Annotated in this window: 78 protein-coding genes (1 of these 78 running past the window's edge); 24 read left to right on the top strand and 54 right to left on the bottom strand. The window is 66.9% G+C overall.

The features are described 5' to 3' along the window. Nucleotides 1–144: 144 nt before the first annotated feature. Together ACQR2C_RS13810 and ACQR2C_RS13805 are read right to left on the bottom strand one after the other, a co-directional pair. Nucleotides 145–471, bottom strand: a complete 327-nt coding sequence (locus ACQR2C_RS13810; protein ID WP_315803487.1) for a hypothetical protein — start codon at nucleotides 469–471, stop codon at nucleotides 145–147. Nucleotides 472–861: 390 nt separating this feature from the next. Next, nucleotides 862–1,791 carry a hydrogen peroxide-inducible genes activator gene (locus ACQR2C_RS13805; protein ID WP_315803486.1) on the bottom strand — a complete coding sequence of 310 codons (930 nt, stop codon included), beginning with the start codon at nucleotides 1,789–1,791 and terminating at the stop codon, nucleotides 862–864. A 229-nt stretch (nucleotides 1,792–2,020) separates the two neighbouring features. Between ACQR2C_RS13805 and katG the strand changes: the two genes are divergently transcribed. Next, on the top strand, nucleotides 2,021–4,201 hold the full coding sequence (gene katG / locus ACQR2C_RS13800; protein WP_434881350.1) for a catalase/peroxidase HPI: 2,181 nt from the start codon (nucleotides 2,021–2,023) through the stop codon (nucleotides 4,199–4,201). Nucleotides 4,202–4,297: 96 nt separating this feature from the next. Here the strand turns inward: katG and ACQR2C_RS13795 are convergent, their stop codons facing one another. After that, on the bottom strand, nucleotides 4,298–5,113 hold the full coding sequence (locus ACQR2C_RS13795; RefSeq protein ID WP_316183330.1) for a lytic murein transglycosylase: 816 nt from the start codon (nucleotides 5,111–5,113) through the stop codon (nucleotides 4,298–4,300). Nucleotides 5,114–5,704: 591 nt separating this feature from the next. Here ACQR2C_RS13795 and ACQR2C_RS13790 point away from each other — a divergent pair. Beyond that, nucleotides 5,705–6,292: a PepSY domain-containing protein gene (locus ACQR2C_RS13790; RefSeq protein ID WP_315803483.1), complete on the top strand. Its 588-nt coding sequence runs from the start codon at nucleotides 5,705–5,707 to the stop codon at nucleotides 6,290–6,292. Between the two features lie 9 nt (nucleotides 6,293–6,301). Here the strand turns inward: ACQR2C_RS13790 and ACQR2C_RS13785 are convergent, their stop codons facing one another. From ACQR2C_RS13785 to ACQR2C_RS13745, 9 genes are all read right to left on the bottom strand, one after another. After that, complete coding sequence (locus tag ACQR2C_RS13785; protein WP_315803482.1) at nucleotides 6,302–6,994, bottom strand: TetR/AcrR family transcriptional regulator; 693 nt, start codon at nucleotides 6,992–6,994, stop codon at nucleotides 6,302–6,304. Nucleotides 6,995–7,142: 148 nt separating this feature from the next. Further along, a complete protein-coding gene (locus tag ACQR2C_RS13780; protein WP_315803481.1) occupies nucleotides 7,143–7,865 on the bottom strand; it encodes an HAD-IA family hydrolase in 723 nt (240 codons plus the stop codon). Further along, nucleotides 7,862–8,806 (bottom strand): CbbX protein, encoded by a 945-nt coding sequence (gene cbbX / locus ACQR2C_RS13775; protein ID WP_315803503.1) that lies wholly within the window; start codon nucleotides 8,804–8,806, stop codon nucleotides 7,862–7,864. Before cbbX ends, ACQR2C_RS13780 begins: the two co-directional genes overlap by 4 nt. A 162-nt stretch (nucleotides 8,807–8,968) precedes the next feature. Beyond that, the gene (locus ACQR2C_RS13770; protein ID WP_315803480.1) at nucleotides 8,969–9,388 is read right to left on the bottom strand and encodes a ribulose bisphosphate carboxylase small subunit; all 420 of its coding nucleotides are present in this window, start codon (nucleotides 9,386–9,388) and stop codon (nucleotides 8,969–8,971) included. 75 nt (nucleotides 9,389–9,463) lie between these two features. Next, nucleotides 9,464–10,924: a form I ribulose bisphosphate carboxylase large subunit gene (locus ACQR2C_RS13765; RefSeq protein WP_315803479.1), complete on the bottom strand. Its 1,461-nt coding sequence runs from the start codon at nucleotides 10,922–10,924 to the stop codon at nucleotides 9,464–9,466. Nucleotides 10,925–10,960: 36 nt separating this feature from the next. Further along, nucleotides 10,961–12,043, bottom strand: a complete 1,083-nt coding sequence (gene fba, locus ACQR2C_RS13760) for a class II fructose-bisphosphate aldolase (protein ID WP_434881349.1) — start codon at nucleotides 12,041–12,043, stop codon at nucleotides 10,961–10,963. Nucleotides 12,044–12,087: 44 nt separating this feature from the next. Next, nucleotides 12,088–14,115, bottom strand: a complete 2,028-nt coding sequence (gene tkt / locus ACQR2C_RS13755) for a transketolase (RefSeq protein WP_434881348.1) — start codon at nucleotides 14,113–14,115, stop codon at nucleotides 12,088–12,090. Then, a complete protein-coding gene (locus ACQR2C_RS13750; protein ID WP_315803476.1) occupies nucleotides 14,112–14,987 on the bottom strand; it encodes a phosphoribulokinase in 876 nt (291 codons plus the stop codon). Before ACQR2C_RS13750 ends, tkt begins: the two co-directional genes overlap by 4 nt. Before the next feature lie 35 nt (nucleotides 14,988–15,022). Further along, the gene (locus ACQR2C_RS13745) at nucleotides 15,023–16,078 is read right to left on the bottom strand and encodes a class 1 fructose-bisphosphatase (RefSeq protein ID WP_315803475.1); all 1,056 of its coding nucleotides are present in this window, start codon (nucleotides 16,076–16,078) and stop codon (nucleotides 15,023–15,025) included. A gap of 146 nt (nucleotides 16,079–16,224) precedes the next feature. Between ACQR2C_RS13745 and ACQR2C_RS13740 the strand changes: the two genes are divergently transcribed. Further along, nucleotides 16,225–17,145: a LysR family transcriptional regulator gene (locus tag ACQR2C_RS13740; RefSeq protein WP_434873827.1), complete on the top strand. Its 921-nt coding sequence runs from the start codon at nucleotides 16,225–16,227 to the stop codon at nucleotides 17,143–17,145. Between the two features lie 48 nt (nucleotides 17,146–17,193). On the opposite strand, the gene bchJ is transcribed toward ACQR2C_RS13740, so the two are convergent. The 16 genes from bchJ to bchF all read right to left on the bottom strand — a co-directional run bounded on the left by bchJ (nucleotide 17,194) and on the right by bchF (nucleotide 35,157). Further along, nucleotides 17,194–17,835 (bottom strand): bacteriochlorophyll 4-vinyl reductase, encoded by a 642-nt coding sequence (gene bchJ, locus ACQR2C_RS13735; RefSeq protein ID WP_434873828.1) that lies wholly within the window; start codon nucleotides 17,833–17,835, stop codon nucleotides 17,194–17,196. A gap of 1 nt (nucleotide 17,836) precedes the next feature. After that, nucleotides 17,837–19,441 (bottom strand): magnesium-protoporphyrin IX monomethyl ester anaerobic oxidative cyclase, encoded by a 1,605-nt coding sequence (bchE, locus tag ACQR2C_RS13730; protein WP_434873829.1) that lies wholly within the window; start codon nucleotides 19,439–19,441, stop codon nucleotides 17,837–17,839. 96 nt (nucleotides 19,442–19,537) lie between these two features. Continuing rightward, the gene (hemA, locus tag ACQR2C_RS13725; protein WP_434873830.1) at nucleotides 19,538–20,749 is read right to left on the bottom strand and encodes a 5-aminolevulinate synthase; all 1,212 of its coding nucleotides are present in this window, start codon (nucleotides 20,747–20,749) and stop codon (nucleotides 19,538–19,540) included. Continuing rightward, nucleotides 20,746–21,798 (bottom strand): putative photosynthetic complex assembly protein PuhE, encoded by a 1,053-nt coding sequence (gene puhE / locus ACQR2C_RS13720; RefSeq protein ID WP_316183321.1) that lies wholly within the window; start codon nucleotides 21,796–21,798, stop codon nucleotides 20,746–20,748. The genes hemA and puhE overlap by 4 nt, the downstream gene beginning before the upstream one ends. A 13-nt stretch (nucleotides 21,799–21,811) precedes the next feature. Beyond that, entirely contained in the window at nucleotides 21,812–22,873 is a 1,062-nt protein-coding gene (gene acsF, locus ACQR2C_RS13715) for a magnesium-protoporphyrin IX monomethyl ester (oxidative) cyclase (RefSeq protein ID WP_434873831.1), read from the bottom strand. Then, complete coding sequence (locus tag ACQR2C_RS13710) at nucleotides 22,870–23,175, bottom strand: hypothetical protein (RefSeq protein ID WP_316183319.1); 306 nt, start codon at nucleotides 23,173–23,175, stop codon at nucleotides 22,870–22,872. Before ACQR2C_RS13710 ends, acsF begins: the two co-directional genes overlap by 4 nt. Then, nucleotides 23,172–23,651, bottom strand: coding sequence for a photosynthetic complex assembly protein PuhC (gene puhC, locus ACQR2C_RS13705; RefSeq protein WP_316183318.1), 480 nt, complete (start codon nucleotides 23,649–23,651; stop codon nucleotides 23,172–23,174). Before puhC ends, ACQR2C_RS13710 begins: the two co-directional genes overlap by 4 nt. A gap of 13 nt (nucleotides 23,652–23,664) precedes the next feature. Then, nucleotides 23,665–24,318 carry a photosynthetic complex putative assembly protein PuhB gene (gene puhB / locus ACQR2C_RS13700; protein WP_434881347.1) on the bottom strand — a complete coding sequence of 218 codons (654 nt, stop codon included), beginning with the start codon at nucleotides 24,316–24,318 and terminating at the stop codon, nucleotides 23,665–23,667. Continuing rightward, nucleotides 24,315–25,094 carry a photosynthetic reaction center subunit H gene (puhA, locus tag ACQR2C_RS13695; protein ID WP_434881346.1) on the bottom strand — a complete coding sequence of 260 codons (780 nt, stop codon included), beginning with the start codon at nucleotides 25,092–25,094 and terminating at the stop codon, nucleotides 24,315–24,317. Before puhA ends, puhB begins: the two co-directional genes overlap by 4 nt. A 19-nt stretch (nucleotides 25,095–25,113) precedes the next feature. Continuing rightward, complete coding sequence (locus ACQR2C_RS13690; RefSeq protein ID WP_434881345.1) at nucleotides 25,114–26,544, bottom strand: BCD family MFS transporter; 1,431 nt, start codon at nucleotides 26,542–26,544, stop codon at nucleotides 25,114–25,116. Beyond that, entirely contained in the window at nucleotides 26,541–27,242 is a 702-nt protein-coding gene (bchM, locus tag ACQR2C_RS13685; protein WP_434881344.1) for a magnesium protoporphyrin IX methyltransferase, read from the bottom strand. The genes ACQR2C_RS13690 and bchM overlap by 4 nt, the downstream gene beginning before the upstream one ends. A gap of 13 nt (nucleotides 27,243–27,255) precedes the next feature. Then, nucleotides 27,256–28,161 carry a ferredoxin:protochlorophyllide reductase (ATP-dependent) iron-sulfur ATP-binding protein gene (gene bchL, locus ACQR2C_RS13680; protein ID WP_434881343.1) on the bottom strand — a complete coding sequence of 302 codons (906 nt, stop codon included), beginning with the start codon at nucleotides 28,159–28,161 and terminating at the stop codon, nucleotides 27,256–27,258. Further along, entirely contained in the window at nucleotides 28,158–31,748 is a 3,591-nt protein-coding gene (locus tag ACQR2C_RS13675) for a magnesium chelatase subunit H (RefSeq protein WP_434881342.1), read from the bottom strand. Before ACQR2C_RS13675 ends, bchL begins: the two co-directional genes overlap by 4 nt. After that, nucleotides 31,723–33,279, bottom strand: a complete 1,557-nt coding sequence (gene bchB / locus ACQR2C_RS13670) for a ferredoxin:protochlorophyllide reductase (ATP-dependent) subunit B (protein WP_434881341.1) — start codon at nucleotides 33,277–33,279, stop codon at nucleotides 31,723–31,725. The genes ACQR2C_RS13675 and bchB overlap by 26 nt, the downstream gene beginning before the upstream one ends. A gap of 1 nt (nucleotide 33,280) precedes the next feature. Then, nucleotides 33,281–34,567, bottom strand: a complete 1,287-nt coding sequence (locus tag ACQR2C_RS13665) for a ferredoxin:protochlorophyllide reductase (ATP-dependent) subunit N (protein ID WP_434881340.1) — start codon at nucleotides 34,565–34,567, stop codon at nucleotides 33,281–33,283. Continuing rightward, on the bottom strand, nucleotides 34,564–35,157 hold the full coding sequence (gene bchF, locus ACQR2C_RS13660; protein ID WP_434881339.1) for a 2-vinyl bacteriochlorophyllide hydratase: 594 nt from the start codon (nucleotides 35,155–35,157) through the stop codon (nucleotides 34,564–34,566). The genes ACQR2C_RS13665 and bchF overlap by 4 nt, the downstream gene beginning before the upstream one ends. 229 nt (nucleotides 35,158–35,386) lie before the next feature. On the opposite strand from bchF, the gene ACQR2C_RS13655 reads away from it, so the two are divergent. The 6 genes from ACQR2C_RS13655 (at nucleotide 35,387) to ACQR2C_RS13630 (ending at nucleotide 41,532) form a co-directional block, all read left to right on the top strand. After that, nucleotides 35,387–36,283: a cobalamin B12-binding domain-containing protein gene (locus ACQR2C_RS13655; RefSeq protein ID WP_434881338.1), complete on the top strand. Its 897-nt coding sequence runs from the start codon at nucleotides 35,387–35,389 to the stop codon at nucleotides 36,281–36,283. Between the two features lie 138 nt (nucleotides 36,284–36,421). Further along, nucleotides 36,422–37,789 (top strand): transcriptional regulator PpsR, encoded by a 1,368-nt coding sequence (ppsR, locus tag ACQR2C_RS13650; protein ID WP_315803456.1) that lies wholly within the window; start codon nucleotides 36,422–36,424, stop codon nucleotides 37,787–37,789. A gap of 14 nt (nucleotides 37,790–37,803) precedes the next feature. Beyond that, on the top strand, nucleotides 37,804–38,718 hold the full coding sequence (gene chlG, locus ACQR2C_RS13645; protein WP_434881337.1) for a chlorophyll synthase ChlG: 915 nt from the start codon (nucleotides 37,804–37,806) through the stop codon (nucleotides 38,716–38,718). Then, nucleotides 38,715–40,049 (top strand): BCD family MFS transporter, encoded by a 1,335-nt coding sequence (locus ACQR2C_RS13640; RefSeq protein ID WP_434881336.1) that lies wholly within the window; start codon nucleotides 38,715–38,717, stop codon nucleotides 40,047–40,049. Before chlG ends, ACQR2C_RS13640 begins: the two co-directional genes overlap by 4 nt. A gap of 2 nt (nucleotides 40,050–40,051) precedes the next feature. Beyond that, nucleotides 40,052–41,257, top strand: coding sequence for a geranylgeranyl diphosphate reductase (locus tag ACQR2C_RS13635; protein WP_434881335.1), 1,206 nt, complete (start codon nucleotides 40,052–40,054; stop codon nucleotides 41,255–41,257). Between the two features lie 11 nt (nucleotides 41,258–41,268). Continuing rightward, complete coding sequence (locus ACQR2C_RS13630; RefSeq protein ID WP_315803452.1) at nucleotides 41,269–41,532, top strand: hypothetical protein; 264 nt, start codon at nucleotides 41,269–41,271, stop codon at nucleotides 41,530–41,532. Nucleotides 41,533–41,790: 258 nt separating this feature from the next. Here ACQR2C_RS13630 and ACQR2C_RS13625 read toward each other — a convergent pair whose 3' ends face one another. Continuing rightward, nucleotides 41,791–42,225, bottom strand: coding sequence for a c-type cytochrome (locus ACQR2C_RS13625; RefSeq protein WP_315803451.1), 435 nt, complete (start codon nucleotides 42,223–42,225; stop codon nucleotides 41,791–41,793). A 330-nt stretch (nucleotides 42,226–42,555) separates the two neighbouring features. Between ACQR2C_RS13625 and ppsR (ACQR2C_RS13620) the strand changes: the two genes are divergently transcribed. Together ppsR (ACQR2C_RS13620) and ACQR2C_RS13615 are read left to right on the top strand one after the other, a co-directional pair. Then, on the top strand, nucleotides 42,556–43,926 hold the full coding sequence (ppsR, locus tag ACQR2C_RS13620) for a transcriptional regulator PpsR (protein ID WP_315803450.1): 1,371 nt from the start codon (nucleotides 42,556–42,558) through the stop codon (nucleotides 43,924–43,926). Continuing rightward, a complete protein-coding gene (locus tag ACQR2C_RS13615; RefSeq protein WP_316183305.1) occupies nucleotides 43,927–46,101 on the top strand; it encodes a GAF domain-containing protein in 2,175 nt (724 codons plus the stop codon). 227 nt (nucleotides 46,102–46,328) lie between these two features. Here ACQR2C_RS13615 and ACQR2C_RS13610 read toward each other — a convergent pair whose 3' ends face one another. The 12 genes from ACQR2C_RS13610 to ACQR2C_RS13555 form a co-directional block, all read right to left on the bottom strand. Further along, complete coding sequence (locus ACQR2C_RS13610) at nucleotides 46,329–47,006, bottom strand: heme oxygenase (biliverdin-producing) (protein WP_434881334.1); 678 nt, start codon at nucleotides 47,004–47,006, stop codon at nucleotides 46,329–46,331. Nucleotides 47,007–47,023: 17 nt separating this feature from the next. Next, complete coding sequence (gene pufM, locus ACQR2C_RS13605) at nucleotides 47,024–47,950, bottom strand: photosynthetic reaction center subunit M (RefSeq protein ID WP_315803447.1); 927 nt, start codon at nucleotides 47,948–47,950, stop codon at nucleotides 47,024–47,026. An 18-nt stretch (nucleotides 47,951–47,968) separates the two neighbouring features. Then, a complete protein-coding gene (pufL, locus tag ACQR2C_RS13600) occupies nucleotides 47,969–48,814 on the bottom strand; it encodes a photosynthetic reaction center subunit L (protein WP_315803446.1) in 846 nt (281 codons plus the stop codon). Between the two features lie 129 nt (nucleotides 48,815–48,943). Then, nucleotides 48,944–49,132 (bottom strand): light-harvesting antenna LH1, alpha subunit, encoded by a 189-nt coding sequence (gene pufA / locus ACQR2C_RS13595; protein WP_315803445.1) that lies wholly within the window; start codon nucleotides 49,130–49,132, stop codon nucleotides 48,944–48,946. 16 nt (nucleotides 49,133–49,148) lie between these two features. After that, a complete protein-coding gene (pufB, locus tag ACQR2C_RS13590; RefSeq protein WP_315803444.1) occupies nucleotides 49,149–49,379 on the bottom strand; it encodes a light-harvesting antenna LH1, beta subunit in 231 nt (76 codons plus the stop codon). A gap of 150 nt (nucleotides 49,380–49,529) precedes the next feature. Next, nucleotides 49,530–49,757 (bottom strand): hypothetical protein, encoded by a 228-nt coding sequence (locus ACQR2C_RS13585; RefSeq protein ID WP_434881333.1) that lies wholly within the window; start codon nucleotides 49,755–49,757, stop codon nucleotides 49,530–49,532. Nucleotides 49,758–49,786: 29 nt separating this feature from the next. Beyond that, the gene (bchZ, locus tag ACQR2C_RS13580) at nucleotides 49,787–51,238 is read right to left on the bottom strand and encodes a chlorophyllide a reductase subunit Z (RefSeq protein WP_434881332.1); all 1,452 of its coding nucleotides are present in this window, start codon (nucleotides 51,236–51,238) and stop codon (nucleotides 49,787–49,789) included. Continuing rightward, a complete protein-coding gene (gene bchY / locus ACQR2C_RS13575) occupies nucleotides 51,238–52,788 on the bottom strand; it encodes a chlorophyllide a reductase subunit Y (RefSeq protein ID WP_434881331.1) in 1,551 nt (516 codons plus the stop codon). Before bchY ends, bchZ begins: the two co-directional genes overlap by 1 nt. Nucleotides 52,789–52,819: 31 nt before the next feature. After that, nucleotides 52,820–53,830 carry a chlorophyllide a reductase iron protein subunit X gene (locus tag ACQR2C_RS13570; protein WP_434881330.1) on the bottom strand — a complete coding sequence of 337 codons (1,011 nt, stop codon included), beginning with the start codon at nucleotides 53,828–53,830 and terminating at the stop codon, nucleotides 52,820–52,822. Continuing rightward, nucleotides 53,827–54,768 (bottom strand): chlorophyll synthesis pathway protein BchC, encoded by a 942-nt coding sequence (gene bchC / locus ACQR2C_RS13565; protein WP_434881329.1) that lies wholly within the window; start codon nucleotides 54,766–54,768, stop codon nucleotides 53,827–53,829. Before bchC ends, ACQR2C_RS13570 begins: the two co-directional genes overlap by 4 nt. Before the next feature lie 89 nt (nucleotides 54,769–54,857). After that, a complete protein-coding gene (locus ACQR2C_RS13560; RefSeq protein WP_434873845.1) occupies nucleotides 54,858–56,000 on the bottom strand; it encodes a methyltransferase in 1,143 nt (380 codons plus the stop codon). A 527-nt stretch (nucleotides 56,001–56,527) separates the two neighbouring features. Next, nucleotides 56,528–57,397, bottom strand: a complete 870-nt coding sequence (locus ACQR2C_RS13555; RefSeq protein WP_315803437.1) for a polyprenyl synthetase family protein — start codon at nucleotides 57,395–57,397, stop codon at nucleotides 56,528–56,530. Nucleotides 57,398–57,519: 122 nt separating this feature from the next. Between ACQR2C_RS13555 and crtD the strand changes: the two genes are divergently transcribed. Further along, nucleotides 57,520–59,049 (top strand): 1-hydroxycarotenoid 3,4-desaturase CrtD, encoded by a 1,530-nt coding sequence (gene crtD, locus ACQR2C_RS13550; RefSeq protein ID WP_434845576.1) that lies wholly within the window; start codon nucleotides 57,520–57,522, stop codon nucleotides 59,047–59,049. Nucleotides 59,050–59,069: 20 nt separating this feature from the next. After that, nucleotides 59,070–59,909: a hydratase gene (locus tag ACQR2C_RS13545; RefSeq protein WP_434881328.1), complete on the top strand. Its 840-nt coding sequence runs from the start codon at nucleotides 59,070–59,072 to the stop codon at nucleotides 59,907–59,909. Between the two features lie 782 nt (nucleotides 59,910–60,691). Here ACQR2C_RS13545 and ACQR2C_RS13540 read toward each other — a convergent pair. From ACQR2C_RS13540 to hutI, 10 genes are all read right to left on the bottom strand, one after another. Continuing rightward, the gene (locus ACQR2C_RS13540) at nucleotides 60,692–60,835 is read right to left on the bottom strand and encodes a hypothetical protein (RefSeq protein ID WP_315803434.1); all 144 of its coding nucleotides are present in this window, start codon (nucleotides 60,833–60,835) and stop codon (nucleotides 60,692–60,694) included. A gap of 117 nt (nucleotides 60,836–60,952) precedes the next feature. Beyond that, entirely contained in the window at nucleotides 60,953–61,993 is a 1,041-nt protein-coding gene (locus ACQR2C_RS13535; RefSeq protein WP_316182469.1) for a phytoene/squalene synthase family protein, read from the bottom strand. Then, a complete protein-coding gene (locus tag ACQR2C_RS13530) occupies nucleotides 61,990–63,528 on the bottom strand; it encodes a phytoene desaturase (protein ID WP_434881327.1) in 1,539 nt (512 codons plus the stop codon). The genes ACQR2C_RS13535 and ACQR2C_RS13530 overlap by 4 nt, the downstream gene beginning before the upstream one ends. Nucleotides 63,529–63,580: 52 nt before the next feature. Further along, entirely contained in the window at nucleotides 63,581–64,486 is a 906-nt protein-coding gene (bchO, locus tag ACQR2C_RS13525) for an alpha/beta fold hydrolase BchO (RefSeq protein WP_434881326.1), read from the bottom strand. Nucleotides 64,487–64,519: 33 nt separating this feature from the next. After that, entirely contained in the window at nucleotides 64,520–65,488 is a 969-nt protein-coding gene (locus ACQR2C_RS13520) for an alpha/beta fold hydrolase (protein ID WP_434881325.1), read from the bottom strand. A 136-nt stretch (nucleotides 65,489–65,624) separates the two neighbouring features. Further along, nucleotides 65,625–67,367, bottom strand: coding sequence for a magnesium chelatase subunit D (locus ACQR2C_RS13515; RefSeq protein WP_434881324.1), 1,743 nt, complete (start codon nucleotides 67,365–67,367; stop codon nucleotides 65,625–65,627). Continuing rightward, complete coding sequence (gene bchI, locus ACQR2C_RS13510; protein WP_434881323.1) at nucleotides 67,364–68,410, bottom strand: magnesium chelatase ATPase subunit I; 1,047 nt, start codon at nucleotides 68,408–68,410, stop codon at nucleotides 67,364–67,366. The genes ACQR2C_RS13515 and bchI overlap by 4 nt, the downstream gene beginning before the upstream one ends. Nucleotides 68,411–68,495: 85 nt before the next feature. Further along, nucleotides 68,496–70,166, bottom strand: coding sequence for a urocanate hydratase (hutU, locus tag ACQR2C_RS13505; RefSeq protein WP_434881322.1), 1,671 nt, complete (start codon nucleotides 70,164–70,166; stop codon nucleotides 68,496–68,498). 9 nt (nucleotides 70,167–70,175) lie between these two features. After that, the gene (hutH, locus tag ACQR2C_RS13500; protein ID WP_434881321.1) at nucleotides 70,176–71,723 is read right to left on the bottom strand and encodes a histidine ammonia-lyase; all 1,548 of its coding nucleotides are present in this window, start codon (nucleotides 71,721–71,723) and stop codon (nucleotides 70,176–70,178) included. Next, nucleotides 71,720–72,934 carry an imidazolonepropionase gene (gene hutI, locus ACQR2C_RS13495; protein WP_316182455.1) on the bottom strand — a complete coding sequence of 405 codons (1,215 nt, stop codon included), beginning with the start codon at nucleotides 72,932–72,934 and terminating at the stop codon, nucleotides 71,720–71,722. The genes hutH and hutI overlap by 4 nt, the downstream gene beginning before the upstream one ends. A gap of 88 nt (nucleotides 72,935–73,022) precedes the next feature. Here hutI and ACQR2C_RS13490 point away from each other — a divergent pair, with 88 nt between their 5' ends. The 5 genes from ACQR2C_RS13490 to ACQR2C_RS13470 all read left to right on the top strand — a co-directional run bounded on the left by ACQR2C_RS13490 (nucleotide 73,023) and on the right by ACQR2C_RS13470 (nucleotide 77,999). Beyond that, on the top strand, nucleotides 73,023–74,381 hold the full coding sequence (locus ACQR2C_RS13490; protein WP_434840064.1) for a formimidoylglutamate deiminase: 1,359 nt from the start codon (nucleotides 73,023–73,025) through the stop codon (nucleotides 74,379–74,381). Beyond that, the gene (hutC, locus tag ACQR2C_RS13485; protein WP_315803423.1) at nucleotides 74,378–75,115 is read left to right on the top strand and encodes a histidine utilization repressor; all 738 of its coding nucleotides are present in this window, start codon (nucleotides 74,378–74,380) and stop codon (nucleotides 75,113–75,115) included. The genes ACQR2C_RS13490 and hutC overlap by 4 nt, the downstream gene beginning before the upstream one ends. Nucleotides 75,116–75,242: 127 nt before the next feature. Continuing rightward, complete coding sequence (locus ACQR2C_RS13480; RefSeq protein WP_434881320.1) at nucleotides 75,243–76,187, top strand: ABC transporter substrate-binding protein; 945 nt, start codon at nucleotides 75,243–75,245, stop codon at nucleotides 76,185–76,187. Nucleotides 76,188–76,443: 256 nt separating this feature from the next. Next, nucleotides 76,444–77,217, top strand: coding sequence for an ABC transporter permease (locus tag ACQR2C_RS13475; protein WP_434845643.1), 774 nt, complete (start codon nucleotides 76,444–76,446; stop codon nucleotides 77,215–77,217). Then, nucleotides 77,214–77,999 (top strand): ABC transporter ATP-binding protein, encoded by a 786-nt coding sequence (locus tag ACQR2C_RS13470; RefSeq protein ID WP_315803421.1) that lies wholly within the window; start codon nucleotides 77,214–77,216, stop codon nucleotides 77,997–77,999. Before ACQR2C_RS13475 ends, ACQR2C_RS13470 begins: the two co-directional genes overlap by 4 nt. 316 nt (nucleotides 78,000–78,315) lie before the next feature. Here ACQR2C_RS13470 and ACQR2C_RS13465 read toward each other — a convergent pair whose 3' ends face one another. Both ACQR2C_RS13465 and ACQR2C_RS13460 read right to left on the bottom strand, forming a co-directional pair. Then, a complete protein-coding gene (locus ACQR2C_RS13465; protein WP_434881319.1) occupies nucleotides 78,316–78,552 on the bottom strand; it encodes a hypothetical protein in 237 nt (78 codons plus the stop codon). Nucleotides 78,553–78,593: 41 nt separating this feature from the next. After that, entirely contained in the window at nucleotides 78,594–79,355 is a 762-nt protein-coding gene (locus ACQR2C_RS13460) for a DUF899 domain-containing protein (protein ID WP_316237541.1), read from the bottom strand. Nucleotides 79,356–79,441: 86 nt separating this feature from the next. Here ACQR2C_RS13460 and ACQR2C_RS13455 point away from each other — a divergent pair, with 86 nt between their 5' ends. Together ACQR2C_RS13455 and ACQR2C_RS13450 are read left to right on the top strand one after the other, a co-directional pair. Next, nucleotides 79,442–80,662, top strand: a complete 1,221-nt coding sequence (locus ACQR2C_RS13455) for a helix-turn-helix domain-containing protein (RefSeq protein WP_315803418.1) — start codon at nucleotides 79,442–79,444, stop codon at nucleotides 80,660–80,662. A 32-nt stretch (nucleotides 80,663–80,694) separates the two neighbouring features. Further along, on the top strand, nucleotides 80,695–81,339 hold the full coding sequence (locus ACQR2C_RS13450; RefSeq protein WP_434881318.1) for a Vgb family protein: 645 nt from the start codon (nucleotides 80,695–80,697) through the stop codon (nucleotides 81,337–81,339). Between the two features lie 30 nt (nucleotides 81,340–81,369). Here ACQR2C_RS13450 and ACQR2C_RS13445 read toward each other — a convergent pair whose 3' ends face one another. Then, nucleotides 81,370–82,509 carry a hypothetical protein gene (locus tag ACQR2C_RS13445; RefSeq protein ID WP_316237543.1) on the bottom strand — a complete coding sequence of 380 codons (1,140 nt, stop codon included), beginning with the start codon at nucleotides 82,507–82,509 and terminating at the stop codon, nucleotides 81,370–81,372. Between the two features lie 215 nt (nucleotides 82,510–82,724). Here ACQR2C_RS13445 and ACQR2C_RS13440 point away from each other — a divergent pair, with 215 nt between their 5' ends. The 4 genes in view from ACQR2C_RS13440 to ACQR2C_RS13425 are tightly spaced (at most 49 nt apart) and all read left to right on the top strand, a layout consistent with a single transcriptional unit that may run on beyond the window. After that, a complete protein-coding gene (locus tag ACQR2C_RS13440) occupies nucleotides 82,725–83,546 on the top strand; it encodes a sugar phosphate isomerase/epimerase family protein (RefSeq protein ID WP_434881317.1) in 822 nt (273 codons plus the stop codon). Between the two features lie 49 nt (nucleotides 83,547–83,595). Further along, nucleotides 83,596–85,233 carry an ABC transporter substrate-binding protein gene (locus ACQR2C_RS13435; protein ID WP_434881316.1) on the top strand — a complete coding sequence of 546 codons (1,638 nt, stop codon included), beginning with the start codon at nucleotides 83,596–83,598 and terminating at the stop codon, nucleotides 85,231–85,233. Nucleotides 85,234–85,237: 4 nt separating this feature from the next. Beyond that, on the top strand, nucleotides 85,238–86,212 hold the full coding sequence (locus ACQR2C_RS13430) for an ABC transporter ATP-binding protein (protein WP_434881315.1): 975 nt from the start codon (nucleotides 85,238–85,240) through the stop codon (nucleotides 86,210–86,212). Beyond that, nucleotides 86,209–86,913, top strand: the 5' portion of a protein-coding gene (locus tag ACQR2C_RS13425) for an ABC transporter ATP-binding protein (RefSeq protein ID WP_316217427.1). It continues 288 nt past the right edge of the window; only the first 705 of its 993 coding nucleotides appear in the window; its start codon is at nucleotides 86,209–86,211; its stop codon lies off the right edge, out of view. The genes ACQR2C_RS13430 and ACQR2C_RS13425 overlap by 4 nt, the downstream gene beginning before the upstream one ends.

Raw genomic sequence — 86,913 nt, 5'->3', positions numbered from 1 at the left:
CTGGCGCAGCCGTCACGTCCATCGCAGCCCACCTCAACGTATCGTGACGACGCGTACGTCCCTCTGCTCGAGGCGGGGTACGCACAGATAAGCACAATTTCTGAAATTACGCAATAGAATTATTATTAACGGAAGATCAAGCGATCAGCGCGGGCAACGGGACGAGGCCGACCGGTCGGTCAGGATGTCGCGCGCGGCCACCGCGATCCGCCGACACAAGGACAGCGCCGTCTCCTTGTCCTTGACATGGAATATCCCGTCGCTGATCAAGCGGTCGTCGAGCCAGGCGCGAAACGCCTGTTCGCTGTCCGGCGTGAACGTCCCCTCCTCGTAGATAAAGCCGCTCAGCGGGCCTTCAATCACGTAGTCGGTGTCGGCGGCATATTGAGAGGGACGCGCACATTGCGCCCAGATGCGGCCGTCAGTGTCGACAAAGGCCAGGACGCCATCATCACGCTCGTCAATTTTCACCCGACCTCCTCGCCACATCCCCGAACGAGCTCTCTCCTTGCGAGCGCAGCGAAGCAAGCCAGAACCATCGCGGGACTCTGGGTTGCCTCGTCGCGTCGCTCCCCGCAATGACGGAGGCCCTCATGTCGAAGCGGCTCAGGCATGGACCGTTCTCCAGGTGCGCAGCCTCGATCAGCAATCGGCGCGAGCGGCGAGCCAACCGACCGAGATCACGATCCGGCGGCATCGCCACCCCGCGTGCGCGTCGGACGTTCGACCGCTCGCGAAGATCGATACAAGACTTATGCCATGGAAAGCCGCACGTGACGGGCCACGACGACGGATCGTTCCTACACGGCGCGGGCGGGACGCAGCAGGGATGGCGTCAGCCAGCGTCGTCACGCGCGGTGCTCAGCCGCGCCGCTTGCGGCCCTGCGCTGCCGCGGCCTGCTTGCGCAGACCTTCGGCCGCGCTGCCGACGATCTCGGAAATCTGCATCAGTTGCTTGGCGAGCGGGCTGGTCTTGCGCCAGACCATGCCGACCGTGCGCTGCGGCTGCGGATCGGCGAAGCGCGCCAGCGACACCGACGCCGAGCGCGTCTCGACGCCGACCGCCATCTCCGGAATCAACGTCACGCCCATGCCGGCGCCGACCATCTGCACCAGGGTCGACAGCGAGGAGGCATCGAGCATCTCGCGCGGCGCCTGCATGTTGCAGAACGACAGCGCCTGGTCGCGGAAGCAGTGCCCCTCCTCCAGCAACAGCAGCCGCATCTCGCGCAGCATCTCGCTGCTCGGCACGTCAGCGCCTTCATATTCCGGCGGCCGCACCAGCAGGAAGTTCTCCGCGAACAGCGCGACCTCGGTCAGCGAGGGCTCCGAGACCGGCAGCGCGACGATCGCCGCATCGAGGCGGCCCTCGACCAGTTCCTCGATCAAGGTCGGCGTCTTGGACTCGCGGACGTGGATGTCGATCTCGGGATGCTTGCGCGTCAGGTTCCCGATCACCTTGGGTAACAGATAAGGCGCGACAGTCGGGATCATGCCGAGCCGCAACCGGCCGGTGAGCTTGTCACGCGAGGCGCGGGCGAAATCGCCGAGCTCATCGACCGAGCGAAGGATCTCGCGGACGCGCTCGGCGAGCTGCTCGCCGAACCGGGTCAGCACGACCTGGCGGGCGTTGCGCTCCAGCAGCACGCCGCCGAGCGCCTCCTCCATCTCCTTGATCTGCATCGACAGCGCCGGCTGCGAGATCGCACAGGCCTCGGCGGCGCGGCCGAAATGCCCCAGACGCGCCAGCGCGTCGAAATAGCGAAGCTGCCGCATCGTCAGATGTATCATCAGATTATCTTATCGCTCATCGACGCGAAGTCAATTTTCCCTGACTACAAGCCTGAGGTGTGTCGCCAACGTCTGGCATCGTTTTGCGTTTGGACGGGCGTCACACCGCGTTCATCAGATAATCTTATCGTTATGATCATCAATCTCAATTTCCCCTGATCGAAGTAGCCGCGTAGGGTCCCGGCTCCCACCCCAGGGGGAACCATGACGATCACGTCAGGAGGCAAACATGGATGACGTCAGCAAGTGCCCGTTTTCGGGCGGCTTGAAGGGATTTTCGAACAAGGATTGGTGGCCGAACCAGCTCAATCTGTCGGTCCTGCATCAGCACTCGAACCTGTCCGATCCGCTCGGCGAGACGTTCGACTACTCCAAGGAATTCAAGAGCCTCGATCTCGACGCGGTGATCAAGGACCTGCACGCGCTCATGACCGATTCGCAGGAATGGTGGCCGGCGGACTTCGGTCATTATGGTCCGCTGTTCATCCGCATGGCCTGGCATGCCGCCGGCACCTATCGCATCGGCGACGGCCGCGGCGGCGCCGGCACCGGTCAGCAGCGCTTTGCGCCGCTGAACAGCTGGCCCGACAACGCCAACCTCGACAAGGCCCGCCGCCTGCTGTGGCCGATCAAGCAGAAATACGGCCAGAAGATCTCCTGGGCCGACCTGTTCGTGCTGACCGGCAACGTCGCGCTGGAATCGATGGGCTTCAAGACCTTCGGCTTCGGCGGCGGCCGCGCCGACACCTGGGAGCCGGAGCAGGACATCTATTGGGGTCCCGAAGGCAAGTGGCTCGCCGACGAGCGCTACAGCGGCGACCGTCAGCTTGCCGGCTCGCTCGCTGCCGTGCAGATGGGCCTGATCTACGTCAACCCGGAAGGCCCGAACGGCAACCCCGACCCGCTGGCGGCCGCGCGCGACATCCGCGAGACCTTCGCCCGCATGGCGATGAACGACGAAGAGACGGTGGCGCTGATCGCCGGCGGTCATACCTTCGGCAAGACCCACGGCGCGGGTGACGCGTCGCTGGTCGGGGCGGAGCCTGAGGGCGCCGACATCGCGCAGCAGGGTCTCGGCTGGGCCAGCAAATACGGCTCGGGCAAGGGCGGCGACACCATCACCTCCGGCCTCGAGGTGATCTGGACGACGACGCCGACCAAGTGGAGCAACAACTTCTTCTGGAATCTGTTCGGCTATGAATGGGAGCTGACCAAGAGCCCGGCCGGCGCGCACCAGTGGAAGCCGAAGCACGGCGCCGGCGCCAACACGGTGCCGGACGCACACGACAAGTCCAAGCGCCACGCGCCGTCGATGCTGACCACCGACCTCGCGCTGCGCTTCGATCCGGCCTACGAGAAGATCTCGCGCCGCTTCATGGAGAATCCGGATCAGTTCGCCGACGCCTTCGCCCGCGCCTGGTTCAAGCTGACCCATCGCGACATGGGCCCGAAGGTGCGCTACCTCGGCCCGCTGGTGCCGAAGGAAGACCTGATCTGGCAGGATCCGGTGCCGGCCGTCGATCATCCGCTCGTGGATGACAGGGACGTCGCGTCGCTGAAGGCAAAGATCCTCGCCTCGGGCCTGTCGGTCTCTCAGCTGGTCTCGACCGCCTGGGCTTCGGCCTCGACCTTCCGCGGCTCGGACAAGCGCGGCGGCGCCAATGGCGCGCGCATTCGTCTGGCCCCGCAGAAGGACTGGGCGGTCAACAACCCGGCCGAGCTTGCCAAGGTGCTCTCGACGCTCGAGGGCATCCAGAAGGAGTTCAACGCGCAGGCCAGCGGCGGCAAGAAGGTGTCGCTCGCCGACCTGATCGTGCTGGCCGGCAATGCCGGCGTCGAGGCGGCCGCCAAGAAGGCCGGCGTCGAGGTGAGCGTGCCGTTCGCGCCGGGCCGCACCGACGCCTCGCAGGAGCAGACCGACGTCGAATCGTTTGCGGTGCTCGAACCGACCCATGACGGCTTCCGCAACTATCTCAGCGGCAAGCAGTGGCTGTCCGGCGAGGAGCTGCTGGTCGACAAGGCGCAACTGCTCACCCTGACCGCGCCGGAGATGACCGTGCTGGTCGGCGGCCTGCGCGTGCTCGGCGCCAACGCCAACGGCTCCAAGCATGGCGTGTTCACCGCGCAGACCGAGACGCTCTCCAACGACTTCTTCGCCAACCTGCTCGACATGAGCGTGGCCTGGCGTCCGGTCGATCAGGGCGAGCACACCTTCGAGGGCCGCGACCGCAAGACCGGCGCGATCAAGTGGACGGCCACCCGCGCCGACCTCATCTTCGGCTCGCACTCGCAACTGCGCGCGCTGGCCGAGGTCTATGCGAGCTCGGATGCCAAGCAGAAGTTCGTCAAGGACTTCGTCGCCGCCTGGACCAAGGTGATGAACCTCGACCGGTTCGAGCTGAAGGCCTGAGGCGAGACGCCGACTGACTGCTCATACAGAGAAGCGGCGCTTCAGCGATGAAGCGCCGCTTTTTTTGATGGAACAGGCTTATCAGTCGCGGGCCTGTCAGCGCGCCGCGGCCGAGCCGCCGCCGTCGATCTGGCGGCCCATCAGCGCGATCGCCTTCTGATAGACGCCGGCGGCGTTCCAGGCCTCGATGGCTGCGAAGTTCGGCTCGCCCGGCTGATAGCCGGCGCCCGCCTTCCAGCCATTGGCACGCAGGAAGTTCGCCGTCGAGGCGAGCGCATTGGCGGCGACGTCGAGATTGCCGACGCCATAGGCCAGGATGTTCTTCGGCATGAACTGGGTCTGCCCGACCTCGCCATGCATCGAGCCGCGGGTGTTGCCAGACAGCACGCCGCGGTCGATCAGCTTGAGCGCGGCATAGAGCTGGTCGGTGAAGAACTCCGGACGGCGGCAGTCATAGGCGAGCGTCGCGATCGAGGACAGCATGTGCTGATTGCCGCGCTGGCTGCCGAACGCGCTCTCCATGCCCCAGATCGCGATCAGCGGTCCGGGCGGCACGCCGTAGCGCTGCTCGATCGAGGCGAACATCGCGGCCTGCGACTGCTTGAGCTGGCGCCCGCGCGCGACGATCGCAGCAGCGCCGCGCTTGACGAGGAACTGATCGAGCGACAGCGAGAAGCTGCGCTGGCCACGATCGGCCGCGATCGTCGCCGAGGCGTAGTTGGTCTGCATCAGCGCGGATATCGCGGTGCCGCCGACGCCCTTCGCCCTCGCCTCCTCGCTGAATTCGCGCTTCCATGCCTCGAACCCCGCCGGCGACGAGCCGCACTGCGCCGCCTGCGCAACGCCGCCGCAGGCAGCGAGCAGCGTCGCGGCGGTGAACGTGAAGGTGATCATGGCCCGGCGTTTGCTCATTCAGACTCCTCTGGTCGCGTCCGCCGATGCGGCTCGCACCATTATCCTGCGGGACATCGGACGCCGCTGGCGGCGGTCATATCGGCTGCCCCGGTTTGCAACGGCGACAACCTATCGGAAATGGAAGAAAATCATAGCCGGGCGGGAATTAGCCGCAGATGAACGAGCGTCGACCATCGCCTGTGTGCGCACCAGCACCGCTGGCGGAACCGATCGCCATGCGGGTTCCAACGATCGCCTTCTGAGATCGCGATGCCGGCTGCGGCCGCATCGGAGTTCGGCCCGCCCGGCATTATTATACGGTTTCGTTTAGCGAGAGCGGCGTGAGACGCGCGGGCGCGTTCGCGCATGGACGGGTGAATCACCAACCTCGAGATCGTCGGCCTCGACGACGATCTCCGCTCCGCTCGTCCGCGGCCTCGAGAGCCGCGCAGGAATGGGTCCCTTCTGGATCCAGACACCTCCCGGGGGAGCCAACCTTGACAGGTCCTCCGGCCATCATTATAAAACGATACAGTTTCGTTTTATCGCAACCGTTTCCCAAGGGAATGCTCTACAAGCACCGACCGAGATCGGAGACAGCAGGCCGTCATGAAACGAATCATTCTTTTGAGCGTGATCCTGCTGTCGTGGACTCCCCTGGCGCACGCCGTCGGCGGGACCGGCAGCGGCATGCAGACCGAGAGGGATCCACAAGTCTCCACCGATCCGGCTCTGAGTCAGGAGACGATCGATCGCGAGCTCGACAAGTTCCGGCGGACGGAGGTGTCACTGCACCAGGCGCTGCGGATCGCCGAGAGGATTCATCCGGGCTCCAAGACCGCGGACATCAGCTTCGAAGGTGGGCTCGACGCCCCCGTCTACAAGGTCCGAACCCTGCAGAGCGGACGGATCTGGGAATCCGACATCGACGGCACCACGGCAAAGGTGCGCAACAGCGTGCTGTTCTCCACCGTGGATGGACTGAGCGAAAGCGACCGTAACAGCCTGGCTGCCCTCACCACGGTCCGGCTCAAGATGTCGGATGCGATTCGGATCGCCGAGCGCTCGGCGGCCGGCCGGGCGATCAGTGGCGGCCTGATGAACAAGGACGGCAAGCTCGCCTTCGTCGTGGTCGTCGTCAGCGGCAACGATCTCAAGCAAGTGACGCTCGAACCGTCATCGCTGCGGCGACGCTGATCGCGCCGCTCACGCCTTCGGCTGAAGCGTCAGGAACGTCTTGACCCGGTCACGGACGAAGCCGGGCAGCTCCCTGCGGATCGTCCTTTCGCTCTCGCCCATGAGCGAGCGCATGATCACCGGCATGACGATCAGATCGATGAAGATCTCGGCAGAGGCGGCCGACGCCTTCGACGGCGTCCGGCGGGCGGTCGTGGCCGAGGCGCCGATCGTCTCGCCGAGCAGCACCGCCACGGCATGGGCGGCCCGTTTGCGTGAGACGTCATGAAACTGACAACTGAGATCGGGAAACCGGTAAGCCTCCCCGATCGTGACCCGTAACAATCCCAGCGAGTCCTTCAGCGCGCGATCGACGATGGCGATGGCAAGTCCGACCAGTTTCTCCTGTGCGGTGCCGGCCACCGGCGTGTAGGATCCCAGATTCATCACGTCGTTGATGGAGCGCGCGACGACGGCGGCAAACAAGGCGGCCTTGCCGGTGTATCGGGCATAAATCGTCGGCTTGCTGGCGGGGGCGCGTTCAGCGATCTCGTCGATGCTGGCACCGTCGAAGCCACGCTCGAGAAACACCGCGCGCGCAGCGTCCAGAATACGCTCCTCGATGTTTCCAGCGAGCGCCTTCGGCGGCCGTCCCACCCGCCCGCGAAACGCTTCCGTGCGGGCAACGTCCGTACGTTTCAATTTGGCCTGCGTGCGGGCCATACTCAACGACCTCGACTCGACATGAAGACATGTCGTCAAGGGATTACACGTTCTTGTCGAGACGGCAATAGAACGACCACGCCACGCGGCTATGCGCATGGTGGCGTACATAATCGGCAACGTATCACCACAAACACCTCAAAATACCTCAGGCAACAAACTCCCCGAGGTCATCGAGCACGGCGAGCGCACCGTCGAACGTGTCGTCGTGAAAGTAGAGGCTGCGCGTGATCAGCACGGGAACGCCGGCGCGGGTCGCAGCCATCAACCCGTTACCGGAGTCCTCGATCGCGATGCAACTGGCCGCGGGTAGATCGAGCTGCGACAAGACCTCCAGGTAGACATCCGGTGCAGGCTTCTTGCGCGCGACATCGTCGGCCGCCACGACGGCGGCAAATCCTGCCTCCCAGTCGGCGCCCAGCACGGGCGCCAACAGGGCATCGATATTGCCGCGCGTGGTCGTCGTCGCGATCGCGAGCCGCTGCCCGCGGGCCGAGGCAGCCTCCAGCAAGGCTTGAACGCCCGGGCGCAACGGGCAGCCCTTGTCGGCCATCAGCGCGGCAAACCGCTCCGTCTTGATGCGATGAAGCCGGGCAACGACGGCGTCGCTGAGCGGCGGACCCGTGCGCCGCATCTGGTCGAACGCACGGACGCGCTCCTTGCCACCGGTGACACGCAGCAGCTCCTTGTAGATGCGGCGGCCCCAGTGCCAGTCTATGCCCACCGCGACGAACGCCTCATTGAAGGCCTCGCGATGGATCTCCTCGGTCTCGGCCATCGTGCCGTCGACGTCGAAGATCAGTGCGCCGGCGTCGGCGATGCGGCGCCGGAGGTCGTCGAGCGGCGCGTTCCTCACCAGAGCCAGACTCATGATTGCGCCTCCACCCTGCCGTCTCCCGCGTCGGCCCCCTTGGCGAACACGCGGCTTGCCAGCACGTCGCTGGCTTCGATCGACATCACGTCATCGGACGTCAGCACGCGGTCGAGCCGCGACACCAGCCGGTTGGCCTGGCGCAGGCGGATCCGATCCAGCGCGTTGCGGATCGAGCGCGCGTTGGAGAACAAGGGCTGGGTGCGCCGGACGGCGATGTACTTCTCGAAGGCGGCGCGGGCCTCCGGCGTGAAGCGGTAATTCTGCCCCTCCAGCATCATCTCGGAGATCGTCAGCAGTTCGGCTTCCGAATAGTCGGGGAAGTCGATGTGGTGGGCGATGCGCGAGCGGAAGCCGGGATTGCTCTGGAAGAACTTCTCCATCCGGTCGGCATAGCCGGCAAGAATGACCACGAGGTCCTCGCGCTGCGACTCCATGATCTGCAGCAGGATCTCGATCGACTCCTGGCCGTAGTCGCGCTCGTTCTCGGGACGGTAGAGATAATAGGCCTCGTCGATGAACAGGACGCCGCCCATCGCCTTCTTCAGCACCTCCTTGGTCTTTGGCGCGGTGTGGCCGATATATTGGCCGACGAGATCGTCGCGAGTCACGCTGATGACGTGGCCGCGGCGGACGAAGCCCAGCCGATGCAGGATGCCGGCCATGCGCAGCGCGACCGTGGTCTTGCCGGTGCCTGGATTGCCGGTGAACGACATGTGCAAGGTCGGAAACGTCGTCGCCAGCCCCATCTTGCGGCGGATCCGCTCCATCATCAGCAGCGAGGCGATTTCGCGGATTCGCGTCTTGACCGGGGTGAGCCCGACCAGCTCGCGGTCGAGCTGCTCCAGCACGGGTGCGATGTCGACGCTCTCGAACTCGCGGCGCAGGTCGACGGTGTCGACCGGCGTGGCCTTGTCGGCATCCGCCTGCGTGGCCTGCATCATGGGCTGGTGCTCCGCTTGGCCGAAGTTCGCACACGCTGGCGGCAGATCCTCCCGCGAACTCCGGCAAGCAGGGGACGCCGTCGAATCGGACTTGATCAATGCGGCAGAGCCGGCGCTGAAGTCCCCTCCCCGACGGGATGGGACTTCAGCGCGGTATTCTTATGAGTAGCGCTCGCCTTCAGGGCGCTCAGCCGCATAGGACCGCGTCGAGTAACGCAGATTGCGTCCGACGGTTTCCTGACGATCGAGCCGGAAGCCCGGCTCGTGCTGCGGCCGGTTGACGATGAAGGACAGCCGGATCGACTCCCAGCCATGGCTGGAGTCGAAGGCCGAGATGCGGATGTAGCGGTCGCCATAGATCTTCCGGCACTCGGACAGCTCGCGCATGATGCCGGCGGCGTCGCGCAGGTCGAACATCGGCAGCCCCCACATCTCCCAATAGGTGTTGCGAGGATGCGGATCGTCGGTGAACTCGATGTTCACGGCCCAGTTCTTCTCGAGGCAGTACTGGATCTGGGCCGTGATCTGCTCGTCGGTCAGGTCGGGCAGGAAAGAAAAGCAACCCTGGGTCACGCGCATGTTGAAATCTCCTGATGTTGTGCTGCCGGGCGAGCCGATGTCCGGCCCGCAGCACGGCGACGCATCGAACGTGGTTCAAGCGGCAGGGGTGACGGTCGGCACGAAGTCCGGCGAGTCCGTCGATTCGTAGTTGAAGGTGACGTCCTTCCAGATCTCCAGCGCCTCGCGCAGCGGCGTGCAGGTCTGTGCCGCCTTGGCCAGGATCTCAGGACCTTCATGCACGTAGTCGCGGCCCTCATTGCGGGCCAGGATCATCGCCTCCAGCGCGACGCGGTTGGCAGTCGCACCGGCGGCGATGCCGCGGGGATGGCCGATGGTGCCGCCGCCGAACTGCAGCACGACGTCCTCGCCGAGCAGGTCGAGCAACTGGTGCATCTGGCCGGCATGGATGCCGCCGGAGGCCACGGGCATCAGCTTGTTCAGGCTCGCCCAGTTCTGGTCGAAGAACACGCCATGCTCCAGCCGCATCGGGTTGAAGTCCTCGCGGCAGATGTCGTAGTAGCCGCGGGTCGTGTTGGGATCGCCTTCGAGCTTGCCGACCACGGTGCCGGCATGGATGTGGTCGACGCCGGCGAGCCGCATCCACTTGGCGATGACGCGGAACGACACGCCGTGCGAGCGCTGCCGCGTGTAGGTCGAATGTCCGGCGCGATGCAGATGCAGGATCATGTCGTTCCGGCGTGCCCATTTCGCCATCGACTGGATCGCGGTGTAGCCGATCACGAGGTCGATCATGATGATCGTCGAGCCGAGCTCCTTGGCGAACTCGGCACGCTCATACATGTCCTCCATCGTCGCCGCTGTCACGTTGAGGTAGGTGCCCTTGATCTCGCCGGTCGCCGCCTGCGCCTTGTTGACCGCCTCCATGCAATACAGGAAGCGCTCGCGCCAATGCATGAAGGGCTGCGAGTTGATGTTCTCGTCGTCCTTGGTGAAGTCGAGTCCGCCCTTCAGCGCCTCGTAGACCACGCGACCGTAGTTGCGGCCGGACAGGCCGAGCTTCGGCTTGACGGTGGCGCCGAGCAAGGGACGGCCGAACTTGTCGAGCCGCTCGCGCTCGACGACGATGCCGGTCGCCGGCCCCTGGAACGTCTTCACATAGGCCACCGGCAGCCGCATGTCTTCGAGCCGCAGCGCCTTCAGCGGCTTGAAGCCGAACACGTTGCCGATGATCGAGGCCGTCAGGTTGGCGATCGAGCCCGGCTCGAACAGGTCGAGATCATAGGCGATGTAGGCGAAATAGCTGCCCGGCGAGCCCGGCACCGGCTCGACCCGGTAGCACTTGGCGCGATACTTCTCGGCGGCGGTCAGGCGGTCGGTCCACACCACTGTCCAGGTCGCGGTCGAGGACTCACCGGCGACGGCAGCGCACGCCTCGACCGGGTCGACGCCATCCTGCGGCGTGACGCGGAACAGCGCGATGACATCGGTGTCCTTGGGCTGGTAGGACGGCTCCCAGTAGCCCATCTTCTTGTATTCCATCACGCCGGACTTGTAGCGATCCTTGCCGCGGACGGTGATCGATTGGTCGTTCATGTGTTCCTCCTGGCTGTCTCGTTGTGGCTGTTCACGTCACGCAGCTTCGGTCATTCCCCCAATTCGCGGATCGAGCGCGCCGGAGCGGTAGCGCTTGGCCATCTCCGACAGCGGCAGCACCTTGATCTTCGAGGCGTTGCCGGCGGCGCCGAACTGCTCGAACCGCTCGCGGCAGAGATCACGCATCGAGTCCATCGCCGGCTTCAGGAACTTGCGCGGATCAAATTCGACCTTCGACGACGCGCCGACCTTGCGGAAGATCGCAGTCATCGCGAGCCGGCAGTCGGTATCGATGTTGACCTTGCGGACGCCGTGACGGATGCCGCGCACGATCTCCTCGACCGGCACGCCCCAGGTCTGCGGCATCTCGCCGCCGAACTGGTTGAACATGTCCTGCAGGCTCTGCGGCACCGACGACGAGCCGTGCATGACGAGATGCGTATTCGGCAGCCGGCGATGGATCTCCTCGATGACGTTCATGGCGAGGATCTCGCCATCCGGCTTGCGCGAGAACTTGTAGGCGCCGTGCGACGTGCCCATCGCGATCGCCAGCGCATCGACCTTGGTGGCGCGGACGAAATCGACCGCCTGGTCGGGATCGGTCAGCAGTTGGTCGCGGCTGACCTTGCCTTCGAGGCCGTGACCGTCCTCCTGCTCGCCGCCGCCATGCTCGAGCGAGCCGAGCACGCCGAGCTCGCCCTCGACGGAGGCGCCGACCCAATGCGCCATCTCGACGACGCGGCGGGTGATGTCGACGTTGTAGTCGTAGTCGGCCGCGGTCTTGGCGTCGGCCTTCAGCGAGCCGTCCATCATCACGGACGTAAAGCCGTATTTTATCGCGGTCGCGCAGGTCGCCTCGTCGTTGCCGTGGTCCTGGTGCAGGCAGAGCGGGATCTGCGGATACATTTCCTCCAGCGCGTCGATCATCTTCGACAGCATGATGTCGCCGGCATAGGAGCGCGCGCCGCGCGAGGCCTGGATGATCACGGGGGCATCGACCGCCGCGGCCGCCTCCATGATCGCGAGCCCCTGCTCCATGTTATTGATGTTGAACGCCGGCACGCCGTAGCCGCGCTCGGCCGCATGGTCCAGCAATTGTCTGAGCGTGATCCGCGCCATGTTGGTCTCCGTCCCTGTTTCGATGTTCTGTATGGTGGCGCGGCTCAGGACGCCCGCGCCCGGATGATGTTGCGCATGGCCGCATCGGCGACCGCCGCAGGCGTGATGCCGAATTCGCGGTACAGCACCTCGGCCGGCGCCGAGGCGCCGAAGCCGTGCATGCCGACGAACTCGCCGGCATCGCCGAGCCAGCGCGCCCAGTCACCCTCGATCGCGGCTTCGACTCCGATGCGTGGCGCAGCGCCGAGCACCTCGGCGCGATACTCGGCGGGCTGCTTGCGGAACAGCTCGAAGCAGGGGGCCGACACCACGGCCGCCTGGACGCCTTCGGCCGCCAGCAGCTTGGCCGCCTCCAGCGCGATCGCCACCTCCGAGCCCGTCGCAATCAATGTCACGTCACGCCCAGCCTCGGGCTCGACGACCACGTAGGCGCCGAGCGCCACCTTGTTGTGATCAGATGCTTCGGTACGGAACGCCGGCAGCCCCTGCCGCGACAAGCACAGCACCGACGGCGACGTCTCCGCGCGCAGCGCGCAGTCCCAGGCTTCCGCCGTCTCGACCGCGTCGGCTGGGCGGAATACCAGGAGGTTCGGAATGGCGCGCAGGCTCGCGACATGCTCGACCGGCTGATGCGTCGGGCCATCCTCGCCGAGGCCGATGGAGTCATGCGTCATCACGTGAATGACGCGGATGCCCATCAGCGCGGCCAGGCGAATCGCCGGACGGCTGTAGTCGGCGAAGGCGAGGAAAGTGCCGCCATAGGGGATGAAGCCGCCATGCAGCGCGATGCCGTTCATGGCCGCGGCCATCGCGTGCTCACGCACGCCATAGTGAATGTAGTTGCCATCCATCGCGGCCGGCGTGACGGATTTGTGCGTCTTTGCCTTGGTCAGGTTGGAGTGGGTCAGGTCCGCCGAGCCGCCGAGCAGGTTCGGCAGCACCGTCGCGATGACATCGATGACGTTCTGCGACGCCTGGCGGGTGGCGATCTTCGGCCGCTCGGCCGTGAGCTGCGCGATGAACTGCGCCATGCGCTCGGCATAGGCGGCCGGCAGCTTCCTGTTCAGCGCATCATGACAGGGCGAGCGGTCCGCGGTGCACAGCCTGCGCGCACGCTCCTTCCAGGCCTGGCGCACGTTGCGGCCGCGCGCGCCGATCTCGCGCCAGCTCACCAGCACGTCGGCCGGGACCTCGAACGGACGGTGCGGCCAGTGCAGTGCCGCGCGGGTCTTTTCGACCTCTTCCGGCCCGAGCGGCGCGCCATGCGCCTTCTCCGAGCCCTGCCGTCCGGGTGAGCCGAAGCCGATCGTGGTCCGGCACGCGATCATGCTGGGGCGGTTGCTCTGCCGCGCCGCAGCGATCGCAGCCTCGATGGCTTCGGGATCATGGCCGTCGATGCGGGACGTCGCCCAGCCCGACGCGGCGAAGCGTCCGAGCTGATCATCCGAGCAGGCGAGATCGGTCGAGCCGTCGATCGAGATGCCGTTGTCGTCGAACAACACGATCAAGCGATTCAGCTTGAGATGACCCGCGAGCGAGATCGCCTCGTGGCTGATGCCCTCCATCAGGCAGCCGTCGCCGGCGATCACGTAGGTGTAGTGATCGACCAGATCGTCGCCATAGCGCGCGTTCATCAGGCGCTCGGCGAGCGCCATGCCGACCGCCGTCGCGATGCCCTGCCCGAGCGGACCGGTGGTGGTCTCGACGCCGGGCGTGTGGCCATACTCCGGATGGCCCGGCGTCTTGGCGCCCCATTGCCGGAACCGCTTCAGCTCATCGATCGTGACGGCCTCGTAGCCGGTCAGATGCAGCAGCGCATAGAGCAGCATCGAGCCGTGACCGGCCGACAGCACGAAGCGGTCGCGATCGGGCCAGGCCGGATCGGCGGGATCGAATTTCATGAAGCGCGAGAAAAGGACGGTTGCCACATCGGCCATGCCCATCGGCATGCCTGGATGACCCGATTTCGCCTTTTCGACGGCGTCGATCGCGAGGAAGCGGATGGCGTTCGCCATCTCGGCATGGCTGGGATCGGCTTTCGGAGCCAGCGTCTGCACGGCGTTGGCGGTCATAGCGTGCGCCTCTTTCGGTCCATCAGTTGCATGATCATGGGGGTGAGAATGAGCTGCATCGCGAGATCGAGCTTGGCGCCGTGGATCACGATCGAATTGGCGCGCGACATGAAGCTCTGCGGGATCATCGAGAGCAGATAGGGAAAGTCGATGCCGCGCGGGTTCTTCAGCCGGATCACGACCATCGATTCATCGGGCGTCGGGATCCAGCGGGCAACGAACGGGTTCGAGGTGTCGACCGTCGGCACGCGCTGGAAGTTGATGTCGGTCTCCGAGAACTGCGGGATGATGTAGTTCACGTAGTCTGGCATGCGGCGCAGGATGGTGTCGGTGACCGCCTCGGTGGTGTAGCCGCGCGACGCGCGGTCGCGGTGCAGCTTCTGGATCCACTCCAGGTTCATCACCGGAACAACGCCGATCTTCAGATCGGCGTGCTGCGCGATGTTGACCTTCTCGGTGACGACCGCGCCGTGCAGGCCTTCGTAGAACAGCAGGTCGGAGTCCTCCGGCAGCCGGCTCCACTCGGTGAAGTTGCCGGGCCTCGTGTCGTAGAGCCGCGCCTCCTCCTCGTCGTGGACGTAGTGGCGCGTCATGCCGGTGCCGGTCTCGGAGTAGTCGCGGAAGGTCTTCTCGAGCTCCTCGAACAGATTGGTGTCGGGGCTGAAATGGCTGAAGTGCTTGTTGCCGAGCTCGGCCTCCTCGACCATCTTGCGGCGCATCTCCTCGCGATTGTAGCGATGGAAGGCATCGCCCTCGATATAGGCCGCCTTGACGTTCTCGCGGCGGAAGATGTTCTCGAAGGTCTTCTTGACCGACGTGGTGCCGGCGCCCGACGAGCCGGTGATCGAGATGATGGGATGACGACGTGACATGAACTTTCTCCGGAAGGCGCGTTCGGCAGGCAGGCTCAGCGGAACAGGCCGCGCCGCGCGAACAGGGGCGCATCGCTGGTTTCGAACAGCGGCTCGATGCCCTCATGCAGTTGGTCGACGTCGCGGACGAGGCGGACGTCGCCCATGATCAGCGGCGCGCGCTGATGCGGCGAGCGCGCCGACAGTTCGAGGATGCGCGCGCGGCCGCTCGAGGCCGAGCCGCCGGCCCATTCCATGATCAGCGCCATCGGATGCGCTTCGTAGACCAGCCGCAGCCGGCCCTCGCGATAGCCCGGGCGGGAGTCGGCCGGATAGAGGAACACGCCGCCGCGCATCAGGATACGATAGGCCTCGGCGACCAGCGAGGCGATCCAGCGCATGTTGAAGTCGCGGCCGCGCGGGCCGGCGGCGCCCGACAGGCATTCGTCGACATAGTTGCGCACGGTCCCGCTCCAGTGGCGGCGGTTCGACGCGTTGATGGCGAACTCCGGCGTATCCTGCGGGATGCGGATCCCGGACTTGGCGAGCATGAACTCGTGCAAGGTCGGATGCAGGACGTAGAGATCGACGCGATGGTCGATCGCGAGCACCAGGCAGGTCTGCGGTCCATAGACGAAGAAGCCGGCGGCAAGCTGTGCCGTGCCGGGCTCGAAGAAGCTGGAGAGCACGTCGCGCCCCCGCGGGCGGATCGAGAAGATGGTGCCGACGGAGATGTTGTTCTGCAGGTTCGACGAGCCGTCGAGCGGGTCGATCGCCACGCAAAGTGGGGCAGCAGCATTGACCGTTTCCGGCCGGTCGCCCTCTTCGGACAGGATGCCAGCGACCGGAGCCCGGCGCAGCGCATCCCGCATCAGGTTGTCGGCGACGATGTCGAGCGCCTTCTGGACGTCGCCGTCGGCGTTCACGGTGGCAGCGCCTTCGTCGACGCCGGACAGCGGCGCCACCGCGATCTGCCGCGCGAGCTCGCGCGCCGCCCCGGCCAGAGCCGCGATGACCGCGGCGCAATCGGCGTCGGCACCCTGCGCCGCCAGATGTGCCTGCAATGTCTGATGATGATCCATCTGGTGATCCATGGGCCACTCCCTCGCCATCAGATCCTCTGCCGGGAACTTGATGAAGCCGCACGAATGCGTCGTGCCGCGCTGCTATCAACACTCGATTTGCCTAATTAGGGAAATTTCAATATCTTTGGATAGACCAAAGTTTTCCTTATGTGAACGATCTGATCGAGGGTTCCATGAGCCGGCATTTCTCCCGCGATCTCACCATCCGCCAGCTTCGGGCGCTGGCCGCCGTGCAGAACTCGGGGTCGGTGACGTCAGCGGCCGGCCGTTTGAACCTCACTCAGCCTGCCGTCACCCTGCAGATCCGCAATCTTCAGGAGCTCGCCGGGCTGCCGCTGATCCAGCGCACCACCGACGGCATGATCCTGACCGAGGCCGGGCGCAGCGTGCTGGCGCTGGCCGAACGCGTCGAGGCCGCCTTGCAGGATTGCGAGCAGGCGCTCGACATTCTCGCCGGACGCAGCGGCGGCCGCGTGGCGATCGGCGCGGTCAGCACCGCGAAATATTTCGTGCCGTTTGCGATCGCGGAATTTTCGCGGCGCTTCCCCAAGATCGACGTCACCTTGCGGATCGGCAACCGCGACAGCCTGCGCGAGGCGCTGCGCGGCTATGATCTCGACATTGCCATCATGGGCCGGCCACCGGCCGACGTTCCCGTGGATATGCGGCCCTTCGGCAAACACCCGCACGTCATCATCGCCCCCGCCAACCACCGGCTGGCGCGCCGCAAGCGGATCGCGGCCGAGGATCTCGCCGGCGAGGTGTTCATCACCCGGGAGCCGGGATCAGGCACCCGTCTGCTGATGGAGACATTCTTCGAGAAGCATGGTCTGAAACCAAAGACCAGCATGGAGATGGACAGCAACGAGACCATCAAGCAGGCCGTCATCGCCGGCCTCGGCATCGCCTTCATCTCGCAGCACACGGTCGCCCATGAGCTCAGCGAGGGGCGGCTGGTCACGTTGAAGGTCGCGGGCCTGCCGATCATCCGGCAGTGGCACGCGGTGCGGCGTGCCGACAAGCTGCTGCTGCCGCCGGCGCAGGCGATGCTGGACTTCCTCGGCAAGGAAGGCGCGCGATTTCTGCCGAGCTGAGCGCCGCACCCGATGCCAAGGCGGCGTCGCGTCTCGCATGGCGCCGTCTCACCAATCGATCTCGAACCGGCAGGCCTCGTCACCCCAGGCTTCGCAGGCGATCTCACGCGCATGGGCGTCGGGGTGCACGAGCGTTGCGAACAGCGTCTCGAAGGTCGCAGCGTAGAAGTCGCAGATGGCGTGATCGCCGTGATGGCCGCGGCACAGCGGACAATGGCTGATCTGGTAGATGATGGGCCGGCCCGGGCGTGCGGTGAAGGTGCCGGTCCCGGCAAACGTCCAGGCATGCGCGGATATCGCCCGCGTCAGCGCGCGGCTCGCGAGCCGGGCCGGCAGCAGCCGGAGCACATGTTGCGCCGCGCCGGGGATGCGATGCGCAAGCAGATAGGCGCCGGTCAGCCGCCCTGCCCTGCTGCTGACGGCGCGCGCGGTCTCGTCATCGAGCACGGTGCGAAGCGCGTCATGAAGCCGCATGACCTCGGCCTCATCGACCATCTCGGCGGGCGGACTGCTCAGATAGAAATCGAGCCGCGCGGCCGCGAACACGCGGCGCGCACTGTCCTCCCCCCGCAGCAGGCGTAGGGCCTCGGCGGTCTGGATGATCGCGTTGGGGCCGATACGGCCCGGGGCGTGACCAGACGCAGCGGCAGCGCGCAGTAGCAGATTGGGCTGGGCGCGCGTGCCGTGCATGTCAATGCACCGGCGTCTCGGCCTCGTCGCTCATCTGCTCGGTGCCGCCGCCGCAGGCCATCAGTTGCGCCTGCTGCGGTCCGGTCAGCTTGCGATTATGGCTCGTCTTCCATTCGATCTTGCCGGGATCAGCGCGCTTGCGCGACGTATCGAAGCCGAAATCGACCTTGCCCTTGGACTGCGGCCCCCAGTAATTGACGCGGCCAAGATCGTAGAATTTGCGCTCGAAGCCGGATTTCAGGAACGCCTTGAGGCAGCCGAGCAGATAGCGCCTGCGCTCGCCCGAGCCGGCCCACGGGTACGAGAACAGCGCCTTGTGCATGTAGAAGCGGCGGTAGTTGTTCATGACGCCGTCGAGCAGCTCGCCGCGATCCATTGCGTCGGGCTTCATGATCGGCGTGACGAAATTGTACTTCTCGTAGTCGAAGATCTCGACCTTGTCGCCGAGGTCGCGGAACAGGTCGGAGAATGGCCACGGCGTGTACATCGCCCAGTTGGCGAGGTCCGGCCTCCAGTCGCGCGCCATCTGGTAGGTCTCTTCCAGGGTCTCGCGGGTCTCGTTCTCGAGGCCGACGATGAACTGCGCCTCGACGACGATGCCGGCGTCGCGCAAGAGCTGGATCGCCTTCTTGTTCTGCGCGACCGTGGTCTCCTTGTTGAAGCGGTCGAGCTTCATCTGTGCGGCGGCCTCGGTGCCGAGCGAGACGTGGATCAGGCCGGCCCTGCGATACAGCGGCAGCAGCGCCTCGTCGCGCAGGATGTCGGTGACGCGGGTGTTGATGCCCCAGAGGATCTTGAGGTCGCGCCGGATCAGCTCCTCGCAGAACGCGACGAATTTCTTCTTGTTGATGGTGGGCTCCTCGTCGGCGAGGATGAAGAAGCCGACATCGTGCTCGCGCATCAGTGTCTCGATCTCGTCGACCACCCTCTTCGGGTCTCGGATGCGATAGTCGCGCCAGAACTTCCACTGCGAGCAGAAGCTGCAGGTGAACGGGCAGCCGCGCGCCATGTTGGGGATGGCGACCCGCTTGTTCATCGGAATGTAGATGTACTTGCTCCATTCGAGCACGCTCCAGTCGGGCGTGATCGCATCGAGATTCTTCACCGTCGGCGCCGCCACCGTGGCCACCACCTCCGAGCCGTCGCGATAGGCGATGCCCCTGATGCTGCGGCGGTCGTTGTCCCAGCGGCCGTCCTCGCGGGCGCGCATCAGGTCGACGATGATCTCCTCGCCCTCGCCGCGCACGATGGCGTCGATCCACGGCGCCTCGGTCAGCACCTGCTGGTACATGAAGGTGGCGTGGATGCCGCCGAGCACGGTGAGCGCGTCGGGATGCTCTTCCCTGGCGATCTCCAGCAGCCGCTCGGCCTTGTAGATCGAGGGTGTGATCGCGGTGCAGCCGATCACGTCAGGCTGTTCGCTGCGCAGAATGGCGCGGACCTGATCCTCGGAGAGATCGTTGGTCATCGCATCGATGAAGCGAAGGTCCGTGAAGCCCGCGGCCTTCAGCGCGCCGGAGATGTAGGCCGCCCAGGCCGGCGGCCAATTGCCGGCGATTTCGGCGCCGCCGGAGTGATAATTCGGATGCAGCAACAAGATCCGCACGGCGTTCTCCCCCGATTATCAATTTGTCCATCCATCTTAACGTCAATACAGATTGACAAATTGATCTGGCTCAAACGCCGTGCGATTCATCCTCCATCATGCTGCCAGCGCGAGGCCCATCTCAGCCCAGATCTCCGACAGTGCCGACACCAGATGCTCGATGTCCGCGTCGGAGTGATAGGGCGACGGGGTGATGCGCAGCCGCTCGGTGCCGCGCGGCACCGTCGGATAGTTGATCGGCTGCACATAGATGCCGTAGCGGTCGAGCAGGATGTCGCTGATCCGCTTGCACAGCACGGGGTCGCGCACCATCACCGGCACGATGTGGCTGGGATTGTCGAGATGGCTGACGCCGGCCTCGTCGAGCCGGCGGCGCAGCCGCGCGACGCGGTCTTGATGCCTTGCACGCTCGACATTGCTCGCCTTGAGATGCCGGATGCTGGTGAGCGCGCCGGCGGCGACCGCGGGGGGCAGCGAGCTGGAGAAGATGAATCCGGAGGCGAAGCTGCGGACGAAATCGCAGACGGTGCTGGATGCCGTGATGTAGCCGCCGATCACGCCGAACGCCTTGGCGAGCGTGCCCTCGATCACGGTCAGGCGATCGGCGACGCCGTCGCGCTCCGAGATGCCGCCACCGCGCGGACCGTACAGGCCGACGGCGTGGACCTCGTCGAGATAGGTCATGGCGTTGTATTCGTCGGCGACGTCGCAGATATCGGAGATCGGCGAGATGTCGCCGTCCATCGAATAGACGCTCTCGAACGCGATCAGCTTCGGCGCCTTGGGATCGAGATCCGACAGCTTGTCGCGGAGGTCGGCGACGTCGTTGTGGCGCCAGATCCGGGTCTCGCAGCGGCTGTGGCGGATGCCCTCGATCATCGAGGCGTGGTTGAGCTCGTCGGACAGGATCACGCATCCGGGCATGCGCGCGGCCAGGGTCGACAGCGAGGTCCAATTCGAGACGTAGCCGGAGTTGAACAAGAGCGCCGCCTGCTTGCCGTGGAGGTCGGCGAGCTCCTCCTCCAGCAGCACATGATAGTGATTGGTGCCGCTGATGTTGCGGGTGCCGCCGGCGCCGGCGCCGCAGCGGTCGAGCGCCTCGTGCATCACCTCCAGCACCTTGGGGTGCTGGCCCATGCCGAGATAGTCGTTGGAGCACCACACCGCGACATCGCGCTCGCCATGGGGGCCACGATAGGTCGCACGCGGGAAGGCGCCGGCCTTGCGCTCGAGGTCGGCGAACACGCGGTAGCGTCCTTCGCGCCTGAGACCGTCGAGCTGGCGGCGGAAATAGTCTTCGTAGTTCATGGTACTCCCCCCTGTGCTGTGTTCGGATCGACCGGCGGCGTGACCGACACCGCGGCCAGTCCCGTGATGGTTTGCGCCTGCGCGTCAGCGCGGGCCTGGCGATAGGCCTGGCGGAACTGCTCTTCGAGCCGCTGCCGCGCCAGGGCGGCGGCAGTCTTCTGCGCCGACATCGACGTCTTTGGCGCAGGCATGGGGCGCTCCACCTCAGGCGTGGCCGGCACGACGGCCAGCACCGGACGCGCCATCGGCATCACGGGCGCCGGTGCAGGGATGGCAGCGACGGTCGCCATCGCGGGCTCGACTGGCGCGCTCCAGCGCCACAGATTGATCACCGGCATCGGCAGCGCCATGAAGCCATGCTCGAGCAGGCCGAGCGCGATCAACGAGGCGAGCAGTGACAGCGCGACGCCGTCGAAAGAGGATTTGGCGCCGAGCGCGGCAGCAGCGACCAGCACGGTCGCGGTGGTCGCCGCGGCAATCGAGAATGGGAACAGCAGGTTGGTCGACTTCTTGGCGAAATAGCTGCGCATGAAGCGAACCTGCTGCGGCAGCAGTTCGTCGTTCAGGGTGCGCACGCCGAGGAACAGATTGATCTTCGCGCTCTGCCTGAGCACCAGCAGCGCGGCGAAGGTCCACCAGCTCAGACGGTTGGGCGCGCCCGATGTCACCGCGAAGACGAGGCCAGCGGTCGCGATCAGCGCCAGCTCGTGATAGGCGATCGCCTGCAGCGCGAAGCCGACGCGCGAGGCCGGCGTGCAGTCGCGCGGGCACGGCTCGGGGCGTGGGCCGGTGATCCAGCCGGCGAGCAGCGACATCTCCACCGTGCCCCACAGCAGGATCGCGCAGGTGAAGGCGCAATAGGCGTTGGCGTCCTCGGCGGCCTGGCTCGACACCGCGACGCCCGACAGGGCCGCGACGAACGCCGCGGCCGTGCCCCATTTGAACGCGGCCGGATGGCGGGCGGCGAGCCCGACCAGCGCCAGCACGGCGCCGGTCGAGAACCACCAGACGAACACGACATAGGGAATGGCAATCGCGGTCGCGCCCATGGCCGGCTCCTTGTCACCAGGCGGGTTGCAGCCTGATCTCCCGTGGCAGCGCGTTGCTCTTGGCCGGCAGCATGTAGAGCCGGCCGAAGGTCAGCGCCGCCTTGAGCGGCAGCACGGCGCGCTTGAGCGTGCCCATGATGCCGCCCTGCGCCTTGGCATCCGCAATCGCCTCCGATATCCCGCGCAGCCGCTTCAGGCCGTCCCAGAAGCGCGGATTGTCGATGTCGAGCATCACCGGGAAGACCTGCCGCGAAATCTCCGAGGTGATGCGGAACACGCGCATGTCGTACTCGTCCACGGGCATGCCGAGCGCCTCGTAGAAGGCGGGACGCATGTGGTCGCGGACGTGCATCGTGGCGAACACTGCGAGCAGGAAGAACTTGATCCACAGCTTGTTGAGGCCGCTGAGCAGCTTCGGATCGGCGCGCATCAGCAGCGCGAACGCCTCGCCGTGGCGGAACTCGTCGTTGCACCACCTCTCGAACCACTTGAAGATCGGGTGAAACTGGCGCTCCGGGTTCCGCTCCATCTGCCGATAGATGGTGATGTAGCGGGCATAGCCGATCTTCTCGGAGAGATAGGTCGCGTAGAAGATGAACTTCGGCTTGAAGTAGGTGTACTTCTTCGTCTTGGTGAGGAAGCTCAGGTCGACGCCGATGCCGTGATCCTTGAGGATCTCGTTGATGAAGCCGGCATGGCGCGCCTCGTCGCGGCTCATGAACTGGAACAGCTCGCGGATGTCGGGATTGGTGATCCGCTTCTTGATCTCGGCATACAGCACGCAGCCGGAGAACTCGGCGGTCAGCGACGACACCAGGAAGTCCTTGAACTCGGCGCGAAGCGCCTCCGGAAGATCGTTGAGATCCTTGTCGAATTCCGGCGTCCGCACGAAGTGCCTGCGGTTGTGGTCGGCGCGCAGCTCGGCCATGACAGCATCCCATTCGCGGCGCACCAGGTCGACATTGAGCCGGTCCATCGCCGCGAAATCGGTGGTGTAGAAGCGTGGCGTGAGGATCGTGTCCTCCAGCGCCATCTTGGTGGAGATATTGCCGGATCCGCCTTCCATTGCGATCATCTGACCCTCCCGTCCGAAAAGCTGACGTCGTACAGTTCCGTGAGCTCGAGATAGCCCGCGACATGCATCATCGCGCGCTTCAGAGGACCGGCCCGAACGACGGTAGCGGTGCGCCGCAAATTGAGCTGCTCGCCGAACTTGACCGTGATCGGCTCGCCATGGATGACGACCTCGTCACCCGGGCGGATGCCGACATCGCGGTCCAGAGTGACATGCGCGTGCAGCGTTTCCGAGGTCTGCTCGACCTCGATGCTGCAGCCGATCTCGAAGCGGCGCGGCTCGTTGGCCCATAATCCTCTCATCGCGTTTCTCCCATCGTCATCAGCTCCGTGAACCGGCGCTTGTTGTCGTTGCCGAACGACCCGAGATCGACGCGCCGTCCGGTCGCCGGATCGTCCAGGCTCATGCGTCCATCGGACCAGCGGTTGATCGTGAAGGCCGGCCCCGAACCGATCGCGTGACGCTGGCGATCGAACGCCATGCTGCGCAGGACCGTGCGCAGGAAGCCGTCGCCGCCGGCCTCGACGACTCCGACCACCTTGCCGCTGTCGGGCGACACGACGGAGATGCCGCCATCGGGACGGTCCTCGAACCGCAGCGCCACCGTTTGCACGGCGACAGCGTGATCGATGTGGACAGTGCCTACACCCGTCCAGCGGCCGACGCCGGCCGCAACCAGGGTGAAGGCAACCAGCGCGAAGGCCGCGCGCAGCGCGCCCTTCGGAATGACGATCTCAGGTTCGGCGTGAACATCGACATGGCTCTCGGCTTGGCTCATGACATCCTCCTGATCACGCCGCGCTGGCGACCGCACCCGCAGGCGACGCGCCTTGCGGCTGTCCGTTGCCCGCGGCGATCGGCTGCGCCGCGACCGCGCCGTCCGAGGCCGCGACCAGCGCCTTTGCGAGGATCTCGGCCGCCTCGCGGGCATCAGGCACGCCACGCAGCATCGGCTCGACCTCGTTCAGCCGCCACGGACGCGCATGCGGCCACAGCAGCAAATAGGACAGCCGCTGCTGGGCGGTGACGCCGAGCGGCAGATCGCCGGAGCCGTCGGAGAACAGCTTCACGTCGGCGCGCGAGACCTGCTTGAACGGCACGTTCAAGGTCATCGGCAGCACGGCACCGAACTGCAGCAGCACGCGGCGGCTGGTGATGGTGTAGCGCGTGGTGCGGCTGTAGAGCACCGCGAGGCCCGTGAGCAGCAGCGTCGCGAGCGCCACAGGCGTCACCAGCGAGGACGCGCCGGCGAGCGAGGCCGCGAGCGGCTGGTGATCCAGCGTGCCCGTTACCACGCGCGCGCCGAACAGCGCGGCGAAGTAGGCGAGCACCAGGCGCAGGTGGAAGACGCGCAGCAGCAGCGCCTTCACCGTAGGCTGTCCCTGCCAGAGCAGGCGCTCGCCTGCCGGCAGCATCAGCTGATCCTGGTCCCGACGCGTGCTCACAGCAGCGGCTCCTGGCGCGCAGCGGTCGCATAAAGGTGGCCGCCGCCGTAGTAGCCGACGATCTTGTCCTCCTCGAGCTTGGTGACCTGATCGGGGCTGGCGAGACCGGGCACGCTGGCGAATTGCGAGCCGAGAATGGCATCGACCAGCACCGCCTTGCGCGACTTGTCGACGATGGCCATGGTCATCGGCAGCAGCACGTGCCGTCCGACGATGCCCTCGACCTCGACTTCGAGATAGCGGATCAGCATCTCTGCGCGGTCGACCCAGACCTCGCGGACCTTGCCGCCGAGCCTGCCGTCGCAGCCGATCACCGGCATGCCGCGCGGATCCGGGTCCTCCGAGGCGATGAAGATGCTGCCGTCGACGCGCAGCGGCACGATCGCCGGGATGTTGTCCATGGTCAGCTCCGGCTCGTCCTTGCGCGCGGCGAAGGAGCCCGGGCCGACGCCGTCGAGCATCGGATTGCCGGTCGGTAGATAAGGCGTCCCCGGCCAGGGATACATCGGCGTGACCGGCGCATTGGCGCGGTCGTTGTCCCAGTTCGGCAGCGTCGCGGTGCGCCCGCCATGCATATGATAGGTCTTGGGTGACGGCGGCGTCGGGAAGCCGTGACCGCTCGAAGCTGTCTGCCGGCCGACCCGGCCTTCGAACTGCAGCGGATAGCCTTCGCGCTTGTCCTCGGTGCGCAGATAGAAGATCAGGCCTGCGAAGAACACCCAGAACCCGTAAAGCACCACCTGGGCGACATCGATGTAGCTCGTGAAAGACGTCATGGCTTCCTCCCCGACTGGGCTAACCTGGAAATTCAACGATTCCGAACTGAAGCTGCTGTGGCTCCGCCGCCCGCCGCCGCACCAGCGGCCCGATCACCGCAAGGGTGACGAACAGCAGCGCGATCTCGACGTGGTAGACGATGCTGTAGCCGGTCGCCGGCCCGGCGAGCCCGACGCCGAGGCTTCCATTCAATGCCAGCTGCGACATCACATCGCGAATGGCGCCACCGCCGGCGATGGCTACACCCGCTGACGTCGCCTGCACTGCGCCCCAGGCGCCGAGCGCGAGCCCGCTCTCGCCGTTCTGCACCAGCGCCATCGCCGCCGTCAGCGTGCCCACCGCGAACAGGCCGCCGCCGAATCCGATCAGCGTCGTGCCGATCCGGAACAGCAGGGGCGAGGCGAGCGGCGCCGAGAAGATGACCGCGGAGAACGCGAACAGCCCGACGAGTCCGCCGAGCGCTGCGATCCGATAGGGATCGGCGCCCTTGCCCAGCTGGCGCGCCGACAGGCCGAAGCCTGCGAGCGTGCCGGCTGCGAACAATGCGGTCAGCGCCGTGGTTTCGCCGACCGTGAGGTGAAGGATCTCCGCGCCGTACGGCTCGAGCAGGATGTCCTGCATCGTGAAGCCGGCCGTGCCGAGCCCGACCGCGACCAGCACCCGCATCGAGCCGCCGGCCTCGCGGAACTGCCGCCAGGAATCGCCGAAGCGCGGCCGCTCACGTGCAGCCGACGTGCGCGAGGGATCGCGCGCCTCCTGCTTCCACAGCGCGATGATGTTGAGCACCATCTCGGTCAGCGCCGCGCCCTGGATGACCTGGATCAGCCGCATCTCGCTGAACTCGGCGAGCAGCCCGCCGAAGGTCAGCGCGCTCGCCATCATGCCGAACATCAGCATCACGTAGAGGAAGGCGACCACGCGAGGACGCGACCGCTCAGGCGCAATGTCTGTGGCAAGCGACAGGCCGGCGGTCTGCGTGGTGTGAAGCCCGGCGCCGACCAGCAGGAAAGCAAGCGCGGCGCCAACGCGACCGGCGATGACCTGGCCCGGCGCGTCGGCCGCGGACAGCAAGAGCAGCGCGAACGGCATGATCGCGAGGCCGCCGAACTGCAGGAGCGTGCCCATCCAGATATAGGGCACGCGGCGCCAACCCAGCACCGAGCGGTGATGGTCGGACTTGAAGCCGATCAGCACCCGCAGCGGCGCAAACACCAACGGCAGCGCCACCATGGTCGCGACCAGCCAGGAGGGCACGCCGAGCTCGACGATCATGACGCGGTTGAGCGTGCCGTTGAGCAGCACCACCGATATGCCGATCGACACCTGGAACAGCGACAGCCGCATCAGGCGCGACAGCGGCAGCTCGGTCGAGGCGGCATCCGCAAACGGCAGATAGCGCGACGACAGCCGCATCCACGCTTGCATGATCGATGGTGCGCGCGCGCTCATGACGGGCGGAGCTCCAGCGCTTGCGAGATGTAGAAGCCGTTGGCGATGCGGCTGCTCCGCGCGCAGCGCCAGTCGGCGAGATCGTGATGGTCGGCGATCAGCCGATACAGCTTCTGTTCCGTCACGGGCTCGATCGCCGGCGCGCGATTGCCACGCGGGAACACGCCGCCCACCGCATGCATGACGGCCAGCAGCGGCGTGCGCGGCGCGTAGGTCATCAGGATCGATTCGGAGGTGCGGGCGGCGAGGCCGGCGACGATGCGCACGGCGTCCTCGGCGCGGTAGTGGATGAACGAATCCATCGCCACCACGAAATTGAAGCCGCCATGCCTGGGATCCAGCATGTCGCCGGCGACGAAGCGGATGGCGCTGCGGCTGATGTCGTCCGGCAGCCGGCGCTGGGCGATCTCGATCAGGGTCGGCGAGATATCGACCGCGACCACCTCGGCGCCGCGCCGCGCGGCTTCGATGGAAAAGCTGCCGGTGCCGCAGCCAGCATCCAGAATCCGCGCGCCGCGCAGATCGAGCGGCAACCACGACAGCAGCGTCCGCCGCATCTCGTCACGGCCGGCACGCACCGTGGCGCGAATGCGGCCCACCGGCGCATCCGAGGTCAGCCGCGTCCAGGCGGCGACCGCGGTGCGGTCGAAATAGGTCTCCACTTCACTGCGGCGGGCAAGATATTGCGCTGTCGTCATGTGCCAGCCTCACTCAATCGAAGCCCAGGAGATCGAAGATGTCGCGGTCGCGCAGCGGCACGGCCTGGATCGGCTCGACGCCGGCGAGCAGCGAGGCGGCGAGGCGCAGATATTCGTTCTGGGCGCGCTCGACGTCCGGCGACGGCTCCATCTCGAACAAGGTGCACTTCTTCAGCCGGCTCTTCCGGATGACGTCGAGGTCCGGGAAGTGCGCCAGCGTCTTCATGCCGATGCGCTCGTTGAACTTGTCGATCTGATCGGTCGCGGCACTGCGGTTGGCGATCACGCCGCCGAGCCGCACCGGATAGTTGCGCGACTTGGCCTGGATCGCGGCGACGATTCGGTTCATGGCGAAGATCGAGTCGAAATCGTTGGCGGCGACGATCAGCGCGCGATCGGCATGCTGCAACGGGGAGGCGAAGCCGCCGCAGACGACGTCGCCGAGCACGTCGAAGATCACCACGTCGGTGTCTTCGAGCAGATGATGCTCCTTGAGCAGCTTCACGGTCTGGCCGACGACATAGCCGCCGCAGCCGGTGCCGGCCGGCGGCCCGCCGGCCTCGACGCACATCACGCCATTGTAGCCCTGGTAGACGAAGTCCTCGGGGCGCAGCTCCTCTGCGTGGAAGTTGACCTGCTCGAGGATGTCGATGACCGTCGGCACCAGCCGCTTGGTCAGGGTGAAGGTCGAGTCGTGCTTCGGATCGCAACCGATCTGCAGCACGCGCTTGCCGAGCTTGGACAGCGCGACCGAGAGATTGGACGAGGTCGTGCTCTTGCCGATGCCGCCTTTGCCATACACCGAGAACACCTTCGCGGTGTCGATGACCACGTTCGGGTCGAGTTGCACCTGGACGCTGCCGGCCCCATCGGGGCGCCGCGGCGCCGTCGTCAGCGGAGGTCTCAAGGTCACGTTCATGCGGCCACTCCCACGCCTTCGAGGCGATCTTCGAGCTCTTCCCCGGCCTTGCGCAGCACGTCGAGCATTTCGGGGTCCGGGGTCCAGTAATTGCGCTCATGCGCCTCGATCAGGCGATTGGCGATCTTCGCCGACGCGGCCGGATTGAGCGAGGCAAGCCGCTCGCGCATCGCGGGGTCGAGCACGAAGGTCGTCGTGATCTGCTGATAGACCCAGGGCGCGACCTGACCCGTGGTGGCCGACCAGCCGACCGTGTTGGTCACGTGCGACTCGATCTGGCGCACGCCCTCATAGCCGTGAGCGAGCAGCGCCTCATACCATTTCGGATTGAGCGTGCGGGTGCGGGTCTCCAGCGCGACCTGCTCCGACAGCGTGCGCACCGTGCCTTCGCCGCGGGTCTGGTCGCCGATATAGACCGGCGCGGCCTCGCCCTTGGCGCGCTTCACCGCGCGGCTGATGCCGCCGAGCGTATCGAAATAATGATCGATGGTGGTGACGCCGAGCTCGACCGAGTCGACGTTCTGATAGGCGGCATCGACGCCGGCGAGCACATGGCCGAGCAGCGCGTCGCGCCTGACAGGGCGGCCGTCGGTGCCATAGGCAAAGCCCTTGCGGCGCGTATAGACGTCGGCGAGCTCGTCCTCGTCGGTCCAGGCGCCGCAATCGATCAGATGGTTGACGTTGGCGCCATAGGCGCCCTCGGCGTTGCCGAACACGCGCAGCGCGGCATCGGCGATCTCGCCGCCATGCGCGGCCTGGAACGCCAGCGCATGCTTGCGCACGTAATTGAATTCGGCCGACTCATCCGCCGATGCCGCGAGCAGCGCGGCTTCGGCCAGCAGCTTGGTCTGCAGCGGCATCAAATCGCGGAAGATGCCGGACAGTGTGATCACGACATCGATGCGCGGGCGTCCGAGCTGCTCCAGCGGGATCAGCTTGGCGCCGCAGAGACGGCCATAGCTGTCATGGCGCGGTTCGGCGCCCATCAGCCACATTGCCTGCGCGATCGGCCCGCCCTCGGTCTTGAGATTGTCAGTGCCCCACAGCACCAGCGCGATCGTCTCCGGCAGCGTGTGACCCTCGCCGGCATGGCGGGCCAGCAGCCGCGCCACCTGGCGCTCGGCATCCTTGAGCGCGAAGGCGCTGGGGATGCGGAACGGATCGAAGCCGTGGAGATTGCGCCCCGTGGGCAGCACGTCGGTGTTGCGCAAGAGATCGCCGCCCGGCACCGGGCGTATGTAGCCGCCGTCGAGCGCATGCACGATCGCGGGCGTCTCGTTGTCAGTCGCCAGCAAGCGGTCGAGTTCGGTACGCTTGGCTGTGTCGGTGATCCCTGCGAGATCGAGCAGCTCGGCGCGCTGCTCCGCCGGCGGCGGCGAGCCGACGACGTGCAGGCCGTGCGGGATCAGCGAATATTCCAGCTCCAGCACGCTGGCCGACAGCGCGGTGATCCTGGCGTTGCGCTCATCGCCCCAGGCCGGCTCCGCGGCGGCGAGATCGACGGTCGCCGCCTGAGCCTGGATCAGCGCCGCACTGTCCTCCCTCAATTGATCAGTGGCGTCAGGCGACAGATTGCGCCAGGCATCGAGCGAGGACTTCAGGTCGGCGAGACCCTTGTAGAGGCCGGCGCTGGTGATCGAGGGCGTGAGATAGCTGATCAGGGTCGCGCCGCCCCGGCGCTTGGCGAGCGCGCCCTCGGACGGATTGTTGGACGCGTAGATGTAGAAGTTCGGCAGGTCGCCGATCAGCCGCTCCGGCCAGCATTCTGCGGACAGCCCGGCCTGCTTGCCCGGCATGAATTCGAGCGCGCCATGGGTGCCGAAATGCAGCACGGCATGCGCGCGGAAGTCCTCGCGCAGCCAGCGATAGAACGCTGCGAACGCATGCGTCGGCGCGAAGCTGCGCTCGAACAGCAACCGCATCGGATCGCCTTCGTAGCCGAAGGCGGGCTGCAGGCCGACGAACAGATTGCCAAACTGCTCGCCGAGCACCAGGAGGCTCGCGCCATCGGTCTGATGACGGCCGGGCGCCGGGCCCCACTGCTTCTCGATCTCGGCCAGATGACGTTCGCGCCGGACATGCTGATCGACCGGAATGCGCGCCGCGACATTTGCGACGGTGCCGAAGCGCTCGGCATTGCCTTTGAGCACACGGTTGCGCAGCGCGTCCACAGTATCCGGGACGTCGATCGTGTAGCCTGCCGCACGCAGCGATGTCATCACATTGTGCAGCGACTCGAACACCGAGAGATAGGCCGCGGTGCCGGCGCTGCCGCCGTTCGGCGGGAAGTTGAACAACACCACGCCGAGCTTCCGCTCGGCGCGCGCCGAGCGGCGCAGCTCGACGAGCCTCGCGACCCGCGCGGCGAGTTGCGTCGCACGCTCCGGCAGTGAGGCCATGTCACGGCCGGCATCGGCCATCGCCGACCGGCCGCCGAACACGGTCGGGCCGACGGCGCCGTCGAGCTCGGGGATCGCGACCATCATGGTGGCTTCGACCGGCGTCAGACCGCGCGCGTCGTCGTGCCACTGCTCGACGGTCTGGAACTCCAGCGGATGCGCCGCGATCAAGGGCACATTGAGCCCGGCCATGACCTGCTCGGCCGCACGCGCGTCATTATAGGCGGGACCGCCGACCAGCGAGAAGCCGGTGAGCGAGATCACCGCGTCGACCGTGGCGACACCGTCCTTCTGGAAGTAACGCGCGATGGCGGGGCGCGAGTCGAGCCCGCTGGCGAACACCGGCACCACGGCGAGCCCGCGCGCCTCCAGCGCCGCGATCACACCATCATAATGCCCGGTGTTGGCGGCGAGCAGATAGGAGCGCATCAAGATCACGCCGACGCGGCCGACCGCCTTCGATGTGGTGGGCAGCTCGTCGGCGCGTTCCACGATCCGCTGCGGCAGACGCGGGTGGTAGAGACCGACATCCGGATAGGTCACCGGTTCGGCGGCATTCAGCCTGCCGCGCAGCGAGGCGCGCGGCCCGTCGGCGTAGCGGCCGACCAGGAAGCGCACCATGTTCGCAAAATTCTGCTCGGAGCCGGCGAGCCAATATTGCAGCGTCAGGAAGTAGGCGCGCAGGTCCTGCGCGGTGCCAGGGATGTAGCGCAGCAGCCGCGGCATCCGCTGCAGCATCTTCATCTGGCCCTGGCCGCTGGAAGAGCCTGAGCGGTTGCTGCCGCGCAGCCGCTTCAAGAGGCCGAGCACGCCGGTGGCCGAGCCCGACATCGTCAGCTTGCCGAGACGGGTCAGGCGCACGACCTCGCCGGCCGACAGGCAGCCGATCATGGCGTCGCAGTGGTCGCGGCGCGCCGCCAGCGCGGGCAGCACCGGCTGGATGTGGTCCTCCATGAACAGCATGGTGGCGACCACGATGTCGCCGGTGGCGATGTCGTCGAGGCAGTGCGCGAGCGCGTTCGGATTGCAGCCCCACTCGTCGGCCGCGTGAACCTTGAGATCGAGACCGGGCAGCTCTGCCTGCAATGTCGTGCGTGCACGCACGGCAGCCGAGGCGAGATGGCTGTCCATCGTCACGATCACCACCCGGATGGGTGTGACGTCAGCGACCGAAATGCGCTTTGGCATCGTACAAGGTCTCGAGCGTGATCAGGTTGACGTTGCGCTCGCGCGCGAACCGTTCGGTGTTGCGGCGCGCCTTGCCGCGCACGAAGAAGGGAATCTTGGTCAGCTCGCGCTCGGCGTCGGAGGCCCAGGCGAGTTCAACGGATGCGACGGTTTCAACGACGCGCAAGTGCGGCTGCTGTGGCGGAGCCGCCGGCGCGGCACCGAGATGCGACGGCGCGTGATCGGCGAATTCGTGATCCTCGCGGAACATGCCGAGCAGATGCTCCTCCAGACCCATCATCAGCGGATGCACCCAGGTGTCGAACAGCACGTTGGCGCCTTCGAAGCCCATCTGCGGCGAGTAGCGCGCAGGGAAATCCTGCACGTGGGTTGGCGCCGAGATCACGGCGCAGGGAATGCCGAGCCGCTTGGCGATGTGGCGCTCCATCTGCGTGCCGAGCACGAGCTCGGGCCGTAGCTCGCCGACGCGGGCCTCGACCTCGAGATAATCGTCGGTGATCAGCGGCTCGACGCCGTAGATCGCCGCGGCCTCGCGGATCTCGCGGGCGAATTCGCGGGCATAGGTGCCGAGGCCGATGACCTCGAAGCCGAGCTCCTGGGTCGCGACGCGCGCCGCGGCCACGGCATGGGTGGCGTCGCCGAAGATGAAGACGCGCTTGCCAGTGAGATAGGTCGAGTCGACCGAACGCGAGTACCAGGGCAGCCGGCTCTCGGCTCGCGCCAGCACCGACTCTGCATCGACACCGGCAAGACTGGCGACCTCTTTGATGAAGTCGCGCGTGGCACCAACGCCGATCGGGATCGTCTTCGTATAGGGCTGGCCGAACTGGCGGTTCAACCATTGCGCTGCCGTCAGCGCGATCTCGGGATAGAGCACGATATTGAAATCGCCTTGTGGCAGACGAGCGAGATCTGATGGCGTCGCGTTCCACGGCGCGACCACGTTGATCTCGATGCCGAGCTCCACAACCTGCCTGGTCACTTCCGCGAGGTCGTCGCGATGACGGAAGCCGAGAGCCGTCGGACCAAGCAGGTTGCAGACTGGACGGGCGCCTGTCTTCCTTTCACGGCGGGGGGAGCCATCAGCGGAAGACGCAGCCAACGCCCGTACAATCCGGTAGAACGTTTCCGAAGCGCCCCAATTCTCCTTGCGCTGATAGGCCGGCAGCTCGAGCGGGATCACCGGAATCGGAAGCTTCAACGCCAGCGCAAGACCGCCGGGATCGTCCTGAATCAGCTCGGCCGTGCAGGACGCGCCGACCAGCATCGCCTGCGGCTGGAAACGCTCATAGGCCGCGCGTGCCGCGCTCTGCAGGAGATCCGCGGTGTCGCCGCCGAGATCGCGCGCCTGGAACGTGGTGTAGGTGACCGGCGGCCGGCGGTCGCGCCGCTCGATCATCGTGAACAGGAGATCGGCGTAGGTGTCGCCCTGCGGCGCATGCAGCACGTAGTGCACGTCGCGCATCGCGGTCGCAATGCGCATCGCGCCGATGTGCGGGGGACCCTCATATGTCCAGACCGACAGCTGCATCTCACACCGCCAGTCGGGTTTGCCGCAGCAAGGGCCGCGCGAACAGCTCGGCGAGATCGCCGGCCTGCTCAAAACCCTGGATCGGCGTGAAGATCAGCTCGATCGACCATTTCGTCGTCAGGCCCTCGGCCTCCAGCGGGTTGGCGAGGCCGAGTCCGCAAACGACGAGGTCGGGCCGGGCTTCGCGGCAACGATCGAGCTGCCGCTCGACGTCCTGGCCCTCGCTGAGCTGCGTGCCATCAGGCAGCAGCGCCAGCTCGGAGTCGAGATGCTCGCGGTGCAGATAGGGCGTGCCGACCTCGATCAGCTCCATGCCGATCTCGCGCGCCAGGAAACGCGCCAGCGGGATCTCGATCTGCGAATCCGGAAACAGGAAGACGCGCTTGCCGGCGAGCTGCGCGCGGTAGCGCGCCAGCGCGCGCTCGGCCCGCGCCTTCAGCGGCGCGATGGTCCGCTCGACATGGGCGCGCGACACGCCGAAGGCGTCGGCCGCGGCTGCGAGCCAAAGCGCCGTGCCTTCGCCGCCGAGCGGGAATGGCGCCGCGATGCGGCGGCAGCCGCGCTCTTCAAGCGCGCGTGCGGTGTCGCCGAGGAAGGGTTGCGCCAGCAGCACCCGCGTTTGCGGGCCGATCGCCGGCAGCTCCGACGAGCGCCGCGGCGGCAGGAACGCAACCTGATCGATGCCGAGCGCCGCAAAAGTCCGCCTGAACTGATCCTCGACGACATCGGCGAGCGCGCCGACCACGAGCAGCGACGGTCGCGCGCCGCGATCGGCGGTGGGGAGTACCGGCACGAGCGACGCGAGGCAGGCATCCTCGCCCTGAGTGAACGTCGTCTCGATGCCGCTGCCGGAGTAGTTGAGCACGCGCACATCAGGCGAAAAGCGCTGCGATAGCCGCAGCGCCGCGCGTGACAGGTCGAGCTTGATCACTTCCGACGGGCAGGAGCCGACCAGGAACAACAGCTTGATCTCGGGACGGCGCGCCAGCAGTTGACCGACGATGCGGTCGAGCTCGTCATTGGCGTCGACGAGCCCGGCGAGATCGCGCTCCTCCATGATCGCGGTGGCGAAGCGCGGCTCCGCGAAGATCATCACGCCGGCGGCCGACTGGATCAGATGCGCGCAGGTGCGCGAGCCGACGACGAGGAAGAACGCGTCCTGAATCTTTCTGTGCAGCCAGACGATGCCGGTCAGGCCGCAGAACACCTCGCGCTGGCCGCGCTCACGCAGCACGCCGTCCGGCGAAGCAGGTGGTTTCACGGCACAGGCTTGTGCAGGAGCATTCATGACGCGCGCTCCGCACGGGACGTCGCCGCCATCGCCTCGTCCTGCAGCCGCGCCGCGCGCAGCTTGAGCAGGAATTGCGCGGCGTTGATCGCATAGGCTGCGTAGGCGGCGAGCACGAGCAGCATCTGCTGCTGGGCGCTGCCGACATGGCCGATGATCGCAGCCAGATAGGCCGTATGCAGCGCGATCACCAGCATCGAGAACACGTCCTCCCAGAAGAAGGCCGGTGCGAACAGATAACGTCCGAACACGACCCGCTCCCAGATCGAGCCGGTGATCATGATGGTGTAGAGCAGCGCCGTCTTGAGAACGACGGAGGCGGTCGCGAGCCACAGCCCCTCGCCGGTCGCGAGATAGCGCGCCACGAGGCCGAGGCTGCTCAGGAAGACGAGAAATTGCAGCGGCGCCAGAATGCCCTGCACCAGAGTCCATGGCGTGGCGTCGCGCCGGCGCTTTTCCTCAGCCGTGTAAAGCGCTTGCCGCTTTGCACGCGACGCCGGGTCAGGCGTGAAGCAGAGCTGGCTCCAGAGCGACGGATCAGTGGCGGATGTGAACTGCGCATCACACGATGTGTAAAGATGATTTGACAACATCGGTGCCCAGTGATGCGATGACGACAACCACAGGGGGATTGGTGGTGCACCGCACTCGGTCTGATCAACGTCACGTTGTGCAGTTCGCAGGTGGCGCATCGCAAATCCCCGAGTGCGAGCCCGATGGGGAAACGCTAGACCTGGGCAGGAAGAGTGTCAATCAAAATTGACGTCAAATAATATTGACGCAACGAGTGACGTGCGCTCATATGGAGGGGAGGCGCTTATGACCGAGCTCAATGAGACAGCCCGATTTCCGCGAGCCCGCTTTCGGACGAAGCGTGGGCAGCCCGGTTTTCATTCGCCGGCATCGCCGCGCATCGTCGCGCCGCTCCGCACCACACGCCATCCCCAACTCAACGACGCGATCGAAGCCGAGATCATTCCGCGGCTCGTGATGGCCCATGCCTCCGCGCTGGAACGCGTCCCGGCGATCATCACGGCCTCGGCGCAGGAGGCGGCTGATTTCGCCGAGCTCGTGCTGGACGCGGACGATGTTGGCGCGGTGGCCTGCATCCAGGCGCATCGCGATCACGGCGAGACCCTGGAGCGCATCTATCTCGATCTCCTGGTCCCCACCGCGAACCATCTGCGCCACCTGTGGGCGGACGACGAGCGCGACTTCGCCGACGTCACGCTCGCGCTGTGGCGGCTGCAGCAGCTGCTGCGGCATTTCAGCCCGGCCTTCTGCGCCGAGCTCGCGGTCGCGCCCGCAGGACTGCGCGTGCTGCTGACCACGGCGCCGGGCGACAGGCGCGAGCTGGGCCACATGATGTTCGGTCTCGTGCTGGCGGGCGAGTTCTTCCGTCGCGACGGCTTCGAGACCTGGATCGAGCCGGACACGGCCGATCGCGGCTTCGTCGAGACGCTCCGCTCGCAGTGGTTCAACGTCGTCGAATTCTTCGCCACCAGCGACAGGAAGCTTGACGATCTCGCCTCAAACATAAGGATGGTCCGGCGCGAGTCCTCCAACCAGGACGTCGGCGTGCTGGTCTGCGGTCCTGCTTTTATTGAACGGCCTGAACTCGTTCTCCTGGTCGGTGGCGACGGTGTCGTCTCCGATCCGAGCAGAGAGGCTTCGCAAGCCCGGCACGTCGTCAGTCTTCTGACCGAACGGCGATAGCTGAGGGTGCAGTGAAGATGAATGCTGGAACGAGACTTGCCGCGCGAAGGCTCCTTGACTGGGAGGACAACGGCGTTGGTGAGGGCGTTCAGAGCTCCGAAAGAGTCGCTTGGCGACCTCAATGCGGATGTTGCGGGCATGCTGGTGGCCGCAGCGTCCGACATTGCGCTCGCGCTCGACGCCGACGGCAACATTCAGGACCTGGCTTTTCAACAAGCCGGCCTGCCGCTTGAACTGAGAAACACAGACGCGTGGATCGGCCGATCCTGGCAAGCAACAGTGTCCGAGGAAAGCCAGACAAAGCCAGAGCTGCTGCTCACGGAGGCCTCCCAGCGCAAGGTGTCGCGCTGGCGCGAGGTGCGTTATCCGGCCGCGCGCGGGCCTGACATCCCGATCCTGTTCGCGGTGGTGGCGATCAAGGGCGCGGCGCGCTTCATCGCGGTCGGCCGCGACGTGCGCGCCACCGCCGCGCTCCAGCAGAAGCTGATCGAGGCGCAAGTTGCCATCGAGCGCGACTATTCGCGCATGCGCAACGCCGAATCGCGCTACCGGATCCTGTTCCAGATCACGTCGGAGCCGGTCCTCATCGTCGATGCGGTGAGCCATCGCATCGTCGAGGCCAACCCGGCCGCGGCCGCCCTGCTCGATCACGGCGCCGCCAATCTGATCGGCAAGCTGTTTCCCGATGCGCTGCTGCTCGACGACATGGCGATGTCGCAATCCCTGTCGCTGGCGATCCGCTCGCAGGGCAAGATCGAACGCGCCAGGATCCGGCTCGACGGCGGCCGCGACTATCTGCTCGACGGCACCTTCTTCCGGCAGGACAACGCGTCGCTGTTCCTGCTGCGGTTCTCGCCGCTGGCCACGCAGCCTGCACTCCCGAAGAGCTCCGACGTCAACACCCAGCTCGTGCAGTTCGTCGAATCGGCCCCGGACGGATTCGTCATCACCGACATGGACGGCCGCCTGCTGCACGCCAACGCCACCTTCCTGCAGCTCGCGCAGATCGAGAACATGCACCAGATCCTGGGCGAGACGATCGACCGCTGGATCGGCAAGTCGGCGATCGATTTCTCGGTCATGCTGACCAATCTGCGCCAGCATGGCAGCGTGAAGCTGTTCTCCAGCGTCGTCCGCGGCGAGCACGGCTCGCCGGTCGACGTCGAGATCTCCGCCAGCACGGTCGGGGCGCCCGGCCAGGCCCGGCTCGGCTTCACCATCCGCAATGTCGGCCCGCGCATCTCCAGCGACGGCGGCGACCACGGCTATATTCCACGCTCCCGTGAGCAGCTCGCCGAGCTGATCGGCCGCGTGCCGCTCAAGGAGCTGGTGCGCGAGACCACCGACGTGATCGAGCGGATGTGCATCGAGACCGCGCTCAAGCTGACCGGCGACAACCGCGCGACCGCTGCCGAGATGCTCGGCCTCAGCCGACAGAGCCTCTACGTCAAGCTGCGGCGCTATGGCCTTGCCGAGCCGAGCGAAGAAGACAGTCAGTTGGAATAGGTGGAACAGTTGCAATGACCGAGATCGCGCCCGTCCCGCTCGCTCCAGGGCTTCCATCAAGGCTTCGGCCCTCGGCCGTTCTCGAGCTGTTGAAGCCGATCACCTGGTTTCCGCCGATCTGGGCGTTCGGCTGCGGTGTGGTGTCGTCGGGCGCGCCGCTGGCGTCGCACTGGCCGATCGTGATCGCGGGCCTCGTGCTCGCCGGGCCGATGGTGTGCGCCACCAGCCAGGCCGTCAACGACTGGTTCGACCGTCATGTCGATGCGCTCAACGAACCGGATCGCCCGATCCCGTCCGGCCGCATTCCCGGGCGCTGGGGTCTCCATATCGCGCTGATCTGGACGGTGCTGTCGCTTGGCGTCGCCACCCTGCTCGGCACCTGGGGCTTTGCCGCGGCGGCGCTCGGCCTTGCGCTCGCCTGGGCCTACAGCGCGCCGCCGATCCGGTTGAAGCAGAACGGCTGGTGGGGCAACAGCGCCGTCGGCCTCTGCTATGAAGGACTGCCCTGGATCACCGCGGCGGCGATCATGAGCGCGCAGGCGCCGTCCTGGCCGGTGCTCTCGATCGCCCTGCTGTATAGCGCCGGCGCGCACGGCATCATGACCCTGAACGACTTCAAGTCGATCAATGGCGATCGCGTCAGCGGCGTCAATTCGCTGCCGGTGCTGCTCGGGCCCGAGCGCGCCGCCCGCCTCGCCTGCATCACGATGGCGCTGGCGCAGGTCGCGGTGCTCGTGCTGCTTATCGTCTGGAGCCGACCGGCCCATGCCACGATCGTCGCAGCGCTGATCGCGGCCCAGCTGGTGCTGATGCGGCGCTTGATGACGAATCCGCGCGAGCTCGCGCCCTGGTACAACGGGACCGGCGTGCTGCTCTACGTGCTGGGCATGCTGGTCACGGCCTTCGCGCTGGCGGGGTTGCCGGCATGAGCAACGCTGCGCCCGCTCCTCTGTCCTGGTTCGGCATCGTCAGGTTGGGCCTGGTGCAGACCGCGCTTGGCGCGGTCGTGGTGCTGACTACCTCGACCTTGAACCGCGTGATGGTGATCGAGCTCGCTCTGCCGGCCATGATCCCCGGCCTCCTGGTCGCGATCCATTACGCGATGCAGGTGCTCAGGCCCTGGCTCGGTCATGGCTCCGACGTCGGCGGGCGTCGTTTCGCCTGGATCGTCGGCGGCATGGCCGTGCTCGCCGCCGGCGGCCTGCTGGCCGCCGCCGCCACCGCGCTGATGGCGACGCATCTCGCTCTCGGTCTCGCGATCGCCGTGATCGCCTTCATCATGATCGGCATCGGCGTCGGCGCCGCCGGCACCTCGCTGCTGGTGTTGCTCGCCAAGCGCACCGCGCCGGCGCGGCGCAGCGCCGCCGCCTCGATCGCCTGGATCATGATGATCACCGGCTTCATCGTCACGACCGCGGTCGCCGGCAAGGCGCTCGATCCGTTCTCCGGCGAGCGGCTGATGCTGGTGTCCGGCACGGTGTCGGCGATCGCCATGGTGCTGACCTTGCTGGGCGTCTGGGGGATCGAGCAGCCCGACGCGTCTCCTCGCACGACCTCCGGCGCCGCGAATCGCTCCGGCTTCATGGAGGATTTCCGCGAGATCTGCCGGGAGCCGCAGGCGCGGCGCTTCGCGATCTTCATCTTCGTCTCGATGCTCGCCTACAGCGCCCAGGACCTCATCCTGGAGCCGTTCGCCGGCAGCGTGTTCGGCATGACGCCGGGCCAGACCACGCAGCTCTCTTCCGTGCAGCACATGGGCGCGCTGATCGGCATGATCCTGATGCCGGCGATGGCGAGCCTGCATGCCGACTGGCGGACGCGGCCGCAGCCCTGGATCATCGGCGGCTGTCTCGCCTCGGCGCTGGCGCTGCTCAGCCTGGTCGCCGCCGCCACCGTCGGCCCGGCCTGGCCGCTACGCGCGTCCGTGCTGCTGCTCGGCATCACCAACGGCGTCTACGCCATCGCCGCGATCGGCGCGATGATGAACATGGTCAGCGAAGGCCGCGACAATCGCGAGGGCACGCGCATGGGCCTGTGGGGCGCCTCGCAGGCGATCTCGTTCGGCATCGGCGGCTTCGTCGGCACCGCGGCGGCGGACGCCGCGCGTCATTTCATGCCTTCGACCGCCTCGGCCTATGCCGCGGTGTTCGCCGCCGAAGCGGCGCTGTTCGTCCTTTCCGCCTGGCTCGCGATCTGGATCAAGCGTCCGCGCGAGCAGACTGCGGCGCTTCAGGCGCGGCCGGCCAATCAGGGAGCCTAGCGATGAGCACCTCGTCTGAGACGTTCGATGTCGTGGTGGTCGGCGGCGGCCCGGCCGGCGCCACCGCCGCTAATGACCTCGCCCGCCAGGGTCATCATGTCCTGCTGCTCGACCGCGCCGGCCGCATCAAGCCGTGCGGCGGCGCCATCCCGCCGCGACTGATCGCCGAGTTCGAGATTCCCGACCATCTGCTGGTGGCGCACATCTCGGCCGCCCGGATGGTGTCGCCGAGCAACCGCGACGTCGACATGCCGATCGACGGCGGCTTCGTCGGCATGGTCGATCGCGAGCATTACGACGAATGGCTGCGCGCACGCGCGGCAGACGGCGGCACGATCCGCCGCACCGGAACCTTCAGCGAGCTCACCCGCGACAAGGACGGCACCGCGATCGTGCATTACGACACCCGCACGGACGATGGCCGCATGCAGCAGGCCAGCGTACGGGCCCGCGCGGTGATCGGCGCCGACGGCGCGATCTCGGCGGTGGCCCGGCAATGCATCCCCCAGGCCAGCGAGATCAGCTACGTGTTCGCCTATCACGAGATCGTCCGCTCGCCCGATCGCGGCCACCCGCTGTTCGACGCGACCCGCTGCGACGTGGTCTATCGCGGCCAGTTGTCGCCGGACTTCTACAGCTGGGTGTTCCCGCACGGCCCGACCACCAGCATCGGCACCGGCAGCGCCCACAAGGGCTTCTCGCTACGCGGCTCGGTGGCGGCGTTCCGCAAGACTGCCGCGCTCGACGAACTGGAGACCATCCGCCGCGAGGGCGCGCCGATCCCGCTGAAGCCGCTGTCGCGCTGGGACAATGGCCGCGACGTCGTGCTGGCCGGCGATGCGTCGGGCGTGGTGGCCCCGGCCTCCGGTGAAGGCATCTATTACGCGATGGCTGGCGGCCGCGCGGCCGCCGACGCCGTTGCCTTGTTCCTCAAGACCGGCGATGCAGCCGCCCTGGCGACGGCCCGCAGATCCTTCATGCGCAGGCACGGCGCCGTGTTCTTCATCCTCGGTCTGATGCAGCGCTACTGGTACACGAGCGATGCCCGCCGCGAGCGCTTCGTCGCGATCTGCCGTGACAAGGACGTCCAGCAGCTGACCTGGGACGCCTACATGAACAAGGAATTGGTCCGCGCCAAGCCGCTGTCGCATGTGCGCATCTTCTTCAAGAACATCGCGCACCTCACCGGGCTCGCGAGGGCGGCGTAGCGGCTCGCGCGATGGATGAGCTGTTTCACAGCCCGCATCTGGTCGACCTGATCCTAACGGTGGTCGCGGTGGAGCTTGCGGCCGTGACGTGGATCTGGCAGCGCCACCGCCGCGGCATCAGCCCGCTCGCGCTGCTGCCCAATCTGCTCGCCGGGGTGTTCCTGCTGCTGGCTGTACGTTGCGCGCTGACCGGGGCGCCGTGGTTCTGGCTCGCGGGCTGCCTCGCCGCCTCCGGCCTCGCCAACGCGGCTGATCTCAGGCAGCGGTGGCGTTGAGGCATATCGCCTCTTCAAATGACTCATGCGCTCGGCCCGCGCAAACCCCGCTGACGCAAAGGGCACCCACAGCTGTCGTCCCGGCGAACGCCGGGACCCATAGCCACCGGCAACTATCGGTTTCACAGAAGGCTCAACGCGCAGCGTGCCCCAAGGGAGATCACGCGGTATGGGTCCCGGCGTTCGCCGGGACGACACGGGTGCGTGCGGAAGGTGCGCGGGCAACCGCTCAGAACCTGAGCGCGGTACCGACGCCGCTCACTTCTTCTCAGAGAACGTCTTCAGATACGCGATGACGTCCTTGCGCTGCTGCTCGTTGGCGAGCTTGAACACCATCTTGGTCGAGCCGGTCGCCTGATCCGCCTTGCCCTTGTCGGTGAGGAACTTCTTCAGGAAGGCGTTGGGATCCGGGAGGTATGCGAAGATATTGTCCTCGGTCCAGACGAGCCCCGCCTCGCCGGCATGCTTGTTCAGCTCCGAATAGGCAAAGCCCGGATAGGTCCCGGTGGGCCGGCCGACGACGCCGGTGAGTACCGGACCGACGGCGTTCTTCGCCTCCGGTCCGATCCGGTGGCACGTCATGCACTGCTTGAAGACCTGCTCGCCCTTGGCAGCGTCCCCGCCGTCCAACGCGAACGCGGCGCCCGCCGACATGGCAGTCATGACCGCTGCAACCAAACCCGATCGAAGCATATGCTACCTCCCGATGCGTCGTTTTTGTTAGCCCATGTGATTTGCTCCTTACAGGTAACAGTGTCACGTGATCTTGTCATGCCTCGTTCAGGCGAAAGTGAGCGAATAAGTCGCAGCTCGAACATGCAATAGGCGCAGGGATACCAACGAAAGAAGGATGCTCTGAAATAAGCCTTGACAGCGAGCGCCCTGCATGGGCTAACGACATTCTCAAGACTCTCAATACGTTAGCGGGATGGGGCGCAACACCTTCAAAATGCGCGCCAAATGAACTGGCCGCGATCCCCCGAGCGTCTCAAGAGGGTGCCAAAGATAACGGGTGCCAAGACCATGGCCGAGTTTCACGGTCCACGACCCGACGTGACATTGCTGCTGGACATGGACGGCGTGATCCGTGAGGCGACGCTGTCGCCGAACATGTCAGCCGAGAATGTCGACATCTGGCTCGGCCGTCCCTGGTCCGAGATCGTCGATGATGCGAGCGAGAAGATCGAGCGCATCATGCAGGACACCAAGCGGACCGGCATTTCCGCGTTCCGGCAGATCACGCAGCGGTTCCCGAGCGGTCTCGAGCTGCCGATGGAATTCACGACCGTGCTGCTCGGCGGCCGGGCCGGCATGCTGGCGATCGGCAAGAATCTGCAGGCGGTCGCGGAGCTCCAGGCCCGGCTGATCTCGGCCCAGCAGACCATCGAGCGCGACTACTGGAAGCTGCGCGAGATCGAGACGCGCTACCGCCTGGTCATCGAGGACTCCAACGAGGCTGTGCTGCTGACGAAGGTGTCAGATCTGCGCATCGTCGAAGCGAATCGGACGGCGGCGGCCGCGCTCGGCGTTTCAAGCCGTCGCCGGGACAATCTGGTGGGCCGCGAGTTCCTGCAGGAGATCCCGCAAAAGGATCGCGAGCCGGTAGAGCTGATGCTGAGGCGCGTCCGCGACCAGGGCAAGGCGCCGGGCATCGTGATTCACCTCGGCCACGACACCGCACCCTGGATGCTCCGGGGATCGCTGATGACCAGCGAGACCGCGCCGATGTTCCTGCTGCAGATGGCGCCGATCGGCAAGGCCGCGCAGCCGGGCCCGCTCCCCGACGATCCCGAAGCGCTGATCGACAATCTTCCCGATGCCGTCATCAGCATCGATGGCACCGGTGCCATCAAGCGGGCCAATCGGGCCTTCCTGGAGCTGGTCGAGGTCGGATCGAAAGAGGCGCTGATCGATGAGAAGCTGAGCCGGTGGCTGACGCGCCCCGGCGCCGACCTTTCGGTGCTGATCTCCAACGTCGAGCGCCATGGAGCCGTCCGGCTGCTGTCGACCACGATCCAGGGCGAGCTCGGGACCGAGACCGAGGTCGAGATCTCGGCTGCCGCCCATGGCCTCGACGGCCAGCGCCGGATCGGCCTGGTGTTGCGCAACATCGCCAGGCGGTTGTCGCCCGCGGCGGAGCATGACAATCTGCGGGTCGCCCTCGCGGGCCTCAATGAATCCGTCGGCAAGACACCGTTGCGCGACCTGGTGAGGAGCACGGTCGAAGTCGTCGAGCAGCATTACGTCCGCGCTGCGCTCGAGCTCGCCAACGGGAACCGGACGTCGGCTGCCGAAATTCTCGGCCTCAGCCGCCAGAGTCTTTACGCCAAGCTCGATCGGTATAATCTGAGCCAACTCGAAGAAAGCGACGAGGAAACCGAAAAGGGGAGATAGTTGCCCGTTCCGCTGACAACGCCGGCCTTCGGCCACGCTACTCTTGCGGATTGCGAGCGTGAACAGATTCATCTCGCAGGCTCGATCCAGCCGCACGGCATTCTCCTGGCGGTCAAGGAGCCCGACAACATCGTCATCCAGGCCAGCACCAATGCGGCCGTCTTCCTCAACACCGGCTCCGTGGTCGGCCGTCCCTTGCGCGATCTTGGCGGCGACCTGGCCCTGCAGATCCTGCCGCATCTCAACAGCCCCCTCCATCTGGCTCCGATGACCCTGCGATGCACCGCCGGGGCGCCGCCGCGCCGGGTCGACTGCACGCTTCACCGCCCCTCGAATGGCGGGCTGATCGTCGAGCTGGAGCCGGCGACGAAGACGACCAACATCGCGCCTGCGCTCGACAGCGCCTTCCACCGCATCACCTCGGCCTCATCGTTGCTCGGCCTGTGCGACGAGACGGCGACCATCTTCAGGGAGATCGCCGGCTACGATCGCGTCATGGTCTATCGCTTCGACGAGGACGGCCATGGCGAGGTCTTGTCGGAGCGGCGGCGGCCGGATCTGGAGGCCTTTCTCGGCAACCGCTATCCGGCATCCGACATTCCGCAGATCGCGCGCCGGCTCTACGAGCGCAACCGTGTGCGCCTCCTGGTCGACGTCAACTACACGCCAGTGCCCCTGCAGCCGCGAATCTCGCCGCTCAACGGCCGCGACCTCGACATGTCCCTGAGCTGCCTGCGCAGCATGTCGCCGATCCACCAGAAATACCTGCAGAACATGGGCGTCGGCGCGACGCTGGTGTGCTCGCTGATAGTCAGCGGCCGTCTCTGGGGCCTGATCGCGTGCCATCACTATGAGCCGCGCTTCGTGCCGTTCGACATTCGCGCGGCGGGCGAGGCGCTGGCCGAGACCTGCGCGATCCGGATCGCGGCGCTGGAGAGCTTTGCCCAAAGCCAGTCCGAGCTGGTCGTGCGCCGGCTGGAGCAGCGGCTGGTCGAAGCGGTGTCGCGCGACGGCGAATGGCAGGCGGCGCTGTTCGACGGCTCGCAGTCGCTGCTGCAGCCGCTTGGTGCGAGCGGCGCGGCGCTGCTGTTCGAGGGCCAGGTCACGACCGCCGGCGACGTCCCGTCGACGCAGCGCATCCGCGATCTCGCCGCCTGGCTCGATCGCCGGCGCAATACGCCGGGAGCAGCCCCCGAGGGCTTGACGGCGACCAGCTCGCTGACGCTCGACGAACCGTCCTTTGCCGACATCCGCTCGATCGCCAGCGGCCTGATCGCCGCACCGCTGTCGGCGAGCGAGGGCGAGTATCTGTTGTGGTTCCGGCCGGAGCAGGTGCGGACGGTGACCTGGGGCGGCGACCCGCTCAAGGCCGTCATCATCGGCGACGATCCGTCGGATCTGTCGCCGCGGCGCTCGTTTGCGAAATGGCATCAGCTGGTCGAAGGCAAGTCCGAGCCGTGGTCGAGCGCCGAGCTCGCCTCCGCCCGCGTCGTCAGCGAGACGGTCGCCGACGTGGCGCTGCAGCTGCGTTCGGTGCGCATGGTGATCGCGCAGGACCAGCTCGCCACGATCAGCGCCCAGGTGCTGCGCTCGGAGCAGCCGGTCATCATCGCCGATGTCGAGGGCCGCATCCTGCTGATGAACGAAGCATTCGAGCAGCAGCTGCGCGCCTCGCATCCGCACATCCCGTATCTGCGCGACCTCGGCAGCTACTGCACCGCGCCGGCGGAATTCCGCGCCAATCTCGACGACCTCATGCGCAACAAGCGCAGCTGGCGCGGCGAGCTGACGCTGACGGGCGGCGCCTCGCCGCAACGGCCGTTGATGGTGCGCGCCGACCCGGTGATCGCGCCGTATGATCGCGTGCTCGGCTTCGTGCTGATCTTCTCGGACTTGACCGAGCGCAAGACCGCCGAGGCGGCCCGGGCGCGCTTCCAGGAAGAAATCGACGGCGCCCGCCGGCCCACGCTGCGGCTCGATCAGAGCGCAAGCCTGATCTACAAGGAGCTCGCCGCCTCTACGGTGGAGAACGCGCAGCTCGCCGCGCTCGAGGTGACGCACGGTGCACAGGCCGGCAGCATGCCGGAGATGCTGGAGAGCATCCGCAATTCGACGACGCGGACGCTGGAGATCCTGGAGCATCTGGTGTGGTATCGCTCGCAGAGCGAGGAGTGAGACGGGGAGGGTGTCTGCGGTACGTCGCTGATTGATGCCGTCCCGCACCCGTTTTGACTACGCAGCTCGTATTTTGACGAAATCGCCCGATATCTCACCTGCGGTCTACTCCCCCTTGCTGGGAGGGAAGCCGACCTCCGCCGGCGGAAACACATCGATTCCAACGCGGTCTCGTGCCGGACCGCATCGTTGATGCATGAGATTGATATGGCTGGACCTCGGCCGCCTCAGCCAGCGAGCCCAGCCGCCTGCTGGAGCGCCTGCGACAGCGCGATGTTCAGCTGGAAGGCCGTGGCGGCCTCCTCGATGACCGCATCATGCTCGGCCATCGCCGCACCGGCCTGCTCCAATGCGTCCCTGTAATCATCCTTGAAGCACGGAATATCGGCGATCTCTGTAAACTCGTAGAACGACAGCGCCTCGGGCTTCAGTTCGAGCGAGCGCGCCAGGATCTTCTTGATGATCTGGCCGCCGCTGAGATCGCCGAGGTAGCGCGTATAGGCGTGCGCCAGCAGCGGATGGCCGGAGCCGGAGCCTGCCTCGTGGATAGCACGAACATAGGCGATCGCCTCGGGCAGCAACGGCAGATTGCGCGCTTCGAGCTCGGCGAGATCGGCCTTGATCGCAGCACTGCGATGCAGCTCCAGCCGCACGATGCGGCCCGTCACTGGCGTGCCCTGATGGCGGAGCAGCTCCGCTTCGAGCGTCTCGTAGACCGGCAGCAGATTGCGCAACAACAACGCGTAGGCCTGTCGCGTGCCGCGCCCCCGCAACAGCTCGGCCACGATGCCGGCCCGCTCCGCGGTGACGTGGAGCGTCTTGGTCCGCTCCCGCATCGCCTGCAAAAGACTGGCCGGACGCGTGCTGCGCCCGGCCATATCGATCTGTTCAACTCTGTCCAACATCTCTCGACCTGCAGGACTCAGCGCGGTGGCGCCAGCCCGTGTTTCACGCCCCAGTCGAACCAGTTATCGACCACGGTGCCCGACAGTAGGATACCGATGCCCCCGGTCAAGGTGCAAAGCACGGCGAACCACCAGGCCCAGCGATGGATCGATTCGGCCGTCGCATTGAAGCCCATCGTCCAGCGCCAGAACAGCGCACCACGCTCGAACGCCGTGCCGCGATCGACGATCTGCTCAAGCTCACGCTCGCCGCCGTAGCGGCTGATCGCCAGCACCGTCGCGCCATGCATCGCGAACAGCAGCGCCGACCCGTACAGGAAGGCGATCGAGAGCATGTGGAACGGATTGTAGAACAGGTTGCCGTGGGTGATGGAGAAGTTGTTGGTCCAGTCGAGGTGCGGGAAGATGCCGAACGGCACCGCCTCGCTCCAGCTCCCCATGAAGATCGGCCGGATGAAGCCGAGCACCAGATAGAGCCAGATTGCCGACGCGAACGCCCACGACACATGCGTGCCGAGACCGAGCGCCCGCGCGCGGCGATAGGTGCGCGCCCACCACAGCAGGATCGACGTCGTCAGGAAGAAGCCGGCCATCAGCCACCAGCCGCCCTCCTGCAGCGGCGGGAAGATCTGCAGGCCGTATTCCGGCGCCGGCGGCTGCAGGGCCAGCCACGGGAACTGGCGGATGAACTCGAGCGGGCTCCAGTTCACCGAGGCCAGCATGTTGAGACCGATGATCTCGATCGCAACGAAGCCCGACATCAGCGACGCGAGGCCGAGAAAGCCGAGATAGACCGGGCCGACCTGGGCATCGCCGAGCTTGCCGAACCAATAGTTGAAGCTGCCCTTGCCGATGCGCTCCCAGACGCCGGGCTCGATCGGGATACCCGGATAGATCGCACTACGAACTTGGATCTGCGTGAAGATGTTCTGGTATTGGGCCATGACGACCTCTCCTTGAACTCATTGCGGCGGCGACCAGATCGGGACGTGGCGCCACCAGTCCCACCAGTCCGACCAGGCATTGCCTTCCGGCATCAGCCAGGCGGGACCGGAGATGACGATGCAGACGGCGCTGAAGAACACCGCCGACAGCGCCAGGAACAGACCGAGGCGATGGATGCCGAGCGTGCCGATGGAGTAGCCGAGGAGATCGCGGAACATGGTGTTTTCATGCTCCGGCGACTTCATCTCCTGGCCCTTGCCCGGGTTGGCGGCCGACAGGATCAGCGAGCCGTGCAGCGCGAGCGCGAGACACGTCGTGAAGAAGAACGTGATCGCGATCATGTGCGCAGGATTGTAGTGGAAGTTGCCGAACTGATAGCCGGTGTTCGACACCCAATCGAGGTGGGTGATGATGCCATAGGGGAAGGCGTAGCTCCACGAGCCCATCAGCACCGGACGGATCACCTCCAGCGTGAAATAGGCGAAGATCGCAAAGCCGAAGGCGAACGGCACGTGATAGCCGATCGCGAGCTTGCGGCAGATCTCGACCTCGCGCAGCGCCCATGAGACGAAGGCGCCGAGCGCACACACCGTGATGAGCTGCCAGAAGCCGCCCTCGGTGAGCGGCGCGAACGACAGCCCGTATTTGGCATCGGGCGGGTTGATGCTGATCTGCCAGAGATTCCACGTCGGTCCGAGCGCCGTGGCGTAGAGGATCAGCGCCACGCCGACAAAGGTGAAGAAGATCGTCGTCACGCCGAAGAAGCCGACGTAGAACGGTCCGACCCAGAAATCGAAGAGGTCGCCGCCGATCAACGTGCCGCCGCGGACGCGGTATTTTCGTTCAAAGCTGAGCATTGCCATCGGTCCTGCCTCCGCTGCCCGTCGCGCGATATGCTACGTGTCGTGAATTCGTTGGACGAGAGGATTTGGGAAGCGGGCGAACGGGGTCTGCCGCCGTCGCCCGTCCGCTTCCCTCTGGTCGTCGAGCTGCTAGCTGAGCTTCACCGGCGTTGCCGGATCGGAGATCGACGACGTCTTCGCTGCACGCGGCCCCTCCAGCCAGTTGAACCGGTTGGTGCTGAGCAGGATGAAGTGAATCACCAATGCCAGTCCGAACAGGAACACGCCGAGAGCCACGAGAACCCTGCGGGGATCGAACAACAACCACAAGCGCCACATAGTTTTCTCCTTTCGATCAGGTCAGGTAGGAGAGCGCGAGAGTGGCGTAGTGGGCTGCCCCATCCATCGCCGCCTTGTAGCCAGTCGGCCCGGGCAGCCAGGGACGCCACATCCAGGCGAGAATGTGGGCGACGATCGCAACCGCCGTGAAGACCACAAAGCTCGTCATGAAGATGCTATGGAATTCCCTCGCCTCCGCTTCGGTCAGCCCTGACAGAGAGCCTCCCTTGTTTGGTACGTCCACCATAGTGGTACCTCCTGGTGTTGGCCTTTCGGCCGGATGCCGTTCACCGAGATGAGCGGCGTCGAAGTGTCATCCCGTCGCCGGGATGACATCCGTGCGGCGAGCCGCACGAACTCCTTGCAAATCCGGAGAGCGCACTGACCGCTCTCGAACTCAAAGTCCCATGAAGGACGAGGTCGCGCAGTTCGCGGCCTTGATCCTTGCTTCACCGACGATCGCGCCGAGCGGCGCGGGCCGGTGGCCGGTGATGATGGAGCCGATCCGGCGCAGCACGCCCTCGACCATCAGCACGGCGAAGCACATCGCGTAGACCAGGAGATAGTCGATGCGCTCGCGCGATCTCGGTGCGACGTCACGATCAATGCGTTCGTATAACGACATCGTCCTCTCCCTCTCCGCTATCCCCGCGCCTACGCGGCCTGGCCCGTTGCGAGCTGCGACCGCGCATGCGCGAGAACGTCCTCCGTCACCTTGTCGAGTCCCGCCTGGCGCGCACCGCGCTCGGCGGCGTCGCGCAGCCGCTTGGCCGCCGAGATCCGCACCAGCACCGGCTGGGTCTCGATGATCTGGTCGAGCGCGAGCTTGGCCCCGTCATCCCATGGCAGCTCACGCTCGAGCCGCGCCGGCGTCGCCGCGATCTGGTCGAGCTGGGTTGCGAGCGGCAGGATGTTGAACAGCGCATCGAACAGCGCGTTGCAGACCTCCTGCACGACGTAGGTCGCCCCCGCATAGCCCATGAACGGCGTGCCGGTGTGGCGCCGGATCACCGTGCCCGGGAACGAGGCCGGGATGTAGATCGACCGGTTGCCGGCTTCCGCCGCATACATGCGTTCGTTATAGCTGCCGAACAGCACCAGCGGCGGCCGCTCGTGGATGGCCTTGCGGATGGCGTCATTATCGGTCTTGGCGCCGGCACAGCGCGAGATCGCGAAGTGGCAAGGCAGCCCGAGCTCGGTCTCGAGGAAATTGCGCAGGCCGCGTGCGTAGGTCTCCGAGGCGACGATGCCGAAGCTCGCGGTGCCGAAGAAGTCCTGCGTCACCGAGCGCCAGAGGTCCCACAGCGGCTTGATCGTCGTATGCTTCTCCCGGGTGATGAACGGCTCGGGATCGAGGCCGAGCATCTCGCCCAGCGAGCGCAGGAATTTCGTCGTCGAATGCAGCCCGATCGGCGCCTGCAGATAAGGCCGCTCCAGCGTCTCGCACAGCAGGCGACCGAACTCGCGGTACATGCAGATGTTGACGTCGGCATTGACCAGCTTCGGCACGTCGGCGAGATGGCTGCCGAGCGGGAACACCATGTTGATCTCGGCGCCGATGCCTTCGACCAGGCGGCGGATCTCGGCGACATCCGACGGCATGTTGAAGGTGCCGTAGATCGGACCGATGATGTTGACGCGCGGCTTCTCGCCGTCCTTGCGCGACTTGCGCTCGGGGATCTTGCGCAGGCCGTATTCGCTCCACAGCCAGCTCAGCGCGCGGTTGGCGCTCTGCCACTGGTCCTCGTCGATGGTGCGCGGCAGGAAGCGCTTGATGTTGGAGCCTTCGGGCGTGACGCCACCGCCAATCATCTCGGCGATCGAGCCGGTGACGACCACCGCCGGCAGGTCGGGATCGAGCGCGGCGCGGGCGCGCTTCATCGCCTGCTCGGTGCCCTTCTGGCCGAGCTCGTCCTCGCCTAACCCCGTCACGACGATCGGCAGCTCATGCGGCGGCAGGCCGTCGGTGTAGTGCAACACCGAGGTCACCGGCAGGTTCTCGCAGCCCACGGGGCCGTCGATGATGACCTGCAGGCCCTTGATCGCGGTGAACGCGTAGACCGCTCCCCAATAGCCGCCGGCGCGATCGTGGTCGAGGATCAGCATCACACCATCTCCTCGGACTTGCGCGCCTTCGCCTGCGCCGCGACCGCCTTGCGGTACTTGTCGCGGAAATCAGGACGCGCGACAGGGGTGCCCTGCCACACGCCCGCGGTGTCGCCCTCACCGACACCTTCGAAGAAGTCGCGCATTTCGTCGAAACGCGCCTTGCCGGCAATGGCCGCATTGACGACCTGGGCCAGCGAGCCGGCGCCGGAGACGCCGAACAGCGGCCGCGCCGAAATGAGATTGGTGAAGTAGAGCGACGGGATCGCGCGCGCCTTGGCTTTCTGCACGATCGGCGTGGTGCCGATCGCAAGATCCGGCGCGAACTCATCGACCGCCGCGAGATCCTGCTCCAGCGAGGCGCGGTACTGCACGCGCACGCCGCGGCTCTCGAGCCAGGCACAGTCGGCCTCCGACCAGCGCGTGCGCGGACAGGCCGTGCCGACATAGCGCAGGTCGGCGCCGCTCTCGACCAGCAGACGCCCGACCAGCAGCTCCGATCCCTCATAGCCCGACAGCGTGATCCGGCCGCGGATCGGAGTCGCCGTAAGCGCGCCGCGGATCGCCGGCAGCACCGCGTTCTTGGCCGCATCGATCTGCGCGCGACCGACGCCGCAGACCGCGCCAACGGCCTCCAGCCACTCCGCCGTGCCATCCCAGCCGACCGGCGCCGAGCCGATGATCGGGCGGCCCGCCGCCTCGAACTCACGGATCGAGGCCGTGTAGAACGGATGGATCGCCGCCACGGCCGCGCAGTCCAACGCGCCATACAGCTCGCGCCATTCGCGCGTCGGCACCGCGGGACCCGCGGCGAGACCAAGCGGCGCCAGCATCATGCCGATGCCGACGGGATCGGCCGGAAACATCTCACCTAACAGCGCGATGGTCGGCCGATCGCCGCGCGGCACGCGTGGCGCCTGCACCGGACCCTGCTCCGCCTCGCGGCGCGCGTAGCTCAGCATCGCGCCGGCGAGCACGTCCTTGGCCTCGGCATGGGTCGGCACGCCAAACCCGGGCACGTCGATGCCGATGACGCGGACGCCGTTGATCTCCTTCGGGAGAATCTGCAGCGGCACGCCCGACGCGGTGGGCACGCAGAGATTGATGATGACGACGCAGTCGAAGTTGGCGGGGTCCGCCAGCTTGAACACGGCCTCGCGGATGTCCTCGAACAGCTTGCCGGTGACCAGCGTCTCGGAATTGAACGGGACGTAGCCGACGCTGCGCCGCGCGCCGTAGAAGTGCGATGTGAAGGTGAGGCCATAAACGCAGCAGGCCGAGCCCGACAGTACCGTCGCGGTGCGCCGCATGCGCAGGCCCACGCGCAGCGAGCCGAACGCCGGGCACATGCTCTGCGGCTGGTCGTGCGGCCCGGCCGGATAGTCGGCCGCGTAGCGCGCCAGCACCTCGCTCTTGCCGGCGGCATCGGCCGCACGCTTGAGCTCGGCCTTGCCGGCGTGGCAGCCGAGCGCCTCGGGCTGCGCCGGCAGAAGAGCTGCCGCTGCGCCGCTCTGCGCGCTGATTGCCTGATGGACCACAGGATCGCTCATTGCATTACATTCCGCTCGCCGACCGATCCCATCACACGCTGTCGTAGATCACTTCGAGCGACGGCTTGGCCACTGCGGTGCTGCCGCACATGTCCTCGAGCGTCGCCTGCTCCAGCACCACGTCGCGCCCGACCTCCGAGGCCTTGAACAGCCCGAGAAGACCGTCATGCGTCAGCGGATGCGGATGCCGCGGCGGCGCCTCGGCGACGTTCTGGGCGAGGTGCTCAAACAGCGCCGCCCAGGGCGTGCCGGGGCGGCCGATGATCTGATAGCTCGCGCTCTTGCGGCGGATGTCGTCGTCGGCCGGGATCGAGGCCAGCACCGGAATGCCGGCGGCTTCCGCGAACGCCGCAGCCTCGCCGGTGCCGTCGTCCTTGTTGATGACGATGCCGGCGACGCCGACATTGCCACCGAGCTTGCGGAAATACTCGACCGCCGAGCAGACATTGTTGGCGACGTAGAGCGACTGCAGGTCGTTGGAGCCGACGATGATCACCTTCTGGCACATGTCGCGCGCGATCGGCAGGCCGAAGCCGCCGCAGACGACGTCGCCGAGGAAGTCCAACAGCACGTAGTCGAACCCCCAATCGTGGAAGCCGAGCTTCTCGATCAGCTCGAAGCCATGGATGATGCCGCGGCCGCCGCAGCCGCGGCCGACCTCGGGACCGCCGAGTTCCATCGCGAACACGCCGTCGCGCTTGAAGCAGACATCGCCGATCTTGACCTCTTCGCCGGCAAGCTTCTTCTTCGAGGAGGTCTCGAGGATCGTCGGGCAGGCCCTGCCGCCGAACAGCAGCGAGGTGGTGTCGCTCTTCGGATCGCAGCCGATCAGCAGCACCTTCTTGCCCTGCTGGGCCATCATGTAGGACAGGTTGGCGAGCGTGAAACTCTTGCCGATGCCGCCTTTGCCGTAGATCGCAATGATCTGCGTCGCCTTCTTCGGCGCAGCCGTCGCGGGCGCATCGGGCTCGATCGCGGCTTCGGCGCGCAGGGTATCGGTCATCGCAGCAAGGCTGGCACTGATCTTGGTCGGGGCATTCATGCGGCAGCTCTCCAGTCCAAGACCATTTTGAGACATGAGGGATCGTCGAACGCGGTCCGGTAGGCGCTCTCCGCGGACAAGGCGTCGGCTTGGTGCGTGATCAGCCCGTCCAGCGACAGACGGCCGGTGTCGATAAGATTGCGCACCGCGAGCAGATCCTCGTGCTTCCATTCGGCGGCGACGCGGATCGCCGCCTCGCGCATGAAGGCCGCCGGATAGGAGAAGATGAGCGGCGCGCTGTAGAAGCCGGCGAGGATGATCTCGCCACGTGGCGCCAGGCGAGCAATCAGGCTGTCGAGCAGGCCGGCATCGCCGCTGGCATCGAAGATCAGCCGATAGTCGCGTCTGCTGTCCTCTGCGGGATCGATGACGCGATAGCCCGTCGCACCAACGGCGCGCTCCGGATTGCTTTCCCACACCACGGGCGGATCGCCGCCCATCGCCACGATCAGCCGCGCCAGCAGACGGCCGAGCACGCCATGGCCGACGACGCATTCGGCCTGGCCGTCACCACCGATCTGCAATGCATGATAGGCGGTGGCCGCCAGTGCCAGCAGCACGCCGCGCTGGCCCGTCGTCTCATCGATCGCAACAAGGCGCTGTGCGGGAACGTTGAGACGCGAGGCGGCGGCGCCAAACAGGCTCCTGACCTCGCCGAAGCAGCGCGCCGCGCCCGGCACGAACACGCGCTCGCCCTTGCGAAAACCGGAGTTTGGCGCGGCGCGCGCGACGCGGCCCACCGCCTCGTAGCCCGGTACGAGCGGATAGCCCATGCCCGGGAAGGACGGCATCCGTCCCTCGTACAGCAGCCGCTCGGTGCCGGTGCTGATCGCGCTCCATTCGATGTCGACGGTCAGGCAGTCCGGGGCATCCGCCAGCTGCAGCTGTTGCAGCGACAACTCCCTCGGCCTCCCCAGTACGACGGCGATCGCGTCCATAGCCCAACTCCCCGGCGACGCCCGCTTAGTTACGGATGTGAGGTTAGTCCGACTATGGAGAGTGTCAATATATATTTACAGTTTGAGTGTCAGCTTTTCGCGACAATCACGCTGGCGATCAGCGGGATCCGGGTGCGAAGCACTCGCACCTGCGAAAAACCCGCCGCGTGGAGCAGCTCGCGCAAGCGGGCGGGGCTGCGCGGCCGCCCCTGCCCCATCGCGCGCAGATAGATCTCGAAATAGGCGCTGACGCCATCGCTGCCGCCGGCCGCCTCGCGCATCGGCTCGCCCAGCAGCAGCACGCCATCGTCAGGCAGCGCGGCGCGCAGCTTCGCGAGCAACCGCGCCACGGCCTCGTCGTCGTGATCGTGCACGACCCGAATCAGCGAGATCACGTCCGCGCCGGTCGGGAGCGCATCGTCGTAGAAGCTGCCGGCCGTGATCGTGACGCGATCGGCCAGCCCGGCCTTGGCGAGACGCTCCTGCGCGATCGCGGCGACCTCCGGCAGATCGAACAGCTTGAGCTGCAGCTGCGGCGCAGCCCGCGCGGCGGCGGTCAGGAAGCTGCCGTCGCCACCGCCGACATCGAGCAGGCAACGGTGGCCACTCAAGGGATAGGCTGCGAGGACGACGTCCGCGATCATCGGCTGCGACGCCGCCATCAGCGCCGTGTAGGGCGCGACGCTGTCGCGTGTCAGCGCATCGCCGGTCTTGTCCAGCGCATACGGCCAGTACTGCGCGAGCCGGCGCTCGCGGTCCTGTCCGCGCAGCAGCGCCACGGGATCGGTGAGATCGGCATACAGCGCGGCGTGATGTCGAACCATGGCGGCGATGCCGGGATTGCCGAGCAGCGCCGCGCCGAGCGGCCCGAGCCCGTAGCACGCACCGCGGCGCTCGAGCAATTGCAGCGCGCTCGCCGCCTCGCACAAGCTCTCCATCGCGGCCTCGGGCACCACCGCGCGCGACGCCAGCGCCGCGAGATCGCACGGCCCGGCGCGCAACGTCTCGAACAGATCGAGCTGCACGCAAGCCGCCAGCGTCTGCGAATAGACGAACCCTGCGCACAGGTCGAACAGCTCCGCCGCCCGCCTGCGCGCAATCGGCCGCGTCAATGGAAACGCCGCCGCCCAGCGCTGGAACGCCGCACTCGCGAGCAGCGCGTCGCGCCAGCCGCGCCAGCGATCAATGAGGCTGATCGGGGGCGGAGTGTCGTGGCGGACGACGGTCGACACGGATCAATGCTCCAGTCGGCGGGCAATAGCGCATCGACGCGCACCACTGCCCACCCTCCCCTGGAGGGCAGGGCAATCGCATGTGGCGATCGCCGTTTTGTGCTCGTCTCTCTCCTCGTCGTCATGGCCGGGCTTGTCCCGGCCATCCACGTCGGCCGGCATGCTGAGAACGACGTGGGTGCCCGGGACAAGCCCGGCCATGACGGAGTAACTAACTTGCAGGATCGTTCGTCGCGACAGCCCGGAATTTCCACATGCGATTGCCCTCCCCTGAAGGGGGAGGGTCACCGCGCGCAACGCGCGCGGTGGGGTGGGGTGAGCCCGGAAACAGGTGAGGATGGGTCGAGGCAACATCAGGTTTGCCGGCACCGGCGCCCGCGAAGCCATCAGCACCACAGGCGCGGACAGTCCGTCACCCCACCCCGCCGCGCATGCCGCTGCGCGCATGCTCGGCGCCCCTCCCCCTCCAGGGGAGGGTGGGCACTGTGCGCGCGGCGCGAGCGTTGCCATTCAACGCGGCCGAAACATCACGCCGCCGACGCCGCCAGGCGGCGCGGCACCAGGCGCTTGGCTTCCTGCTCCATGAGCATGCGCAGCTCGTGCGCGTGGGCGCAGGGCGGCATGGTGCGGATGCCGTCGGCGACGAGATCGTGCAGATAGCTGACGGCGCCGGTGAGCCCATAGATCAGTACAGCGTTGGGCCGGCCATGCGCGGCGTCCTGGCCGACGGGCTTGCCCGCCTCCTCTTCATCGCTGGCGGCATCGCGGATGTCGTCGGCGACCTGATAGGCCTCGCCGATGGTCTCGCCCAGCGTGCGCCACGCCTCCGGATTCTCATGCCCCGCTGCAGCGGCGCCCGACACAGTGGCCGCCGCAAACAGCGCGCCCGTCTTGGAGCGGTGATAGCGCGACAGGTCGATCTGCGGCTCGCACTCCCAGGCTTGCCCGGCCGAGATGCCATGCGGCACGCCGACGGCATCGCCGATGGTCGCGATCAGCTGCGCCAGCCGCAGCGGCGAGCAGCGCGACTTGGCGAGCGTCTGGAATGCGAGCACGATCAGCGCATCGCCCGCGAGCACCGCGAGCGGCTCGCCGAACGCGGCATGCACCGAGGGCCGCCCGCGTCGCAGCGCCGCGTTGTCGAAGCACGGCAGATCGTCATGCACCAGCGAGGCGCAGTGCAGCAGCTCGATCGCGGATCCCGCCGCATCGGTCGCGGCCGGCTCGTCGTCGCCGCAGGCGCTGGCCACCGCATGACAGAGCCGCGGACGAACCCGCGCCCCCTTGGGAAACACCGCGGCCTGCATGGCGGCCGAGAGGCGCGGCGGGCATCCGGGCCGGTCGGCCAGGGCGACCGCTGTGACGAGGGATTTCTCGATCCGGGCCATCACGTCCATGCCAGCCTCCCCTGCCGCGAGGCCCATGCCGGTCCTCGCCTATGTAAATTTCAACTTACACCCATACTGTAAATCATGCTAGACATTTCCTGCGTCAGGCCGAGCGGACAGGAGCACAAGCGATGGCCGATCACCGCGTGATCGTGGTTGGCGCCGGCATCGCCGGCCTCAGCGCCGCGCTCACCCTCGCCGCGCGTGGCGCCGAGGTGACCGTGATCGAGCGCGCCGCCGCGCCTGGCGGCAAGATGCGCCAGATCGCGATCGGCCCTGCCCGGATCGACTCCGGCCCCACCGTGTTCACGATGCGCTGGGTGTTCGACGAGCTGTTTGCGGAGCTCGGCACGGCGCTCGAGGATCATCTCACGTTGACGCCGCTCGACATCCTCGCGCGCCACGCCTGGACCGACCGCAGCCGGCTCGATCTGTTCGCCGATGAGGAGCGATCGGCCGATGCCATCGGCCATTTCGCCGGGCGCAGCGAGGCCGAGGGCTATCGCGCGTTCTGCCGCGATGCTCGCCGCATCTTCGAGGTGCTCAGGGATCCCTTCATCCGCACCCCGGCGCCGAGCATGACGCATCTGCTGCGCAATGCCGGCTTCCGCGATCTCACGGCGATCCGTCCGTTCCAGACGCTGTGGAAGGCGCTCGGGGGCTATTTCCGCGATGCCCGACTGCAGCAGTTGTTCGGCCGCTACGCGACCTATTGCGGCTCGTCGCCCTTCCATGCGCCGGCGACGCTGATGCTGGTCGCCCATGTCGAGCAGGCCGGCGTCTGGCTGATCGACGGCGGCATGCATGAGCTCGCCGCGTGCCTCGCGGCGCTGGCGCGGCGCCACGGCGTCAGCATCCGCTATGACGCCGAGGTCGCCGGCATCGTTACGAGCGCCAGTCGCGCCGCGGGCGTACGGCTCGCGACCGGTGAGCAGATCACCGCCGACGCGGTGATTGCGACGGCCGATGTCGCCGCGCTGGCGCAGGGGCTGTTTGGCGCGGACGCCGCGCGCGCGCTGCCGGCGATCCCGCAGTCCGCGCGCTCGCTCTCGGCGATGACCTGGAGCTGCCTCGCGCGGGCCGACGGCTTTCCGCTGGTGCGGCACAACGTGTTCTTCTCGCGCGACTACCGCGCCGAGTTCGATCAGCTGATCGACCGCCGCGCGATGCCGGCCGAGCCCACCGTCTATGTCTGCGCGCAGGATCGCGACGACCAGCCGCGCGAGGCCGGCGGCAACGAGCCGCTGTTCGTCCTGATCAACGCGCCCGCGTCAGGTGATCATCATCGCTTCGCTCCCTCGGAGATCAGCCAATGTGCCCGCCAGACCTTCGACCTGTTGCAGCGCTGCGGCCTCAGCATCGCGACGACGCCGGAATTGACCCGCGTGACGACGCCGACGGACTTCAACCGGATGTTTCCGGGCACGGGGGGCGCGCTGTACGGCCGCAGCTCGCACGGCTGGATGGCATCGTTCCAGCGGCCGGGCGCGCCGACCAGGCTGCCGGGGCTCTACGTGGCGGGGGGCAGCGCGCATCCGGGACCGGGCGTGCCGATGGCGGCGCTGTCGGGCCGGATGGCCGCTGCGCGGGCGATCGCGGACCTCGCTTCGACCGCATTGTCCCGGACCACGGCTATGCGTGGTGGTATGTCGACGCGCTGAGCGATGACGGCCGCTTCGGCATGACGCTCATCGCCTTCGTCGGCAGCGTGTTCTCGCCGTACTACGCGTGGGTGCGGCGGCGGGGAGCGGCTGATCCCGAAAATCACTGTGCGCTCAACGTTGCGCTCTATGGCGCGCGCGCGCGGCGCTGGGCCATGACCGAGCGCGGACGCGGCGCAATCACGCGCGAGCCTGCGAGCCTCGGGCTCGGTCCGAGCAGCCTCGCCTGGAACGGCCGCGAGCTCACCATCGAGATCAGCGAGGTCAGCGTGCCCTGGCCGCTGCCGCTGCGCGGTCGCGTCCGCGTCGTGCCGACGGCGCTGAACGAGATCGCGTTCACGCTCGATGCCGAGGGACGCCACCGCTGGCAGCCGATCGCGCCATGCTGCCGCGTGTCGGTCGATTTCGATCATCCGGATCTGCACTGGCGCGGCGACGGCTATTTCGACATCAACCATGGCGACGCGCCGCTGGAGCGCGACTTCCAGAGCTGGCAATGGTCGCGCGCGGCGACGCGCACCGGCACCGTGATCTCCTATGACACGGTCGCGCGCGACGGCGCCAATACGTCGCTCGCGCTGCACGTCGACCCCGCGGGCCGTCTGGAATCGATCACGCCGCTCACGGAGGCGCCTTTGCGCAAGACGCTGTGGCGCGTCGACCGCAGCGCCCGCGCCGACGCCGACGCACCGGTGCGCGTCGTGAGCACGCTGGAGGACGCCCCGTTCTACGCGCGCTCCCATCTCGCCGCCCGTCTGCACGGCGAGGATGTCGCGGTGATGCATGAGAGCCTGTCGCTCGACCGCTTCCAGATGCCGATCGTGCAGGCCATGCTGCCGTTCCGGATGCCGCGGTGGTGAGGGCTGGAGAGGACGAGGTTGATCAAGAGGCCGATAAGAACGCAAACGCTTCGCCCCAGGGCGTGTGCTTTCGCGACAAACCAACAGGTGTCGTCCCGGACAAGCTGTGACGCGCCCCAGCGCGTCACAGCGCCGATCCGGGATCCATACGCCGCGGCCTTAATGATGGGCAAAATGCCAATAGCCAGCCTGCCTCAAACCGCTCCCTGGGGGTATGGGTCCCGGCGTTCGCCGGGACGACGACTGAGAACATGGCGCCGACTTCCGATAAAAATAAATCTCTTGCGATTTTTCGTGAATCATGATTATCTCCGCGCATCCCGCCTCACTGCAGAGGGGCGTAGCGCGCGATCGTCACGACACGCGAGGTGGGGATGCGATGGCCGCGATTTTGCCGCAGCGTGTCTTCGGATGCGCGGACGAACGGCAGCTTGCGGACGTGAAATCGCAGCGTCCTGATACCCCGACGCTGGTATCAAGCCGCGATGGCGCTGATGTGCCGCGTGGTGATGGTGGCCAACAAGCCCGGCGCACCAGGGAGACTGCGTATAAGCGTGAAGACCGTCGCGCAGGGAATGCCGGTTGAACCGGCTTTGCCTGTGGTACCTGCCGCCTGCATTTTTTCTGCAGGCGGGCCATGGGTGGGGCCTTCACCCGGCATTCCCTGCGCCCTCTGCACTCTCGCGAGGGACGACCTGATCGCAAAGCTCGGGCAACATCTGCCGCGAGAACGCGAAGCTATGTCGATCGCTGTTTGAGACGTGAATCCGCCTCCCCCCACCCTACCGCTTCTCCGCTTCGCGCTCCCTGGCCTCGCGCTCGGCGCGCTGGCGGTCGAGGCGGCGGCCCTGCCATTCGAGCACGAGCCAGCCGGCGATGCACATCGCGACGACGACGAATTCGAGCAGGCCCCCCATCTCGCTCATGGCGCGTCACTCGCGGGTCTGACCTTGGCCTTCCGCATCTGAGCGTCTCACGCGCGACTTTCCGAGCGCTGCAATCCGCGCCGGCCGCCTTACCGTCATGCCGACGACCTCGCCTCGCTACGACGACCGCCCCGAGCGCAACAACTGATCGCGTCGCTCCAGGCGCTCGAACAGGTCGAGCACCCACAGCGCGCGATCGTGAACAGTCCGGCGCGGCGGCGCGATCGCGTGCGGGCGCTGCGCATCCGCCGCGACGACCGCCTCGATCAAAATGCGCGCCTCCGGCCGCGGCGGCGCCAGCGACGGCTGCTCCTGCAGCAGCGACATCACCGCGGCCTTGCCGAGAAGCTGCAGCTTGCGCGGCATCGAGACGAATGCGCGCCGCGACAGCGAATCGAATTCGGCACGTGCGACCTCGCGGCCGATCTCGGCATAGATCAGCCGCGCCGCATGGATGCCGGGCCGGCAACTCCACGGCAGATCGGCGATGCCTGCGGAAGCGCGCGCATAGAACACGTCGGCGACTGCGAGCAGTCGCGCGGTGACCCGGCCGATGCGGTCGTCGAAGAACGGCGCGGCACGCCAGGTCTCGATATCGAGGCCCGCCTCGCGCAGCCATTGCCGCGGCAGATAGAGCCGGCCAGCGCGCGTGTCCTCGCCGACATCGCGGGCAATGTTGGTGAGCTGCATGGCGATGCCGAGGTCGCAGGCGCGTCCGATCGTCCCGGCCTCACGCCGGTTCATCAAGAGCGACATCATCACGCCGACCGTGCCGGCGACGCGCACGGCATAGGCGAGCACGTCGCTCAAGGTCTCATAGCGGCGGCCCTGGGCGTCCCAGGCGAGACCTTCGAGCAGCGCCTCCGGCAGCGCGCGCGGAATCGTGAAATGCGCCACGACGCCGGCCAGCGCGCGATCGACGGGACTGTCGTCCGGCGTGCCATCATAGATCCGGTCGAGCCGTTCGTGCAGCAGCTCGACGGCGTCGACGCGGCGGCCGGGCCCGTCGATCGCATCATCGGCCTCGCGGCAGAACGCGTAGAGCGCGACGGCGGGATCGCCCACCGCGCGGGGCAGCACTTTCGAGGCGGCAAAGAACGTCTTCGATCCGCCCCGCAACATCCGCCGACAGATCGCAATGTCCGTTTGCCAGCTCATCGCCGCTCCAGCTCATGCGGCGCGGGCACGAGATCATCGAGCACACGCGCCGAGGACAGCACGCCCGGCAGGCCGGCGCCGGGATGGGTGCCCGCGCCGACCAGATAGAGCCGCTCGACCTCTTCGCTCTTGTTGTGCGGCCGGAACCAGGCGCTCTGCATCAGCACCGGCTCGAGCCCGAACGCCGCGCCGCGATAGGACGACAGGCGATGCTCGAAATCATCCGGCGTCAGCAGCCGCGACGTGACGATCTCGCCGGCAAGGTCCGGCAGCAGCGTGTCGCTCAGCGCGGTCTCGATCCGCTTGCGGAACGGCTCGGCCGTCGCCGACCAGTCGATGCCGCTCTCCTGATGCGGCACCGGCGACAGCACGTAGAAGGCATCGCAGCCGTCGGGCGCCAGCGACGGATCGGTTGCGGTCGGCCGGTGCAGATAGAGGCTGAAATCATCCGCCAGGACCTTGCGGCGGAAGATGTCGTCGAGCAGCTCGCGATAGCGCGGGCCGAGCAGGATGGTGTGATGCTGAACGTCGTCGTAGCGGCGCTTCGTGCCGAAATACCAGACGAACAGGCTCATCGAATAGCGCGCACGGTCGATGCGCGCATCGGTCCAGCGCCGGCGCCGCATGCTCGGCAGCAGATGCTTGTAGGTCCAGGCCGCGCAGCCATTGGAAACGACGACGTCGGCCGCGATCGTCTCGCCGGAGGCGAGTCGCACGCCGGTGGCGGCGCCGTTCCTGGTCGTGATCTCCGCGACGGGGGTCGAACAGCGCACCGCACCGCCCTGCCCCTCGATCAGGTCGACGAGTCCCTCGACGAGCGCGCCGGTGCCCCCCATCGCAAAGTGCACGCCCCAGCGCCGCTCGAGATAGGCGATCAGGCAGTAGATCGACGTGGTCGTAAACGGGTTGCCGCCGATCAGCAGCGGATGGAAGCTGAGGATGATGCGCAGCCGCTCGTCGCGGACATAGTGCGAGACGAGGCCATAGACCGAGCGAAAGCTCTGCAGCTTGATCATCGCCGGCGCGATCTTGGCCATGTCCGTGAACGACAGGAACGGCACGTCGCCAAGCTCCTCGAAGCCCTTTCTGAAGATCGCCTCGCTCGCCTTCATGAAGCGCTCGTAGCCGTCGACGTCGCCGGGCGACAGCCGCGCCACCTCGGCGCGCATCTCGGCCGGGTCGCCCGAGCAGTCGAACACGGTGCCGTCGTCGAACCGGATGCGATAGAACGGCGAGATCGGCTTGAGCGTGACGTCGTCGGACATCCTCCGACCGCACAGCTGCCATAGCTCCTCGAACAGGAACGGCGCGGTGACGATGGTCGGGCCGGCATCGAAGGTGAAGCCGTCCTGGCGATGCACGTAGGCGCGGCCGCCGGGCGCGTCGAGCTGCTCGTAGACGGTGACGCGATAGCCGCGCGCACCGAGCCGGACCGCTGCGGCGAGGCCGCCGAAGCCGGAGCCGATCACCACCGCATGCGGCCGGTCTCCGAGCGCAGCCGGGACAGCGGCCTTGATGGTGGAGACGTCGAGCATGGGCGAAAGCGTAAATTGAAACTGACGTTTTCGCTAGCCAAAAAATGTCAATCTAGTTTGACATTTCCTGCTGCACCGCGAGCACGCCGGCGCGCTCGGCGGCATTGACGATCAGGCCCGCAATCCTCGCCGGCTGCTCCTCATGGGCCAAATGACCAAGGCCATCAATGAGTTCGAGCTGCGCCTGAGGCACCGATTGCTGGACGCGACGCGCGACGTCTGGCGGAATGGCACGGTCATGCGCGGCCGCGACCAGAAGCAGCGCGGTCTTCAACCGCGGCAGCTCGCGCCCAAGCGGATGCAGGTCCCAGTTCGCCATCATCTCGAGCGCGGCGCCGACATGGCCGGGGCTGCCGACCAGCCGCCGATACAGCCGCTCGCCTGTCGCGTCGATCGTCGAGCCGGTCCCCTTCAGCAGCCGATGCACCGCCGCCGGATCGCGGCCCCGCCAGGCGAACAGCCGCGGCACCAGCGGATTGAGCGCCATCATCTTGGCGAGCGGCGACAGGAACTGCGCGGCCGCGCCGCCGAACGGCAGAAAGGCGCCGTTGAGGCTGACGATCAGCTTCGGCGTGATCAGGCCATCGAGCGTCATGCGGGTCAGGATCGCCGCGCCCGCGGAATGGCCGATCGCGATTTCAGGCGCGATCGCAAGCTTCTCGCAGAGGCCAGCGAGATCGCGCGACATGCCGTCGAGCGACAGCCGCCGCCAATGCGGCGTGGAGGTGAAGCCGTGGCCGGAGAGATCCGGCGCGACGACGGTGAAGTGCCTGGCGAGCAGCGGCGCGAGATCGCGCCAGGAATGGGTCGCGGCTCCGGTGCCGTGGGCGAGCAGCGCGACTGGCCCCTCGCCCATGATCTGAACGTGCCAGCGCAGGCCCGCGGCCTCGACGAAGCGGCTGGCCGCCCGGTTGGGCCAGTCGCTGCCGTCGACGCTCCAGTTCGGCTTGTCGCTCATGCCGGCCCACGCGGTTGGACGCCGCCGGCACCGTCAACGATCGGCCGCGCGCGTCAGGAAATCATCGTAGCTGGCGACGACTTTATCAAGCTGTTCGAAATGCGGCATCGCCCCGGTCTGCATCACCTCGATCCGCCAGTTGGGCAGAGCCTCGACGGCGTGCTTGCCGTGATAGTCGACGAAATCGCCGCGCACGCCATGCACCATCCAGACCGGCATCGCCAGTGCCTGGTAGAGCTTCACGGCATTGGTGCTGAACAGATAGCCGGAGACGAACGAATACGGCGCGTTCTCGGCGCCGGGCTGGTGCGTGGTGATGTAGTCGTATTCCAAAAGGCCCTCGTCGATGTCCTTGCGACCAAAGGTCTTCTGCAGGAAAAAACGAATGCTGGCGCGCGAGGTCAGCAGGGTGAAGAATCCGTGCTTCCACAGGGGGACGTTGAGGATGTTGCGCACCCATGGCATGGCGCGGGTCGTGTCCTTGTTGCCAGCCGTCTTGGCCGCGGCCTCGGCGCGGCGATCGAAGCCGGTCGGGCTGAGCAGCGCCAAGGTGCGAAACAGGTTCGGCGCCTCCGTGCCGGCGCGCGCGGCGAACTCGCAGCCGAGCGACAGCGCGATGGCGTCGATCGCGGCGTCGCCATGACGGCGGCGAATCTCGTTCGCCGCGAGCAGGATCGCGTCGGTCATGATGCGCGGTGTGTAGATGCGATCGGCACGGTCGGACAGGCCGAAGCCCGGCAGATCGAGCGCATAGACGGGACGCGTCTGGCGGTAGTGCTCGAACAGCGGCTTCATCTCGTAGGCCGTCGCCGCGGCGTTGACGCTGTGAATGAGCAACAGCGGCCGTCGATCGCTCGGCGCCGCCGGGCCATCGCCATAGCAGGTGATGCGTCCGACGCGCGCATCCGTAAGTTCGAAGCGCGGCGCGGACAACGGCGGGGGCATCGTGACCACGCCCGGAGCAGAGGCATGATCACTCTGTGTGGTCGAAGCGACCTGCATGGCGTGCTCCTGTCTGGCTTTTTCCTGCGGATAGCAGAGTCCACCACTGCCGACCGACCGGGACGAGCATAGCGATGACCGAACGTCTTGTCAGTCACCGTTGGAACGCCGCTTGACGCCGCGGGTTCCAGCGCCGTCAGCCGCGGCCGGCTTGCGCCATGACGGCCTGCGACAACCGTGCGGCATCGGCATGAGGCAGCGCGACGTAACGCGCTTGCATCGCACCGGCGAGCTGCGCGGCCTTGTCCTGCGGGCGAGGCGAGGAATCGACCAGCACGACCGGAATGCCGGTCAGCGCGAGCTGCTTCGCAGCGACCAGCGCCTCCGCCTCGGCCTCGCTGCGGCCGCCGCCATCGCGCGCGACATTGGCCCGGCCGTCGGTCATCAGCACGATGGTCGGCGCCTGGCCCTTGGCCTTCACGGCGAGCGCGAGCTCGGTCGCGGCGAAGATCGCCGCGGACAGCGGCGTGCCGCCGCCGCCGGGCAGCGCCGCGAGACTGCGCTTGGCGCGCGTCAGCGAGCGCGTCGGCGGCAGCAGGAGCTCGGCGCCCTTGCCGCGAAACGCGATCAGCGCGACCTCGTCGCGGCGGATGTAGCATTCGGCGAGCAGCAGCTCGACCGCGCCCTTGACTTCGGCAAGGCGCTGCAAGGCCGACGAGCCGGAGGCATCGACGACGAAGATCGTCGTGGTGCCCGAGCGCTGCTTGAAGCGGGTGATGCGAATGTCGTCCTTGTGCACGATCAGCCGGCCGCTTTTGCCGGAACGTTGCGTCCGCCGCCGCAGCGGCTGCCACGGCACTGCCGCGCGCAAGGTCTCGAGCACGTTGAGCCGCGCGCCGGCGCGCCATTCGCCACGACGCGCGCCGATCGGACGGCCGCGCTTCGGCGCCTTCTGAGCGGTGCCCTGCTTGCTGACGCTGCTGCTGCGGACGCGGGTCGCGCGTTCCTCCTGCAGCCGCTTCAGCAGGTCGAGTGGAATGGCCGCCTGCGCCGCTTCGAGCACGCGATCCTCGAGCGGACCGTTCTCGCTGCGGTCGTCGTCCTCACTCTCGGCCGACTCATTCTCGGGCTCCGGCGCCTCGCTGTTCTCGGTCTCGTCATCCGCTGCAGGCAGCCGGGTGGCGCGCGGCGCCAGCACCAGCCGCGCGGCGCAGGCGACGTGCGAGTCTGCGACTTCGACCTTGCCATCAAGCGCCGCTGCGATGCGCGCGACGCGACAGGCGAGCAACGGCGCGCGCAGCGAGTCGATGCCGAGCGCACAGGCCGTCGTCGTCAGCGCCGCGATCGCCTCGTCCGGCAAACGGACCTGCGGCAGCAGCGCACGCGCTGCTGCGATGTCGGACGAGTCGAACAGGCTCTCGCCGAGATCGACGCGCGCAACTTTGCTGAGATCGAGATGGCAGGCCAGGCGGTCGGCCAAGGCAGGCGACACGCGCTCATCACCGATGCCCTCGTCGAGCGCAATCAGTCCGAGCCGAGCCGGCGCGCGCAGCGACATGCCATCGCGCTCGATGCTGATAGCCCCGGTGTCGAGGGCAACACAGAGATGTGCGACCGTCGACTGCGACATGCGCTCGGCCATCACGGCGATCAGCCCGCCGCCATCGGCATCGGCGAGCAGCCCACGTTGCAGCACCGGCCGCCCCGCCTGCAAGGTCGCGGCAAGATCGATGCCGCCAAGCAGGCGATCGTCGGAGATCGACGGCGGCAGCTTGCGCAAAGGCGTCGACGACGGCATCAAGTCGTGCAACAGATCGAGCCACTGATCGCGCACCGGTCCCGCGCCCGCACGCAACAGCACCGACGCGGCCGCCGGATCGATCGCCACCAGCGCGGCCGCGATCATCGCATCGGCCCAGATCGTAGCGCCGTCGCTCACGTTGCAAACAGCTCGGCGAGCGCGCGCTCGACCCGCACCGACGAGCCGGAATCGTCGAGCGGATTGCGCCTGAGACGGTGCCGCAGCGCCATCGGCGCCACCGTCTTGAGATGGCCGTCATCGACCGCCTTAACGCCGTCCAGCGCCGCCGCGGCGCGCGCCGCACGCATCAAGGTGAGCTCGCCGCGCAGGCCATCGGTGCCGAGCGCCATGCACAGCCGCGCCGCCTGCTCCAGCTCGCGATCGGCGACTTTCACCGAGCCGATGTGCTCGCGCGCGGCCAGGATGCGCTTGCGCTGCTTGGCCTCCTCCTTCTCCCAATGCCCGACGAACGCCGTGGGATTTGTCTCGAACGCGTCACGCCGCTTGATCACCTCGATGCGCGTCGGCAGGTCAGCGGGCGTCTTGACCTCGACCGAGAGACCGAAGCGATCGAGCAGTTGCGGCCGCAGCTCGCCCTCCTCCGGATTACCGGTCCCGACCAGCACCACGCGCGCCGGATGGCGGATGCTGAGGCCATCGCGCTCGACGACGTTCTCGCCGGAGGCGGCGACGTCGAGCAGAAGATCGACGAGATGATCCTCCAGCAGATTGACCTCGTCGATATAGAGAAAGCCTCTGTTGGCGCGCGCAAGCAACCCCGGCTCGAACGATTTCTCGCCATGAGCCAGCGCACGCTCCAGATCGAGCGCGCCGACGACGCGGTCCTCGGTGGCTCCGAGCGGCAGGTCGATGACCGGAACCGGCACCTGATGCGCCTTCAACGCCGCCGGCTTTTTCGCCTTGCCGCTCGGCTTGGAGCGCGCGCGGCACGCGGCGCATTGCGCGGCGACGTCGGCCGGATCGCATTGATAGGGACAGCCGATCACGGCGCTCATCGGCGGCAAGAGCGCGGCGAGCGCGCGCACCGCGGTGGATTTTCCGGCGCCGCGATCGCCAAAGGCCAGCACGCCGCCAACCTTCGGATCGACGGCAGCGATCATCAGCGCCAGCTTCATCTCGTCCTGGCCGACGATGGCCGAGAACGGAAAGGCGATTCCCATGAGCGTCCCCTGCGCCGCGACGCGTTCCCGCCGCGTTGCCAGCATGAGACCACAATCAGGGGCCGCTCTTCAACCCATCAGCGCTTCAACGAGCGAGGCTCGGCAGATCGAGACCATTGGCGTCGGCGCAGGCGATCGCGTCCTCATAGCCGGCATCGGCGTGGCGCATCACGCCGGTGGCCGGATCGTTCCACAGCACGCGCTCCAGCCGCCGCGCGGCGTCGGCCGTGCCGTCGGCGACGATCACCATGCCGGCATGCTGCGAATAGCCGATGCCGACGCCGCCGCCATGATGCAGCGACACCCAGGTGGCGCCGCTCGCACAATTGAGCAGTGCGTTGAGCAGCGGCCAATCCGACACGGCGTCGGAGCCGTCCTTCATCGCCTCAGTCTCGCGGTTCGGACTCGCCACCGAGCCGGAATCGAGATGGTCCCGGCCGATCACGATCGGCGCCTTCAATTCGCCGCGGGCCACCATCTCGTTGAAGGCAAGCCCGAGGCGATGGCGGTCGCCGAGCCCGACCCAGCAGATCCGCGCCGGCAGGCCCTGGAACTTGATGCGCTGCCTCGCCATGTCGAGCCAGTTGTGCAGATGCTTGTTGTCGAGCAGCAGCTCCTTCACCTTGGCGTCGGTCTTGTAGATGTCCTCGGGATCGCCGGACAAAGCCGCCCAGCGGAACGGGCCGATGCCGCGGCAGAACAGCGGACGGATATAGGCTGGCACGAAGCCGGGGAAATCGAACGCATTGGCGAGGCCCATGTCCTTCGCCATCTGGCGGATGTTGTTGCCATAGTCGAGCGTCGGAATGCCCATGGCGTGAAAATCCAGCATGGCCTGGACGTGGCCGACCATCGACGTCTTCGACGCCTGCTCGACCGCCTTGGGATCAGACGCGCGCTTGGCCTCCCATTCGGCGAGCGTCCAACCCTTCGGCAGATAGCCGTTGATCGGATCGTGCGCGCTGGTCTGATCCGTGACGATGTCGGGGCGGACGCCGCGGCGCACGAGCTCCGGGAAGATCTCGGCGGCGTTGCCAAGCAGGCCGACGGACACCGCCTTCTTGGTGTTGGCAGCCTCGGCCATGAGCGCCAGGGCCTCGTCGAGCGAGGCGGCCTGGCGATCGAGATAGCCGGTGCGCAGCCGCATCTCGATGCGGCTCGGCTGGCATTCGACCGCGAGCATCGAAGCGCCAGCCATCGTCGCGGCCAATGGCTGCGCACCGCCCATGCCCCCGAGGCCAGCGGTCAGAATCCATTTGCCGGCGAGATCGCCATTGTAGTGGCGTCGGCCGACCTCGACGAAGGTCTCGTAGGTGCCCTGCACGATGCCCTGGCTGCCGATGTAGATCCAGGACCCCGCCGTCATCTGGCCGTACATCATCAGGCCCATTTTATCGAGCGCGTTGAAGTGATCGAGCGTCGCCCAATGCGGCACGATGTTGGAGTTGGCGATCAGCACGCGCGGCGCATCGGGATGGGTGCGAAAGATGCCGACCGGCTTGCCCGACTGCACGACCAGCGTCTGGTCCGCCTCCAGCTTGCGCAAGGACGCGACGATGCGATCGAAGCTGTCCCAGTCGCGCGCAGCGCGGCCGATGCCGCCATAGACGATCAGTTCGCTCGGCTTCTCGGCGACATCGGGATCGAGATTGTTCATCAGCATGCGCAGGGGCGCTTCGGTGAGCCAGCTCTTGGCGCTGATGTTGCTGCCATGGGGCGCGCGGATCACCCGGTCGTTGTCGAGACGTCGGTTCATGGGTCCCTCTCATCCAAGCTTGGGAAACGGATCGCGCCCGAGTGCATCGCTCACCGCACGGGCCAGCACACCGCCCGCGACCAGCGCGGCGGCCTTGGCGAGATCGTCGGCCATGTAGCGGTCGTGCTCCAGCGCCGGCACATGCGCGCGAAGCGCGGCAATGACAGCAGACAGCGCCGCGCTGGTACTGTGCGGCGCTCGCAGCTCGATGCCTTGGGCGGCGACGAGCAGCTCGATGCCGACGATCGCAGCGAGATTGTCTGCCATGTCGTGCAGCCGCCGCGCCGCGTGCGCGGCCATCGAGACGTGATCTTCCTGATTGGCACTGGTCGGCGTGGAGTCGATCGAGCAGGGCAGCGCACGCTGCTTGTTCTCGGCAAATAGCGCTGCCGCCGTCACCTCCGCGATCATGAAACCGGAATTGAGTCCGGGCTCCGGCGTCAGGAACGGCGGCAGGCCGAAATTCAGCGCGGGGTCGACCAGCGTCGCGATGCGCCGCTCGCTGATCGCGCCGAGCTCGGACAGCGCCAGCGCGATCTGATCGGCGGCAAACGCCACCGGCTCGGCGTGGAAATTACCGCCCGAGATGATCTCGCCGGTCTCGACCAGCACCAGCGGATTGTCGGTGACGGCGTTGGCTTCAGTGACGAGCGTGCGCGCCGCCTGGGTGAGCAGATCGAGCGCCGCGCCGGCGACCTGCGGCTGGCACCGCAGGCAATACGGATCCTGCACGCGCTCGTCGCCTTCGAGATGCGATAAGCGGATATCGCTGCCGTCGAGCAGCACGGTCAGAACGCGGCCGGCCGCGATCTGACCGGGATGGCCGCGCAGCGCCTGGATCTCGGGACGAAACGGCGCGGTCGAGGCCATCGCGGCATCGACCGACAGCGCGCCCGTCACCAGCGCCGCGTCGAGCAGATCATGCGCGCGGAAAAGGCCGTCGAGCGCATAGGCCGTCGAGAACTGCGTGCCGTTGATGAGCGCGAGCCCTTCCTTCGGTCCGAGCGTGAGCGGCGCAAGTCCGGCACACGCGAGCGCCTCGCGCCCGGGCACCAGCCGGCCGTCAAGAAAGGCCTGGCCTTCCCCGATCATGACCGCCGTCATATGCGCGAGCGGCGCGAGATCGCCTGACGCACCGACCGAGCCCTGCTGTGGCACAAACGGACACACACCCTGCGCCAGCATCGCCTGCAATTGCTCGATGATCTCGCGGCGCACGCCAGAGGCGCCGCGGCCGAGCGAGATGATTTTAAGCGCTATCATCAGCCGCACGACCGGCTCTGGCGTGGCGGGCCCGACACCACAGCAATGCGACAGGATCAGGTTGCGCTGGAGCTGTGCGGTCTGCTCCGGCGGGATGCGTTTCGAGGCGAGTTTGCCGAAGCCGGTGTTGATACCATAGACCGGCTCGGCGCCCTGCGCCGCCTTGGCGACGATGGCCGCGGCAGCGTCAACACGCGGCCAATAGGATGGATCGAGCGCAAGCGGCCCGCCCGCGTAGACGTGCGCGAGGTCGTCGAGACTGACGCGGCCGGGCGCCGCAACGATCGTGCTCATCGCCCTCTCCAGACGCGCTGATGAAGGGGATTGAAGCCCATGCGATAGACGAGTTCAGCAGGACGGCCGATGTCCCATATCGCCAGATCGCACCGCTTGCCGGCTTCGAGCGTGCCGGTCTCGCCCAATACGCCCAAGGCACGCGCGCCTTCGCGCGTCACGCCGGCGATGCATTCGTCGACGGTCATCCGGAACAGCGTCGCCGCCATGTTCATGGCCAGCAACAAGGATGTCAGCGGCGACGAGCCGGGATTGCAGTCGGTCGCGAGCGCGAGTTTCGCGCCGTGCTTGCGGAACAGATCGACTGGCGGCTTCTGCGTCTCGCGGATGAAATAGAACGCGCCGGGCAGCAGCACGGCGACAGTGCCGCTCCGGGCCATCGCGGCCGCGCCAGCCTCGTCGGTATGCTCGAGATGATCGGCCGACAACGCGCCGAACTCGGCCGCAAGCGCCGCGCCGCCGAGATTGGAAAGCTGATCGGCATGTAGCTTGACCGGCAGGCCGTGCATCTTGGCCGCGGCAAAGACACGCGTCGTCTGCGCCGCTGAGAAGGCGATGGTCTCCATGAAGGCATCGACGGCATCAGCGAGCCCGGACTTGGCGACTGCCGGCAGCATCTCGTTGCAGACGAGATCGATATAGCGATCCTTGTCGCCATCCGCTTCGACCGGCAGCGCATGAGCGCCGAGAAAGCTGGTGCGCACGGAGACGGGCCGCCTGCCGCCGAGCGCGCGGGCTGCAGACAATTGCCGCAGCTCGGTCGCGGTCTCCAGGCCGTAGCCGGACTTGATCTCGATCGTGGTGACGCCTTCGGCGAGCAACGCGTCCAGTCGCGGCAGCGCGCCGGCGATCAGCTTCTCTTCGGTTGCGGCGCGCGTCGCCGCCACCGTGGACACGATGCCACCGCCCGCACGCGCGATCTCCTCGTAGCTCGCACCGGCCAGTCTTAGCTCGAACTCATGGGCGCGGTCGCCGCCATAAATAAGATGCGTGTGGCAGTCGACGAGGCCTGGCGTGATCCAGCGGCCATCGCAGTCGATCTGCTCGGGCGCGTCGGCATCGGCCGGGAAATCCGATTGCGGACCAGCAAAGACGATGCGGCCGTCGCGGGCAGCGACCACGCCCTGCTCGATCACGCCAAGACCAGCCGCGCTCTCGCGCAGCGTTGCCAGCCGCGCATTGCGCCAGATCCGGTCGAAACGCTCGGCCATGTTGCCTCCCACCTTCACGAAAGCTTGACGGGCGATATGTCTATACATAAACTCGCTTCCGCCGTTCTGTCCAGCGGGCTTATCAAACATGGCGTCACTGCACTTCGCATCCGCGCTTCTGCCCACGGGTTGGGCCGAGGACGTGCAGGTCGTCATCAGCAACGGCGCGATCGCGCAGGTCTCGGCGGGCGTGCCTCCGACCTCCGAAGACGAGCAACACGAGGTCGCGATCCCCGGCATCGCCAGTCTGCACAGCCACGCGTTCCAGCGCGGCATGGCCGGGCTTGCCGAGGTCAGCGGACATTCCACCGACACGTTCTGGACGTGGCGCGAGACGATGTACCGCTTCGCGCTGTCGATGCGTCCCGAGGATGTCGAGGCGGTCGCGACGCTGCTCTATGTCGAGATGCTCGAGCGCGGCTTCACGCGGGTCGGCGAATTCCATTATCTGCACCACGATCGCGACGGCACGCCTTACGCCGATATCGCCGAGATGGCGGTGCGCATCGCCGCGGCTGCCCAGACATCCGGAATCGGCCTGACGCTGCTGCCGAGCTTCTATGCGCATGGCGGCTTCGGCGGCGCGGCGCCGCATGACGGCCAGCGGCGCTTCATCTGCAATATCGATCAGTTTGCCACGCTGCTGACGGCCTCGCGCAAGGCCATCAGCTCGCTTCGTGGCGCCAATCTCGGCATCGCGCCGCACAGCCTGCGCGCTGTCGCACCGGATGAGTTGATGGCCCTGCTGCCGCTCGCGGACGGCGGCCCGATCCACATCCATGCCGCCGAGCAGGTCAAAGAGGTCGAGGAATGCCTCGCCTGGTCGAGCCGGCGTCCGGTGCAATGGCTGCTCGATCACCACACCGTCGATGCGCGCTGGTGCCTGATCCACGCCACGCACATGACGGCCGACGAAACGGCGGCGCTCGCGCGGAGCGGCGCGACCGCCGGCCTTTGCCCGATCACCGAAGCCAGCCTCGGCGACGGCATCTTCCCGGCGCGCGACTATCTGCGCGCGCACGGGCGCATTGGCGTGGGCACTGACTCGAACGTGCTGGTCGGCGTCAGCGACGAGTTGCGCCAGCTCGAATACGGTCAGCGGCTGACGCATCGCGAGCGCAACGTGCTGACGTCGGGCCCGCATGCGTCGACGGGCCGAACGCTGTTTGATGCCGCTCTCGCCGGCGGCGCTCAGGCGCTGGCGCAATCCAACGCCGGGCTCCAGGTCGGAGGCCGTGCCGATATCGTCACGCTCGATCTGTCGCATCCTTCGCTCGCGGGGCGGACGCAGGATGCGCTGCTCGACGGCTGGATCTTCGCGACATCGCACGACGCCATCGACTGTGTCTGGGCGAGCGGCGCCAAGGTCGTCCAGGGCGGCCATCATCGCTCGCGCGAGGCCGCCCGGCGCGGCTTCAACACGGCGGTGCGGAGGCTGCTCGCATGAGCCTCGCCGAGGATCGCGTCAAGCCGGGCGCCGGCACGCTCTACAAGACGATCCGCCAGGACATCGAGCGCCGCATCCTCACCGGCGAATGGCCGCCCGGACATCGTATCCCGTTCGAGCACGAGATCATGGCGCGCTACGGCTGCTCGCGCATGACCGTGAACAAGGCGCTCTCGGAGCTCGCCCAGGCCGACCTGATCGAGCGACGACGTCGCGCCGGCACGTTCGTGCGGCGTCCGCAATTCCTGTCGGCGGTGCTGAAGATCCCCGACATCCGCGCCGAGATCGGCGCGCTCGGCCGCGCCTACGGCTATCAGCTGATCTCCTCGACCCGCCGCACGGCCAATGCTGCCGATCGCGAGCGGCTCGGCGTCAAGAAACCGTGCAAGGTGATTGCGATCCGCTGCCGGCACAGCGCCGACAACGTCCCGTTCGCAATCGAGGATCGCCTGATCGATCTCGACGCGGTGCCCGATGCGGCCAAGGCCGACTTCAAGATCGATCCGCCAGGCTCATGGCTGCTGCATCACGTGCCCTGGACCGAGGCTGAGCACGCGATCAGCGCCATCGTCGCCGACGATACAATTGCCGAAGGTCTCGACATCGCGACCGGCGCACCCTGCCTCGTGATCGAGCGCCACACCTGGCGCAAGGGGCAGCCGCTCACGGCTGTCAGGCTGATCTATCCCGGCGAGCAGCACCGCCTGGTAGCACGATTCAGGGGCAGCGAATGAGACGGCTCATGCGCGCCCGATCTGAGCACGGGATTTGCAAGCACGCATGCAAAGACAAGCGGAGATCGCAGCCATCACGGCTGCGAGCCGCACGACAAGCTTCCTCTCACAGCAAAGGACGATGACGATGCGCAGACTAGGGCTTCTCGCAGTAACGGCCGCGCTCCTGGCCTCGACGACCGCCTACGCCGACGACGTCAAGGTCGGCGTCGGCATTTCCGGCTGGACCGGTTTCGCGCCGCTGACGCTGGCGAAGGAGGCCGGCATCTTCAAGAAGAACGGGCTCGACGTCACCATCAAGAAGATCCCGCAGAAGGATCGCCACCTCGCCATTGCCGCCGGCGACGTGCAGTGCGCGGCGACGACGGTCGAGACCTGGATCTCCTGGAACGCCAACGGGGTCGCCACCAAGCAGATCTTCCAGCTCGACAAGAGCTACGGCGCCGACGGCATGGCCGTACGCAACGACATCGCCTCGATCAAGGACCTGAAGGGCAAGACGGTGGCAGCATCGGCGCCGGGCACCTCGCCCTATTTCGGGCTGGCCTGGATGCTCAAGAAGAACGGCCTGAGCATCAAGGACGTCACCGTCGTCAACATGGAGCCGGGCCCGGCCGCGCAGGCTTTCGTCGCCGGCCAGAACGACGCCGCGATGACCTACGAGCCGTATCTCTCGACGGTCCGCGCCGCCCCCGACAAGGGCAAGATCATCGCCACCACGCTCGACTATCCGATGGTGATGGACACGTTCGGCTGCACGCCGAAATTCCTGTCCGAGAACCCGAAGGCCGCCAAGGCGCTCGCCGACAGCTATTTCGAGGCGCTCGACCTGATCGCCAAGGATCAGGCCAAGGCCTATGAGATCATGGGCGCGGACGTGAAGCAGAGCGGCGAGCAGTTCGGCAATTCCGCCAAATATCTGCGCTGGCAGGACAAGGCTGCGAGCCGGAAGTTCTTCGAGACCGAGTTCAAGACCTTCAACCAGGACGCGGCCGAGCTCCTGCTCGAGGTCGGCATCATCAAGCAGATCCCGAAGATCGAGGATCTCTATGATGCGAGCTTCATCAAGTAGACTCGAAGCGCGATCTGGGTGACTTCGTCATTGCGAGCGAAGCGACGTGTCCGCCGAAGCTCGTAGAGCGAAGGCGGAAGCAATCCAGGGCCCAGGGTGAGACTCTGGATTGCTTCGTCGCTTCGCTCCTCGCAATGACGAGCTTGATGCATCGTGCGCAACATTGGCACCGCCCCCTGAACCCACTCATTCGAGGTCACCATCCGCAGCCCGCGTCACCTCGCGGGCCGCATCCAACCCGAAAGCCCGAGCCGTGATCCGTCCTCTCGATCCCGTCAGCGCCCGGTCCAGAACAGCGCTCGGCCTCGCCTTTTTCGTCGTGTTCGTCGCGGCGTGGGCGTTGGCGACGTTCGGCGGCTACGTGCCGAAGACCTTCCTGGCCGATCCCCTGAGCATGCTGCACGAGGGCTGGGATCTGCTGGTCAAGTTCGGCTTCCTCTACGATATCGGCATGACGGTCTGGCGCGTCGTCGGCGGCTTCGTGCTAGCGGCCGTGATCGCCGTTCCGCTGGGCCTGCTCATGGGCGCCTACAAGCCGGTCGAGGCGTTCCTGGAGCCGTTCGTCTCGTTCGCCCGCTATCTGCCGGCATCGGCCTTCATTCCGCTGCTGATCCTGTGGGCCGGCATCGGCGAACTGCAGAAGCTGCTGATCATCTTCATCGGCTCGGTGTTCCAGATCATCCTGATGATCACGGTGACCGTCGGCAACACGCGGCGCGATCTCGTCGAAGCCGCCTATACGCTCGGTGCCAGCGATCGCGGCATCATCGGCCGGGTGCTGCTGCCGTCAGCGGCCCCTGAGATCGCCGAGATCCTGCGGCTCGTGCTGGGCTGGGCCTGGACCTACGTCATCGTCGCCGAGCTGATCGGCTCGTCCTCCGGCATCGGCCACATGATCACCGACAGCCAGGCGCTGCTCAACACCGGGCAGATCATCTTCGGCATCATCGTCATCGGCCTGATCGGGCTGATCTCGGACTTCCTGTTCAAGGCGTTCAACGCCTGGCTGTTCCCGTGGAAGCTGGCATGACCACGCTCGTCATCGACAACGTCACGCGCATCTTCCCGGCCCGCCAGGGACATGCGCCGACGCGCGCGCTGGAGCCGGTCGAACTCACGATCGGCAACAACGACTTCGTCACGATCCTGGGGCCCTCCGGCTGCGGCAAGTCGACCTTGCTGCGCATCGTCGCCGGGCTCGATCATCCGACCAGCGGCAAGGTGCTGCTCGATGGCCGTGAAGTGACAGGGCCCGGCGCCGATCGCGGCATGGTGTTCCAGTCCTACACGCTGTTTCCCTGGCTCACCGTGCGCGAGAACATCGCCTTTGGCCTGCGCGAACGCGGCGTGCCGGAGAGTGAACGCAACGCGATCGCCGACCGCTTCATCCAGCAGATCGGCCTCAAGGGTTTTGAGAACCACTGGCCCAAGCAGCTCTCCGGCGGCATGCAGCAGCGCTGCGCGATCGCCCGCGCGCTCGCCAATGATCCGAAGATCCTGCTGCTCGACGAGCCGTTCGGTGCGCTCGACAACCAGACGCGCGTGCTGATGCAGGAGATGCTGCTCGGCATCTGGGAGCGCGACCAGAAGACGGTGCTGTTCGTGACCCACGACATCGAGGAGGCGATCTTCCTTGGCAGCCGCGTGCTGGTGATGAGCGCGCGGCCCGGCCGCATCAAGGCCGACATCAAGATCGAGCTGCCGCATCCGCGCTCCTACAAGGTCAAGACCTCGCCGGAATTCGTCGCGCTCAAGGAGCGGCTGGTGGAAGAAATTCGCGCGGAAGCGCTGAAGGTGGCGGCGGAGGCGTGAGAAGTGGCCGCCAGCTAAGTGGCCTCGCTCAGCGCCGCCTCTGCGAGCGGGATCGCGGAGACAGACCCCCACCCAAGCGCGTTTGCCGCTCTGTCGTACATGCCCTCTCCCACAAGGGGAGGGCGCAGTAGTGGCCACCGCGCTTGAAGCGATCTCGAGCGACGCGTTCCAATTGGGGCCGCGGCAAGACTGCACAATGCAGTGCCCTCGCCCCTTGTGGGAGAGGGCATCGCCGGCTCATCCATACACTCGCTTGGGTGAGGGTCTCTCTCCGCAAGGACACTCTTAGCTGCATAGCTCACTGCTGCGTCGACGATCAGCTCACATCGCATCGATTCCTATGGAGTCTTCCTCCAATTCGCTTCAACCACGGCACCAGATGGAACGCGCTCATCAGGAGATACATCACGGTCATGTCGCCGAGCGGCGCACCCGCCAGCATGGCCGAGCAGATCACGTCTGATCGGCCGTCGCGGGCCATGGCGTTCAGCACCGCCATCAGCGCGAAGGTCGGCGCCGCAGCGTAGCGGAGACCATTGGCGATGTCGGGCATCACGCGCATCCTGGTCGGGAAGAACGCCATGGCTCTGCTCCTTAGCGTGTGCCGTATTCGTCGTGGCGCCGCCACCAGACGCCCTGCTCGTTGCGCCCCTTGGGCGCGCGATCGAGCCATTGATAGGCGCCCCAGAGGCCGTCGAGGCCGCGGGCATAGCTCGAATAGGTGTGATAGACGACACCATCCTCGAGGACGAAGGCGCTCATGCCCGGCCGGTCGCGCATGAAGGTCGCGCCGTCGGTCCCGGCGCCGGCGGCAATCTCCGCCACCATCGCCGGCACATCGGACGCCCCGAGCGGGGGACTGGTGCGATAATTGTACTCGCTGCCGCCCTGGCGCTGCTGCTCCTCGGTGATCGCGACGTTGAAGTCGAAATTGAAGTCGCTGCTCGCCGATGACGCCCAGGGGAAGCTCCAGCCCATGCGCGCCTTGTAGGCTTTCAGTTTCGCCAATGGTGCGCGCGACACCGCCCACAGCATCACGTCGTGATTGGCGAGATGGACCTGGAAGCCGTTGAAGCCGTCGGCAATCATCGAGCACGACGGGCAGCCCGCCTGGAAGTCGGGGCCGAACATGAAGTGATAGACGAGCAGCTGCGAGCGGCCCTTGAATAGGTCTGGCAGCGTCGCCGGCCCGTCCTCGGTGTCGAAGCGATAGGCCTTGTCGACGCGCACCCATGGCAGGGCCTGGCGGCGTTCCGCCACCTCGTCGCTGCGGCGGGTGAGTTCCTTCTCGGCTTGCAGCAGGTCGAGCCGGGCCTTCAACCAATCTTCGCGCGTTCCGGTGATATGCATGGTCATGGTCGTCATCCTTTTGCGTGTTGACCGCAGCTCAGACTAGGATCGGCAGGAGAGCGACCGGGAGTGACAAGTATGGCGGGATTTGCATGGACTCGCTGATCTCGGCGGCGGCGCAGGCGCTCGCCGCGGGCGATCCGCTCGGCGCATTGAACCGGGTCGCGTTGCGCGATGATCCCCCGGCGCTGGCGCTGCGCGGCATCGCGATGGCGCGGCTTGGCGATTTCGGGCGCGCGAAGGCGCTGCTCCGGCAGGCCGCGCGAAGCTTCGGTCCCAAGGCGGTTCTGGCCCGCGCCCGCTGCGCCGTCGCCGAGGCCGAGATCGCCCTTGCAGCGCGCGACCTCGGCTGGCCGACGAAGTCGCTCGCGGCGGCGCGCGAGACCCTGGAGCAGCACGGCGACCGCGCCAACGCTGCCTATGCGCGCAGCCTCGAGATCAGGCGCATGGTCCTGGTCGGGCACCTCGATGACGCCGAGCGTGGCCTCGCCGATCTCGATCCCTCGCCACTGCTGCCGGCGGCCCGCACGATCTACGAACTGATCGTGGCCGGACTGGCCTTGCGCCGGCTGCAAACGAAGACCGCGCGATCGGCGCTCGAACGCGCCGCGCGGTCGGCGCAGCAGGCCCGCATTCCCGAGCTCCGGGCAGAGATCGAGCGGGCCTCGTCGGCGCTGTCGGCACCGGCGGCGCGGATGATCCGGCGTGGCGAGGAACGCCTGCTGCAGCTCGACGACGTCGAGCGGCTGTTGCGGTCGGACCGGCTGATCATCGATGCCTGCCGCCTGGCGGTACGCCAGGCGAGCCAGATCGTGCCGCTGGCGCGGCGCCCGGTGCTGTTTGCACTCGCCCGGCGACTGGCCCAGGGAGCGCCCGACGACGTGCCGCGGGCCGAGCTGATCGCGCATGCGTTCCGCGGCAAGGAGGCCGACGAGTCGCACCGCGCGCGCCTGCGCGTCGAGATCGGACGGCTGCGCCAGTTGCTCCAAGGCCTCGCCGAGATCCATGCCACGCGCGACGGCTTCGCCCTGGTGCCGTGTGACGATCGCGAGGTCGTCGTGCTGGCGCAGCCGATCGAGGACGACAACGCCACCGTGCTCGCCTGCCTTGCCGATGGCGAGGCCTGGTCGAGCTCCGGCCTCGCGCTGGCGCTGGGCGCAAGCCAGCGAACGGTGCAGCGTGCCCTCGACGAACTCGCATCGTCTGGGAAGGTGCAGTCGTTCGGCCGCGGCCGCGCGCAACGCTGGACCTGTCCGGTCGTGCCGGAATTCGCGACGGCGTTGTTACTCCCCGCGTGGTCGTCGCTCGACTAGCGTGGGTCCATCGGAAGCAGAGGATGGCAGACATGACACGAGCAGCCGCGGAGATCACTCGCGAGTACGGCCCCTTCGACGGCGCCGAGCGCGTCAACGGCGTCAGCTATGACGGCCGGCAGGTGTGGATCGCGACCGGCAGCAGCATCAAGGCGATCGATCCCGCCGACGGCACGGTGCGGACGTCCATCGATCTCCCCTCTCACGCCGGCACGGCGTTCGACGGCCGGCATCTCTATCAGATCGCGGAAGATCGCATTCACAAGGTCGATCCCGACGACGGCCGCGTGCTCGCGACCATCCCGGCGCCCTCGGGTGGCGGCGACTCCGGGCTTGCCTGGGCGGAGGGATCGCTCTGGGTCGGCGCCTATCGCGATCGCAAGATCCACGAGATCGACCCTGCGACCGGAAAGATCCTGCGCAGCATTCCGTGCACGCGCTTCGTCACCGGCGTGACCTGGGTCGACGGCGAGCTCTGGCACGGCACCTGGGAGGACGACGTCAGCGACATCAGGCGCATCGATCCCGCCACCGGCGAGGTGCTCGACCAGCTCGACATGCCCGCCGGCACCGGCGTCTCCGGCATGGAATCCGACGGCGAAGAGACCCTGTATTGCGGCGGCGGCGACAGCGGCAAGGTGCGCGCGATCAGGCGGCCGAAGCGGGCGCGAGGGTGAGCCGCTGACGGCTCCGCGACAGGAAGTGGCCTACTTGCCGATCGAGGTGTAGGCCGCCTTGCGGAAATTGGCGTTGGCCTCCTCGCGCGTCTGCAGCTGCTGGCCACCGCCGCCACCGACCGGCCTGGTGGGCGTGACCACCGAGAACAGCACGAAGCCGCCGGCCTTGCGCGGGAAGATGAAGTATTCGGCGATATCCGACTTCTCGCTGTCCTCGCAGGAGGACATGCCGCGGAACACCACGGCGCTGTCGACCAGCTCGCTGTTGCGCGCCGAGATGAACTTGCCCTTGCAGTCGCGCGCGTCGTTGCCGATGATCGTGGCGGCGACTTCCAGGCCGTCGACATTGCGCTGTGGCGGCACGATCCGAACGAAGCCGGTGGCGTTGTCCGCCTTCCAGGCGACCCCGCCCGATGTCAGCCACACCGGCCGCTCGCCTCCGCCCAGAATGGCCGGATGCGACAGCGACGCCTTGAGGATGAAGTTGGAGGCGATCTGCATCGCTTCCAACTGCAGTTCGGGAGAATCCTCCGCGGCACGTGACGGCTGCGTGCTGGCGGTTGCGGCGGGCGCGGCGCCGGCAGGAGCTGCCTGACGCTGCGCCGAGTGAGCACCGGGCTGCACCGTGAAATTCGTCGCTGCCGCCAATCCGCCGGCATTGATCATGCGCACGCAATTCGCCAGCGACGGCAGCAGCACCGACGTGCCGTTCAGATCGAACTGGAACAGGTTGCCCTGCGCGAAGGCCGACATCGTCCGAGCCGCCCTGAACGATTTGATCAGGCTGGAGTCGTTCGGCATCGGCACGACGACCATGTTGGCCGACCACACCGAGCCCTCGACATTGTAGGAATTGCGCCCGTCGAAGCTGAGCACGATGGGAAACTTCTGCCCCTGCGAGAGCGACCAGCCAGGATGGATGAAGGCGAGAGCCCAGTTGTAGGTCGGCAGCGCGAGAACGCCGAAATTGATGCCGCTCTTGTAGCTGGCGGATGCGATGCAGCTCGAGAACTTCCCGGTGTTGTCGTCGGTGTAGGCGCCGCCCGACCAACCGGCCACGGAGACGGAGCCGTAGGGCCCCTTCGCATGCGCAGTCTCGTTCAACGCAGATATCGCCGTCAGCGCCAGAAGTGAAAGTACCGTTCCAAGGATCGCCCGCCGCACCGTCATCCCAATTCCCCGTTTTCGCCGCATTGTTGCAATTCCCGCGGCTACGTCAAGTAGCAGCGACGAATGCGCGACTACCCCAGGGATTGATCTGCTGACCGGCTTCGTGCAGGCGCAGGCACAACATGTCGCGGTCGTCCTCCACAGCCCTTCATGGGAGCGTCATCGAACTCCGCTAGCGCTTGCCGGGTCTCACGCAGGCCAAAGGTTTCCTCGACATGACCACCACGCTGCCGGTGCTCGGCGCCGCCCTCTCCGTCAAGTCCATTCCCGCGCATCGCGACTGGCTGCTCGAACGCCAGCGCGATCTCGAAATCCAGGACTTCTTCCGGGCGGATCTTCTCGACAGCGACTGGCGCAGCACCGCCAACGAGATCAAGTCGATGCTGTCGGGCCACACCGGCCGGCTCGGCATCCACGGCCCGTTCTGGGGCTTCAAGATCGACAGCCACGATCCGATGATCCGCCGCGCCGTCACCAAGCGCCTGCTGCAGGGGCTCGAGGTCGCCGAGTTCCTCGGCGCCACGCAGATGGTGATCCACTCGCCCTACACGACCTGGGACTACAACAACATCGACATGCTGCCGGACAACCGCGAGGCGCTGATCGAGCGTGTCAGGGCGACGCTGTCCGATGTGATCGCTTCCGCCGAACAGGCCAATTGCGAGCTGGTGATCGAGAACATCGAGGACAAGGATCCGCTCGATCGCGTGGGCCTGGCGAAGGCGCTGGGCAGCAGCAAGGTGCGCGTCTCGCTCGACACCGGCCATGCCAACTACGCGCATCATTCGACGGGCGCACCGCCGCTCGACTACTACGTCGACGCCGCCGGCGACATGCTGACCCACGTGCATCTCCAGGACACCGATGGCTATGCCGACCGCCACTGGGCGCCCGGTGAAGGCAACATCCGCTGGGTGGCGGTGTTTCGCGCGCTGGCCCGCCTCACCTCCAATCCGCGCCTGATCCTCGAGCTGCGCAACCACGATCATCTCAAGGCCGGCGCGGCGTATCTCGCCTCGCTCGAGCTGGCTCAGTAAGCCACCACGTTCGCGCTTTCAGACGACCTCAGACCACAGAGAGATTGCCATGACCAAGCTCACCCGCCGCGGCCTGCTCGGCGCCGGCGCCGCGATCGGCGGCAGCTTCATCCTGCCGCGCGTGTCGATCGCGCAAGCCGACAACCGTCCCTCGGTCACCATCGCCGTACAGAAGGTGACCAACTCGAACGTGCTCGACGTGCTGCGCGAGCAGTCCAATGTCGGCGAGCGCGTGTTCTACTCGTCGCTGTGGGAAAGCCTGATCTCGAAGAACTTCCGCGGCAATCTCGAAGCCGTCCCCGGCCTTGCCACCGAGTGGAAGCGCATCGACGACCAGACCGTCGAGCTGAAGCTGCGCCAGGGCGTCAAGTTCCACAATGGCGACGAGATGACGTCCGAGGACGTCGTGTTCTCGTTCAGCCGCGAGCGCATGTTCGGCGACAGCGAAGCCAAGAGCCGCACCACCATCAAGGCGTTCGAGAAGATCCCGACGCCGCGCCCCGGCAAGGAGCTGCCGCCGGACGTGATCGGCGTGGCGCGCCGGATGTGGCCGGACCTCGTCCGCGTCGACGCCGTCGACAAATACACCGTGCGCTTCGTCAACGCGACGCCCGATGTGACCATCGAGGGCCGCCTGATGCGCTACGGCTCCGACATCATGAGCCGGCGCGGCTGGGAGGAGGCTGCGAGCTATCTCGACTGGGCGCGCAAGCCGATCACGACCGGTCCCTACAAGATCGTCGAGTTCAAGCCCGACGTGTCGCTGACGCTCGAGGCTCATGACGAATATTGGGGCGGCCGACCGCCGCTGAAGCGCATCCGGTTCCTGGAAGTGCCGGAGGTCGCGAGCCGCATCAACGGCCTGCTGTCCGGCGAATACCAGTTCGCCTGCGACATCCCGCCGGACCAGATCGCCGGCATCGAGAAGAACGCGGCGTTCGAGGTCCAGGGCGGCACCATCCTCAATCACCGTCTCACCGTGTTCGACAAGAACCATCCGCAGCTCGCCAATCCCCTGGTGCGCCGCGCCTTCACCCATGCGATCGATCGCCAGGCCATCGTCGACAGCCTGTGGGCCGGCCGCACGCAGGTGCCGAAGGGCCTGCAATGGGAGTTCTACGGCGACATGTTCATCGCCGACTGGAGCGTGCCGGCGTTCGATCCGAAGCTGGCGCAGGACCTGCTCAAGCAGGCCGGCTACAAGGGTGACCCGATCCCCTATCGCCTGCTCAACAACTACTACACCAATCAGGTCGCGACCGCGCAGGTGCTGGTCGAGATGTGGCAGGCGGTCGGCCTCAACGTTCAGATCGAGACCAAGGAGAACTGGTCGCAGATCCTGGAGCGCGGCCCGACCCGCGCGGTGCGCGACTGGTCGAACTCGGCCGCCTTCAACGATCCGGTGTCGTCGCTGGTCGCCCAGCACGGCCCCAACGGCCAGCAGCAGCAGGTCGGCGAATGGAGCAACGACGAGCTCAACCGGCTGTCGGAGTTCCTGGAAACCTCGATCGATCGCGAGGCGCGCAAGAAGGCGTTCCGCCGCATGCTGGAGATCGCCGAGCGCGAGGACCCCGCCTATACGGTGCTGCACCAGAACGCGACCTTCACCGCCAAGCCGAAGTCGATCAAATGGAAGGCCTCGCCGGCCTTCGCGATGGACTTCCGCACCGGCAACTACGGAGCGTGACGCCGTGGCGCCGCTGGTCAGCATCTCCGGCCTGAAGGTCGCCTTCGACGGCACGCCTGTGCTGCACGGCATCGATCTCGACATCGGCAAGGGCGAGGCCATCGGCCTCGTCGGCGAGTCCGGATCCGGCAAGTCGGTGACTTGGCTCGCGGCGCTGGGTCTCCTGCCCGGCAAAGCGCAAGTATCAGGCTCGGCCAGGCTCCAAGGCCGCGAGCTGCTCGGCGCCGACGGCAAGGTGCTCGACCAGGTGCGCGGCCGCCGCATCGCGATGATCTTCCAGGATCCCGCCAGCGCGCTCAATCCGGTGCTCACGATCCGGCGCCAGCTGTGTGAAAGCCTGGCGCTGCATCGCGGCCTGCGCGGCGAGGCCGCGCGCATCGAGGCGCTGAGGCTGCTCGATCTCGTCGGCATCCCCGATGCTGTCAGGCGGCTGTCGGCCTATCCGCACGAATTCTCCGGCGGCCAGGTCCAGCGCATCATGATCGCGATGGCGCTCGCCGGCCAGCCCGACCTCCTGATCGCCGACGAGCCGACCACTGCGCTCGACGCCACCATCCAGGCGCAGATCCTCGATCTGCTGTCGGCCATCCGGCGCGAGTTCAACATGGCGATGGTCCTGATCAGCCACGACCTCGGCGTCGTCGCCGAGAATTGCGACTGCGTCTGCGTGATGTATGCCGGCCGCATCGTCGAGCGCGCACCCGCCACGCGGCTGTTCGACGATCCCTGGCATCCCTATGCGCAGGGCCTGATCGGCGCGCTGCCGCCGCTCGATGGCATCAGGCGGCGGCTACAGGCGATCCCCGGCACGGTGCCTGATCCGCGCGCGCTGCCGAGCGGCTGCGCCTTCGCGCCGCGCTGCACGTTTGCCGGCGACGGCTGCCACGCCGGCGTGCCGCCGCTGGCGCCGGTGGAGCCAGACCGCGCGGTGGCCTGCCTGCGGCCGCAGCGCCTGCCGGTGGAGCTCGCCGCCGAATGACAGCGCCGCTGGTCGAGGTCCTCGGGATCTCGCGCACCTATCGGATGCGGTCCGGCCTGTTCGGGCGTCCCGCATCCGTCCACGCTGTCGACGGCCTGAGCTTCTCCATCCAGAAGGGCGAGACGCTCGGCATTGTCGGCGAATCCGGCTCCGGCAAGTCCACCACCGGCCGCATGGTGCTCGGGCTCGAGCCGCCTGACCGCGGCAGCGTGCGCTTCGACGGCGCGCCGATCGCTGCCCCCGGCTCGGCGGCGTGGCGCGCCCAGCGCGCGCGCATGCAGATGATCTTCCAGGATCCGCTCGGCGCGCTCGATCGACGACTTCCCGTGGCCTTGCAGATCCGCGAGCCGCTCGACATCCACGACATCGGCACCAGAGCCGAGCGCGACGCGCGCGTGCATGAGTTGCTCCAGGCGGTCGATCTCAACGACAGCCACGGCGCCCGCTATCCCGGCGCCCTGTCCGGCGGTCAGCGTCAGCGCATCGTGCTCGCTCGCGCGCTGGCGACTAAGCCCGACTTCCTCGTCTGCGACGAGCCGGTCAGCGCGCTCGACGTTTCGATCCAGGCGCAGGTCGTGAACCTGCTGGTCGACCTGCAGGCCCAGCTCGGATTGACGATGCTGTTCATCAGCCATGACCTGCGCGTCATCAGGCAGATCAGCAGCAAGGTGGCGGTGATGTATCTCGGCCGCATCGTCGAG

It is taken from the genome of Bradyrhizobium sp. HKCCYLRH3061 (assembly GCF_051168015.1).
Lineage (GTDB): Bacteria > Pseudomonadota > Alphaproteobacteria > Rhizobiales > Xanthobacteraceae > Bradyrhizobium.
Note: the sequence above shows the minus strand (reverse complement) of the source record. Positions and strands in the feature narration are given on the sequence as shown.

Excerpts from the sequence above, each read along its gene's own strand:
- fba (WP_434881349.1), bottom strand. The coding sequence starts at position 12,043 with ATGGCGCGGATCACGCTCAGACAATTGCTGGACCATGCGGCCGAGCGC.
- pufL (WP_315803446.1), bottom strand. The coding sequence starts at position 48,814 with ATGGCAATGCTCAGCTTTGAACGAAAATACCGCGTCCGCGGCGGCACG.
- ACQR2C_RS13740 (WP_434873827.1), top strand. The coding sequence starts at position 16,225 with ATGAGCCGGCATTTCTCCCGCGATCTCACCATCCGCCAGCTTCGGGCG.
- ACQR2C_RS13570 (WP_434881330.1), bottom strand. The coding sequence starts at position 53,830 with ATGAATGCCCCGACCAAGATCAGTGCCAGCCTTGCTGCGATGACCGAT.
- ACQR2C_RS13790 (WP_315803483.1), top strand. The coding sequence starts at position 5,705 with ATGAAACGAATCATTCTTTTGAGCGTGATCCTGCTGTCGTGGACTCCC.
- ACQR2C_RS13745 (WP_315803475.1), bottom strand. The coding sequence starts at position 16,078 with ATGGCGAGGGAGTGGCCCATGGATCACCAGATGGATCATCATCAGACA.
- ACQR2C_RS13630 (WP_315803452.1), top strand. The coding sequence starts at position 41,269 with ATGGATGAGCTGTTTCACAGCCCGCATCTGGTCGACCTGATCCTAACG.
- bchL (WP_434881343.1), bottom strand. The coding sequence starts at position 28,161 with ATGAACGTGACCTTGAGACCTCCGCTGACGACGGCGCCGCGGCGCCCC.
- ACQR2C_RS13440 (WP_434881317.1), top strand. The coding sequence starts at position 82,725 with ATGACCACCACGCTGCCGGTGCTCGGCGCCGCCCTCTCCGTCAAGTCC.
- acsF (WP_434873831.1), bottom strand. The coding sequence starts at position 22,873 with ATGATCGCAATGGAAGGCGGATCCGGCAATATCTCCACCAAGATGGCG.
- ppsR (WP_315803456.1), top strand. The coding sequence starts at position 36,422 with ATGCTGGTGGCCGCAGCGTCCGACATTGCGCTCGCGCTCGACGCCGAC.
- hutU (WP_434881322.1), bottom strand. The coding sequence starts at position 70,166 with ATGAACCGACGTCTCGACAACGACCGGGTGATCCGCGCGCCCCATGGC.
- ACQR2C_RS13805 (WP_315803486.1), bottom strand. The coding sequence starts at position 1,791 with ATGATACATCTGACGATGCGGCAGCTTCGCTATTTCGACGCGCTGGCG.
- ACQR2C_RS13765 (WP_315803479.1), bottom strand. The coding sequence starts at position 10,924 with ATGAACGACCAATCGATCACCGTCCGCGGCAAGGATCGCTACAAGTCC.
- ACQR2C_RS13750 (WP_315803476.1), bottom strand. The coding sequence starts at position 14,987 with ATGTCACGTCGTCATCCCATCATCTCGATCACCGGCTCGTCGGGCGCC.
- tkt (WP_434881348.1), bottom strand. The coding sequence starts at position 14,115 with ATGACCGCCAACGCCGTGCAGACGCTGGCTCCGAAAGCCGATCCCAGC.
- ACQR2C_RS13690 (WP_434881345.1), bottom strand. The coding sequence starts at position 26,544 with ATGAGCGCGCGCGCACCATCGATCATGCAAGCGTGGATGCGGCTGTCG.
- ppsR (WP_315803450.1), top strand. The coding sequence starts at position 42,556 with ATGGCCGAGTTTCACGGTCCACGACCCGACGTGACATTGCTGCTGGAC.
- cbbX (WP_315803503.1), bottom strand. The coding sequence starts at position 8,806 with ATGCAGGCCACGCAGGCGGATGCCGACAAGGCCACGCCGGTCGACACC.
- bchM (WP_434881344.1), bottom strand. The coding sequence starts at position 27,242 with ATGACGACAGCGCAATATCTTGCCCGCCGCAGTGAAGTGGAGACCTAT.
- ACQR2C_RS13785 (WP_315803482.1), bottom strand. The coding sequence starts at position 6,994 with ATGGCCCGCACGCAGGCCAAATTGAAACGTACGGACGTTGCCCGCACG.
- ACQR2C_RS13545 (WP_434881328.1), top strand. The coding sequence starts at position 59,070 with ATGACGCTCATCGCCTTCGTCGGCAGCGTGTTCTCGCCGTACTACGCG.
- crtD (WP_434845576.1), top strand. The coding sequence starts at position 57,520 with ATGGCCGATCACCGCGTGATCGTGGTTGGCGCCGGCATCGCCGGCCTC.
- puhA (WP_434881346.1), bottom strand. The coding sequence starts at position 25,094 with ATGACGTCTTTCACGAGCTACATCGATGTCGCCCAGGTGGTGCTTTAC.
- katG (WP_434881350.1), top strand. The coding sequence starts at position 2,021 with ATGGATGACGTCAGCAAGTGCCCGTTTTCGGGCGGCTTGAAGGGATTT.
- ACQR2C_RS13540 (WP_315803434.1), bottom strand. The coding sequence starts at position 60,835 with ATGAGCGAGATGGGGGGCCTGCTCGAATTCGTCGTCGTCGCGATGTGC.
- ACQR2C_RS13770 (WP_315803480.1), bottom strand. The coding sequence starts at position 9,388 with ATGCGCGTGACCCAGGGTTGCTTTTCTTTCCTGCCCGACCTGACCGAC.
- hutI (WP_316182455.1), bottom strand. The coding sequence starts at position 72,934 with ATGGCCGAGCGTTTCGACCGGATCTGGCGCAATGCGCGGCTGGCAACG.
- pufM (WP_315803447.1), bottom strand. The coding sequence starts at position 47,950 with ATGGCCCAATACCAGAACATCTTCACGCAGATCCAAGTTCGTAGTGCG.
- bchI (WP_434881323.1), bottom strand. The coding sequence starts at position 68,410 with ATGGGAATCGCCTTTCCGTTCTCGGCCATCGTCGGCCAGGACGAGATG.
- bchC (WP_434881329.1), bottom strand. The coding sequence starts at position 54,768 with ATGGACGCGATCGCCGTCGTACTGGGGAGGCCGAGGGAGTTGTCGCTG.
- ACQR2C_RS13625 (WP_315803451.1), bottom strand. The coding sequence starts at position 42,225 with ATGCTTCGATCGGGTTTGGTTGCAGCGGTCATGACTGCCATGTCGGCG.
- ACQR2C_RS13455 (WP_315803418.1), top strand. The coding sequence starts at position 79,442 with ATGGACTCGCTGATCTCGGCGGCGGCGCAGGCGCTCGCCGCGGGCGAT.
- hutC (WP_315803423.1), top strand. The coding sequence starts at position 74,378 with ATGAGCCTCGCCGAGGATCGCGTCAAGCCGGGCGCCGGCACGCTCTAC.
- bchB (WP_434881341.1), bottom strand. The coding sequence starts at position 33,279 with ATGCAGCTGTCGGTCTGGACATATGAGGGTCCCCCGCACATCGGCGCG.
- bchO (WP_434881326.1), bottom strand. The coding sequence starts at position 64,486 with ATGAGCGACAAGCCGAACTGGAGCGTCGACGGCAGCGACTGGCCCAAC.
- ACQR2C_RS13535 (WP_316182469.1), bottom strand. The coding sequence starts at position 61,993 with ATGAGCTGGCAAACGGACATTGCGATCTGTCGGCGGATGTTGCGGGGC.
- ACQR2C_RS13470 (WP_315803421.1), top strand. The coding sequence starts at position 77,214 with ATGACCACGCTCGTCATCGACAACGTCACGCGCATCTTCCCGGCCCGC.
- ACQR2C_RS13520 (WP_434881325.1), bottom strand. The coding sequence starts at position 65,488 with ATGCAGGTCGCTTCGACCACACAGAGTGATCATGCCTCTGCTCCGGGC.
- ACQR2C_RS13655 (WP_434881338.1), top strand. The coding sequence starts at position 35,387 with ATGACCGAGCTCAATGAGACAGCCCGATTTCCGCGAGCCCGCTTTCGG.
- ACQR2C_RS13450 (WP_434881318.1), top strand. The coding sequence starts at position 80,695 with ATGACACGAGCAGCCGCGGAGATCACTCGCGAGTACGGCCCCTTCGAC.
- puhE (WP_316183321.1), bottom strand. The coding sequence starts at position 21,798 with ATGGGCGCGACCGCGATTGCCATTCCCTATGTCGTGTTCGTCTGGTGG.
- puhC (WP_316183318.1), bottom strand. The coding sequence starts at position 23,651 with ATGAGCCAAGCCGAGAGCCATGTCGATGTTCACGCCGAACCTGAGATC.
- ACQR2C_RS13635 (WP_434881335.1), top strand. The coding sequence starts at position 40,052 with ATGAGCACCTCGTCTGAGACGTTCGATGTCGTGGTGGTCGGCGGCGGC.
- hemA (WP_434873830.1), bottom strand. The coding sequence starts at position 20,749 with ATGAACTACGAAGACTATTTCCGCCGCCAGCTCGACGGTCTCAGGCGC.
- ACQR2C_RS13675 (WP_434881342.1), bottom strand. The coding sequence starts at position 31,748 with ATGCCAAAGCGCATTTCGGTCGCTGACGTCACACCCATCCGGGTGGTG.
- hutH (WP_434881321.1), bottom strand. The coding sequence starts at position 71,723 with ATGAGCACGATCGTTGCGGCGCCCGGCCGCGTCAGTCTCGACGACCTC.
- bchY (WP_434881331.1), bottom strand. The coding sequence starts at position 52,788 with ATGAGCGATCCTGTGGTCCATCAGGCAATCAGCGCGCAGAGCGGCGCA.
- ACQR2C_RS13640 (WP_434881336.1), top strand. The coding sequence starts at position 38,715 with ATGAGCAACGCTGCGCCCGCTCCTCTGTCCTGGTTCGGCATCGTCAGG.
- ACQR2C_RS13795 (WP_316183330.1), bottom strand. The coding sequence starts at position 5,113 with ATGAGCAAACGCCGGGCCATGATCACCTTCACGTTCACCGCCGCGACG.
- pufB (WP_315803444.1), bottom strand. The coding sequence starts at position 49,379 with ATGGTGGACGTACCAAACAAGGGAGGCTCTCTGTCAGGGCTGACCGAA.
- ACQR2C_RS13465 (WP_434881319.1), bottom strand. The coding sequence starts at position 78,552 with ATGCCCGACATCGCCAATGGTCTCCGCTACGCTGCGGCGCCGACCTTC.
- ACQR2C_RS13585 (WP_434881333.1), bottom strand. The coding sequence starts at position 49,757 with ATGTCGTTATACGAACGCATTGATCGTGACGTCGCACCGAGATCGCGC.
- ACQR2C_RS13445 (WP_316237543.1), bottom strand. The coding sequence starts at position 82,509 with ATGACGGTGCGGCGGGCGATCCTTGGAACGGTACTTTCACTTCTGGCG.
- ACQR2C_RS13490 (WP_434840064.1), top strand. The coding sequence starts at position 73,023 with ATGGCGTCACTGCACTTCGCATCCGCGCTTCTGCCCACGGGTTGGGCC.
- ACQR2C_RS13480 (WP_434881320.1), top strand. The coding sequence starts at position 75,243 with ATGCGCAGACTAGGGCTTCTCGCAGTAACGGCCGCGCTCCTGGCCTCG.
- pufA (WP_315803445.1), bottom strand. The coding sequence starts at position 49,132 with ATGTGGCGCTTGTGGTTGTTGTTCGATCCCCGCAGGGTTCTCGTGGCT.
- ACQR2C_RS13435 (WP_434881316.1), top strand. The coding sequence starts at position 83,596 with ATGACCAAGCTCACCCGCCGCGGCCTGCTCGGCGCCGGCGCCGCGATC.
- bchJ (WP_434873828.1), bottom strand. The coding sequence starts at position 17,835 with ATGCACGGCACGCGCGCCCAGCCCAATCTGCTACTGCGCGCTGCCGCT.
- ACQR2C_RS13780 (WP_315803481.1), bottom strand. The coding sequence starts at position 7,865 with ATGAGTCTGGCTCTGGTGAGGAACGCGCCGCTCGACGACCTCCGGCGC.
- ACQR2C_RS13610 (WP_434881334.1), bottom strand. The coding sequence starts at position 47,006 with ATGTTGGACAGAGTTGAACAGATCGATATGGCCGGGCGCAGCACGCGT.
- bchZ (WP_434881332.1), bottom strand. The coding sequence starts at position 51,238 with ATGCTGATCCTCGACCACGATCGCGCCGGCGGCTATTGGGGAGCGGTC.
- ACQR2C_RS13710 (WP_316183319.1), bottom strand. The coding sequence starts at position 23,175 with ATGAGAGGATTATGGGCCAACGAGCCGCGCCGCTTCGAGATCGGCTGC.
- ACQR2C_RS13555 (WP_315803437.1), bottom strand. The coding sequence starts at position 57,397 with ATGGACGTGATGGCCCGGATCGAGAAATCCCTCGTCACAGCGGTCGCC.
- ACQR2C_RS13530 (WP_434881327.1), bottom strand. The coding sequence starts at position 63,528 with ATGCTCGACGTCTCCACCATCAAGGCCGCTGTCCCGGCTGCGCTCGGA.
- ACQR2C_RS13460 (WP_316237541.1), bottom strand. The coding sequence starts at position 79,355 with ATGACCATGCATATCACCGGAACGCGCGAAGATTGGTTGAAGGCCCGG.
- ACQR2C_RS13665 (WP_434881340.1), bottom strand. The coding sequence starts at position 34,567 with ATGAATGCTCCTGCACAAGCCTGTGCCGTGAAACCACCTGCTTCGCCG.
- chlG (WP_434881337.1), top strand. The coding sequence starts at position 37,804 with ATGACCGAGATCGCGCCCGTCCCGCTCGCTCCAGGGCTTCCATCAAGG.